The following is a 93,601-nucleotide window of genomic DNA, read 5'->3' as shown; positions in this document are numbered from 1 at the left end:
CAAACCTTCAATTGATGTTAGATTAGAGGCGTCTATTCAAACATTATGCAGGTGGGATTCGGTGTGGGTATAGCGAGCGCATGGGGAGATGGTCGGCGGGTCAAGCTTCAGCAGGAGGTGGAAGTAATTCTAAGTTCTGCTGCGCATGGCCGGATTTTTAAGGTAAAGGAATCGCAGGGGATTGATTTCAAGGAAGAAGCTGGTCGCCGAAATGGGCCAAATATTGAGCCTGGTAAGCCACAGAATCCGGAGGCCGCAACCAAACTTGCTGATGAAGTTGCGTGCATGGCCAACTCTCCAGCAGGAGGGGGATTAATCGTCGGTGTCGAAGACGCTACTGGAAAGATCATCGGCACGGAGTTAGATGAAGACTGGCTTCGGCAGCGGATTTATGAGGGAGTAGACGTAGCTCCGGACATTGTTGCTAAGCGTGTAGAGGGGCAAAGAATCCTTGTTATTTATGTAGCTCCAGCTCCGGAGCCAGTGGAGGATACGAGTGGGAAGCTGAGATGGCGTGTTGGCGATTCCTGTCGGCCGGTAGATCGATCTGAATGGTGGGAGAGGAGGCGTGCTCAGCAAGCGTTCGATGAGATGGCTCAGCAAACCGATAAGACCGTATTGGATGTGCGGTCTGGAGCTATGGAAATTGTAAGTCGCACGTTGCCGGCTGCAGTAAATCAAACTGATGAGGAGACGCTGCGAAGCTTGGGGGCTTTGGGAGCGGAAGGCAATCTTACGGTTGCGGGAGAATTGCTTTTCACCTCGCATTCGGTTTCGGTTATTGAGCTATCTGTTTTTGATGTCTTTGGCGGAAAAATTACCAACCGCATCCACGGTGAGCCTGGAAAATCCGTGCTTGAGCAACTTGATGCATTTGAACAGGCACTACGCGTGGTGAATAAAAATAACACCGTTGTGGAGGGGTTCGTCCATACTCCGATTCCAGAGATTCCATATAGTGCTGTCCGCGAAGCTTTACTAAATGCGATGATTCATCGCGACTGGAATCGTAGCGAACCAATCGATGTGCGTTGGGTTGAGCTTGATAGCACTCTAATCGTGAGAAGCCCTGGTGGTTTTCCTCCTGCAATTACGTCTGCAAATGTGCTTAGTAATCGTGCAGCGCGCTATCCTGCGCTTGCCGATTTGTATCGAGCGATTGGTCTCGTTGATAAGCAGGGGGTGGGGGTGGATCGTATGTATCAGTCGATGATCGCGCTTGGGCATCGTCCGCCAACTATCGAAGAAATTGCGGGCCCATTCGTGGAGACAACGCTGGTTGGTGGTGAGCCAGTACTCCCAGTTTTGGAGTTGATGTCGCGAATAGTGCCTGAGCCTAGACAGCGAGACTATCGAATCGCAATCATTCTCTACCTATTGTTTGCGCGAGCTTTTGTCACGGAGAATAGCGTGGCAGGTGGCCTGCAGTCCGGGCTGGAGTCTGCGCTCAATGCACTGGAATCGGCTCAGCAAACAACTGTGGATGGTGAGCCTCTGGTTGAGGAGTATGGGGAGGTTTGGAAACTAGGAACTTCTGCACGGAAAATCCTTGCACAGGGGGGTCGGTTGCCATATCTTTCTACGAATGTCTCTGACATGGAAAAAGTTGCAGTGTCCTGGTTGCGAGAAGTTGGCGATTTGACGACTAGCACACTTGTGGATTTATGCAGCGTTTCCCGAGGTACGGCAAACAAATGCATCGAAAAGTTGATTGCTGATGGGGTCGTCGAAAGAATCGGAGGTGGACGTTCCACGAGGTATCGGCTTCTCTAATCTGTCATCAAATCCTCCAAACCTTCAATTGATGTTAGATTAGAGGCATCTATTCAAACATCGCGCAGGTGGGACTGTATTTTTTGGAGATAGGGACTCCAGGGTTGAACTGGCAGAAGACTTGAGCGGGACAAATAAGGTTTTAGTCAAGATCGTCAAGGGGGGCGTGGGCTTTGCTAACCGTCACCTCTCCACCTGCCGAAAAGTGATGTTGATGCGGCCCTCTTTAAGCCCGCACCCCTCCGGCAGAGTGCCCGGACGAGTTTTGGGCACACCGTGAAACGCAAGCCGCTTGGGACCACCAAGCACAATCACATCCCCGCTGGCGAGAGTCACGTCGTCCCAGGGTTTGTTGCGGTTTTCAGTCCCGCCAATGCGGAACAGTGCCTCATCTCCGATAGAGAGCGACACAATCGGGGCAGGGGAGTTTTCGTTGCGATCCTGGTGCATCCCCATGGTGGCCCCAGGTGGGTAGTAGTTGACTAACGCCATGTCGGGCCGGAAAGTGGTGGGCCACTGGTTGAGGGATTCGTCGTAAAGCGCGGCAGCGCTGAGTGCGTCGATGGCGAGCTGCAGCAGATTGTCAGGCACGGGCGGGACGCGAACGCCGCCTACGTGCGTGACGTAGCGGTACGGATTTGTGACCCACATGCGGCCGAGATGGAGCATGAAGACCTGCATCTGACCACTTTTGAGCTGCGGGCGAGTCATGGCCAGGGGAGTGCCGGCAACGTCGCGGGCGATGTCGCGAAGTTGCGTGATGATGCCCGCCTGTCGCTCCGATGGAAGCCACCCCGGAAGATGAACAACTCCCGGCGTGATGCGGGCATCGTCGCGCGGGAGCTGGTCGAAGAGCATAGGTCTAGTTTGCCTCTTAACCCGCGATGATTGCGTTAACCGGGCGGGACAGGAACTGCGGGCCAATCTTGCCCAGGTAGCGCAGGATAAAGTCCGCTGCCGACACCGAGTAGAAGTGACGTTGGCGCTCAATGAAGTTCTGCGGATGCGTTGCCTTCCACACGGCATCAGCGACCTGGTCCGGCGTGATGCGCACGCCCAGACGACGGGTCGAACCAGCGGAAACGTCCGCCAGCTTGGTCTTCGCCCACAGCGGCATGATTGCGACGACGCGGATCTTATCCTTACGCCACTCCAGATCCAAAGCCTGCGTCAGACCTGAGACGTAGAACTTCGACGCGGAGTATGGCGCAATGTGTGGCTGGCCGTAGATGCCCGAAGCCGAACCCATGTTGACCAGGTGAGATCCCTTGGTGCGCTTCAGGTACGGGTGCGCCGCCTTCGCGCCCAGTGTCAGGCCGGTGCAGTTGATGTCCACCTGCGCGCGAATAATCTCCGGCGACTGGTCAGTGATATCGCCATCGCCGATGATGCCCGCGTTATTGTCCAGTACCGTCAGCTTGCCGCCGGTGTGGGAGGTGAAGTCCGCAAGCGCGTCCTCCCACTGCTTAAAGTCCGTCACGTCCAGCGTGCCGACGATTACCTCCGGGTGCTCAGCCTTAAGCTTCGCCAGGGCATCCTCATTGATGTCGTAGACGCCTACGGTCCAGCCTGCGGCCAGGAACTTCTCGGCCACCGCGCGGCCAATACCCTGCGCGCCGCCGGAGATGAAAATGGACGGGGAATCAGAAGCGGCCATGGTGTCTCAATCCTGTCTTTTCTTGCTGTTTTTATAAGTGTCGAGTGTTATTCGACAGCTTAGGTGAGTATTTGTTGTTTAACAGCGGATTGCGGGAAACGAGACCCGAGCGCAAACGAGTCCCGATTACACTGGCCACCATGAAACCCCTGAACATCCCACCAGGTCCCGGCATCCCAAAGGGCCTCGTCATCCCCGCAGCGGAGCTCACTGAACGCTTCGCACGCTCCGGAGGACCGGGCGGTCAGGGTGTTAACACCACCGACTCCAAGGTGCAGCTATCGGTGGATATCGCCGAGCTCACCGTGCTTTCCGACGTCCACCGCCGCCGCGCTCTCCAGAACCTCAGCCACCGCCTCGACGGCACCACACTGACCGTGTCGGTCACCACGCAGCGCTCCCAGGTACGCAACCGCGAGGAAGCCAGGCGGCGCTTAGCGGCACTCATCCGAGAAGCCGTGCAGCCACCGCCTCCGAAGCGCCGGCGGACTCGGCCGAGTCGAGCCTCGATTGCCCGTCGTAAAGCGCAGAAGCAACGCCGCTCTGAGCTCAAAGCCAGCAGGCGCCGACCCAGCGCCTACTAGGGGAATATGGGATTTTCGCGCATTCGTTGCAATATAGAGGAATGAGCGAAAATCAGGCCCCTACCGAAAAGGCAGCTGAAGCCGTCGCGGAGTTCAACCGCGTGCCCTCGATCCTGTCCATCCAGTCGCATGTGAGCTACGGCCATGTGGGTAACTCCGCTGCCGTTTTCCCGCTGCAGCGCGCAGGTTTTGAAGTGTGGCCGGTCCACACCGTCGATTTCTCCAATCACACCGGCTACGGCCAGTGGCGCGGCCCGATGATTCCGGCCACGGATGTGCGCGAGGTTATCAAGGGTATCGATGAGCTGGGCAAGCTTGACGACGTCGATGCGATTATCTCCGGCTACCAGGGCGGTAGCGATATTGCGGATGTCATCATCGAGGCCGTGGCGCTGGCCAAGGAGCGCAACCCGAAGGCCATTTACTCGTGTGACCCGGTGATGGGAAATGCCAAGAGTGGCTGCCACGTCTCGGATGACATTCCGCCGCTGCTGCGCGACAAGGTTGTGCCGGTGGCAGACGTGATTACGCCGAACCAGTTTGAGCTGGGATACCTGACGGGCCGCGAGGTCAGCGACCTGGAGTCCACCATTGCGGCAGCCCATGCTGCTCGTGAGATGGGCCCGGAGGCCGTGCTGGTCACCAGCGTGCTGCGTCCGGAGCGCAAGGAGGGCGAGATTGAGATGCTCGCCGTCAACGGCTCGGGCGCATGGCTGGTGGCGACACCGTACTTGCCGCTGAAGCGCAATGGCTCCGGCGATGTCGCGGCTGCGCTGTTTGCGGGCAACCTGCTGCGTGGTCGCGGTATTGACGGTGACCTCTCGGTCGCGCTGGGCAACACCGCGGCCAGTATCTTTGAGCTGCTCAAGGTGACGCACGAGTCCGGCTCTGGCGAGCTGGAGCTCGTTCGTGCGCAGGAGGCGTACGTCCACCCGGAGCAGCGGTTTGAGGTAACGAAGGTGGCGTAAGGCTGGGCAGTAGTGCTGGGGCTCAGCCCCAGCACCTAGTAGTAGAACGGGAACTCGTCCCAGTTCGGGTCGCGCTTTTCCAGGAACGCTTCCTTGCCCTCGACGGCCTCGTCGGTCATGTACGCCAGGCGAGTGGCCTCGCCAGCGAAGACCTGCTGGCCCATCAGTCCGTCATCGGTCAGGTTGAAAGCGAACTTCAGCATGCGCTGCGCCGTTGGGGACTTGCCGTTGATCATGCGACCCCACTCCACCGCGACATCTTCCAGCTCAGCGTGGTCGGCGACTTCGTTGACGGCGCCCATGCGGTGCATGGTCTCAGCGTCGTAGGAACGGCCTAGGAAGAAAATCTCGCGGGCAAACTTCTGACCAACCTGCTTCGCCAGGTAGGCCGAGCCATAGCCGGCATCGAAGGATCCCACGTCAGCGTCGGTCTGCTTAAAGCGGGCCTCCTGGCGGGATGCCAGTGTCAGGTCACACACCACGTGCAGGGAGTGTCCGCCACCTGCGGCCCAACCGTTGACCACGGCAATGACAACCTTCGGCATAGTGCGAATCAGACGCTGCACCTCCAGGATGTGCAGGCGACCTCCCTCGACCTTGGCGCGCGCGGTATCAATCGTGGAGGCGTCTGCGGTAGCGTCGTCATGCTCGTGGGATGTTGCGTACTGGTAGCCGGAACGACCGCGAATGCGCTGGTCACCACCCGAACAGAATGCCCAGCCACCGTCCTTGGTGCTCGGGCCGTTACCGGTCAGCAGCACAACGCCGACATCCGGGGTGCGACGCGCGTGGTCGAGCGCTCGGTAGAGCTCATCGACGGTATGCGGGCGGAATGCGTTACGAACCTCCGGGCGATCAAACGCAATACGTACAATGCCGTTTTCGCGGCCCTCGCCGACGTGGCGGTGGTAGGTGATGTCGGTCAAATCCTCAAAACCATCAACCGTCTTCCACTGCTCAGGGCGGAAGGGGTTATCGGTCGAGTACTTCGCGGTATCAGTCATGGCTTCCAGCATAAAGGTCTCTAGCATGAGGGGTATGTCTGTGTCCGCTGTGCCCAACATCCAGTTTCCGCCAATCGATGACATTCTCGACCGCGCCCACGTCGTGGCGCTTCCCATGGCGGTGAAATTCCGCGGCGTCACCACCCGCGAGGCACTCCTCATCGACGGCCCCGTCACCTGGGGTGAGTTCGCGCCCTTCCTGGAGTACGAGGCGCCCGAAGCTGCCGCGTGGCTGCGCTCGGCCATCGAATGCGCATACGTTGGCCTGCCCATCCCGAAGCGCGAGTTTGTCGAGGTCAACGCCACCATCCCCGCCGTCACGCCCGAGCAGGTGCCGGAGGTCGTGGGGCGCTACCCCGGGTGCCGCACGTTCAAGGTCAAGGTCGCAGAGAGCGGCCAATCGCTTAACGACGACATCGAGCGCGTAGCCGCCGTCCGCACCGCGGTGGCCGAAGCCTATGGCTATGAACCTGTGGTGCGGGTGGATGCGAACCGTGGCTGGTCGGTGGAGCAGGCCATCCGCGCCGCTCATGAGTTGGGCCCGCTGGAGTATATGGAACAGCCCGTTGCGACTGTCGCCGAGCTCCGCGAGGTCCGCGACGCAGTGGGGGAGTTTTGCCCGATTGCTGCTGATGAGTCGATCCGCAAGGCCGAGGATCCGTATTTGGTTGCGCGCGAACAGGCGGCGGACGTGGGCGTAATGAAGGTCGCGCCACTTGGTGGGCCACGCCGTTTGCTTCGGTTGGCCGAGGAGCTGGAGATGAAGGTAACCGTCGCCAGCGCCTTGGACACCGGCGTTGGCATGGCTGCCGGCTTGTTCACGGCGGCGGCCCTGCCTGCTACCGAGCTGCAGCCGGAGCCGAACGCGGCGGGTTTGGCCACGTCGTCGCTGTTTATCGAGGACGTCATCGAGCCCCGACCACTTATCGATGGCCGTTTGCCCGTCACCAATCCCGCGCCCGACCCTTCCCGCCTGGCCGAGCTCGCCGCGCCGGGACCCCGCCGCGATTGGTGGTTCGACCGCCTCCGCGCGGCGTATGCGCACCTGTAGTGGTGCAATGCAGTGGCGCAGTGCAGTGGCGCAGTGCAGTGGCGGCTCACCACCTGCTTCAACACTCGGAGCACCCAGAGATACTGACCCCGTTTATGGCACTTTGAGCCCGAAAAACAGCCCTAAACAGCCTCAAACCTAGTCAGTAACTCCCAAAGAGCCCGATATCCAGCCTGACAAGTAGCCTATTGAGTGTGAACGACAACCAGGACACCTCCCAGACTTCGCACGCTCAGGGCGCCAACATCACCAATGCCGCCAGCACCGATGCTGGCACCCCAGCCTCGGCAACCAACGCCACGCCCCACACCTCCGCGGCCCCTGCAACTCCCGCGGCCCCATCCGCAGTGGTAGCGGGCCTCATCGTCGATGAGCTGCTGCGTCTCGGCATGGTCGATGCCGTGGTGTGCCCGGGTTCCCGGTCCGCCCCGCTGGCCCGCGCTCTGGTCCAGGCCGCCGATGCGGCGAAGGTTCGCCTCCATGTGCGCATCGATGAACGCTCCGCCGCCTTCCTCGCCCTCGGCCTGGCCTCGCGCACCCGCAAGGTGACCCCGGTAATTACAACGTCCGGCACAGCCGTCGCAAACCTCGTGCCCGCCATGGTCGAAGCCACCGCGTCGGGTATTCCGCTGCTGGCACTGACCGCTGATCGCCCCGCGCATTATCGCGGCACCGGCGCGAACCAGACCATCGTCCAGGATCGCCTGTTCGCCGATGCCTCCGTAGTCGAGTTCGATCTGGACGGCACCGCCCCGGTCACGAAGGCCACTGCCGCGCAGATTCGCGCCCGCATTGATCGCGTTGTTGCCGCCATGGCATCCGGGGCCGGCCACCTCAACGTCCGTTTTGTCGAACCGCTCGTGCCTGACGACGACTCCGTCGCCGACATCCCCGAGGGCCGCGCAGACGGCGGCCCCTGGACCACGATTGCGCCTACCAACAGCAACAACGTCGGCGCAGCCGCCATCGCAGCCCACTCAGCCAACTCGGCTAGCACAGCCACAATTGACATCAGCCGCCGCACACTCGTGATTGCGGGCTCGAATGCCCCGCATCTGCCAGAGTTGGAGGATTTGCCAACCATCGCTGAGCCGAATGCATATGCGCCGGCGCACCCGGTTCACCCGCTTGCGGCGGGTACTTTTGCGCAGATTCCACCGGAGCAGATTGTGTTGGTCGGCAGGCCGACGCTGCACCGAGGGATCTCTAAGCTGCTGGCCAATCCTGATATCGAGTTGACGGTTGTCTCGGATGCGGAAAACCACGGCTTTGGGGTGGAGTTTCCGGATGTGACGGCGAACGCAAGGGCCGTCGTAAAGCATGTGCAGACTGTGGGGGAGCAGGACCCGCAGTGGACGAAAATCTGTGAGGCTGCCAGCGAATTGGCGGTGAAGTCCGTGCGAGAGACTCTTACGGAGTCGATTGAAGCGGAGGAGCCGCTGACCGGATTCCATGTGGCGGCGGCGCTGACGGATAGTCTGCGCACGGGTGACAATGTGGTGCTGGGCGCGTCGAACCCGGTGCGCGATGCGTCGTACACGGGCCTGCCTTTCCCGGGTGTGAACACGTATGCGGGACGAGGTGCCGCGGGCATCGACGGCACGGTGGCGACGGCGATTGGTATTGCGCTGGCGTCCGACCGCGAGCATGCCGACGAGATCCGCCCGCCGCGGACGATTGCGCTCATGGGTGACCTGACGTTCCAGCACGACTCCGCAGCGCTGGCGATCGGGCCGCTGGAGCCGAGGCCGGAAAACCTCACCATCGTGGTGGCCAATGATGCCGGTGGCGGTATCTTCGAGACGCTGGAGGCGGGCAGCCCGGCTCTGCGGGGAAGCTTCGAGCGCATCTTCGGCACACCGCAGGACGTGGACTTTGAGGGCATCTGTCAGGCCTACGGGGTCGAGCACGTGCATGTTGACCGCCTCCCAGATCTGCTCGCGCAGCTGCACCCGGATACCGACGTCGATGGCATCCGCGTCATCGAGGTGGCGACCACGCGCGCGACGCGTAGACAGTTGCATCACAAGCTGGCATACAATGCGGAGATTGGGGTGCTGGACAAGCACTAGCTGAACAAGGCTTGCTGAATAAGGACTAGCTGGCCGGCAGCATCAAATCAGAGCTGGAAACAATCAGGGACAGAAAAATAGGGAGGTCGCGACCGCCATGCAGTGGAAAACTGCCCTGGCCAATTGGCCGCGCTTCCTTCGTCAGGTGTTGCTGTTTGTAATGATCTGCCTGTTGTTGTCGTGCCTGGCCATGGTGGTTGGCTGCTTCATTAATGACCGCAATATCGAGTCGAACATGGGGCAGTCCGTAGCTAATGTGCGCTCGGTCGAGGTCCTTCGCACCACGGTCGATTTCGTCGACGAGAATGGTGGGTTTCAGTCGCCACCAACCGGTTTGCTCTATCCCGTTGGTCTGGAAGAGGGGCAGCGCGTTCGCGTCGAATACGACCGCACTGACCCCAATGTCGTCCGCGTCGCCGGACGCACTTGGACGCTGTCACTTCTCCCGGCGGCCAGCATCGCTGTGGTTGCGTTTATCGTCGTCGCGCCGTTGTGGTGGTTGTCGTTGCGTGCAACCCGTCGTTTACAAAGAGATCCCCAAAAGGTAAACAGAGGGTCACTTTCGCTTTCCGACGAGATGGAAAACTAGCACCATGCGCGTTGCCATCATTGCTGAAAGCTTCTTGCCCAACATCAATGGAGTGACAAACTCCGTGTTGCGGGTGTTGGAACACTTACGCCGTGAGGGGCACGAGGCGCTGGTGATTGCGCCGGGTGCTCGGGACTGGCAGGAAGAGGCAGAGTTCTACTGCGACTACCGCATTGAGCGTGTACCCACTGTGATGGTGCCGTTGATTGATTCACTACCGATCGGTGTGCCGAACCGCAGGGTAGCGTCGGCGCTGGCGCAGTTTAAGCCGGATGTTGTCCACTTGGCTTCGCCATTTGTGCTCGGTGGTGCGGGCGCTTTGACTGCTAAGGCGCTGGGCATCCCGGCTGTGGCTATCTATCAGACGGACGTTGCGGGTTTTGCCAAGAACTACAAGTTGGCGGGGCTCTCCACGGCCGCGTGGTTGTGGACGCGCGTGATTCATAACTCCTGTGCCCGAACGCTGGCGCCGTCGTCGCCGACTATTGAGGACCTGCAGAATCACAAGATTCGTGAAGTCTACCGCTGGGGTCGTGGTGTTGATGCGGTTCGCTTTACTCCGACAAAGCGCAGCGAGGAGCTCAGGAAGCAGTGGAGCCCGGAGGACAAGCCAATTGTTGGTTATGTCGGCAGGCTGGCGGCGGAGAAGTCGGTTGAGCGTCTGGCGGCGCTGAACGGCCGCGATGATATCCAGGTGGTCATTGTTGGTAATGGCCCGGAGCTGCCGAAGCTGAAGAAGCTGATGCCGAATGCCGTCTTTACCGGGCAGCTCACCGGCGATAAGTTGGCAGCGGCATTCGCCAGCCTGGACGTGTTTGTTCACACCGGTGACTTTGAAACCTTCTGCCAGGCCGTACAGGAAGCCCACGCTTCCGGTGTTCCGGCCATCGCTCCGAACGCAGGCGGCCCGCGCGACCTGATTACTAACGATGCCAACGGCTATCTGCTGGAGCCCAAGACTTTCACCCGCAATCTGTCTGAGGCGGTCGACAAGCTGCTGCTCGTCGACGATGAGCTGGCTCGCAAACAGCTGCGCAACCGCTGCCGCGACACCGTGACCGAACGTACCTGGGAAGCACTGTGTGCAGACCTTGTTCGCCACTACGAGGAGGTTTCTGGGGTCTCCGCGGCCGAGACGTCAAGCAAGGTCGCAGCAGATACGATTGACGCTTCCCGTACAGGTGCTGCTACGCGTCAGAAATCGGTCGCGTAATCTGGACATCGTGTCTAGGGCTGATTTAACGAAAAATCCCAGCGAAGTCGCCTCGATGTTCGACGGCGTGGGGAAGAATTACGACATCACCAATACCGTGCTCACCGGTGGTATTGACCACTACTGGCGCGTACGCACGGCAAAGCGCCTGAACCTGCAGCCTGGCCAGAAGGTTCTCGACCTGGCCGCCGGTACGGCTGTTTCCTCAGTGGAGTTGGCAAAGTCTGGCGCATACGTCGTTGCCTGTGACTTCTCCCGAGGCATGCTCAAGGCCGGTGCACACCGCGATGTTCCCAAGGTCTGCGGTGACGGCATGAAGCTGCCATTCCCGGACAACACCTTCGACGCGGTGACCATCAGCTTCGGTCTGCGCAACATCGTGGACTACAAGGCGGGCCTCGCCGAACTAGCCCGCGTGACCAAGCCCGGAGGCCAGCTGACAGTCTGTGAGTTCTCCACCCCTGTGGTGCCAGTGTTCAGCACCTTCTACAAGGAGTACTTGATGCGGGCACTGCCGCAGATTGCCAAGGTCGTCTCCTCGAACCCGGAGGCCTACGTGTACTTGGCGGAGTCGATTCGCGCCTGGCCAAACCAGTCGCAGCTTGCCCGCGACATCAATGCCTCTGGCTGGGAGGATGCTGGTTGGCAGAATCTCACCTTTGGCATCGCGGCGCTGCACTCGGCAACCAAGCCCGCGCAGTAGCTCGCGAGCTCGCAATCGGGCTGGGTCGCGGGGGCCGTCGTAAAGCAGTTTTTACTGCCAGGGCTGGCGTCCAAACCACTTATCGGAGGCCAGCGCCGCCTGCCCCGAAGCGCGCCACAGTCGCGCTACCACATCCCGGTCGTGTTCCGTGACCAGGTTTCCCATTAGACGTGCCGCGACGCCCATGAGCTGGCTGCCCCACGGGGCGCCGATGGTCAGCGGGCCGACGGTCGGCAGGAAGCTCGGGTACGTCAACGTCAGCGCCAACTTGCGAGCCAGCGAGAAGCCGGTGCCGTAGTGCTCGCGAAGCAGGGCGGGCCAGGAGTGAGTCAGCCCATCGCGACCCGCACCAATCGAACTAATCAGCTCCACCGCCAGTCGCGCCGACTCCATGCCGTAGTCAATGCCCTCGCCGTTGAGCGGGTTGACCAGGCACGCAGCATCACCGAGCAACGCCCAGTTCGGCCCCGCCACATTCGACACGGCACCACCCATCGGCAACAGCGCCGACGTCACGTGCTCCGGTTCGCTCATCTGCCACTGATCACGCACCTGCCCGTGGTACTCGCGTAGCAACTTCTTCACGTTCGTGCGCGCCGGGCGTGCCGACGTCGCCAGCGCCCCACACCCCACATTCGCCTGGCCTGCTCCCAGCGGGAAAATCCAGCCATAGCCCGGGTGCGTCTGCCCCTCGGAGTCGCGCAGTTCCAGGTGCGAGTGAATCCAGTCATCCGCTACGTCCACGCTGTCGAAGCTGACATATGACCGCGCGGCCACGCCAAAGACGCTGTCGCGATGCCACGCACGCCCCAGCTGCTTGCCGACGGTACTTCGGACCCCATCGGCCACGAGCAGCCAGCGGGCCGAGATGGTGTGTGGCTTGCCTTCGCGGTCGGAAAGTTCCACCTCGCGCACGCCGTGACCCCGCGTGCCACCACTGCCCAGCGCTCCGAGAACCACCTTCCGCGCAGCGACCCCATCAAAGACTTGTGCACCGGCATCAGCGGCGGCATTGAGCAAGAAAGTGTCGAGCTCAACACGCGACATCGCGGATCCGACAGCGGGAAAAGTGCCGGAGGCATCATCTGGCCAAGGTGCGGTGATGGAGCCGCCGAAGCCGTGCAGCTTGAGTCCGCGGTTGCGGTTGCGGCGCAGGAGCTCGTCGTCAAGCCCTAGGCGACGTAGCTCAGCGATAGCGCGAGGAGTGAGTCCGTCGCCACAAGTCTTGTCGCGCGGGAAGCGCTGCGAGTCGACCACAGTGACCGAAAAACCGGCGCGGGCGGCGTGAATTGCGGCTGCGGAGCCGGTCGGGCCAGCGCCAACAATGAGCACGTCAGTGCTGCTGGGTAGAGCGACGGCGCCGTCGAACGTGGGGGAAACTCGCGAAATCGGGCTTGAGGTCATTGCCCCAGCGTATAACGACGTTGAAACAAATATGGGAACTGGTCTGCTAGCCACTATGCTCGTAGGGTAGTTTATTTAGCAGTTTCTTATCTTTTATCGTCAGTTAGGCAGGTCTCGAATGCGTACTGGAGACTACTCCGGGCTTAGTTCCGGAAGTGCTCAGGGCACTGGTGAGCACACCGCCACTAGTTCTCACTTCGTTGATGAGGCGCTGGAAGCAACAATCACCGAGGGAATGCGCAAGAGCGAGGACCTCCTGATTACTGAGCTGGGGCGCGGCGAGGACTTCCTAGCCGAGCGGGTTTCCCACCTAGCTCAGGCTGGTGGTAAGCGCTTCCGCCCAATGTTTACCATGCTTGCCGCGCAGTTCGGTGAGACCCCGGAGAGCGATAAGGTCATCACCGCCGCGACGGTGCTGGAGCTGACGCATCTGGCGACGCTCTACCACGACGATGTCATGGATGAAGCGGATAAGCGCCGCGGTGTGCCCTCCGCAAACTCGCGCTGGGACAACACCGTCGCCATTCTGGCCGGTGACTACCTCTTCGCTGTTGCATCCCGACTGCTGGCGGAGCTCGGCTCCGAGAGCGTAGCCCACTTCGCCGAGACCTTCGGTGTTCTTGTCACAGGTCAGATGCGCGAGTGTCTCAATGACTTGGACCTGCCGATTGAAGAGCGCATCGAGCGCTACCTGAAGGTCATTGCCGAAAAGACCGGTGTGCTCATCGCATCGGCTGGTTATCTCGGCGCCTATCACGCCGGTGCGTCCGCCGATATTTCCAATGCGCTGCGCCGCTATGGCGAACTAATCGGAATCGTTTTCCAGATCGTCGACGACATCATCGACATTTCCTCCAACACAGATCAGTCCGGCAAGACTCCGGGCACTGACTTGCGTGAGGGCGTCTTCACGCTGCCGGTTCTCTACGCGCTACAGGAGGACACTCCAGCCGCTGACCGCCTCCGCGAGATTCTCGTCGGCCCAGTCTCCGACGATGTGCTTGTCGACGAGGCCCTCGAGCTCCTGGCTCAGACCAACGGTGTGGCTCGCGCGATGGAGAAGGTCAATGAACTGCTGGATGAGTCCGACCGCGTCATCGCTGACCTTCCCGACTGTGCGGCAAAGGAGGCTCTGCGCCACGTTGCTCGCTACACCGTGGAGCGCGTGGGGTAGTGGATTGAGCTCCACTGGCGAGATGAACCTAGGGGTGAGCTCTGCTGAGGGGGTGATTTCTGCTGAGAGTTGAGCTCCGCTGAGGGGTGAGCTCTGCTGAGGGGGAATCCAAGTAGGAAAATATCCTCCTTACCTGCCGATTTGTGTAAATGACAGAGTAGTGGGTAGCATTCCATTCGCACCGTTTAAGAGTGCACGCCAGATTGCCCGAGCGGCCAAAGGGAGCGGATTGTAAATCCGTCGGCATTGCCTTCGTTGGTTCGAATCCATCATCTGGCACAGTGAAATCACCGCGAGAATTTTCTCGCGGTGATTTTTGTAGGGGCTGTTGGTGGGGATGTGGGGGCAGGGGTTCGATTTAGGGGGTCGGGTTAGGAGTTCGGGTTAGGAATTCGGGTTAGGGGCGGCCACCCATCGATGAGCTATTCACTTATGGTTCCGCTGGGGCTCATCGATAAGTGAATAGATTATCCATAAGTGCGCGCCAAAATGTCAGCAAACGTGACAAGAAATACCGCTGCCTACCTGCTGATTTGTGCTTAGTGGTGATTTCGGGTTAATCTTTGCAAGGCTTCACGGAGAGCACAGAGCGAAGCGAAGCGGTCAACAATTGGCCACGGAGTTACGTGCTGAGTTCAATGGATGCTGATGCCCCCTTAGCTCAGTCGGCAGAGCGTTTCCATGGTAAGGAAAAGGTCGACAGTTCGATTCTGTCAGGGGGCTCTGTTCTTTTATACGGACTTATGTCCGATAGAGAATAGGGGCGATGTAGCTCAGATGGTGAGAGCGCACGACTCATAATCGTGAGGTCGGGGGTTCGATCCCCCCCATCGCTACTACGGACAGTGATGTTCGTCGAACCCCGCCTTGATTATGCAGCAATGCAGTAAGGTGGGACATTGTCAGCTAAGGACTGGAAAGTTCTTTTGCTGGTGGTGAAGGGGCGTGGCTCAATTGGTAGAGCAGCGGTCTCCAAAACCGCAGGTTGCAGGTTCGAGTCCTGTCGCCCCTGCAAGTACCCGTCATCCAGGGCGTATGAAAATGCGTCTGGGTGACGGGTTTTTCGTTTATATTCGGCGGCGGTGGGTCAATGCGAGTTACTGACTGCGTTTATGTCAAAAAATGGCTCGAAAAATGGCTGGTAGGGTCATAAACTCGCACAGTTTCACATTTGCAGCCCGTAGTCTGTTGGGTCGTCATTTTTGCAGCCCGAGCCAGCAGCCTGAGCGAGCAACCCAAGCTTGCAGACCGAGCGAGCAACCCAAGCTTGCAACCCAAGCTAGGGCGAAGCAGTAGTGAAGTGGCCGTCAGTGAGTATCGCCGCAAGGCCAGCAGTGGAATCGAATCTCGAAGCCTGCGGTTCCCACGAAGGGCATTTCTTCGATAGTGTGGATAATCGGCTAGAATTTACGCACTGAACCAGACTTGCTCTGCACAGTGGGGTTCGGCTCCGGAGAACACCCCTGGAGTTTGCCCTTGAAGAATTCACGTTTGAGTTTCACTGTGCAGTATCTTTAGTTCTCATATGCACGAAGTAGCGAAGGAGCATCGTGGCTGAGGAAAACCAGACTTTCCAGGCAGCGGCTCGCCCGTCCGGTAAGCGCCAGGCGACGGGCGCGCAGACCACCGTGGCGAAGAAGCCTGCGCGTGAGAAGGAGACCAACGAGCTTTCGACTCGTAACCCTGTGGTTTTCATCAAGCAGGTTGTTGACGAGCTGCGTAAGGTGATTTGGCCGACCGGCCGCCAGATGGTCACCTACAGCATCATCGTGATCCTGTTCCTGATTGCCATGATCGCTCTCGTGTGGGGTGTGGACACACTGGCCGGTCTGGGTGTCCGATCGGTGTTGGGCAAGTAATCGGTTATACTGTCTCGCAGTGATGCTTTTCATCCCGCCTCCGAGTTCCGGACGGCGGGATTATTCGTTAGCGCAGCTGGTGTCTAGCTGTGCGAAGTGATTGCGGATGGCATATTGGCTCTTAAGACTCTTTGAGCGAAGATGCCAATGTCGCGAACCGTTGATGTAGATACAAGAGGGGTTAGCACGACATGAACGATGGTCAGAATATTTTCTCCGACGCCCAGCCTGACGCCCAGTCCGCGGACGCTGCCGCAACTGAGCAGGATGTGCAGGACGCACAGGCTCAGGTAGAGACTCCGGCTGAGGACGCGGCCGCAGCCGACACAGCCGCAGCCGACGCAGCCGCAGCTGACACTGCTGCAGCAGAAGCCGCGCCGGCAGAGGAGACCGCCGCCGACGCTGAGGCGCAAGCAGCTGCTGACGCAGACGCCGAGTACCGTAAGCGCCTGCGCGAGTTCCAGCGTGAGCTCAAGCGTCGTCCGGGAGATTGGTACATCATCCAGTGCTACTCCGGCTACGAGAACAAGGTGAAGACCAACCTGGAAATGCGCGCCCAGACCATGGGTGTCGATGAGCAGATCCACGAGGTCATCGTTCCGGTTGAGGAAGTCGAAGAGCGCAAGGACGACGGCAAGAAGAAGATTGTTAAGCGCAAGCTGCTGCCGGGCTACGTTCTGGTCCGCATGAGCCTGGATGACCCGTCCTGGTCCGTCGTCCGCGACACCCCGGGTGTTACTTCCTTCGTCGGTAGCGAGGGCCAGCCGTCCAAGGTCAAGATTCGCGAGGTCGCTAAGTTCCTCATGCCGAAGGAGACCATCACCGCGGACGCCGCTGAGGAAGCTGCAAATGCCGACGGTGAGCTGGCTGTCGCAGCGGCTCCGCAGGCAGAGAAGAAGGCCGTAGCCATCGACTACGAGGTCGGCGAGTCCGTCACCATCCTGTCCGGCCCGTTCGCATCTGTGGCTGCGACCATCTCCGAGATCGACCCGGACACCGGCCGCATGAAGGCTCTGGTTTCCATTTTCGGCCGTGAGACCCCGGTCGAGCTGGGCATCGACGAGGTCGAGAAGCTGAACTAGGCCTCGCACTAAGTCGGACCCCGCACTAAGCCGGGTAGCAAGCCAAGCGCCGAGCAAAGGCACCAGCTAGCTCTCTCGAGCAACCAATCCGGTAACGGATTTTGATGCACGCCATACGCTGCGGTAACGTAGCCAGGCGTGCATTTTTGTGCCTTGAGCACAGATGCGCCAAGCAATTCGTATCCCCGGTGGCTGGCACCAACTCGATGACCAGCGCCAGCGACCATGATGGTCGTGGGCGCAAGGGTCGTCGTAAAGCGTCGGCATCCGGACGGGGTGAGTCGCCTTTTCATCGGGGCGGCATGCCCCGGTAACTAGGAAGTAGGTTAATCCGATGGCTCCGAAGAAGAAGCTTTCTGCGATTATTAAGCTGCAGATCCAGGCTGGTCAGGCTAACCCGGCTCCGCCGGTCGGTCCGGCATTGGGTGCCCATGGTGTCAACATCATGGAGTTCTGCAAGGCTTACAACGCAGCAACTGAGAACCAGCGTGGCAACGTTGTCCCGGTTGAAATCTCCGTCTACGAAGACCGCTCCTTCACCTTCGTTCTGAAGACCCCGCCGGCAGCTAAGCTGCTGCTGAAGGCCGCTGGCATCAAGAAGGGCTCTGGCGTTCCGCACACCAACAAGGTCGGTTCCGTGACCTGGGAGCAGTGCAAGGAAATCGCCGAGCTGAAGAAGCCGGACCTGAACGCTAACGACATCGAGATGGGTGCACGCATCATCGCCGGTACCGCTCGCTCCATGGGCATCACCGTCGAGGGCGCTAAGTAAACCGTCAGCGTTTAGCTGCACCTTCATCAAGTGGTAGGGCCAGCTTCGGCCCGCTAAACACCACAATCCAACCATTTCACTTAATTGAGATTGGACTTTTCATGAGCAAGAACTCTAAGGCATACCGCGCCGCCGCCGAGAAGATCGACGCCGGCCGCATCTACTCTCCGCTCGAGGCCGCTAACCTGGCCAAGGAGACCTCCTCCAAGAACTACGACGCCACGATTGACGTTGCGATTCGCCTGGGCGTTGACCCGCGCAAGGCCGACCAGCTGGTTCGCGGCACTGTCTCCCTGCCGAACGGCACCGGTAAGACCGTTCGAGTCGTCGTTTTCGCCGCTGGCGAGAACGCCACCAAGGCTGAAGAGGCCGGCGCTGACTTCGTCGGTTCCGAGGAGCTGATCGAAAAGATTCAGGGCGGCTGGACCGACTTCGATGCTGCGATCGCAACCCCGGACCAGATGGCCAAGGTTGGTCGCGTGGCTCGTATCCTCGGCCCGCGTGGTCTGATGCCGAACCCGAAGACCGGCACCGTTACCCCGGATGTCGCTAAGGCTGTCACCGAGATTAAGGGCGGTAAGATTTCCTTCCGCGTTGACAAGGCTGCAAACCTGCAGGCTGTTATCGGTAAGGCTTCCTTCGACGCTGAGAAGCTGGCCGAGAACTACGGTGCGCTTATCGACGAGCTGATGCGTCTCAAGCCGTCCGCTGCTAAGGGTAAGTACCTGAAGAAGATCACCGTCTCCGCCACCAATGGCCCGGGCATCCCGGTTGACACCAACGTGATCAAGGACTACACCGCCTAAACCAGCATGAGCCGATAGGCGAGTGAGCTCTTCGCAAGTCGCTTGAGAGTGACTCATAGCAAAGCTCTTGAAAACCGCCGCCTCGCGCACTTTCCCGAGTGTGTGAGGCGGCGGTTTTGCATTCTCATAAGGGATATCGATAGCGCGGTGGGGGTTTGGGCGCGGTAGACGTCGTAAAGCGAATTGCTAATCCAAACAACTAATCGAGCCGAAACGGACTCACGGCCAAAGTTTGTTGCTTAAAATCGCGACTATGACGTTGATTTTGGAACCCGAAGAAGGGCTGGAGGCGCTCGGCGAGATTAATCGCCTGGCGCAGCTCGACGACGGTTCCGGAATTATTGAACCGCAGCTCATCTCGTACCTTGACTCGTTGGGTGACGACGCCTATGACATGCCCTGCCTGCGCATCGCGGGGCAGACGCTGCTGGGCGAGGTACTGACCGGCTTAGGGGAGGACGAGCGCGTAGCTGAGGTCCTTCGCCGCAATATCCGGGATTCTGTGGTGCTTCCGGGGATGAGCGAGGAGGAAGCTCTGCAAGCTCGGGCGGCGCAGGTCGTGGTCGTGCGGTTGCTGCGCATCATTGCGCGGATGGAGGCCGTGGAGCTGCGCAATGTCGTGGCGCAGCAGTGCCTGGCATCGCAGATCCCGCCGGTCGTGCGTGTGGCATTGACACTCACCGTGGATATTCTCGATGCCGCCAGGTTGGATGCACATCCCGACGACATGGTGCGCGTGGTACTCGACTACGCCGACCAAGTGCTCTGGCTTGCCGACGACGACCTGAATGCGTACTTTGCCGAGCTCGAGATGATTGTGCAGCAACGTGAGAAGGACCTGGAGTTCGGCCGCTTTGGAGAGCCTGGTGCAGCGCGGTTTGGATAGGCGATTTGGTTAATTGCCTGAGTCTGGTATAAAGTTTCTTCACGAAGTTTGACCGGCTTCCAATCGGTACCAACATCGAGTTGGGAAGATGGAGGTTGGTACTCAAGTTTCACCGAAGACCGTCGGTCATTCGCTTTGAACGAAGCGGATTGAAGGTTTCATTGTAGGAATACAGTGGGCGGCCCACGCAGGAGGACTTGGAAGCGCTTGCGCAGTTTGACTTCACCTGCTGACCTTGGAGTTGGCGGAGTTGAAGTGGAACATGCCAAAAGAATTGTGCGCCCCATCCTTGTGCGAGGATTGGGGCGTTTGTTGTATTTGCGCAATAGAATCCTTCATTTGGCCGAGCGGAAAATTGCAAAGACCAGGAAGGAGGCGAGAGTACACATGGCAGCAAATGCTGAGAAGATTGCAGCTGTTGCAGCGCTGAAGCAGGACGTCGAAGAGTCCAACGCTATCGTGCTGACTGAGTACCGCGGCCTGTCCGTTGCGGAAATCACGGAACTGCGTCGCGCCCTCGGTGCTGATGTTAAGTACTCCGTCGCCAAGAACACCATGATCAAGATCGCTGCCGACGAGGCAGGGATTGAGGGTCTTGATGAGCACCTGAACGGCCCGACTGCAGTCGCCTTCATCAAGGGCGAGGCTGTGGATGCGGCTAAGGCGATTAAGAAGTTCGCCGGTGACAACAAGAACCTCGTGATCAAGGGCGGCTACATGGACGGTGCTGCAATCGATGCAGCACAGTTCGAGGCTCTTGCGGATATGGATAACCGTGAGACCACGCTGGCAAAGCTGGCTGGTGCCTTCAACGGCGTTCTGGCGAACGTCGCTGGCCTGCTCGATGCTCCGACCTCCTCGGTTGCCCGCCTTGCTGCGGCACTCGAGGAAAAGAAGTAATCCCGAGCGGCTCGCGAACTACGCGAACTAAATCACGCGAAAAACTTTTAAATATCACTTTGACGGCTTCGACCCCAGGGATCTCTGAGGGGAGCGGCCGCACCACACTCATAGGAGAATATCCATGGCTAAGTACACCACTGAGGAACTGCTCGAGGCTTTCAAGGAAATGACCCTCGTTGAGCTCACCGAGTTCAAGAAGGCTTTCGAGGAAGAGTTCGACGTCACCGCTGCTGCTCCGGTCGCAGTTGCTGCTGCAGGCGCTGCTGGCGGCGACGCTGCTGCTGAGGAGAAGGACGAGTTCGACGTCATCCTCGAGGACGCTGGCGCTAAGAAGATCGGCGTTATTAAGGCTGTCCGCGAGATCGTCTCCGGCCTGGGCCTGAAGGAGGCTAAGGAGATGGTTGAGTCCGCTCCGAAGGCTATCCTGGAGGGTGCTTCCAAGGACGACGCTGAGGCTGCTAAGGCTAAGCTGGAAGAGGCTGGCGCAAAGGTTGCCCTCAAGTAATTCAATTACTTGCTTCGGCCCCGGTAGTGGCCTAAAGCTACCAATTCTGACCGCCAATTCTGGGATTTTTACCCGGGGTTGGCGGTTCTTTTGTTTCTGGGGCCTTTGCTAACCCACCTGACCCGGGCAAAACCTCACTAATCTCAGCCGTCACAGGGAGTTGGGGTAAAAACCAGCCCACTCATTGTCTTGATTGCCCCTATTGGCCTGTAAAGTATCTAACATGCTCTCACGGCCGAGAATTTTGTCTATCCTTCTATTGGGTCTAGGCACCGCACTGCTTGCTGCTGGCATCTTGCTGCCCAAAGTGCTCAATGTTGATCCCAAAATGCCACTTGACCTGCCGCCGGTGTCGTACACCCTGCGGGCGGAAGACGGCGTATCCACCAGGATTAACGAAGAAGGCAAGCGGGAAGAAGTGCGCTCTCCGCTGCAGCGACAGCTTCACGGCGTGCTTATCGAACCCGCCGATGCGGACAAGGTTTCGCTCCGTGTCGGTGTGACTGAAATGCGTGAGCTTCCCCCTGAGGTTATGGGCACCGACCCGCTCACCGAGCTTATCGAGGCCAATATCTGGACAGTGACCATTGACCGACTCACCGGCGAGGCGTTGGCTCCTGCGACGCTTGTTGACCGCATGGCCGGCGTTCCGCGATCGGTGGATTTCGAGGGGAATTGGGTGAAGCTCCCGGCCGACACGGAGGAAAAAGAATACCTGATCTTTGATGATTTCCTCCACGATTCCTTGCCGGCAAAGTTTGTCGGGGAAGAGGAGCGCGGTGGCAACCGCATTCTGCATTTCCGTCAGGATATTGAGAAGACGAATCTCGCCCAGAAGTACCGTTCTTACGTCTCTCAACTAACTCAGGATGACAAATCCGGCTTCCTCCAGTACCAGGGCACCCGTGATTTGTGGGTTGAGCCGAAGTCTGGCTCGGTCATCGATATGGCCGAGGACATCCACCTTTGGTGGGAGACTCGCGACGGCGAGCCGATCATGGACTACCTGCGCTTCAACGGAAAGATGGACGAAGGCCTTTCCAATCAGCTTCTCTTCGGCGCAATACAGAATTTCCAGCGCCCAGCTCTAGAGCCGTGGTCAATCGGTCTCATTACGTCCGGTTCGATTCTGGTATTCATCGCAATCGTGGGCATCGTGCGTCCTTCGACCCGTCGTAAAGCAGAGTAACGCTTTACGACGGCCATAGCGCCCAGGCCTCACCGTTTATATCGGTGACGGGTGAATGCGACACGCCCGATTTGTCAAGTTGTACTAGACAACTGCCAGTTTTTGATATAGGCTAAATCGTTGCGCTGGAATTAGTGTATCTGTCGCCAGCTCTTTTATAGTTTGCGCTCGGGGCTCGGGGCTATTATGTAGCACCGTTTTTCGTGCATCTAGCTGTTAAAGGAGTTGCCGCGGCGCCGCCGTTAGGGCTCGGGGGCTCGCCTTTTAAAGGCTGGTCTTGGGGGCCAAGTGGCGGGGGAATCACTTTCGTGTGTGACCAAAGGTTAGACGCAAAGTATCCCGGTGCGCAACAGAAATAATTCCTGCAACTTGAATCGCGTATAAACCAAGCGGGCGGAGCGCACCACCGGTTGCCGGTGTGCTCCACCGCGTGAGGTGCTGGAAGGACGCATCTTGGCAGTCTCCCGCCAGACCAAGGCAGTAACCGGTATTCCCGGAGCTTCGAAGAGGTACTCGTTTGCAAAGATTCAGGAGCCGATCGCGGTTCCTGGTCTGCTCGACCTGCAGCGTGAGTCTTTCGCATGGCTCATTGGCACGCCTGAGTGGCGCGCTCGTCGCCAGGAGGAGCTCGGAGAAGACGCTCGGGTTACCAGCGGTCTCGAAGATATTCTAGAAGAGCTCTCTCCGATCGAGGACTACTCCCAGAAGATGTCCCTGACGCTGTCGGACCCATGGTTCGACTCCGTCAAGAACACCGTGGATGAGTCCAAGGATAAGGACATCAACTACTCGGCTCCCCTCTACGTCACCGCGGAGTTCACCAACCGCGAGACCGGTGAGATCAAGAGCCAGACTGTCTTCATCGGTGACTTCCCGATGATGACGGACAAGGGTACGTTCATCGTCAACGGAACTGAGCGTGTCGTTGTTTCTCAGCTGGTGCGCTCTCCGGGCGTCTACTTCGATGAGACCATCGACAAGTCCACCGAGCGCCCGCTGCACTCGGTGAAGATTATTCCGTCGCGCGGTGCGTGGCTGGAGTTCGACGTCGACAAGCGGGACACCGTCGGCGTTCGTATTGACCGTAAGCGTCGCCAGCCGGTCACGGTTCTGCTGAAGGCTTTCGGCTGGACCACTGAGGAAATCAAGGAGCGCTTCGGCTTCTCTGAGATTATGATGGCCACCCTGGAGAAGGACGGTGTTGCAAACACCGACGAGGCTCTGCTGGAGATTTACCGCAAGCAGCGCCCGGGTGAGCCGCCGACGCGCGAGTCCGCGCTGGCTTTGCTGGAGAACAACTTCTTCAAGCCGAAGCGCTACGACCTGGCCAAGGTCGGTCGCTACAAGGTCAACCGCAAGCTGGGCCTGGGTACTGAGGTCTCTGGCGAGATGGTCCTGACCGAACAGGATATCGCTACCACCATCGAATACCTCGTGCGCCTGCACGACGGCGAGAATGTTATGACCTCGCCGGAAGGGGTCGAGATCCCGGTTGAGACCGACGATATCGACCACTTCGGTAACCGTCGTCTGCGTACCGTAGGCGAGCTGATTCAGAACCAGGTTCGCGTGGGTCTGTCCCGCATGGAACGCGTGGTTCGTGAGCGCATGACCACTCAGGACGTGGAGTCGATCCAGCCGACCACTCTGATTAACGTGCGCCCGGTCTCCGCGGCTATCCGTGAGTTCTTCGGTACTTCCCAGCTGTCCCAGTTCATGGACCAGAACAACTCGCTGTCGGGTCTGACCCACAAGCGTCGTCTGTCCGCACTGGGTCCGGGTGGTCTGACCCGTGACCGTGCTGGTCTCGAGGTCCGAGACGTTCACCCGTCCCACTACGGCCGTATGTGTCCAATTGAGACCCCAGAGGGTCCGAACATTGGCCTGATTGGTTCGCTGTCCTGCTACGCACGCGTGAACCCGTTCGGTTTCATTGAGACTCCGTACCGCCGCGTCCGTGATGGTGTCATCACCGACGAGGTCGACTACCTCACCGCTGATGAGGAAGACCGCTACGTCGTCGCGCAGGCTAACACCCCGATTGACGAGAACGGCCGCTTCGTTCAGGAGACCCTGTCTGTTCGTAAGAAGGGTGGTGACGTCGAGTCCGTCCGCGCCGATGAGGTCGACTACCTCGATGTTTCCCCGCGTCAGATGGTCTCCGTGGCTACTGCCATGATTCCGTTCCTCGAGCACGACGACGCTAACCGTGCCCTGATGGGTGCGAACATGCAGCGTCAGGCTGTGCCGCTACTGCGTTCGGAGGCTCCGTTCGTCGGTACCGGTATGGAGCAGCGTGCTGCTTACGACGCGGGCGATGTCATTGTCGCTTCGGCCGCCGGTGTGGTCGAGACCGTGTCGGCAGACTTCATCACCATCATGGACGATGAGGGCCAGCGCCACACCTACCTGCTGCGCAAGTTCGAGCGCACTAACCAGGGCACTTGCTACAACCAGAAGCCACTGGTTGACGAGGGCCAGCGTGTTGAGACCGGCCAGGTCATCGCTGACGGTCCGGGTACCGACAACGGTGAGATGGCACTTGGTAAGAACCTGCTCGTGGCATTCATGCCGTGGGAAGGTCACAACTACGAGGACGCCATCATCCTGAACCAGCGCATGGTTGAGGAGGACATCCTGACCTCGATTCACATCGAGGAGCACGAGATTGACGCTCGCGACACCAAGCTGGGTCCGGAGGAAATCACCCGTGATATCCCGAACGCGTCCGAGGAGATGCTGAAGGATCTGGATGACCGCGGTATCGTCCGCATCGGTGCCGACGTTCGCGACGGTGACATCCTGGTCGCTAAGACCACGCCGAAGGGCGAGACTGAGCTGACTCCGGAGGAGCGCCTGCTGCGCGCTATCTTCGGCGAGAAGTCCCGCGAGGTCCGTGACACTTCCATGCGTGTTCCGCACGGTGAGTCCGGCAAGGTCATCGGCGTCCGCGTCTTCTCCCGTGAAGACGATGACGACCTGGCACCGGGTGTCAACGAGATGGTCCGCGTCTACGTTGCGCAGAAGCGCAAGATCCAGGACGGCGACAAGATGGCAGGTCGTCACGGTAACAAGGGCGTTATCGGCAAGATCCTGCCGCAGGAGGACATGCCGTTCCTGCCGGACGGCACCCCGGTCGACATCATTCTGAACACCCACGGTGTTCCGCGTCGTATGAACATCGGCCAGGTCCTCGAGGTTCACCTCGGCTGGCTGGCGAAGGCCGGCTGGAGCATTGAGGGCGACCCGGATTGGGCTAAGCGTCTTCCGGCCGACCTGCACGATGTTCCGTCCGACTCCTTGGTTGCAACCCCAGTGTTCGACGGTGCTGAGAACGAGGAGCTCGCTGGTCTGCTCGCGTCGTCCCGCCCGAACCGTGACGGCGAGGTGCTGGTCAACGCTGACGGTAAGGCCACGCTGTTCGACGGCCGCTCTGGCGAGAAGTTCCCGTTCCCGGTTTCGGTGGGCTACATGTACATGCTGAAGCTGCACCACCTGGTCGACGAGAAGATTCACGCTCGTTCCACCGGTCCGTACTCCATGATTACCCAGCAGCCGCTGGGTGGTAAGGCTCAGTTCGGTGGTCAGCGCTTCGGTGAGATGGAGGTGTGGGCAATGCAGGCATACGGCGCTGCTTACACCCTGCAGGAGCTGCTCACCATCAAGTCCGATGACGTGGTTGGCCGCGTCAAGGTCTACGAGGCAATCGTGAAGGGCGACAACATTCCGGATCCGGGTATTCCGGAGTCGTTCAAGGTGCTTCTGAAGGAACTGCAGTCGCTCTGCCTGAACGTTGAGGTCCTTTCGGCCGACGGCGTTCCGGTTGAGTTGGGCTCCTCCGACGATGAGGAACTCGACCACGCGACCGCTTCCCTCGGCATTAACCTGTCCCGCGATGAGCGTTCCGACGCTGACTCCGCATAGTTTCTCGCTTAACGACGAAACATTGCGTGAGTATCAGGGTCGGGAAGCCCTAACTCGCGAATAACCCAACACAGACGACAACGTACAAAAACCTCCGCAGAGAATTTGGTTTCCGCATTACTTCGATGCGGAGGGAAAGGGAAAACAGGTGCTCGACGTCAACAACTTTGACGAGCTCCGGATTGGGCTCGCTACCGCCGACGACATCCGCCGCTGGTCTCGCGGTGAGGTCAAGAAGCCCGAGACGATTAACTACCGTACGCTGAAGCCGGAAAAGGATGGCCTTTTCTGTGAGCGTATCTTCGGCCCGACCCGCGACTGGGAGTGTGCTTGTGGTAAGTACAAGCGCGTTCGCTTCAAGGGCATCATCTGTGAACGCTGTGGCGTTGAGGTGACCAAGTCGAAGGTTCGCCGTGAGCGCATGGGCCACATTGAGCTGGCCGCTCCGGTCACTCACATCTGGTACTTCAAGGGTGTGCCGTCCCGCCTCGGCTACCTGCTCGACCTGGCTCCGAAGGATCTGGAAAAGATCATCTACTTCGCTGCCAACATCATCACCTCCGTGGATGAAGAGGCTCGCCACAACGACCAGGAAACCCTCGAAGCAGACATGCTCGTGGACAAGAAGCTGGTTGAGGACGACCGCGACCAGGAGTTGGCCGAGCGCGCCCAGACTCTGGAAGAGGATCTGGCTGAACTCGAGGCTGCGGGTGCCAAGGCTGATGCCCGCAAGAAGGTTCAGTCTGCAGCCGAGCGCGAGATGCGCCACATCCGTGAGCGCGCCCAGCGCGAGCTGGATCGTCTCGACGAGATTTGGAACACCTTCATCAAGCTCGAGCCGAAGCAGATGATTATCGACGAGGGCATTTACACCGAGCTCGTCGACCGCTACGAGGATTACTTCACCGGTGGTATGGGTGCTGAGGCTATTCAGACCCTGATCCGCAACTTCGACCTGGCCAAGGAGGCCGAGGAGCTGCGCGAGATTATTCGCGACGGCAAGGGACAGAAGAAGATGCGCGCCCTCAAGCGCCTGAAGGTTGTCACTGCATTCCTGCAGTCCGGCAACGACCCGGCCGCTATGGTGCTCGACTGCATCCCGGTGATTCCGCCGGAGCTGCGCCCGATGGTGCAGCTCGACGGTGGCCGCTTTGCGACCTCGGACTTGAACGACCTCTACCGTCGTGTCATCAACCGCAATAACCGCCTGAAGCGCATGATTGACCTCGGCGCTCCGGAGATCATCGTCAACAACGAGAAGCGCATGCTTCAGGAATCCGTTGACGCACTGTTCGACAACGGACGTCGTGGCCGCCCGGTCACTGGTCCGGGTAACCGCCCGCTGAAGTCCCTGAGCGACCTGCTCAAGGGTAAGCAGGGTCGTTTCCGTCAGAACCTGCTGGGTAAGCGTGTTGACTACTCCGGCCGTTCGGTTATTATCGTCGGCCCGCAGCTGAAGCTGCACCAGTGTGGTCTGCCGAAGCTGATGGCTCTGGAGCTGTTCAAGCCGTTCGTTATGAAGGAGCTCGTGGCCAAGAGCTACGCGCAGAACATCAAGAGCGCCAAGCGCATGGTTGAGCGTCAGCGCCCAGAGGTGTGGGACGTCCTCGAAGATGTCATTACCGGACACCCGGTCCTGCTGAACCGTGCACCTACGCTGCACCGCCTGGGTATTCAGGCGTTCGAGCCGGTCCTGGTTGAGGGTAAGGCAATTCAGCTGCACCCACTGGCATGTGAGGCTTTCAACGCCGACTTCGACGGTGACCAGATGGCAGTTCACCTGCCGCTGTCCGCTGAAGCACAGGCCGAGGCTCGCGTCCTGATGCTGTCCTCGAACAACATTCTGTCGCCGGCTTCCGGTAAGCCGCTGGCTATGCCGCGTCTGGATATGGTCACTGGCCTGTACTTCCTGACACTGGAGAAGCCGGAGCTGCCGGGTGGCCACCAGGATGCCACCGAGGACGCACCGGAGCAGGGTATTTACACCAGCCCGGCCGAGGCCATCATGGCTTACGACCGCGGTGCAATTGGCCTGCAGAGCCCAATTAAGGTCCGCATCAGCCACCTGCGTCCGCCGGCCGAGATTGAGTCCGAGCAGTTCCCAGATGGTTGGAACAAGGGCGATACCTGGCTGGCTTCCACCACGCTGGGCCGCGTTATGTTCAACGACCTGCTGCCGTGGAACTACCCCTACGTCGAAGGCGTTATGGCTAAGAAGCCGCAGGCTGCGATCATCAACGACTTGGCTGCCAAGTACCCGATGATCACGGTCGCTCAGACCGTCGACAAGCTCAAGGATGCTGGTTTCTACTGGGCTACCCGTTCTGGTGTCACCATTGCTATGTCTGACGTGCTGGTTCTCCCGAACAAGCGTGAGATCCTGAACGGCTACGAAGAGAAGGCCGCCACGGTGGAGAAGAAGTTCCGCCGCGGTAAGCTCTCGGCTGCTGAGCGTCACGAGTCGCTGGTTAACCTGTGGAAGGCTGCGACGGCTGAGGTCGGTGAAAAGGTCGAGGCTCTGTACCCGGATGACAACCCGATTCCGATGATCGTGAAGTCGGGTGCTGCCGGTAACATGGGCCAGATTCACTCGCTGGCCGGTATGAAGGGCATGGTCACGAACCCGCGTGGTGAATACATCACCCGCCCGATTAAGACCTCCTTCCGCGAAGGCCTGTCGGTTCTCGAGTACTTCAACAACTCGCACGGTTCCCGTAAGGGTCTGGCCGATACCGCGCTTCGTACCGCTGACTCGGGTTACCTGACCCGTCGTCTGGTCGACGTTGCGCAGGACGTCATCGTTCGCGAAGAGGACTGTGGCACCCACGACGGTGTCGTTGTCGAGATTGGCGAGGATGTTCTGGACGCAACCGGCAATCCGACCGGTGAGATTCGTCGTGCGAAGTACGTCGAAACCGCTGCAATCGCTCGTGTGCTGGCAGCCGATGTCACCGACGCTGAGGGCAATGTCCTTATCGAGGCTGACACCGACCTGAACGACGACCACATCACCCTGGCTCTCAGCCACGGTGTCAAGGAAGTCAAGGTCCGCTCGGTTCTGACCTGTTCCACCGCAACCGGTGTATGTGCCAAGTGCTACGGTCGCTCGATGGCAACCGGCAAGCTGGTCGACATCGGAGAGGCTGTCGGTATTGTCGCTGCGCAGTCCATTGGTGAGCCGGGTACCCAGCTGACCATGCGTACGTTCCACCAGGGTGGTGTCGGTGGCGACATTACCGGTGGTCTGCCGCGTGTCCAGGAGCTGTTCGAGGCCCGAGTGCCGAAGAACAAGGCTCCACTGGTTCGCGAAAACGGTCGCGTGCGCCTGGAGGAGGACGAGCACTTCTACACGCTCACCCTCATCCCGGATGCCAACAGCGAGGACGAGGTCGTCTACGACAAGCTGTCCAAGCGTCAGGGGCTGGCTGAAATCACCGTCGATGGCCGTCGTCGCGCCATCCGCGATGGTGACCATGTGGTTAAGGGGCAGCAGCTGCTCAAGGGCGCTGCCGATCCGCACGAGGTCCTCGAGGTCCTGGGTCGCCGAGGCGTCCAGCGTCACCTCATTGAGGAAGTCCAGTCGGTCTACCGTGACCAGGGTGTGGCCATTCACGACAAGCACATCGAGGTTATTGTCAGCCAGATGCTGCGCCGCGTGATTGTGTCCAAGCCGGGTGACTCCGACCTGCTGCCAGGCGCATTGGTCGAGCGCTCCACGGTCATGGCTAAGAACCGCGAGATTGTTGCCTCCGGTGGCAGCGTCATCGAGGGTCGTCGCGTGCTGATGGGTATTACCAAGGCATCGCTGGCCACCGAGTCCTGGCTGTCCGCCGCCTCCTTCCAGGAGACGACGCGCGTGCTTACCGACGCCGCTATCAACAAGCGCTCGGATAAGCTCATCGGCCTGAAGGAGAACGTGATTATCGGTAAGCTAATCCCGGCTGGTACGGGTATCTCGCGCTACCGCAACATCACGGTTGAGCCGACTGAGGAAGCTGCCCGCCAGGCAGCTGCCCCGTTCGCTTCCTTCGGTGAGGGCTTCTACGGTGCCGAGGACACCTACGGCATCGACCAGGTCGGTTCCGCAGTTCCGCTGGATGACATCGGAACCTTCGAGTAAAAATCAATAGCTTTGCGGCCGCGGCTGGGGAGCGGGAGAATTCCCCGGCTGCTGTCGGACAAAGCACCACGCCTGGCAGTTGGGGCTTAGTGCGCTAGCTGTCAGGTGGCAACCGGAAAAATCCTCCGGCACAGTAGTGGCTTACTAGCAGCTTGCTAGTTCGTCACGGTCGTGCCGGAGGATTTTTCTTTGTCGAGGCAACTCAACTGGAAAGCTCAGCTGGAGGCTGAAGAACAGCGATAGGAACAGAGGCAGGGGCAGGGGAGGGAGGGGCTAGGGGTTCCCGTCCCCGGCTTCCTTCCTCTACTCCTTGAGAGCCTCTGCAATCGGGGTGTTGCCCTCGTTGAAGTTAATGATGCGACCAACGGTAGTCTCGTTGAACACGGTCTGCGAGATGACATTGGCAACGGTCGCACGAGCGACCTCGCCTGCCTTGTCCGCCGTGGTGTCGATGGAATCCTGGCCCTTGTCGAGCGTGAGCGCACTCGGGCCGAGAATGGTCCACTCAAGGTTTGAAGCGCGCAGCGCTTCGTCGGCTGCAGCCTTGGACTCGGCATAGGCAAAGAAGCTGTGATCCTCTGGAACGCCATGGTCGTGGCCCGCACCAAAGTAGGAGACCATGACGTAGCGCTTAACGCCAGCCTGCTCGGCCGCGGCAATCGAAGTAATAGCTGCGTCGCGGTCGATCGCGTAAGTCCGTTCTGCTGAACCTCCACCAGCGCCGGCGGACCAAATCACGGCATCATGCCCGCTGAGAAGGTCCGCAAACTGCTCTGTCGAGAGACTAGTGATGTCGTAAACGGCTGGTGTGGCGCCGAGAGCCTCGATATCCGGGACCTGGTCGGGGTTGCGAATAACAGACGTGACCTCGCAGCCATCGTCGATAAGTAGGGGAGTAGCGATTTGGGCCACCTTGCCGTGGCCGCCAATGACAATAACCTTCTTAGACATGTCCCCACCTATACGCCGACAATGGGGTGTAGGCAATGAATCAGCATCCGCCCGCAGTGAACATTCGCCAGCAGTAAACACAGTGAGCTATTGTTCCGGACCTCATTCGGTCGCCACCCTTTTGTAGGGTAAGACGACGGGGAACTAAAACTACCCGAAGCAAGTTATAGATATAGATGCAAATAGCCTTTTCAGGCGCTGAATTGCTCTCCGTAGGTAATGCGAAGTTCGGTCGTTTCCCAGCCAGTCTGCGGGGAAATATCGGTCACCATGCATAGAAGTCACCCAAGACCTGCGGTTACGGTAGCTTTCATGGCTCATCAACAGATTCCTGGTGTTGGCACTGTCCCTCGTCTAGCCGGAAAGCTCACTGCCGCGGCAGCGAAGCTGGCACCGGGGCGAGGAATTGACCAGGTCTGTGTTGAACCGGTGGGCTGGTATGCGCATGAGCAGGGCGTGCAGAAACTCCTGGAGAGTTTTCAATCTATTCCCGTCGATAAGCGAGTGCGGTTGGCGAAGCGGACATCGAACCTTTTTCGGACCCGCAGTGAAACCGATATCCCTGGCCTTGATGTCAGTGGTCTCGGTGGGGTGGTAGCCGTTGACCCTGTTGCAAAGACTGCTGATGTGCAGGGAATGTGCACGTACGAAGACTTGGTGGATGCCACCTTGCCCTATGGGCTCATGCCCTTTGTAATCCCTGAACTGAAGACGATTACGCTCGGCGGAGCTGTCACAGGCATGGGCGTAGAGTCCACAGCGTTTCGCAATGGTCTGCCGCATGAGTCGGTGCTGGAAATGGATATTCTGACCGGCACTGGCGAGATTGTGACCTGCTCTCGCACTGAGAATGTGGACCTGTTCCGTGGCTTTCCTAATTCCTATGGGTCGCTCGGGTACGTCGTGAGACTGAAGATCGAGCTGGAGGAAGTACTGCCGTACGTTGAACTCCGGCATGTGCGTTGCCACTCCACAACAGAGGCGGCTGAAAAGCTCGCTGCCGTTGTCGCCACGAAGGAATACCAAGGCGAACCCGTTGATTTTCTTGATGGTGTGGCGTTCTCGCCGGAAGAAATCTACCTTGTGCTCGGCCGTAAGACGGAGGAAGAAGGTCCTGTCTCGGACTACACCCGGGACAAGGTTTACTACCGCTCGCTCCAGCATCCATCGGGAATTACCCGAGATCGTCTCACCATTCGCGACTACATCTGGCGCTGGGATGTTGACTGGTTCTGGTGCTCTCGAGCTTTTGGGGCCCAGAATCCGACAGTGCGGGCTGTGTGGCCGCGAGAGCTCAAGCGTTCGTCTTTCTATTGGAAGCTGGTTGGCCTCGATAAGAAATATGACCTTGAGAACAAGATGAAGGCTCGGAAGGGGCTTCCAGCCAACGAGCGCGTCGTTCAGGATATCGAAGTCACTGTCGACCGACTGGCTGAGTTTTTGGATTGGTTCTTCGAAGCTTGCGATATCCAGCCAGTGTGGATGTGCCCAATCCACCTTCGGGAAGGTTCAGAGAATCTTATTGGTAGCGGTGACAAATTGGCCGATAGCGACAGCCCGTGGCCCCTCTATCCGCTTGATCCCGAGACCACCTGGGTCAACGTGGGGTTCTGGTCAGCAGTACCAATCAATTTGGTGCCCGGCGATTCGCGTCCCGGTGCCTTTAACCGGGTCATCGAGGAAAAGGTCAGTGAATTGGGTGGGCATAAGTCACTGTATTCCGAGGCTTTCTACTCGCCGGAGCAGTTTGAAGAGCTCTATGGAGGTGGTCTGCCCGACGAGCTCAAGGAGATCTACGATCCCAACTCGCGGTTCCCGCGCCTTTATGACAAGACCGTTGCTGGCGCTTAACTCAATCGCAGTGCTGAGTGTTTAACCCTGCGCTGACGTCTAAATCAAAAACAGATCACTTAGCCGCATCTTTCACAGATAAGGACTCATCATGGCGTTTACTCCAATGACTGTTGCAGAGATTTTCGAGGCCTTCATCGATACTTCGGGAAAGCCACTGCCGCTGCGTTTGACTGCTTTCGACGGTTCGGCTGCAGGCCCGGAGGATGCGAAAGTTGGCATCAATGTACGCTCGCGCGACGCTTTGAATCACATCGTGACCCATCTGCGCGACGATGTCGGCTTTGGACGCGCATTCGTTACCGGTGAGCTGGAACTGACCCGCGTGAGCCTCGGGCACCCCATCGAGGCCTTCGGGGCGTTGATGGACTTGCATGATCAATTCGAGGTTCCACCTGCTGCAACTTTGGCAAAGGTCGTCCGCTCGCTACGGGCGATGGGGCTGCCATATGTTCCTGAAATCCCGGAGATCGAGCGCACCGCATGGTGGAAGAAGCGCCTGCACAACGGTTTGGCTCGCCATTCTAAGGAACGCGACGCAGCGTCAATCTCTTCGCATTACGACGTGAGTAATGAATTCTATGAGTTGCTACTCGGGCCCTCGATGACGTACACCTGTGCGTATTATCCGAATGAAGATTCCACGCTTGAAGAGGCTCAAGAGAACAAGTATCGCCTGGTGTTCGATAAGTTGCGTCTAAAGGAAGGCGACCGGCTTCTCGACGTTGGCTGCGGTTGGGGTGGCATGGTTCTCTATGCAGCTAGGCGTGGAGTGAAGGCGATTGGCGTGACTCTCTCTGAACAGCAGGCAGAGTGGGCACAGGCGAAAATCAAGGAAGAAGGTCTCGAGGATCTGGCTGAGGTGCGCTTTCAGGATTACCGAGATGTCTCCGAACAGAACTTCGATGCCATCTCTGCGATCGGCATCCTGGAGCATATTGGCGTTAAGAACTACCCGAGCTTCTTTGGTTTCCTTTACGGAAAGCTGAAGGAGGGCGGTTTGATGCTCAACCATTGCATTACTTACTGGGATAATCACCGCACCCGCAAGGGCACCTTCATTGATCGCTACATCTTCCCGGACGGCGAGCTCACTGGCGTTGGCACAATCATGCATGCCATGCAGGACCAGGGATTCGAGATGGTCGATCAGCAGAACCTTCGCTTTGACTATGCCCGCACTCTCAACGACTGGTGCGAAAACCTGGAGAACGACTGGGATAAGGCAGTTGAGCTCGTCGGGGAACAGACGGCGAAGTTGTGGGGCATGTACATGGCCGGCTCGGAATACAATTTCCGTCATAACGCCATCCAGCTGCACCAGGTGCTAGGAGTTAAGTTGCTTCCTGACGGCTCCCGCGGCGATGTCCCCGAGCGACAGTGGTGGGAGGATTAGAGACTCCAGTGGCGCAAGAGGTTGTGGGGTGAGGCGCGCCGCGCTTTACGACGAAAATTTGGTCCCAAACCGGAGTTGCACTCAAAGTGGCTGAAATTTTTGCGCTGTTACCAGGGTGTTTGGACTAAACCCGCAGCTCGCGTACTGTTATACAACGATCCCAGAAAAGAATTGGGAACTTGAGACATTACCCAGTAGGCCAGCGAGAGCGGCTGACTGGGTTTCGCACGTTCAAAATCCCTCCATTTCTTGCGTTCAACCGATGGGCTCACCACTGGATGAGTAATAACTTTTCTTTTGATGTATTCACACGGAAGGTGGTTACTCCGCTGCGGTTGGCATCGGGCGTGAGAATGTCCAGCGAGGATTGAAAACAGAAAGAGGCTTCATGCCCACTATTCAGCAGCTGGTCCGCAAGGGCCGCCATGACAAGAAGGCTAAGGTTGCAACCGCAGCTCTGAAGGGTTCCCCTCAGCGCCGCGGCGTTTGCACCCGTGTTTACACCACCACCCCGAAGAAGCCGAACTCGGCTCTTCGTAAGGTCGCTCGTGTTCGCCTGACCTCCGGTATCGAGGTTTCGGCTTACATTCCGGGTGAGGGCCACAACCTGCAGGAGCACTCCATGGTGCTCGTTCGCGGTGGTCGTGTTAAGGACCTCCCGGGTGTCCGCTACAAGATCGTCCGCGGTTCCCTGGACACCCAGGGTGTCAAGGACCGCAAGCAGGCTCGTTCCCGCTACGGCGCAAAGAAGGAGAAGTAAGCCATGCCACGTAAGGGCCCAGTACAGAAGCGTCCTGTCGTCAACGACCCGGTCTACGGCTCCCCTCTGGTGTCGCAGCTGGTCAACAAGGTTCTGCTCGACGGTAAGAAGTCGACTGCAGAGCGCATCGTCTACGGTGCGCTTGAGCTGTGCGAAGAGAAGACCGGTACTGACCCGGTGCTGACTCTGAAGCGCGCAATCGAGAACGTCAAGCCGGCTCTTGAGGTTCGTTCCCGCCGTGTTGGTGGCGCCACCTACCAGGTTCCGGTCGAGGTTCGTCCGGGCCGTGGCACCACGCTGGCACTGCGCTGGCTGCTGATGTTCTCCCGTCAGCGCCGTGAGAACACCATGACCGAGCGTCTCGCTAACGAGATCCTCGATGCATCCAACGGCCTGGGTGCATCCGTCAAGCGTCGTGAGGACACTCACAAGATGGCGGAGGCAAACCGCGCATTCGCTCACTACCGCTGGTAATCGCTTATCGACGGAGGCCGCGAATGGTCACCGTCGTAAAGCAGCTGCCGGTATGTCAACGGCGCGCGTCGGTCGCGGTCCACAGATCTTTAAGGTCACTCAATAGGGGCCAGCCCGGCGCTTACACCCGATGTCTTGCGTAGAATTTACGCAATAGGTGTACGTCACGGCGCGACTTCGCGCCAAGACGGTGGCATTATAGATAAAGCAAACCCGACCGACGGCGGATTTGACGGCCGATTGCAATCCCGTAATTGAGCCTCACCGCCAAACCGATTTGAAACGAGTGGGGAATCAAGTGGCTGAAGGTGCACTTCCCGTTAAGAAGGACCTCCACAAGGTCCGCAACATCGGCATCATGGCGCACATCGATGCTGGTAAGACGACTACGACCGAGCGCATCCTGTACTACACGGGTATTAACCGCAAGGTCGGTGAGACTCACGATGGTGCGTCCACCACCGACTGGATGGAGCAGGAGAAGGAGCGCGGTATTACCATTACCTCCGCTGCTGTGACCTGTTTCTGGAACGACAACCAGATCAACATCATCGATACCCCGGGCCACGTCGACTTCACCGTTGAGGTTGAGCGTTCCCTGCGTGTGCTCGACGGTGCCGTCGCAGTCTTCGACGGTAAGGAAGGTGTCGAGCCGCAGTCTGAGCAGGTTTGGCGTCAGGCTCAGAAGTACGATGTCCCGCGTATTTGCTTCGTCAACAAGATGGACAAGCTGGGCGCTGACTTCTACTACACCGTTGGCACCATCGTTGACCGCCTGGGTGCAAAGCCGTTGGTTATGCAGCTGCCGATTGGCGCTGAGGATGACTTCGACGGTGTTGTTGACCTGCTGGAGATGAAGGCTCTCATGTGGCCGGGCAAGGTCGAGATCGGTACTCCTGCGCAGGTCGAGGAGATTCCGGCTGACATGGTCGACAAGGCTAACGAGTACCGTGAGAAGCTCATTGAGACCGTCGCTGAGTCCGACGAGGAGCTCATGGAGAAGTACTTCGGTGGCGAAGAGCTGACCATGGACGAGATCAAGGGTGCCATCCGCAAGTTGGTTCTGAACTCTGAGATCTACCCGGTCTACTGTGGTACCGCGTACAAGAACAAGGGTGTTGAGCCGCTGCTCGACGCCGTCATTGACTTCCTGCCGAATCCGCTGGACATCGGTGAGGTTCACGGCCACCAGATGGGCGACGAGGACGTCGATATGGTCCGTAAGCCGTCTAAGGATGAGCCGTTCTCCGCTCTCGCATTCAAGATTGCTGCTCACCCGTTCTTCGGCAAGCTGACCTTCGTCCGCGTTTACTCCGGTCGCGTGGAGCCGGGCCAGCAGGTCTTGAACTCCACCAAGGACAAGAAGGAGCGCGTCGGTAAGCTGTTCCAGATGCACGCCAACAAGGAGAACCCTGTTGACGAGGCAGTGGCAGGTAACATCTACGCCTTCATCGGTCTGAAGGACACCACCACCGGTGACACCCTGTGTGCACAGGATGCTCCAATCGTTCTGGAGTCCATGTCCTTCCCGGATCCGGTTATCTCCGTTGCTATTGAGCCGAAGTCCAAGGCTGATCAGGAGAAGCTGAGTACCGCTATTCAGCGTCTGGCTGAAGAGGACCCGACCTTCACCGTCAAGTTGGACGAGGAGACCGGCCAGACCGTTATCGGCGGTATGGGCGAGCTCCACCTCGACGTCCTGGTTGACCGCATGAAGCGCGAGTTCAAGGTCGAAGCAAACATCGGTAACCCGCAGGTTGCTTACCGCGAGACCATCCGCAAGCCTGTCGAGAAGTTCGAGTACACCCACAAGAAGCAGACCGGTGGTTCGGGTCAGTTCGCCCGCGTCATCATTGCTCTGGAGCCGTACGCTCCGTCTGCTGACGAGGTTGAAGAGGACGAGTCCACCGCTTACAAGTTCGTCAACGAGGTCACCGGTGGTCGTGTTCCGAAGGAATACATCCCGTCTGTCGACGCTGGTATTCAGGACGCAATGCAGTACGGTACCCTCGCCGGCTACCCGCTGGTGAACATCAAGGCAACCCTGCTCGACGGTGCTTACCACGAGGTTGACTCCTCTGAAATGGCCTTCAAGATCGCTGGTCAGCAGGCTCTGAAGGAAGCTGTTCAGAAGGCTAAGCCAGTCCTGCTCGAGCCGATGATGGCCGTTGAGGTCATTACTCCGGAAGAGTACATGGGCGAGGTCATCGGTGACATCAACTCCCGTCGTGGCCAGGTCAACTCCATGGAGGACCGCACCGGCGTCAAGGCTGTCAAGGCTCTGGTTCCGCTGTCCGAGATGTTCGGCTACGTTGGTGACCTGCGTTCCAAGACCCAGGGTCGCGCAAACTACACCATGATCTTCGACTCCTACGCTGAGGTTCCGTCCTCCGTGGCCGAGGAGATCATTGCAGCTCGTACCGGCGCTTAAATCGTGTCGGTAGGGTGGGGTGCTCAATCAGAGTTGACCCCATCCCTGCACGTACTGCACTGTCATTCGTTTTAGTTGACGCAGTGCGAGGGTCTGCAGCTTTGATAGATTCCCTTTAGCTTTGACTCTGCTGAGACACCGTCAAACTGTTGGCGTGTGTTAGCACAGACAAGCTCTAGGGGGTAGCTGCTCGCAATTCATATCGTTGGTCGATTTTAAATCGCTGTTCAAATATCTAGCATTTATGCTGGTAAATGACGATGTGAGTTGCTGGCCGTTACCCACCCTTAACTAGGGGGTTGGTCTGGTTTGGAAAACTCCAGTATCCTGCCCTAGTATCGAGTAACTGGCACAGTGAAAGAATAGTGCTCTTTTGCGCGCGCATGTTCCGAAGTCGTAAGCGAACAGCTTGAAGGCTTCTGATGTTGTGAAGGCGGATAGAGTGACCACAAAATTGTGGCTGCGAGAGTCGTGGCCACCTAGACCTCCAGGAGGACTAAAAGTGGCAAAGGCGAAGTTCGAGCGTACGAAGCCGCACGTCAACATCGGTACCATTGGTCACGTTGACCACGGTAAGACCACCACTACCGCCGCTATCACCAAGGTTCTGGCTGACAAGTTCCCGGACCTGAACGAGTCGTTCGCTTACGATGCCATCGATAAGGCACCGGAAGAGAAGGAACGTGGCATTACCATCAACGTTTCCCACGTTGAGTACCAGACGGAGAAGCGCCACTACGCTCACGTCGATGCCCCGGGCCACGCCGACTACATCAAGAACATGATCACCGGTGCTGCTCAGATGGACGGCGCAATCCTGGTTGTTGCTGCTACTGACGGCCCGATGCCGCAGACCCGCGAGCACGTTCTGCTGGCTCGCCAGGTTGGCGTTCCGTACATCCTCGTTGCACTGAACAAGTGCGACATGGTCGACGACGAAGAGATTATCGAGCTCGTCGAGATGGAGGTCCGCGAGCTGCTGGCTGAGCAGGACTACGACGAGGAAGCTCCGATCGTTCACATCTCCGCTCTGAAGGCTCTTGAGGGCGAAGAGAAGTGGGTCAACTCCATCCTCGAGCTGATGGAAGCCTGCGACGAGAACATCCCGGATCCGGTCCGCGAGACCGACAAGCCGTTCCTGATGCCGATTGAGGACATCTTCACCATTACCGGTCGCGGCACCGTTGCTACCGGTCGTGTTGAGCGCGGCGTTCTGAACGTCAACGACGAGGTCGAGATTCTGGGCATCAAGGAGAAGTCCCAGAAGACCACCGTTACCGGTATCGAGATGTTCCGCAAGCTGCTGGATTCCGCTGAGGCTGGCGACAACTGTGGTCTGCTGCTCCGCGGTACCAAGCGTGAGGACATCGAGCGCGGTCAGATCGTTGCTAAGCCGGGCGCTTACACCCCGCACACCGAGTTCGAGGGTTCCGTCTACATCCTGTCCAAGGATGAGGGTGGCCGTCACACCCCGTTCTTCAACAACTACCGTCCGCAGTTCTACTTCCGCACCACCGACGTCACCGGCGTCGTTTCCCTGCCGGAAGGTGTCGAGATGGTCATGCCGGGCGACAACGTTGACATGTCTGTCAAGCTGATCCAGCCGGTCGCAATGGACGAGGGTCTGCGCTTCGCTATCCGCGAGGGTGGCCGCACCGTCGGCGCTGGCCGCGTTACCAAGATCATTAAGTAAGTCTTCTCCCCAAAGGGGAAATGCTTTAACTAGGTCTTAGAAGAATCCCGACTCCGCGTAAGCGGAAGTCGGGATTTTTTGTATCTGTACATAGCTGACACTAGACGGGATGGGGGGCGGCGCTATAGCCGTCGTTAAGCAGACTGTGCCGTAATGGGTGTGATGTACGTTGCACTTTGGAATCGTGATTTTACATTCGCAGTGCGGACGTGCTTTAATAAGGGGGTTGCTTTAACAAAGGCGTTCGCGCCAATTGTCGTATCAGGCCCAGCTGGGAACCAGTACGAAATTGGACTTAGCGCCTATGGTAAGGCGAGCATGACCACGTAGGGAAGGTTCTTCCCAATCGTGCCTCACGGAGAAAACGGGCGACACGCCCGACCGCGGGGGTCGGAGGTGGCATGGCAAATTAACAGCGGCAGTAGGCAAAATGAAGAGCCCCACGAGGGGGACTTGTTTTCCACTGGGATTTGAGTGCAAGGCGTTAGTCGTCCGCTCGGGTCATGGCCAAAAGTTAATTTGCCATGACGATCGAAGACGAAATCGCTTTGAAGTAATGCACAACCCAGTTTTAATTTCTGGCGCTGGCCATAGTTGCTGACGGCGTCGAGAAACATTGACAGGGTCGACGCCCCTTTAATTGGGGCGCGCCGACCGAGGAGAGGACAAGCGTGGCCGGACAGAAGATCCGCATCAGGCTCAAGGCCTACGACCACGAGGCTATCGACGCTTCTGCGCGAAAGATCGTGGAGACCGTTACCCGTACGGGTGCACGCGTCGTTGGCCCGGTGCCGTTGCCAACCGAAAAGAACGTTTACTGCGTTATCCGTTCGCCGCACAAGTACAAGGACTCGCGCGAGCACTTCGAGATGCGCACTCACAAGCGTCTGATCGACATTCTCGATCCAACGCCGAAGACCGTCGATGCACTTATGCGCATTGACCTTCCGGCAAGTGTCGATGTGAACATTCAGTGATCCTGGACTTTTGGTAGCGGAGACAAGATAAATGAGTGAAAACGAGATCAAGGGCATCCTGGGCACGAAGCTCGGTATGACTCAGATCTTCGACGAGGAAAACCGCGTTGTTCCGGTTACCGTCGTTGAGGCTGGGCCGTGCGTAGTGACTCAGGTGCGCACTAAGGAAACCGACGGCTACGACGCCGTCCAGATTGCATACGGCGAAATTGACCCGCGTAAGGTCAACAAGCCGGAGGCCGGCCACTTCAAGAAGGCCGGTGTGACCCCGCGTCGCCACAGCGTCGAGATTCGCACCCCGGACGCTTCCTCTTACGAGGTCGGCCAGTCCGTTGGTGTCGACATCTTTGGCGAAATTGAGTACGTCGACGTCACTGGTACCTCCAAGGGCCATGGCTTCGCCGGTGGTATGAAGCGCCACGGCTTTGCTGGCCAGGGTGCTGCTCACGGTAACCAGGCTGCTCACCGTCGTGTTGGTGGCATTGGCGCCTGCGCCACGCCAGGACGCGTCTTCAAGGGCAAGCGCATGGCAGGCCGCATGGGTAACGACCGGGTCACAACCCAGAACCTGAAGATCCAGAAGGTTGACGCTGACGCGAACCTGCTGCTCATCAAGGGCGCAGTTCCGGGTGCACGCGGCGGCCTGCTGGTTGTTAAGACTGCCACGAAGGGTGGTGCTCACGCATGACCAACCTCAAGCTAGACGTACACACCGCTGAAGGCGGCGTGAACGGTTCGGTTGAGCTTCCTGCTTCCGTGTTCGACGCGGAGGTGTCCATCGCCCTGATGCACCAGGTTGTTGTCGCACAGCGTGCAGCAGCTCGCCAGGGCACCCACAAGGTCAAGACCCGCGGCGAGGTTCGCGGCGGTGGCCGCAAGCCGTGGCGCCAGAAGGGTACCGGTCGCGCTCGTCAGGGTTCGATCCGTGCTCCGCACTGGACCGGCGGTGGCATTGTTCACGGCCCGGTGCCGCGCGACTACAGCCAGCGCACCCCGAAGAAGATGATTGCAGCTGCTCTGCGCGGCGCACTCTCTGACCGTGCTCGCCACGACCGCATCCACGTTGTCGAGGAACTGGTCCCAGGCCAGACCCCGTCCACGAAGGCAGCTCGTACTTTCGTCGAGCGTCTGACTGAGCGCCACAACGTGCTCGTCGTTCTGCCACGCGAGGACGTCAACTCGTGGAAGTCGGTTCGTAACCTGCCAGGTGTCCACATCCTGTCTGAGGATCAGCTGAACACCTACGACGTTCTGAAGGCCGATGACGTCATCTTCGCCGTTCAGGCACTTAATGACTTCATCACTCGCACCGCCGGTAAGGAGGAGAAGTAATGGCTACCATCGCAGATCCCCGCGACATCATTGTTGCACCGGTAGTGTCTGAGAAGTCCTACGGACTCATGGAGCAGGGCGTTTACACGTTCCTGGTTCACACCGACGCTAACAAGACCCAGATCAAGATCGCGGTCCAGGAGATTTTCGGTGCCAAGGTCGCTTCCGTCAACACCCTCAACCGTGAGGGCAAGCGCAAGCGTTCCCGCACCGGCTACGGCAAGCGCAAGAACACCAAGCGCGCCTACGTGACTCTCGCGGCCGGCAGCGATCCCATCGACATCTTCGGCGGTTCGGCAGCCTAGCCGCTAGCCGACGAGGAAGTTAAGGAAGAGCAAAAGTATGGCTATTCGTAAGTACAAGCCGACTACGCCGGGTCGCCGCCAGAGCTCCGTCTCCGAGTTCAGCGAGGTTACTCGCTCGACTCCTGAGAAGTCTCTGCTGCGCCCGCTGTCGAAGACTGGTGGCCGTAACGTACACGGTCACATCACCACTCGCCACAAGGGTGGCGGACACAAGCGCCAGTACCGTGTCATCGACTTCCGTCGTAATGACAAGGACGGCATTCCGGCAAAGGTCGCTCACATCGAGTACGACCCGAACCGTACCGCCAACATCGCACTGCTGCACTACGCAGACGGTGAGAAGCGCTACATCATCGCTCCGAAGAACCTGAAGCAGGGTGCCATCGTTGAGTCTGGCGCTAATGCCGACATCAAGGTTGGTAACAACCTGCCGCTGCGTAACATCCCGACCGGTTCCACCATTCACTGCGTGGAGCTCAAGCCGGGTGCCGGTGCACAGCTGGCACGTTCTGCTGGTGCTTCTATTCAGCTTCTCGGTAAGGAAGGCAAGTACGCAGTTCTGCGTATGCCGTCCTCTGAGATCCGTCGCGTCGACGCTCGTTGCCGTGCAACCGTCGGTGAGGTCGGAAACCAGGATCAGATCAACATTCGTTGGGGCAAGGCCGGCCGTATGCGCTGGAAGGGCTGGCGCCCGACTGTCCGCGGTGTTGTCATGAACCCGGTCGACCACCCGCACGGTGGTGGTGAGGGTAAGACCTCCGGTGGTCGCCACCCGGTTTCCCCGTGGGGCCAGAAGGAAGGCCGCACCCGTAAGCCGAACCGCCCGAGCGACCAGCTGATCGTTCGTCGCCGTCGTACCAACAAGAATAAGAAGCGCTAAGGAGGGAACTGAGAATGCCACGCAGCCTTAAGAAGGGCCCGTTCGTCGATGAGCACCTCCTCGCGAAGGTCGATGCACAGAACGAGAAGGGCACCAAGCAGGTCATCAAGACCTGGTCTCGCCGCTCCACGATTCTCCCCGATTTCATCGGCCATACCTTCGCCGTTCACGACGGTCGCAAGCACGTGCCGGTGTTCGTGGATGACTCTATGGTCGGCCACAAGCTGGGCGAATTCGCCCCGACCAAGACCTTCAAGGGTCACGTCAAGGATGACAAGAAGGGACGTCGATAAGCCATGAGCAACGACATTACTTCTGCACGCGCAACTGCGCGCTTCGTCCGCGTTACTCCGATGAAGGCACGTCGCGTCCTGGACACCGTTCGCGGTAAGTCCGTCGACGAGGCACTGAACATCCTGGAGTACGCTCCGCAGGGTGCTGCTGATCCAGTTGCCAAGGTTGTTGCGTCTGCAGCTGCAAACGCTGAGAACAACTTCGGCCTGGACCGTCGTACTCTGGTCATCTCTGAGGCTTACGCCAACGAGGGACCGACCATGAAGCGCTTCCGCCCGCGTGCGCAGGGCCGTGCTTTCCACGTCCGCAAGCGCACCAGCCACATCACCGTGGTCGTCGAGAGCCAGAAGGAAGGTGACCGATAGTGGGACAGAAGATCCATCCACACGGTCTTCGCCTCGGTATTTCCAGCGACTGGAAGTCCCGCTGGTACGCCGACAAGCAGTACGCTGACTACCTGGCCGAGGACATCAAGATCCGCGATCTGCTGTCCACCGGTCTTGAGCGCGCCGGCATCTCCGATGTCGTTATCGAGCGCACCCGTGACCGCGTGCGTGTGGACATCCACACCGCTCGCCCGGGCATCGTTATCGGTCGTCGTGGCTCCGAGGCTGACCGTATCCGTGGCCAGCTCGAGAAGCTCACCGGCAAGCAGGTTCAGCTGAACATCCTCGAGGTCAAGAATATTGATGCGGATGCGAAGCTGGTTGCTCAGTCCATCGCTGAGCAGCTCGCCAACCGTGTCGCTTTCCGTCGTGCAATGCGCAAGGCTATCCAGTCTGCAATGCGTCAGCCGCACGTCAAGGGCATCAAGGTTGTCTGCTCCGGTCGTCTCGGCGGTGCCGAGATGGGCCGCACCGAGCGCTACCACGAGGGGCGCGTTCCGCTGCACACCCTGCGTGCGGAGATCGACTACGGCACCCACGAAGCTCACACCACCTTCGGTCGCATTGGCGTCAAGGTGTGGATCTACAAGGGTGACGTGATCGGTGGCCGTCGCGAGTCCGAGATCAACGCCGGCAACGCCCGCCAGCGTCGCGGCAACGACCGTCCGCGTCGCGGTGGCAAGCGTCGTCAGCGTGCATCTGAGAAGAAGGAGGGCTAATTCATGCTCATCCCGAAGCGCGTTAAGTTCCGTCGTCAGCACCGCCCGACCCGTTCTGGTATGTCCAAGGGCGGCAACAAGGTGACTTTCGGTGAATACGGTCTCCAGGCTCTCGAGCCGGCCTACATCACCAACCGTCAGATTGAGGCAGCGCGTATTGCCATCAACCGCCACGTCAAGCGTGGTGGTAAGGTCTGGATCCAGATTTTCCCGGACCGCCCGCTGACCCAGAAGCCACTGGGTGTTCGTATGGGTTCCGGTAAGGGCCCGGTCGAAAAGTGGGTTGCAAACGTCAAGCCGGGTCGCATCATGTTCGAGATGTCCTACCCGGACGAGGCAGTTGCTATCGAGGCACTGAAGCGCGCAGGCGCTAAGCTGCCGATTAAGACCCGAATCGTTCGGAAGGAGGATCAGTACTGATGTCGAACGGCATTCCCGCCCACGAGCTTCGCTCGCTGGATAACGATGACCTGGTTGCCAAGCTCAAGGAGTCTAAGGAGGAGCTGTTCAACCTCCGTTTCCAGAGCGCTACCGGTCAGCTGACCAACAACCGCCGTCTCCGCACTGTCCGCAAGGATATTGCTCGCATTTACACCGTTATGCGTGAGCGCGAGCTCGGCCTGTCTGCTGCACCAACCGATGGTGATGCAGCATGAGTGAGGAAAACATGAACACCACCGAGGCTGGCGCACGTAAGGTGCGCACCGGTTACGTCGTGTCCGACAAGATGCAGAAGACCATCGTTGTCGAGCTCGAGGACCGCAAGCAGCACGCCCTGTACGGCAAGATCATGCGCACGAACTCCAAGGTCAAGGCGCACGACGAGAACGAAGAGGCTGGCGTGGGCGACCGCGTCCGCATCGAAGAGTGCCGTCCGCTCTCCAAGGACAAGCACTACCGCCTGATCGAGATCGTCGAGAAGGCTAAGTAAGACCCGTCAGCTGAGCAATCAGCTAAGGCTTTACGACGAGAACCCCGCCGCGGGAAACACGCAAGTGTTTTCTGTGGCGGGGTTTTCTGTTTGTGCCTGATGCAGATGGCTTTCGGGAATTTGGTGCGCCTTCTTCGGAACTTTTTCATTGCGCAGGCCCTCTAATACGTGAACACCGGCTATTAGAGACGTGCTTCAATGCGATTGGAAGCGATATTTGGTCCGTCGGTGGTTGATTATCACGTTGACCAGGAGGCACAGTGGAAAGCCAGTTACCGCTCAAGAACGATTTCATCGATTTGCTGCTCAAGCAAACCGCTGAGGACGAGGGACTTACCTTAGAAGAGTATATCTTTAGGCATATTCGGCAATACGAGGATCAAACTGGTGAAGAACTTCAAGATCTGTTCGTAGCCGGGGAATTGGATAATGAAGAACTAGAAGAGCTGTTATTGACCAGCCATTTGGCGACTCATGAAGTAAACGAGGTGACCGAACTGTACTACTACGAACTCCGAAAGGGAATGACTATCGGGGTTATATCCGTTGTGTCTCTCGTGGTCGGCATAATCTTTGGGGTTATCGCCGTAGTGTGCGCTTACAACGACGCTTATGGGGCAGGTCTGACTTGCGGAGCAATTGGTGTGATTTTGGCTTGTGTGCGTCTTGGGACGATTATATGGGCGAGTACGGATTAGCTGTCTTCTACTTGGTGTCTCGGTTATATGAGAGGCTCTACAGCTAAGTGCTGTGCCTGTGCGAGATGGAGTGTGTACGGCCTGGCCGCTGATTCGGAGTCAAGTGGTGAAGGCGTTCGACAACATCATGTTCTGCGAATAACCCACGAGTTTTGCCGCTAAGGCTCTTTCCCGAAAAGACTGAAAAATTTCGTATGAACAGGGAACTTTTTGGTTGCGCGCGGACTCTAACAAGCATGATGAGTCCAATTCCCGGTAGAAAGCCCCAACGGCTGGTGATAAGCAGCGATTCCATATCGTCCTTGGAGGATCGCCCACGCGCTCAGGCGTCTGAAGATCGCCCACGTCCTGACAACCAGATCGGAAACAAACAGGCTTCGGAGAGATCGCAATCTAAGAAAGCGGTTTTGAATAAACGTCGTATAGCTGTTCTTTTGGTCTGCACCGGAATGCTCCTTGGTTCAGTTGTATTTGCTTATTCGAAAGTGTCCGAGGCGAAGAACTATGTTTATACACCGCCTGGGATGCCACATTCCTTGGCTGAGAAGTTGCCTCCGCTTTTGCGAGCTATTAGCTACGTTGATGAAGAATCCGGTGGAAGACAAAGTGCAAGTCTTGGAGATGAGAACGTCGAAGGTTTCTCGTATGGAATCGATTTGCCCGGGGCATGTACAGCCCCTTCTTATTCAATCGTGTCCGACCAAAAAGTAATCACGAGACATCTTTCAGGTGTCAAGTCTCTTGACGGTTACAATGAATTGACCATACCTGGATATAACTCATTTTCATATGTAAGTGAACCGTCTGCGGGAGCGAATTGGACAGAATATCGAACAGTTCTTTATCCCGAAGATGAATCATACTTGGTAGAAATTAACTGTACCCAATTTTGGCGTACAGACTCTACAACAGATATTAAAGAGTGGCATGCGCGACTTTATGAACTTTTGTCTGTGGATGGAGGTTTTTAAGTGAAGAAGTCCGGAAAGAGTCCTATCAAAAGTGAAGCCAGCATTAAGAGATTCAACATAATTGACATCAGTTTAATTGTTGGAACGTTACTGTTAGCTGTGTGTGTATTCAGTGGTAGTATTTGGTATGCGGGGTCGAATGGCGCCGGCGGTCAAGATGAGGTTCGCCTGTATGATGAACCAAGTATCGAAGGATTGAGACCTACGCTGACCTCTAAATCGCCCAGTTTAATCCCTGCGACCTCAACGAAATGTTCGCTGGATATGATTTGGAGTATCCCAAATATTGAGGTACCCCAGGTAGCGGCGCAGGTTTGTGATAGCTATATTTATGTCGGTGTGGAATCGTGGATTGAGCGAGTCTATGCGCATCGGGAATCTTGGCCGAATTATAAAGAATACGAATTGCCTGGATTTACGGCGTTCGAATTTGGGTATGGAGGTCAAGCGATGGTAATTAATGATGATCGTGATTTGGCAATTTATATTCGCCATATTGGTCGTCATAAAAATAATGAACTATTGAAAGATAGCTTTGAAAATGGCGGTAGTTTCGAGCGATTTGTACAGAGGATGCGGGTCTAGAACAATCTTTACGGTTGTTCCTAGCCTGCGGCTGGTCTGCTTTGTCTAGAGCTCGGAACCGCAACATACCGGTCAGGTGCGTGCTCTGTGGGGTTAAACCTCCTGCTTGCCGGTATGCTCAAAAGAGGTCGGTACAGCCGGTACCAGGTGAGAGTAGCGGGAGGCATGCTGGATAATGGGCAACACCAGAACCCTTCATGATCGAGATCTCGAGTCCGCACTTCGCTCACATGATGTGGCGACCCTGTCGCGGCTTTTAGCTGATATTGAGCCCAAGGCCGCAGCCCGAAAGATGCGCCGTCTCAGCCATGAGCACCGTGCGCTGTTCTACCGCACGCTACCGAAAGACACCGCGGTTGAGACCTTCGATGAGCTGGACTCGGCGCTGCAGGCACACCTAATTGAAAGCCTTCGCGACCCTGAAGTCACCGCAGTCTTTGCAGAGATGGAACCGGACGATCGAGCAGAGCTTCTCGATGAGTTACCTGCCTCGGTTGCTTCAAAGCTGCTGGCAGATCTGCCGGATGACGAACGCGAGCTCACCAACATCGTCCTCGGCTACCCCGACGGTTCCATTGGCCGTCGCATGAGCCCGGAGCTGGTATCGCTTCACGACGACATGACGGTGGGGAAGGCTCTCGAGACCGTCTACAAGCACCTGGATGATGCGGAATCTATCTACACCTTGCCGGTATCGAACCGGAATCGCCGACTGGTGGGGGTGGTAAGTCTTCGTGATTTGATGCGCGCCGACCGTGATATCCATGTATCGGCAATCTTGAGGAAGGCCGACTATGCAGAGGCCACCGAGTCCGAAGAGAAGGTGGCTCGCATGTGTGCTGAGCGTAAGCGCCTAGCTCTACCGATTGTCGACAGCGAGCAGCGTGTTATCGGTCTGCTCACAGTGGACGACGCACTCCGGATCCTGGAGGAAGCAGACTCCGAGGACCAAGCTCGTATTTCCGGTTCTGAGCCACTGCGCTTGCCGTACCTTGCTACGCCAATCTTTGAGATTGTTCGCTCTCGTGTGGTCTGGTTGCTCGTGCTGGCAATCGGTGCGACATTGACCGTGCAAGTCCTGGAAACCTTCGAAGAGACTCTGTCTCAGATGGTCGTTCTCTCAGTGTTCGTACCGCTGCTGATTGGTACAGGTGGCAATACCGGTAACCAGGCTGCAACTACGATTACGCGTGCGTTGGCGCTGGGAGATGTCCAACCTCGCGATATATTAAAGGTCATTCTCCGAGAGGTGAGGGTCGGTGCGTTCCTCGGCCTGTTGCTTGGTTCTCTAGGCCTACTATTGGCTGGATTGTTCTACGGTTGGGACATCGGTCTCGTCATCGGCCTGACACTGCTGGGTATTTGTACCCTCGCGGCAACCGTCGGTGGCATCATGCCGCTGATCGGTAAGAAGTTCGGCATTGACCCAGCCGTCTTCGCTAACCCGTTTATTACGACGCTTGTCGATGCCTCCGGCCTGATTATCTACTTCCTGATCGCTAAGTCAGTATTGGGAATTTAGGCATTCACTCGACTCTTGCGGGGCTTTCTGGAGAGACAACCAGTTAAGGCTTAATTCCTAATTGGGCAAAGTCGGGAACATTTCGGTACTCGGTCTCCTCTAATACATGAACCCCATGAGTGTTTGTGTGCGGCAAAGATTGCCGTGACTTGAAGAGGAGGCCTTCCCAAATGAGCGGGATTGATTTATACGCAGTTTTTGCGGTGGATCCTAGCCAGCCCGGAGCTGTTGTAGCTAACAAAATTCAACAGCAGATTAACAGTACCAACCCTCAAAGTTGGGATGCCGAAAAGAAAGAACTTGCAGATTATGCAGTTGCAATTTTCGGAGATGAGAGCAAAAAGCAGCGCTATGACCAGGCATTGCAGAGTCCCTTTTCGCCGCCGGAAGTAACGACGGATTTCTTAGCGGATTTGGCGACAACGAGAAGCTCTCAGGGTCGAGCTGCTTTAAGGCAGGGAGGTGTTGATGCTCCGCGTGGTCGCAGTGCTGTCGGTGACATGACTCCGACCGTGTCTTCGGAATCCCACAACAGCGTAATCATGCGGACAGTCACCACGACGTTTGCCCCGGTGCAACCACTAGCGCCGGAAGCAACGCTTAAAGACGTGTGGGTACGTACACCAAAGACTATTCAGGCCGCTATCGTGACGTTGGCCGGATTAGCAGTTTTCTCGATTGGTGAGGGAGTCTTTACCTTTGTCCAAATTCTCGAAATTTATGAATCGACCTGGCGCAGGTTCTTGTACCTGATAATAGATTCGTTTTCCCAGTTAGCAATTCTGGGAACAATTGCCCTGACCTTGGTCAGTGGATTCGCAGTTGCTGGGATGTATCGGCGACTTAAAATTTCCCTTTTGACGACAGTGGCGCTGGTACCGGGCCTTCGCCTGATTGGCGACATCGTGGACTTTGTTCTAAACGAATTTACCTGGGTTGGTGGCTACTTCGAACTCAATTACTGGTGGGAATTCACTTGTTATTTTGGGCTGTCAATCCTTGCTCTTGTCCTATGTCTGCTTCCACAGTCGCTGGCGTGGTATCGCGGCATGACGCTGGTTAAGACAACATCTCAGGGCTCCTAGCCTGAAACAATCCCGCCTTTGGTTAAAGGCGGGATTCGTCGTTTCTCCGCCCCTTTTAGCATCGCCAACGTGCAGCTAGAACGCGTATGGGCCAGTCTTCGTCCTTTTGGTATCTGGCTTTGAAATCCAGAACAGAAAAAGTTTTTAGCGTTCGTCAGGAACATTTTGACCCGCGACGTCCTCTAAGGAGTGAAAGTCGCAAGGAATTGAGGAATCAACAAGGGCAAGGATTGTTTCCAAGTTCACTTCTCTTGTCTTCTTCCGCGACTTAGATCCTTACGTCACCCCCTCCCAAGGAAAGAGAACCTTTAATGAATCAGCAGAATCCCAATAACCCGGTTCGCCGCACCGTTCAGCCACGCAGAGCCGGAGGCCAGGCAGGAGTTTCTGGTGCCCAGCCGCAGGCCAACACACAGTTTGGTTTTGGGGCTCCTCAACAGCAGCAACCTCAGCTGTCGCAGCAGCCCCTGTATGGTCAGGAAAACCCGTACATTGTGCCCACACAGCCTGTCGCTGATCAGCAGCCATACCAGCCCGTATCCGCTGCTGGTCAACTATCTGAACAGCCCCATCATTTTCAGCAGTCGGTGGTACAGCCGGGCATGGCTCAGGTTGCTCCAGTAACACTGCACGAACAGCAGTGGGCAGATCCGACTTATACAAATGCCTCCCTGGGACAAAGGGCTGGTGCCTACCTCATCGATGCGCTAATCATCGGTCTCATTCAGTTCGTGATTTACGTGGTTTTTGTAGGCGGAGGCAGTGCCGCGGGCAGTGATGAGGCAGTAATTGGAGGCATGATTATTAGTGCAATTCTTATGTTCATCCTTGGCTTCGCCTACAAAGTTTGTCTAGAGGGCGCCATGGGGCAGACTCTCGGAAAGAAAATCCTTGGCCTACGTTTGATCACTACGGATGGTCGACCAATGGGATTTGGCCACGCGGTAAAGCGCAACATCAACCTTTTCTATTCTTTGGTGCCATTTATCGGAAGCTTTGCAGCGGGCATTGCGTACGTTGTGCGCTTCTTCTCCGTGATGAATTCGCCGTACAACCAGGGCTACCACGACCGCTGGGGAAATACTCGCCTGATTAAGGAGCACTAAAGCGAATCGCTAGCCATATTCGTAACTATTTCGAGTTCTCCCCATGATGTCTTTTGTTTCGCCAACTTCAGCAGAGTTGGCCCAGAAAATTAGTGACGGTGTCACGCGTAATTATCAATCGCAGGTGTCTAAATTTGAGGCTGAGATCAGCAAAGCGAAAACTCAGGTCTCGAATTATCAATCTCATATCGGAGCTCTCTGCGATCAGCGTGATGAAGTTTCTTCGGAGCTGCAGGGGTTCCATGATGAATTGGATGCTGTTGCTTCTAAGCGCGTCTCCTACTCCGGTCGGCTAGCAGCAGCACGTCGTCAAGCTGAAGATGCGCGGGACCGGGTATCGTCTGCGCGATTGGCCAAGCAGCAAGCCGAATACGAGTTTCACCAGGCTGAAAACCGACTGCACTCTTTGCAAAAGCCGGTTGATGATGGTCGATTTAAATTGGAGATGCAGCGCTGGGAAAGCCGGATCGATGATATCGACGGGCAGATTCAAGATGCGACGCGAAAGCTTAAAGACGCGCAGCAGTATTCCGAGGACCTCGATCGGCAGATTCGTGACTATGACGGCAATGACTACTTTGAGCGACAGCGGTTAGCTGATGCTCACCGCCAATCAGTCGAAGATGAATATCGCCATCAACAGCGAATCGACAGCCTTGAAGATTCCAAACTGCAGTTTCCCAAACCGATTGATGATGGTCGCTTTGACCGTGAAACAGCGCAATACAATGCTGATAAAGATCAATGCGAAAGAGCACGCAAGCAAGCGAAAGCGCTGCTTTCCGACGCTGAGAGTACTTTACAGTCAGCTGAGTCTGACTTTCGTCTTGCCAACAGCGATGTAGATGAGTTGCTGGCAGAACCAGCGCAGTTGGATGCAGAAGAGGCGCGTTTACCAGACCTTATTGATGGAAAGGAATACGAGCTCAGCGAGGTTAACTCTGACATCACAAGCGCACAGCAACAGTTGAGCGCTTGGAACCAGACGCTTCAACAGACGACAACGAAAAAGGCTCAGATTGAGTCTGCTCGCGATTCGGAGGCTAGGGCAAAAGCAAAGGCTTTCAAGCAATCTAGGCATGGCCAAGTTGTAAGTTCCTGGCGCCGCATTACAGATAATTATGCGCAGAATAGGCAAGTTTGGGAGAAGTGCGTCAGCAATGTGGCGCAAGCCGAGGACAAAAAATGGGAAAATTTGGCGTTACCTGAATACGTAAAAGCGCACAATGACCTCAAGGCTCAGAAAACGACTAATGAGAGTTTTCGCGCGCGTGCGCACGGCGACGTGCAGTCTCAGCAGCGTCAAATCGCAGATGTTGTCGCGGCACACTTAGCAGGTGATCGACGGAACCGCTGGGCGCTGTATTCGTCCGATACAGGCCGGCATACCGTGTTTAATCAGGCGCAATCGCAAGCTGAAATTGAGAACTACATCGCAGGTTTCGGGTCGAATCCCTCTTGGGGAAACGTTCAACTAGTTTCTGTTCGTACCAAACCCTTCACGACCTTTTGGGTTCTGCTAGCAATCACGGTGTTGAGTGTTCTCACCCGACTGCTTGTAGGTGATGTGCTCGGCCTTACGACGATGACAGTGTGGATCTGCGGCCTGGCTGCATTTGGAAACCTAATTTACCGAGGAATCACAAAATCTCAGGGAAAAAATGTGGAATGGGTTGGCGAGCAAAAGGACTGGTCTGTTATTGCAGCGGAGCTGCATAGAGCAATTAGTTCAGCTAACCAGTTTGATCAACGAGCGGCTCAGATTACCGCGAAATCCCGGCAGATTATTCAAAGCAATAAACAAGCTGTGGCTCGTAAACGAGCACAGATTACGGTTGCAGATGTTGAACCGCATGTTCACCGTGCAGTACCGCAGTTTTCTGTCTTTCCGCGCAGGGACAGTGATGCGATAGCGAATTATTGCAGTCAGGTGGTCAAAGACTTCGTTGCTCAGGGAAATTCGAATGCTCAGCTAAACCTGCAGACCTCGAAGTATCCATTTCCGCCGAAGGTTAACTACTCCGGAAATGATCAGTACGTGCAAGCCGCGATTAGCCAGTACGACTCACAAAAAATACGGTAAAGGAGACCAAAACAATGGATCCAATGAAATCTCAACCGCCCCGGCGAAAAGGTTCTTCCGAAGGCGGTGGCTTTAATTCCAACAACGGCGGCAATCCTGTGCGTCGGACACAGAAGCCCCGTCGTCAGCAGAGTGCCATGAATGAGCCGATAGGCTCAGAGACCCCACGCGAATCAGGTACGCAATCCTCTCCACAGACAGGTCAAGGACCGGCATGGGGGGAAATTCTCGATTCTGAGAACTCAACGCAAGACTTTGGTTCTTCGTTTGAGGAAACGACGCAATTTCCTCCTGGGAACTCAGCGAGTTTTGAGGACGCGCCGAGGGAGCGGTATGACGCTAGCCCAAATGTTCCCAATGCGCCAAAAAAGAATTCATCGGCATCGGCGGTTATTTTGAGCATTGTGGCGGTGCTGGTGCTTTTCGGTGTCATCGTTGGCGGTTGGGCCGCCTGGAACAGCAAGCAAGAAGACAATCGGGCTGCAGAAACTACGGCTTCGGCTTCCGCCGAGCCCACGTCCACCTCAACGCGGACAAGCGACTATTACACTCCTACGTCGACCTATACGACAACAGAAACCAGTACGACAACTGAGGAATTACCTGATTCGGATTACAGTTCAGGATCGGAATACTCCGAACCCGAAGAACAGTTTCCGTCTCCTCCGTACTCACCGCCGTCGAACTACACCTGGATCCTCAACGGTCCATATGGAACCGGCACGTCGTCCAACTGCATCCAGATCGCAGACAGTGAATACCAAAGTGGTGTCTCGGATGACTACTCGGAGTGCTTCGAGATGAGCGATGGCTGGTACTACTACTCCCTGCGAGGTGCCGGTTAATTGATATCAATTGCCCAATGTGTGAGTCGCAGGATGGCAACGTGGAGCCTAACCTGGAATGCTAAAATGCGACTAGTCCGACCAAAATAAGGAGTAGCTTTCGTGAGCGCTACTGATGGAGCTGATAGTCCCAAACCCTGGGATAATGAGGCTGTCGAGCCTGTGCTGCCAGATTTGCTGGGAGACACGCAAAACGTGCTTTCCGACGACGTTTTTGAACAAATCCTGGCCACTGCCATGGAACCTAACTCCGACTTGGCGGATGAGTCCCTAATCCCAGCCGATGATGATCCTGAGTTGACCGAAGATGGTCATTTCGTCAACCCAGAAGAGGCTGAGCTGTTTCTTGACGATGCAGCGGATGCTGAGGACGACGACGAAGAAGCCGAAATGGAAGTCGAAGATGATGACGACGATCATCGTGATGCCTCCGATGACGATGGCGATGACGACCATGATTTCGATTTCGATGACCTGTACTCCGGTGATGACAACTCGGACGATGATTTCGGCGGGGTGCTGTCATAATGGAAACAAAGGTTTTGGAACGGGAGTTAGTTCAGCGTGCCCAGAGCGGCGATCAAGCAGCCTTCGTTGAACTCATCAGGCTGTATAAGGACAGCGTTTTTAGCGTCTGCTTGCGTATGTGCAGCAATTACCACGACGCCGAAGATGCCTTTAGCGTCGCTGTAGCATCTGCATATAAATATTTGGATAGGTTTCGGGGCAATTCCTCTTTTAAAACTTGGTTCACCAAGATCGCGCTGAATGCCTGCAAGAAACAGGGGCAAAAGATTCAGAAGCGCACGGAGATGATGCAGCTCGATTCCGAAGCGGGCGCGAACATGCGTTCTGCCGGGAGCGATATTGATACCCGGGTAGCAGTAGTTGACCAAGTTCAAACTGCATTGGATCAACTGAAGCCAAACTTCCGCGAAGTCTTAATCCTCCGTGAATTGGCTGGCTACACCTATGAGGAAATCGCGGCCAAACAGCGTATCCCGCTTGCGACGGTCAAGAGCCGATTAAACAGGGCGCGAAAGCAAATGCTCGAGTTGCTCAAAGAAGAGTAAGGCAGATTTTATGACGCCGGCCACTTCTAATACGAGCTCAAGTTCAGGTGTCGGTATCAGCGAGGATGCCACTTTAATTCGTAAAGCGGCTGAATACTTTGATGCCGTCGGCAAGCGAGAAGAAGCCCGACTCCTCGAAGCCCCGCTACAGGCGAGAAGAGAAGCGACGGTAGTCGCCGTTATCGGTGAGGTCGGATGCGGCAAGACGATGCTGGTAGATGCGCTTTCTGGAAGTGCTTCCATCAGTCTTTCCGCATGTGAAACGGGTTTCAGTTTTGGTCCCGATGCGGAGGAGATTTCCGGTCAGGGAAACTTTGGGCTAGGGGAGGGGGCAATCCGAGGCGGAGAGTCGTTGACAGATGACAGTTTCATAGATTGCCCTGGTTTTAATGGCGCTGATTCGGAAATCTCGAAAGCTGCGATTGCGCTCACTCGTAATGCCGGTGTTGTGGTGTTTGTGCTTGAGGCAACGACTACGATTACCGAACCGGAACTTGCCACGCTGAAAGAAATCGCTGCAAGCACACCAGGACTTGCGGTGGCAATAACCAAGAAAGACAAAAATCTGTTGGGTTGGCGAGAGATTGAAAGAGTTACTCGTCAGCAGATTCAGCAGCATTTGGGAGAATTAGTTTCCGAAGTACCTATAGTCAGTGTCTCTCCGCTGCGGTACCTTTCTGCCCTCAATGGCAATCCTTTTCTAGCCGACGAGGTTATCAATGACTCGGGGATTCCCCGGTTACAAGAGGCGATTGTTGAGGCGCGCAGCCGGCTGCAGAAAAATGCGTATACCCCAGTTATGCGGCAAGCGTTGGTTCTGCTGAATAGTGAATATGCCGAGCTCGAGAGCGAGATTTCAGCAGATAGCACGGCCATGCTGAGCCGATTGGAAGAGAAGAAGGTGGAACTTGAGCACCTCACTTCCGACCGGCGTCGAGGACAACAGCTACTTACGTCAGGGCTGTCTCAGGCCAGAAGTGAAGCCGTAAGTATGGCTGAAACACAGTTGGTGGAGATTCGAGAGAGGTGGCACTCGTACTTCGCGTCGACGCCGCCACGTTATATTCGAGCCCATCGGGATGCAGTTTTCTTTCAAATCGAATCCGAACTGTCCGAATTGTTCGAGGACTCAATCCGCTGCTTTATGGCTCGGTCCCGCGAGGTCTATGTAGGTGTCACAGATGGCGTTGCAGATTGGCACTGCGTGATTGATGCCCTTAACGAAGTTGCCACGGGTATTTCCGTTTCTAACAAACCTGAGAGCGAGAATTCCGTAGCCAAAGTCGTGGATCCTTCCCTGGTGTCACTGACGATTGCTGGTGGCTTCGGGCTTACCCACGTTTTAGGTTTTGTACCGGGGATTGGTGCGGCGATTATTGGTAGCGGCGGTACTGTCCTGCCATTCGTTGCAATGGCTGGTCTGTGGCTCGGTGTGAATGTCTATCATCGATCGTCTAAAACTGGCCGCGTTGAACTATCAAAATGGCTAGATCAAGTGATTTTGCAGGTGCGCAGACAGCTCAATCAGGGAATCGAGACTGTTTACAACGAGTTGCGCCCGTTACTAATCAACCAGTTCAATGACAATCTTGAACTGCGTATTCGGCGAACTAAACACCAAATTCAGCAGATGAAACAGGATTGTCAGTCGGCGCTTGGGGACAGGCAAGTCGCTCGGCAGGAAGCTAAGAAGAAGTCGGCTTATGTTGCCAGACTTCGTGGTGAGTTACTGAGTCGGGGGGATGCCAATGCAGAGTAATGCATATGTCGATTCTGCAGCTAAACAGTTGATTGCCCCCGTCGATTCTATGCTTCGTGAGCTGATTGATCGTGCTGGTGAATATGGCGATGAGCAGCAGAGAATTACCACTGTTGCCAATGAGTGTCGTCAGCTAATGCAGACTCCGCCAACGATTCTGGTGAGTGGACGAATGAAGGCTGGAAAATCGACACTCATTAATGCTTTAGTGCGCCAGAAAATTGCCGAAACTGCAATCCTCGAGTGTACGAATGCCGTCACCGTGTACACCAAGGGAGCGCCGGAGCGAATCGAGAATGTTTCGTTAGCCAGTCGAGGCGCCCTCCATAGTGCGCAGAGTGCCCAAAGTGTGGCCGATTTGGATGGGCGCGTGAAAGTTCACTATCTCCCATCACAGGCATTGTCGCAGCTAAACTTCGTCGATACGCCCGGTCTTGGAACGGTTGATGCGGCAAATCATCAAATTGTCGATGGACTGCGCGAGTTGACCCGTGTGCCGTGGAACCAACATGGCACCGCCATTGATGGGTTGATTTATGTGTTCGATTCCACCTTGCGTGACGACGAGATTGCGCATATCCGCTCCCTAGGTTTTACCACTCTGTCATCGGTGGGAGTGCTTTCGCGCGCAGATGATTTCGGTGCCGGCGCCTTTGGGCCAAGTGATCCAATCGAAGCAGCTAGGAACAGAGCCACTGAACTGTCGAACGACTACTCTCGCTATTTTTCTTCGGTATTAGCAGTTTCCGGTCTGATGGCGGAAAGCGCGGAGACAGGTGCAATCACCGAGCCGCTGGCTCGAGTACTCAGCAGCCTTGACACGGTGGCTCGTGACACATTGATGCATGAGTTAGAGACTGATTTTCCCAATTGTGTTAGTGCTAATAGCCGCAATAAACTGCTGGAAGTGCTGGGCTCTTATGGGGTTCTAGAGGGACGAAATAGTGCCAGCGGTGGCGCCGTACAGTTGCAGAGATTCTTACGTCAGGCCTCGGGAATCGATTCCTTAGCAGGTCATCTGGGCGAGAGTATTACTTTTGCAACGGTGCTGAGTCGCTGTAGCTCTGTGCAGGAAAAACTAAAAGACCTGGCATTTTCTTGCGATGCCGCCGAGGTACTCGACTATTGGGAAGAGCATTTGACTGCCCAGCAACGGCTAGCGGTAACCATTTACCACTTGCTGAGTCAGAGTCCCGGTAGTCGCGTATCTACGGAAGGAGTATCTCTGGCGGAAGAGACACTCCAGATGGGAGCAGTGGAGGATGCTTCACGTGCTGCTGAGATACATGCCCTGGCCAGCAGGAAGCTTCTGGGGTTGGTTTCGCCTTTGGAGGAAAAGCTCCTAGGAGCCGTGTGCTCATTCACTGAGCTCATTGCTCCGTAGGATATCTTCGGCGGTTGTTCGTACTTGAGCGATGTTTTCAGCTACAACGTCCTCTGCAAGTCCAAAAAGGATGGACAGTTCAGAGTTGCTCAGAGGAGAATACTGCTCCAGCGCTAGCAGGGTAAGATCTTCTGGTTCCATATAAGCACGCAGGGCATTTACTCGGCACAGAGGATCGCGGCCGCTCGGCGAAAAACCACCTTGTGCTCTTGCTTCTTTCGCAGTAAGAACTCCTAAACCCGTCTGTGCAAGCGCAAAGTAGATTTCACGGCGCACCAGGGCGTCATGGGAGGCTCCTGCTTTCTCTGCTAAAGCGGAGACAGATTTCCACGCATTGCCGAGCCCATGAGTGAGAATGGTTTGAGCAAGATGGCGGCTTCCTCCGAACACAAGCGCAATTGACCACAGGTGATCTTTTTCGGCTAGGGCACTTCTTTGGAATCGTCTCGCGACAAGTTGTCTGTTGAATTCATAACGGGCAGTCATTTTGAGTCCCCACTGAAGTTGCTTTCCGATGAGTGACCTAAATCAGCTGCGAGAGATGCGGAACTGAAGCTGCTTTCGCCGACAATGTTTTGTGGGGAACCGGACTGATCCACTACCTCCGTTCCAAAAATGGTCAGCATAATGTCATCAACGAGGTTTTCAGAGTCCGCTTCACCATCAATTTCCGCCATTAGCGATGCGATAGCTTTGTTTTCTTTTTCAGTGCTCATGTCCTACTCCTTCCCTTTTTCTGGAGAAACTAAGCGCGAGAATTCTGAGACGTGGTGTTCAAATGATGGGTCTGTTCCAAAGGCTCTGGATAAGGCGATATCCAGTACTTCCTCAGTGCAAGGAGTTATCGGGAGTACTTCCTGTTCTGCTTCCCACGCCACATCCGCCATTGACAGTGGGAAGCGATGTTCTGTTTCGCGCCTGAGACCGACCAGCTCAAGGTATTTCAATGACCTCATTGTGAACTGTCCTTAGACTCGTCCATGCGAACCAAGAGCCAGCAGAGGTTCGTGATAAACACGATGAGCATGAAGAAGCCGGAACCCGGATGACCCCCGACAAAGTTCAAAAGACACATCAGACCTGCCAAAATGGTCCAGGTGATTGGCCATCCAAGACCCTTCTTTTCTGTTGAGTTGGTGTCGCCATTAGCCGGTTGGGCGGCGGTTGGAGAAGTGGCAATTGTTGATGCCGCAGCCGTGGTTTGTGCGGTTGCTGGAGTATTACTAACGGCATTTGTCGAGATAGCCGAAGGCACAGGGCTTCCCTGCTTACGTCGTGAAATGGTCTTCGTCGCTGTAGAAGTGCCAGCCGAGTTCTTTGTCGACGCAGCTTGTGTTTTGGTGGACGCGACTTCTGCTACCTCGGTAGATGCCTTTTCCTTCCCCTCGCTAATCGCGCCGAGCCAATCACGGGGAGTAGGCCTGCTTGAGCTGGAAGCGGTGAGCGCACGCTGAGTGAGAGATCGAACGGAGCTTACAGTTCCCGCGGGTAGGTCATTCGGGTTGCGGGTGGACTGATCGGAAGCCAGCAGACGCAGTGCAAGCAGGCCAAACTTGTATGCATCGCTCGCTTTAGTCTGCGGTTTTTCCCCATTCGGCACGTCCCAACCAGGTGTCTGCACATCGGGTCCCTCAGACGGGCCAATACTCATAGAGTCGCAGTCCAGCAAGTACACATGTGGGCCGGGGGAGTTGTGGCAGAAGAGCAGGTTCTTAACCGAAATGTCTCCGACGCGAACTTCAGCGCCATGAAGAACGCGAAGTAGGTTCGCAAAATCTTCCAGAAATTCGTAGCGCTGACGTTCGCTTACCTTCAGGCCGATGCTCTGCTCAAATTCAGGGCCATTCAGCAGATACTGCAATTCCGCTGCACGTTTCGTGGTGCTTGTCGACGTTGGAGAAAGAAGCTGGAAGAAACGATCCGGAATTAACGGCATGATTATGCCGACGGTCTTTCCATCATCACGCACTAAATGAGTTGGCCATGCCGCTTGATTGAGCAGCCACTCTTTGCGATCTGGGGCGACCTCTCCGAGTTTGTTAATGAACTTGACCAGTTTCTCCAGATGGGCCTCGTTGACCTTGTCAGGTGACTTGTACTTTTTAAAAGCACAGGGACGAGATGAGAATCGCGTAGAACCGAGCTTGTAGACGACTCCTTCGCCACCAGATCCGAGCTTTTCTAGGTCGGAAGGCAGTTCACTCAGTTCAACTACAGGAGTAGTAGTCGCTTCGGGTGCACTCATTAAAAGGGTTCCTTTGAAAAGTGTGGTGTAACAATCTGACTGGGGCTAGAGGAGGCTAGCTGTCTGGAACTCCGATGTGAGCTGGCCAAATCGCAACCAGGGTGCGGTCGTCGTCAAAGCCGGCCTTGGAGAAGTCCACTAGGTGACAAAATTCAGTAATCGATGGCACACGCTTGTAAAGGCGTTTGACAAAGAGGTCAGACAACGGGCCACCACCGCCGCCGAGGGGGTCACCAATGCCGTCGGTTCCGAAGAGCACCGTTTCGTCACCAGTGGTTTCGAAATAGACGGCATCCAAGTTTTCTGGCACTAGCGGCAGTGGGTTCACGGCTGATGAGCTAATTGCAGAATCGCTTTCTTCCTTGCCGCCTTCAATCAACTCCACACCATTAGCGGTGACTGTCCACGAACCGGAGTCGCCGATTGACAGGACATGCCCGCGGAGCCCGTTGTCACACTTGGAAATAGCAGCGCAGACCAGTGTGGAAGCGAAGTCCATTGGATCTTCGCCAGCTTCTTTTGCAGCAGTCTGAATGCTGTAGGAAGCTCCCTTCGCCAGCGAAATCCATTCCTGTTGGCTCAGGTTGTCCTTGTACATCTTCTTCAGCCATCCGATGGCGTAGCGCGCTGCGATTGCAGAGCCTCGGTGGCTTTGTGGGGCAGCTGAGACTCCATCGGCGACTGCTACGAAGAGGGTGTTGCCATCGTCGGAAAGCAGAGTATGCACGGAGTCCTGGCGAGGTGCGCCGTTGTATCGGTGCATGCGTCCGCGCAAGCTGACAGAGCGCATCGCAAACTGCTTAGAGCGCCAGCCATCGATGACGGTGTCGGGGACTTGGCGGCCAGTACCGAATTTTGTGTCAACGATGATGGGATCGACTTCGGCGCCGGCATCACCGACAACCAGCGGCGCGAGACCATCGTCATGCGAAGTGGCGGTGATTTCCGTGCTGAAGGCGCGGTTTGTTGCCGATGTGGGCTTTGGCTTGGGGCTGGGTGCTGGATTGGAGGCGTTAGACGGAGCTCCGGAGTTTTCGGCTGCCGATTGAGGTAGCCGGGAGGAACTAGCAGGGCCAGCGTGGTAATCCGAGTAACCGCGTTCCGGCATGATGCGCGTGTCGAGGTCGGGAGTTTCGTAATTGTGGGGGACGCCAGTGTGGAAGTCTCGGCGCGGAGAACTGGGATTCGAATAGGGTGCGGCAGTGGAAGGTCGGCTGTCGAGGCGACGCGAGGAGGGGTAGTCCCTGCTCTGACCGGTATTCAAGTCTTCGACCGCACGCGGATCGTTAAAGGGATGGAGTAAATCTCTCGGACGGACGCGAACGAGTTCTCCGAGGACACGTGAGGCCAGGCTCTTCTGAGGTGGATTGTGAAGGTAACGCTCGTGCTGGGAGTAGTTTGTCATCGCAGTTTTCCTTACAGCTCGTCCATGTCGATCTTGACGAAGTCATCGGGAATATCAGTAATAATTTCCGGTGAACCATTGGCGACGGACGTGCCAGAGCTGATGACAGACTGAGTTAGCGAAGACATGAACTCAGACAACATGGCACCGGTGTCTGCGCCCTGCGCTGCCTGGAATGCCCAGCCGTTCTTGCTGGCCATTTGTCCGATAATCTGCGCATCCGATTCGCCGATTCCGAATGCCAAGATATTCGGGTGGTGTGGCGCATTCTGGAGATCACTCAGCGCCTCCCGCCAGAGATCATCGGACATGGGGTAGCCGTCGGTAAGCAGGAAGACTGCGGGGCGGTTGACGCGGTAACCTTCGGCCTTGAGCTGCGCCACATCGTCTGGGATTTGGGCGTTGAGCAGGTCAAACGCAGTAGAGAAGTATGTTGCGAAGCGTGCGGAAAGCGTTGGCATCTGCTCAACATGGCGCAAGTCAGCGTTGCTGAGGTACAGGCGTGCCTCGTTGTCGAAGCCAATCACAGAGAAACGAACATTTGCGGCGGCAAAAGGCGCCATTCGAATCTCGTTGAGCAGGGATTGGAGGCCGGAGTTGAGCTCAGCGATATCGGGCCCCATTGAGCCAGATTCGTCAGCGACGAAATAAATCGGCAGGATATTTCCGCGGGGTTCCATGTTCATTCCGGTAGTCATGAGAAGTCCTTTCCGTAGTGGAGCGAGTGGCAGATAAGTAATGGAGGGAATTGGAGAGAAGGAAAGCCCCGCTTTTACTCGGAGGTTTTCTCGGAGTTTGAATTGGGCTTTAGCTTGTTCTTTGTCGACTGTGACGATTGCGATTCAGACTCCGACGTCGAAGTCGTCGACTGGCTTTGCTCTTGGTTTGTCTCCGAATCTTGCTGGTACGAGGAGTCTTGCTCGTAGGAGCCGCCATTTACGTCATCGCTCGACGGCTGCTCGTTCACGTCATAGCCTGTTTCGTCCGAATTCGATGAGGGCGAGTCTGTGGTTTCAGAGTCATCTTCTGCCGGGTTCTTACTGGTGCCTGTAGGAACTGGCGTAGACGAAGTCTGGGATGGCGTAGTGGGGTTCTGATCTTCATCGGCTGAGCCTGATAGTGAAGAAAAGATGTTGATGAGCAGCACCAACACGATCACGATGCCAATAAGCCATGCAATAAATACGGCAATGGTGCGAGCTTGCGGGTCTTGCGTTGGGCCTTGGCCACGCGGGGGTGTGAGGTTCGGGGACGTGCGAACCATGCGGTTGCCTCCTGAAATAGGGTCAGCGTTTTAAAGTGTCTGACCTATAGAGGAGGGAGAAGGCCAAAAAGTTCCCGGCTTCGTCAAAAAATTTCAGTTTAGAAAAATTTCGGGCCATGAGGATAGGCTTGCGAAGCTAAACATATGAGTGGTGTGCGCCGACGGAGCCAATGGAAGGCTGTGGGCGGCACATAGAGCTTAAAAAGACGACTGGAAACCGTCATTCGACGCCAGATTTAATCAGCGCGGGAGTAAAACTAGTTTTCTCATTCTAGTCGTTGAAGGCAATGCGGTCGATATTTCGTGCAAGCTGCGAAAGTGTAGGTAGTGCATCCGGGTAGAGTGGCCCATGTATTGGGGCAGATAGGATGAGGCAGTTTCCTTCGGCTGCTTTTGTTCTCTTTTCAAGTTTTTTGGATTTTGAATCGCAGCGGTAAAGGTTGATTGATGGATATTTAGAATGTTCGAACGTCAGACGAGAGTCTCCTTCAGAAAGTGGCTGGCTGTTGCCAGGGATATAAGAGAAGAACTCCCAATTTGGAAGATGCTCATATTTTAGACCGTCGGCATCGACAAGGTTGGATGAAGGGAGATTAAAATCGCTGTCGGGACTTGTTGTAATTAAACTAATTGGAATTGCGTCGTGCAGATCTGGAGGGAGAAAACTATTCTTGAGGATTTCTCCAGATTCGAACTTTAGCCAACAAGTGACGCTCTTCTTATCAGATTCGACGCGGTAAAGTGGAGTTTCTGTGGGTAAAGATAGTGGTTTCAGTATATCAATGGGAATACGTTCAAAGTTACCGACTAGGCCAATTTCTTCCTGCTGGACAATTGAGGTGCTAAGAATATATGAACGGCAGTCGAGTATATTTCCGTTACGAAATGTCGGTTGAGGAGTAGCAAGGGTATTTGCGAGAGCAGGTTCTTTGTTATTGAGATACTTCTTCTCTGCTTCTATAGACACGCCTAATGGGTGTGCGATTGCGTTAACAAAGTTCTTCAGGAACTTTATTGAAGTTTGTTCCTGGATAGGGGATACGTCTTCTTGGGGGAATCGTATGATGGCAGTCAAGCATCCCATTTGAGGATCTATAAGGCGGGCGGCGAACGCCATTGACAACGGGTCGCCGTAAGCCCGCTTAAATATTTGCCATTCTTGCCCGGGTAGAGGGGAAAATTCGTCCAGAATTGTTTTATCAGTTGACCGGATATTCGGGTCGTGTGGTGGGCATGAACGTAATGTGCTGATGCCAAATGAGCGGTAATCTAAAGGTAACTCAAGGGATCTAAGTGAATTTCTGTCGATGGTAGCATCTTCTCGTGTGCTGTGATCCAGTCCGGCGATATCTCCGGTTGAAATATGAGATACAAAGCAATAGGAGTTACCGTCAGGGTCTCTGGTCGGTTTAAATGCGTCTACCGACGATTCGTGAGAGATTATTCCAGGAATATTCTGCATAATCCGCAAGGGTGCGGAATCACGTAAAGTGGAGCAGTCGAACTTTCCGTTCCGGACGAGAAAAGGGAAACTATCTGAATGCGCGTCTCTAGCAGGATTAGCAGGGTCGAAGGAATTTTCCTCGTTAGACTTATTGGGTAGTGATGTATAAGTTACAACGACGACAATGATGCATATTATGGCGAAGGAAAAGACTGCCCTAAATCGATGAGGGGGATGGTATCCTTTGTTGTTTTTAACAAGTATTTTCAATGAAAAACTCTTAATTGCTACGAGGTAGTTTATTGGAAGGACTAAGGTCGCTGAAGCTGTAATTCCTCGTCAAGAGCAGCTGCGACATCTTGAAGAACATTTTTATCAATTATCTCTTCAGAAGCCGACTCGACGATAAGCCAGCCGAAGTCACGTACATAGACAAAAACCTGAGCAGGTTCGAGGTAGTCAATGTCGCCCTTTTCTTTTTCGTACCAATTCTCGATTCGGGAATCAGCAGAAGGATTGACAGTAGACACGTACATCGAGGTCCCGGCTGGGGTGAACGTCCGAATAGAAAGCGAACCGTCTGGTGTGCTGTCCTCGCCGCTGAATCGACATTCGGACGTGCCTGCAAAACCGGAAATATCAGGGGTCGCCTGCGGGAACCCCTTGATGCCGTCCAATTCATCTTTTACCGCGTCAACCATTGGTTCACAGGAGAAATAGCCATCTTTGAAAGCCGGCGCATCTGGCTTTAACTCAGTCGCTTTGAGATCGCCGATGGACACATTGGGATACGTGTGAAGCGCTGCAGAAGTATCGCTTTGCGACGGCTCGGCGGGAGGTGCGGCCTGCTCGGCGGATTCATCAGAACCATTACCGACAAAGTAGAACATGCCGGCGGCTATCACGAGGCCTGCCACCACTGCCCCAATGCGTGTGGCTGCCTTTTGCGAGAGTGCTCGTTTTTTGGGGCTGGCGTTGTCAGCGTTTCCAGCGGGCTGAGGCAGTGCGCTTCCACTGGCAGATTTGTTCGTCTGCGCAAGCAGAATTTTTCCGTATTCTGCCGCTCCTAGAGCTACCGCCGTAATGGGCTCTTCAATGGGCAGAACCTCCATCGACTGCTGCACAACCCGGGAGATAGCGGGGGTTCGAACCGTACCACCCACGAGCAGGCCGCTGAGCATTACTGGCGCTTCACCGAGCAAACTGGTCTTGTCAGTAATCAGGGAGCGAACCCGCTCAATGTCGTCCGCAATAGCCTCTTCGAACTCGTCACGGGTAATGAGAAGCTCTTCGCCGTCGACAGTGAAGCTGGCATCAGGGGATTCCGAGAGCGCCTCACGAACTTTCTTCGCCTGAGATTGGAACTCTAGCTGCCCCTCGGCTGAGTCAAGTTCCTCGGGCAGCTCCCCAAACTCATCGATAGTCCGGGCTTCCATGAGACCGATCATGGCGAGGTCGAAATTGTTTCCGCCGACTGTGTTCTCGCCGCCGTCGGCAAGCACTCGTGGTGATGCGGTATCCATATCTACGACCGCAACATCACAGGTGCCACCACCGACATCGAGGACGAAAAGCTTGCCCGTGCGGTGTCGTTGCGAGACAGAGTGAGCGGCAGCAATTGGCTCGGAGACCAACTCAATCGTGTCTTCGTCGAAGCCAGCGGACTTGGCCGCGTCAATAAGTACTGTGCGTGCCGACGAAGGCCACGCTGCAGGGTGAGTAAGGATGAGCTTCGTCGGGTAATCGGGGAGAGAAGAATCCCTATTTCCCAGATACATCAGTGCGGAACGACGGACCTTCTCGATGATTGTGGCGAAGAGTTCCACAGCGCGCTGGTTATCTGAGCCCACGAAGCGCTTCGGGGAGTGTGCGAAAGCACTCGGCGCATTGGCTGCGTGATCAATTGCCTGCTGACCGGTGTAAACCGTATTGCTAGTGAGGAACACCGCTGCAGGCATCCAGGATTTGGCATCATTGCCCGTGCCATAGCCGAGGGGGACGATACTTGCGGGGCCGCCATCGATGGCTGCTGCAGCGACAACGCTGGAATTACCGATATCGAGAGCGAGTAGCCAAGACATAAAGGACGTAACTTTCACATAAGTAGGACTGACAAACTGGGAAGGTGCAACACTTAGTTAGCGGCGAGCGTTATTAGTTTGCTGCGAGTAGCGGGTCAACGCGCTCAGCAAGCTGTATGAGATTCGAGATTGTGGCGTTGCTGAGGGAATTCGGGGTTAGCTTCGAATAAAACCTTTGCTCCTCGGCTAGGGCTTCGGGGTCAGGCCCGTTTTGGCGCACCTCTTCGGGGTCCTGTTCTTCCGGCGGATTGTCGAGGTAAAAGGTGGCGATATCAAAAGGCGTCAGATAGTTAGTGGGAATCGACATGATCAGGCAGGCAGATCTTTCGTTGTTTGCCCCCTCGGTACCGTTTTCGGCGTCTTTGCCGTCACTGGTGTCGTTCCCATTCGATTGGCAACGGTAGACATTCAGCGTTGGAGTCTCGGCTTTTTCCAGCTCTAGCGTTGGCTGAGGATTCTCCTCGCTGCCGGAAACCGATGCGCTTTCACCTGGAATGTAGACGAAGTAGTGCCAATCAGCCAGAGTATCGCCTGAATCGGGAGCAACATCCTTCAACGACATCGAGTTTGGTAGACGGAGCTTGCTGTTGGCGCTAGTTGTGGTGACAGTAACCGGGACAGAGCCATAGGTTTCAAATTCCACCGGCGAGAATGTGTTCATGCCCCCGAGATTGGAATTGAACCAGCAGGTAACACTCTGCTTGTCAGCAGCGACTTTGAACAGCGGAGTATCGCCTCCAGCTTCAGGGCTGGAATTGTAATCTCCGGGAATGCGATGGAAGTCGGAAACAAGACCAGTTTCGTGCTGATGGGTCAGAGAGGAATTGAGTACGTACTGACGGCAGTCGAGTCCATGGTTCGTTACGAAAGTTGACCGCTCGATTGCAAGATTCTGATTCTTAGAGGCCTGTTTCCCGGGGCCCTTAGCCGCCGCAATCGAGGTAGAAAGCGGTTCAGCGGCAGCATCGACAAACTTAGCCAGAAGATCGCGGGAAGACTTCATCTGGTCCGGTGAAATCGTGCCTTCCGGGAACAATACCTTGGCAGTTAGGCACCCAAGCTGCGGATCCGACAATCGTGCAGCGACGGCTGCAATGCCGGCCTCATCCGGGGCAAGGTTGAGAACTTCCCACTTCTGATCGGGTTGCGGCGTGAGCGACTCAGTCAGTTCGGAGCTTTGCTCGGTCTCTGGCGGAGCGCATGTAGAGCTGGACTCAATGACAAAGGACCGATAGTCCATCGGTAATTCGAGGTACAGCAACATGTCGTGGGTGCTGGTTGCGGCCTCGGTACTGGTGTCGTTAATTCCCCCGACATCACCCGTGGCTACGAATGTCATTGGGCAGACGGTCGTGCCATCATCTCGCCTTTCGACGGCTAGTTGACGTTGCCCCTGTGCCTTGCCCAGTGTGCCGGGAATTTGTTGGCGCACGCTAATCGGGATTGTTTCGTCCAAAGTCGTGCAGTCGAATTTTCCGTCGCGGACGAGGAAGCTTGTCGGCTTTGTGTCGACATCGGAAGCTGCGCCGGCAGAGGTATCGGCAGGGGCACCGGCTTCTGATTCTTTAGATTCTGAGCGCTGCCACCAGAAAATAGCTGTTGCTACGAGGGCGACAAGCACCACGGCAGCCGTAATAACCAGAGCCTTCTTCTTTGACGCTGACTCACTCGGTTTACTCGATTGCTGCTCTGTGGTGGTGCTGGTTTGCTGACTGTCAGGAGTGTTCATTACTTCTGTTCCTTGACATTCGTAGCGGGCTGATCAAGGGACTTCTCCAGAGCAGAGAGCGACCCAGCAACTGGTGAAAGCTTTGCTAGGACTTTCTGTAAATCGGGCAGATTGCCCTGGTCACTATAAGACCGAACAACAATGCAGCCCTTAGCTTCATCCTGGTGCAACAGATTCAGAGAGATCTCACCCTGATGCTTACCGTCTGAGGCGTACTGTGCTGGTCGTGGGTCAACAAAGTACGACCACTCCGGCAGCTTTTTCAACACGACCCCGCTGTTCGCGGTGCAGACAGAATGTTCTGGGTCGGCCACGGTAATGATGTCTACCTCGTCGAAGTTATGCGAGAAGCCGCATAGCTCAGCGCCGGGCAGGGAGGACTCAACGTTTTCAGCGTCCTGGGGTGAGCTCATTCCAGCCTTAGCTCCTGGCAGCCTGGGGATTTCCAGGCCAATCTCTTTAGCCGCTTTCACCGTCGCAGTATCCATAAATGCCCGACAGCTGTAGTGGCCATCACGGTAGAAGGTGAGGGACGGCTTTTGAGAAGTGTTCGCGGTTTTCTTGGCGTCTGCAGTCTTTGCCTTCACACTGCGATCCAGAATGGGAGCAATCTTTTCGGCAACGTCCTTGGCTTTGTTCGCCGCCACGGCATCCGCTTCCGGAGTCGTGCCCGCCGCCACATGGATATCTCGCATAGCAGCTACGAGAAGAAAACCGCGCTCCTCGTCGCTGTAAAAGGAACCATAGCCTTGAATTTCCGCATCGTCGTTCTTAATGGGAATTTCGTGAACCCAGCCGAACGCATCGGGTTCTGCATCTTCCGGTTTTCCACCCCACGGAGTGGCTTTAGACATGATGAAGTAGGTGAACTGCACGCCGTCTTCTACCGAAACAGCACGTTCACAAATTATTCGTCCGTCTGCACCCGTTGAAACGGACTTATCAGTGAGTCGATTGAATCCCGGAATATACGCAATTCCCGACTCGACCAACTGCGTTAAAGATGCCTGGTCAAAAATAGTAGAACAGTCGAACTTTCCATCACGAATCATGAAGGCTGAATCAGCGATGGCTGGTGGTTCCACAACGGGAGAGGCCGGACCGCTCTCATCGACGTCGTTAGGCGTGACGTGCATAACTTGCATCACGACGACGGCCGCGACCATGCAGACAGCGAGAATTAATGAAGACTCGGCCAGTGTTCGCCGAGCAAAACGGCTACTCAGTTGAGATTTTGATGACTGTGCCATTTCGTGCTCTCGTACAAAATTCCTATTTCGTAGTTACGGAGTGCGGTAACTAAGATTTTCTCACTTTATTATGGCATTTACTCGCTGATAAATGTTTTTCAACCACTGCGGGAACTTTTTCCCTTCTGCAGATCTCTAATGGGGTGAAACACTATGCAGCGGGTTCTTGTGATGATCCGCTGCCACTAGCTCTCGCCAGCAGTTTAGGAACTGACTGCGGGGTATATAGAGGAGGAAAGTTGCAGGACAACGAGCCGGTGCGCCGGCAGGGGCCGCGTCGTAAAGCAGGCTCTGAGGGGATTCCCGAAGAGCAAGAACGGAAGCCACGTATTGAGGAAACCACGGCGCCAGCTGTGGACGCTGATGCGGCGAAACGCGATGCGCCGAGGAAGAAGACCGACGGTGCCGGTGGTGTGGCCAGTGCTGATTCGAAATCGTCGAACTCCAAGGTCGTTCTTGGTGCGTTTATTGTTCTTCCTCTTGTCGTAGCTCTTGCTGTGGCGATAGTAGCGGGGCTGAACAGGGATGACGGCAACGATGTGGTCGAGGCTGAGGACGCCACGATGAGTACTTCGTCGACCCCGACAGTCGAACCGATTGATTATGACGGTGCAGAAACTTCGGCAAGTCTCTATTGCGAATTCGCGCCGACGGAATATGAGGAAGATTGGGAGGATATTTATGACACGTGTATCCAGCTAGTCCTGGACGAGATCCGGGCCGATGAGGATACATTCCGCAGTGAAGCCGTATTTGGTGAGTCCGGTGAAATCGGTGACGAAGCAATCGAAGCCGTGCTCGGCGATCCCGAAGACTTCTTAAAAAACCAGGGATACACAACCACAACGTCGACCACAACAACAACTAAGTCGTCGACCTATACGCCTAGCCCCACGTACCAGGAGCCGGAACCGACCTATGAGGAGCCCTCAAACTCTGGCGGAAACGCAGACGCAGGGGTTGGCGGTGGCGGACGCCAGCTCGCGTGGCGAACCGTCGGCCCCTTCGGCGGGCTGCAAGGCTGTGAGAGTATGGCCAGCCAAGAGCCACTTTATGCCTCCGAGTGCTACGTAGGTTCCGACAATCTGTACTACTACGACTCTAAGGTGCAAGCCGGTTAACACATCCTGCCCATGACCAGTCGTTGTCCAGCTGCGCCATAATGGTGGCCATGAGCAATGGCACCCACAATCACCGCACTTGGAAAGAAATAATCGCCGCCGATCCGCAGCATTCCCGTCGCTACGCCAACCGGTGGCGGGGATTCGTGCGCGAGGGCCGTGATATCAATGGCGAGGCGCGGTTGGTGGATGCGATGGCGCCACGCCACGCTCGAATTCTAGATGCCGGTTGTGGTCAAGGACGCGTGGGCGGTTACTTGGCGAAGGCTGGACACCAGGTCGTTGGTGTCGACGTCGACCCCTATCTCATCGATGAGGCAAAGCGACAGTTCCCGGACGCGACGTGGTTGGTAGGGGACTTGGCGCAATTGCCCCACGTGCTTGACGACGGTCTTGAGAACACACCCCACAGTGACACGGCATCCGCCTTCGATGTCATCATTTGCCCCGGCAATGTCCTGACTTTCGTAGCGCCAGAAGACCGCATGAAGGTGTTGCAAGGCTTCGCAGCGGCACTGAATCCGGAGGGCGGTCGTGCCATCATCGGCTTCGGTGCCGGCCGTGGCTGGGACTTTGCGGATTTTGAAACCACGGCGCAGGAGGCTGGACTCACCGTGATTCAGCGTTACTCCACGTGGGATCTGCGGATCTTTGACGCTGAGTCGCAGTTCCTGGTCGCAGTGCTTGAACGGGGGTAGGGCGCTGGGATCGTCGTAAAGCGGTTAGGTCTCTGCGTCGAGCCGTCATTATTCTTCTTTACGAATAACTGCAATTAACGGCACGCAGGGAAAGGCTTCGGCGGTGACACTATACGAAACGCTGGATGTAGCTGGCGATAAGAAACAGGAACTGCTGACGCAGGACTACGGGCGTTTTGCGGTTCGAGCGGTCCTGGCGGGCATGTATCTGACGTTGGGAACGGCCTTTGCAGCGGTAGCTGGCCAAGTGGCCGAAGGTGTTGCTCCGGGCACTGGGGGACTGGTCTTTGCGTGCCTGTTCGGGCTTGGGCTGTTCGCCATTGTGGTGCTCGGTGCAGAGCTGGCGACCGGCAGCATGATGTTTGTGTCCTGGTCCGCCGCGCGCGGTCGCATGTCGTGGGGAGTGGCTCTTCGGATGGTGGCCGTCGCCACGTTCTACAACTTCATCGGTGCCGCGATTGTGGCGCTGGTGCTCAGTCAGAGCGCCAAGCTCGGTGGGATTGATGACACACATCTGATTTCCACCTTGACCGGGGGGAAGCTGGCCAAGCCGTTCTTCGGTGCTTTCGTAGAGGCAATGGGCGCCAACTTTGTGGTCAATATGGCTGTGGTGGGTGCGCTGAAGGCCAAGGAAATCATTTCAAAGTTCGTTGTGATTCTGCCGATCATTGCGGTGTTCGTTGGGCTCGGGCTTGAGCACGTGATTGCGAACTTCTCTCTGTTTTCCCTGGCCTTTTTCGCAGACCCGCAGCCCGTGGGCTTCGACGGACTGCACATTACAGGCAACTGGGTGGCAGTGTGGTTGGGCAACTTCGTAGGCGGTGGCCTGGGAATCGGCGCGGTCTACGCCTGGTTGAACCAGACGAAGACTAGCTATGTTGATTAGCTTTTAACCTTTGCCGGAGCCTATCCGACGACCTTTCTCAAGGGCTATCCGACAGCCTGCCCGAAAAGCAGGCCGACGAAGTAGGACACAATCAAACCGAGCGCGCCACCGATGACCAGACGCAGCGCAGCCTTGCCGGAGTGTGTAGAGCTGAGCTTGGCGCTGATGTAGCCGGTCAAGGCCAACGTCACGATGGTGACAACGGTGACCGCAATCGCGCCGGAGGTGGGGCCGGTGAACACCAGCGCCGCAATCATCGGCAGGATGGCGCCGAGTAGGAACGACAGTGCCGAAGAACCAGCAGCCGCCCAGGGGTTGGTAAGTTCCTCGCCGTCAATGCCCAATTCCAGCTTTAGGTGAGCTGCCAGCGGATCATTTTGTGCGATGCCGTGGGCGGCATCTTCGGCGATCTGTTCTGGGATGCCGTAGCCAGAGAGAATCCCCACGAGCTCTTCATGCTCTTCATCTGGAAAGTCCTTGAGCTCGGCCTTTTCTTTGGCAATCAGCGCTCGTTCAGTATCGCGCTGGGTTGAAACCGAGACGTATTCACCCAGGGCCATCGAGATAGCGCCCGCGATAACGGCCGCAGCACCAGCAGTCAGAATGGCCTCGCGAGAGGAACCTGCTGCAATCACGCTGAGCAAGATCAGAGCAGTGGAGACGATTCCGTCGTTGGCTCCGAGGACTCCGGCGCGAAGCCAGTTGAGCTTCGACGTCTCAGAAGACTTATGCGGTTCATGAGGATGCGCGTACGTGGTCATGGCAGGACCTTTCTCCCATGTCAGCCTCACGCCTACAGGTGGTACGAGGCCTCACCATCGATTTAATGCCGATTCGGGCACATTCTCAACCAGCGGAAACGAGGGCAGTCCTCTCATAGGTAGTTTTATGCCAGCTTGTGTGGGTGTTTGCGGAGGCCGTCGCGCGTCAATGTCAATACCGCGATCAGCGCAATCAGCGCGCAGGTCAACATTGATATAGCCATTGACAAGGGCAGATTGGAACCAAGCCCCACCAACGGGGAAACCGTGGCGGCCGCGAGGAATTGTGTGAAGCCCATGAGACCGGAACCTGAGCCAATTCCGATATCTCGAACCTCCTCAATTCCGAGCGCCGTGGCATTGGCGAAAATTAGCGGCATCATCGGCACCGTAATGAACAGCAACAGCCAAGTAGTGAAGAAGGTAATCCCGACGATGGCATTAATAATCAGGCCTACCGACGTCACGAGCATGACCGTAAGAGCAACTAAAATGCCCTTGCGGGGATGAAGCCGGTTGATCATCTTGCCGTTGAGGATTGACACAAATGTCAACATCGCTGCATTGGATGCGAACACGAGAGAGAACTGAGTAGGGGTGAGTCCCAGCAGCTCCTGGAAGATAAAAGGTGACGCAGCGATATAGGAGAACATCACCGAGAAGCCACCAGCGAAAGCTAACAAGTAGCCGACAAATACGGGCCGCTGTAGCAGCCTGCCGATATTGGGCAGGAGATTGCGCAGAGAGCCTGTGGAGCGTCGCTCTGGCGGCAGAGTTTCCGGAACCATCAGAACCACAATCGCGACCATCGCGACGTTGATGGCTGCGAGAAACCAGAACACGCTGCGCCAGCCGAAGGCGGGGCCCAGAAAGCCACCCACAAGGGGAGCGATTGCCGGGGCGATGGAGGAAATGCCCATCAGCGTGGAGAAAGCTCTCGCTGATGCCTTGCCCGTCAAGAGGTCTGGGACTACAGCACGAGCCAGAACCACTGTGGAGCCACCAGCTAACCCCTGGAACAGGCGCATTGCAATAAGCGTGCCAATATTCGGTGCTATTGCACAGAGGATTGACGAGCCCAAGAACACCAAAGTCGCAATGAGAAGCAACTTCCTACGGCCCAAACTATCGGAGAGAGCGCCAATGACGAGCTGCCCTGCAGCCATGCCAATCATGAAGGTTGTCAGCGTGAGCTGAACCATTGACTCGGTCGTGGAGAACTCCTTGGCTATCTCCACGAAGGAGGCCAGGTATGTATCTGCGCCGAACGGGGCGGCGGCGGATAATAAGGCTAACCCAGCAATAAGCGATAGCGGCAGCGTCTGTGTTGGCTGTGTCTGAGCGTTCCTGGAATGTTGATTTGTCACTGTCTCAGTATAGGGTTGCCGCGGTATAGGGTTGCCGCAGAAGGTATAAACCATGTTGGGGGCGTGAAACTAAGGGATTTTGTTGTCCCGCACGAACGTGCCATAATACACAGGTTGCGCGAAGTGGCTGCGTGCTGCTCTCAACGGTCTATGGCCGTAGTTAGCACGAGGTCAAAGCGATATGGAAGCTGCCTGTAGTAGGTACTTTCATCGTAAAGCGTAAACGCAAGACATAAAGACCGCGTGCGTTTAGGACGGAAATCTGACGCACAATGCAACCAGGTCAGGAGAAACGCAGTGATTCAGCAGGAATCCCGTCTGCGCGTTGCCGACAACACTGGTGCACGTGAAATCCAGTGCATCCGCGTTCTCGGCGGCTCGACCCGACGCTTCGCTGGCATTGGCGACACCATCGTCGCAACTGTCAAGGAAGCTACTCCGGGCGGCAACGTCAAGGCAGGCGAAATTGTTAAGGCAGTCATCGTCCGTGCGAAGAAGGAGACCCGTCGTCCGGACGGCTCCTACATCTCGTTCGACGAGAATGCAGCTGTCATCATCAAGGCCGACGGTGAGCCAAAGGGCACCCGTATTTTCGGCCCGGTCGCGCGTGAGCTGCGTGACAAGAAGTTCATGAAGATTGTCTCGCTCGCACCGGAGGTGATTTAAGTGAAGATCCGTAAGGGCGATACCGTGCTGGTTATCTCCGGTCCGGACAAGGGTGCTCAGGGCAAGGTCATCGAGGCCTACCCGAAGCGCGACAAGGTCCTGGTCGAGGGCGTTAACCGTATCAAGAAGCACGTTGCAAACTCCGCTGCGGAGCGCGGTGCATCCTCGGGTGGCATTGTCACTCAGGAAGCTCCGATTCACGTGTCGAACGTCATGCTGGTCGACGAAGATGGTACCCCGACTCGCGTTGGTTACCGCTTCGATGAGGACGGCAAGAAGGTTCGCATCTCCCGCCGTACCGGGAAGGACATCTAAGCATGAGCGAAAATTACACCCCTCGTCTGAAGGCCCGTTACCGCGATGAGATTCGCGGCAAGATGCAGGAAGAGTTCTCCTACGAGAACGTCATGCAGATTCCGGGCGTTACCAAGGTCGTCGTCAACATGGGCGTCGGCGCTGCTGCTCAGGACAAGAAGCAGATCAACGGTGCTATCAACGACCTGACTCTGATTACCGGCCAGAAGCCGGAGACCCGTCGTGCTCGCAAGTCGATCGCTAACTTCAAGCTTCGTGAAGGCGACGCCATCGGCGCTCGCGTCACCCTGCGTGGCGACCGTATGTGGGAGTTCCTGGATCGTCTGCTGACCGTGGCTCTGCCGCGAATCCGCGACTTCCGCGGTCTGTCTGACCAGCAGTTCGATGGTCACGGTAACTACACCTTCGGTCTGTCTGAGCAGACCATGTTCTACGAGATCGACGTTGACAAGATCGACCGCCCGCGCGGTATGGACATCACCGTCGTGACCACCGCTACCAATAATGAGGAAGGCCGCGCGCTGCTGCGCGAGCTGGGCTTCCCGTTCAAGAAGTAGTTTTGCCTCTTCGGTAGCTTCTGTCTGAAGCCCCGGATGCCGCTTGGCCTCCGGGGCTTTTTGCTGCTCTGTTAACTGCTTATGTTCGTGGGGGAGTGAGGTCACCGTGCGGGGCCTGCGTAAAAGTTACCAGTGTTGCCGGTGTGAAAGTTGACCCTTTTTGGGGGTTGAAAATTAGTAAAGCCACAAACTTTCTCAGTTGAAAGTTAGGCGTTCGTGATGATTTCGTTGTAAACTGCCATTCGTCATAGTGACGGCCGCCAAAATGCATTGTGGTCGTTATCAATTTGGGCAAGACTTAAGTGACTTCAGCTTCTGTGTGGTTGAGCCAGTGGTTCTACGCAGAGCGGTCCTTAAGTTAAAACGCAAAGGGATTAACTACATGAAGAACTTCTCCGTGGCCGTCCGCTCGGCTGCTATTGCAACTGTTGCGGCTCTGGGCCTGAGCTTGGGCGCAGGTGCTGCCAACGCACAGCCGGCACTGCCGGAAATGCCGAACATTCCGATTCCGGGTATCGGCGACACCGGCCCGAAGGGCGTCAAGCAGATTGTCACCTTCGGTGACTCCTTCACCGCTAATGCCGGTAAGGGTGGCCCGCGTGGCCTGGCGCCGGGGCAGAACGTGCTGGTCGCTAACTGTGCCACCGACATGGAAAACTGGCCGAAGATTGCAGCGTCGAAGCTGAACAAGTCCCTGGGTGACTGGTCCTGTAACGGTCTTGGTGGCTTCCCGGGTCAGCTCCTCGCATACCTGGAAGCTTCCATCCAGTACGGCGACATCGGAGAGGGCACTGAGAAGGTTGTCCTGATGTACGGCGGCATGGACTGGGTCCAGTGGGTTGACGTGGCAGGCGAGCTGGTCGCAAAGCCGGACCCCAAGGCTCCTTCTGCGTTCAAGCAGACGCTGCGTCAGTTCACTGACCGCGTCCACCAGGTTGCTCCGGGTGCTCAAGTCGTCCTGGCTTCGTACCCTGAGTACGCTACCAATGACCAGCTGTGCCTGGTGAACGCCCCGAACCAGACCTTCCCGATCCCGGCACCGGGTGCCAGCGAGATTCAGGGGGCATTCCGCGACAGCATTCGCTCCGCGTCTCAGCACGTAGGTGCCGGCTTCATCGACGTCTACGAGGCAACCCTCGGCCACGGTACCTGCAACCCAAACCCGGATGAGCGCTTCGTCGCCGGTTTCGCAGATCCGGTGATGGGCCCGATGACCAATCACCCGACGGTGGCTGGCGAAAAGGCTATGGGTAACATCATCGCCGACCAGCTCTACTAATTTTCTCCAGCCGGCACCATGTCGGCTAGGAATTGAGTTCCACTGCTAATTGGTAGGACTTCACGCCGCGAGCGGACTAACGTCCGTCTGCGGCGTTTTTGCATTTCGGTCGGTATTTGTTAGTATCACCAGGTCTGCCCTCTGTAAGAGGTGCGGCAGTAAAAATGTAAGAACTTTGCTGTAGGCCCCTCGCCTCGCATCGTCTCTGGCGTCACCTGGGTGGCGAGCTGACTCGGCTATTGAACCGAGTTGGCGAACAGTAGCCCTTAAATCGCCGGAATCACGATATTGGTAGTCGCTCCATCTTAAGCTTTTGCCGTGTGACAGTTGCTGTTTGCGCGGTCATTGGAGTTAGCCACGAGGTGGGAAGGAACCGCAGCGAGAAAGGAAGCGGTCACTAACCATGACCATGACTGACCCAATCGCCGACATGCTGTCGCGCGTGCGCAACGCTAACAACGCGTACCACGACTCTGTCTCGATGCCGTCGTCCAAGCTGAAGGCTAACATCGCCGAGATCCTCAAGTCTGAGGGTTACATTGCGGACTACGCAGTCGAGGATGCCAAGGTCGGCAAGACCCTGACCCTGAACCTGAAGTACGGCCCGTCCCGCGAGCGTTCGATCGCTGGCGTGCGTCGCGTCTCCAAGCCGGGTCTGCGTGTTTACGCAAAGTCCACTAACCTGCCGAAGGTCCTCGGTGGCCTGGGCGTGGCTATCATCTCCACGTCTCAGGGCCTGCTGACTGACCGCCAGGCTTACGAGAAGAAGGTTGGCGGGGAAGTCCTCGCTTACGTCTGGTAAAGGGGGAACTACACAATGTCTCGTATTGGTAAGAACCCTGTCGTTGTCCCGGCAAACGTTACTGCCCAGGTCAACGGCCAGGACGTTTCCGTCAAGGGCCCGAAGGGCGAGCTGTCTGTCTCTATCCCAGCTCCAATTACCGTTGAGCTGAAGGACAATGAGATTGTGGTCAACCGCCCGGATGACCACCGCAAGAGCCGCTCCCTGCACGGCCTGTCCCGTTCGCTGATTAACAATATGGTTGTTGGTGTGACCGAGGGCTACACCATCAAGATGGAAATCTTCGGTGTCGGTTACCGTGTCGCCAAGAAGGGCAAGGACCTCGAGTTCTCCCTGGGCTACTCGCACCCAGTCCTGATCGAAGCACCGGAAGGTATCACCTTCGATGTCGACGGCACCACCAAGCTGTCGATCACAGGTATTGATAAGCAGCAGGTCGGACAGCTCGCAGCTAACATCCGTCGTCTGCGTAAGGATGATCCTTACAAGGGCAAGGGCATTCGTTACGATGGCGAGCAGATCCGTCGCAAGATCGGAAAGACGGGTAAGTAATGAGCAACACCAACGAAAAGCGCCTCCCGGTAGGCAAGGACATCTCGACTCGTCGTCGTGTCGCCCGTGCCCGCCGTCACGCACGCTTGCGCAAGAACGTCCGCGGCACCTCCGAGGCACCGCGCCTCGTCGTGCACCGCTCTTCCCGCCACATCACCGCTCAGGTTATCGACGACTCCATCGGTCGTACCCTGGCAGCTGCTTCCACTCTGGACGCAGATCTCCGTGGCTTCGAGGGCGACAAGAAGGCCAAGAGCGCCAAGGTCGGCGAGTTGATTGCTGCTCGCGCTAAGGATGCTGGCATCGAGAAGGTCGTTTTCGACCGCGGTGGCTACCAGTACCACGGCCGTGTTGCTGCTCTGGCCGAGGCTGCCCGTGAAGGTGGTCTGAAGTTCTAATGCGCACTTACAAGTCCAACGGAAGGAATGCGTGATGTCGGAACGCGATAAGCGCGAAGGCGGACGTAACTCCGCTGACAACAAGAACAACAACCGTCGTGGTGGCCGCGGTAACGACCGTCGCCAGCAGGACGAGCGTTCGCAGTACATCGAGCGCGTAGTAACTATCAACCGAGTTTCCAAGGTCGTCAAGGGTGGTCGTCGCTTCAGCTTCACCGCTCTGGTCATCGTCGGTGACGGCGAGGGCATGGTCGGCGTCGGCTACGGCAAGGCCAAGGAAGTACCGGCAGCTATCCAGAAGGGTGCTGAAGAGGCTCGTAAGAACTTCTTCCGCGTCCCGATGATTGCTGGCACCATCACCCACCCGGTTCAGGGTGAGACCGCTGCTGGCATCGTGCTGCTGCGCCCGGCTGCTCCGGGTACCGGTCTGATTGCCGGCGGCGCTGTCCGCCCGGTTCTCGAGTGCGCCGGTGTTCAGGATGTTCTGTCCAAGTCGCTGGGTACCAACAACTCCATCAACGTTGTTCACGCAACCGTTGATGCTCTCAAGCAGCTGGTTCGCCCTGAAGAGGTCGCCGCACGTCGTGGCAAGTCCCTCGAAGAGGTCACCCCAGCACGTATGCTGCGCGCACGCGCAGGTCAGGGAGCGTGATTTCCATGGCACTGAAGATTACCCAGGTCCGTGGTACCGCTGGTACCAAGCAGAACCAGAAGGATTCGCTGCGCACCCTCGGCCTGAAGCGCATCAACGATTCCGCCGTTCGCCCGGATACTCCGGCTGTGCGCGGTCTCGTGAACGTTGTGCGTCACCTGGTCGAGGTTGAAGAAGTAGCGGGGGAGTAGGTAAACCATGAGCGAACCAATTAAGCTCCACGACTTGGCCCCGGCTCCGGGTGCTAAGAAGAAGAAGACTCGCGTCGGCCGTGGTGAGGCTTCCAAGGGTAAGACCGCTGGTCGCGGCACCAAGGGCACCAAGGCCCGCAAGCAGGTTTCGGCAGCATTCGAGGGTGGCCAGATGCCACTTCACATGCGTCTGCCGAAGTTGAAGGGTTTCAAGAACCCGGCGAAGGTCACCTTCCAGGTGGTCAACGTTTCGGATCTGGAGCGTCTGTTCCCGAACGGTGGCGACGTTACCATCGCCGACCTGGTTGCAAAGGGCGCTGTCCGCGCTAACCAGCCGGTGAAGGTCCTCGGCGACGGCGACATCAATGTCTCCGTCAACGTCACCGCAACCAAGTTCTCGGGCTCCGCCAAGTCCAAGATTGAGGCTGCAGGCGGCTCTGTCACTGAGGCCTAAAGCATTCAAGCTTTAACAAGAGAGCTCTTAACCCATGTGGTTAGGAGCTCTCTTTGTATTAAGAGGGGAAGGGGAGAGAGCAGCGCGAACCGCTGGCTTACAGCAGGCCGGTATTGCGCAGAGCCCGCTCCAGTTGGTCGATGTCAGCGTCCGTATGGAGCGCGGTAATGGTCAATCGCAACATTGCCTCACCACGGGTGACCGTCGGATAGCGAATTGCAGGTATGAACACGCCTAGCTCCGCTAACTGTGCTGAGGTGTCCATCGCTTCGGTCTCGTTCCCGACGGGCAGCGGGATGATTGCAGATGCGGGGTCTGACTGTGCGCCAACCAGGGAGCGGACGCGCGCAATATTACGCTGCAATCGCTTGACGACGTCCCCAACCTCCAACTGCTTTAACGCTGCGCGGATAGCTGCGACAGAACCGGGATTCATCGACGTTGAGTAAACAAAACTGCGGGCTTGATTGCGTAGCAGTTCGCCAACTGGTGCCGAGCAGAGAACGTATCCTCCTTCGGCACCGAGAGCCTTGCTCGCGGTGCCGACCACAATGTCCGGGCGAATGCCCAGGTGCGCTGCAGTGCCACGACCTTGTTCTCCGATAACGCCGACGCCGTGGGCGTCGTCAAGCATCAGCCATGCGTTGCGACGGCGACAGGTGCGCTCGAGTGCCGGGCCGTCGATGACCTCGCCTGACATGGAGAACACGGAGTCGGAGATGACAAGTTTGTGGCGGGCGCTCGATGTTGCGAGGAGACTGTCGAGCGTCTGATAGTCAGCGTGCGGAAAGACCGTGACTTTAGCCCGGGCATTGCGACATCCGTCGATGATCGAGGCGTGGTTGGCGGCGTCGGAGAAGATTTCAACGTCGGCGGTGGCTATGGCAGCGATGGTTGAGTGGTTCGCCTGGTAGCCAGTCGCAAAGAGAACGGCATCGTCGAAACCGAAGAACTGCGCGAGTTCACCTTCAAGTGCGCTGTGGATGCTAGTGCCGGTGGTCAGGCGAGAGCCGCCGGACCCGGTGCCGAAATGTCCAATTGCCGCGGTGGCAGCTGAGACGAGTTCAGGGTGCGTGGACAGGCCGAGGTAGTCCGAAGAAGAAAACAATAGATAGTCGGCTCCGTCGATTCGGCTGTGCGGTAGTTGTGCGGTTTCGAAAGTGCGCAGTGTGCGGGCAAGTCCTGCACCGGCCCAGGCCGTGTTTCTTTGGGCGGCGATTGCTGAGAGGTCGCTGCTGAGGCCGGTAGTGTCCATCGAGGAACTGGCGTCAGGCGGGAGCTCGATATAGACCGGCGTGTTCTCCAGATAATCGATTAGCTCGGGGATATCGGTGCCGGGTTCAACGATGAAAATGCGAGTACCAAGAGTGCTGCCGTGGTCCTTGATATTGGGGATACGGTGGAAGATTCCGGCCAGTGCGAGATAGCCACGCGTGTAAAAAGGATCGTCGGAGAGGCAGATTTCTGCGACGATGCCCGGGGCGCTGTGAACCTTGGATGCGAGGATGAGCGCCTCGTGAGAATGGTCCTTGGCGCAGTCCTTGCTGGGGTGTGAGATGGCATCAAAAGTGGAAACCCGTACACCGCGGGCTGGGTTTGGGTCGAGCCGCTCACCGGAGGAGCAATCGATAAGAGCGGCACCGCGAAGACCCGTGAGTGAATAGGCCATCTCGACGGCGATATCGGCGGCCTGTATACCTGCAGCGTGTAGGCGTTGAGCAATGAGCTTGCGGGCGTCCCCAGGGCTGGAGTTCGACTCTAGAAAGGGGACTAACGCCGGCACGGTGCTGATGGTCGACTCTTCGATCTTGTCCACAGTGATGTGAATTGTGTCGGGACGACCCTTGTCGTGGTGAAGTGCACGGCTAGTCATAGCAGAAGCCAGCTGAGATAGTTCGGTGGCCGGTGCAAGACGCTCAGCGCCAGAGATATGGCAGCCATCGGCGCTGGAGCGCATGCGGATGCTGTAGGTACTCACAGAGCAAAACTTTAACACTGTTCAAGTTTTGTTTGAGGAGGTTGGGTGGAGCACATGAAGGGGCGGGGGCTCAGAGGGGATGAGCGCTGGAATCGTCGTCAAGCGAAAAGAGGTGATTGGCGGGGCGCTGTGCTAACGGTGATATAGAGGCGTATTGCGACGATATGGAGAAACGCTGGTAGACTCACTACGTCAAATACTGTCAATTAAAGGTTTGAGGAATACGTCATCCGCGTTGCTTAACTAAAACGGAAGACTACTGGCGGATAAGCGGGTAAGTCTTTCGGGAAAAGCGTGGGAGAAGCGGATTTCCTGACCTCGGGAGGATGCACGTGGCTTCCGGTCTCATTGCGGCGTTGCGCGATCCCGATTTGCGTAAGAAGATCTTCTTCACTCTGACGATGATCATTCTGTACCGAATCGGCTCGCAGATTCCAACCCCTGGTATCGACTACCAGTTGGTCAACGCGCAGCTCGAGCAGATTTCGAAAGATCAGTCCAGCGTTTACTCGCTGATCAACCTGTTCTCAGGTGGCGCTCTGCTGCAGATGGCGATTTTCGGCATCGGCATTATGCCGTACATTACGGCCTCGATTATCGTCCAGCTGCTCACGGTGGTGATTCCACACTTCGAGCAGTTGAAGAAGGAAGGGCAGTCGGGTCAGACAAAGATGACCCAGTACACCCGCTACCTCACAGTGGCGTTGGCGTTGCTGCAGTCTGCGGGCATTGTGGCCATGGCAGACCGTGGCGCCCTGCTGGGCGGCTCGCAGTCGCTGCTGGTTAAGGATGCGGGTGTCTTTGACCTCGTGGTGATGGTCGTTGTGATGACCGCCGGTGCCGTGCTGGTCATGTGGATGGGTGAGCTCATCACTGACCGAGGGGTCGGCAACGGTATGTCGCTGCTGATTTTCGCTGGTATCGCCGCTGGTATGCCGGCGCAGGGAGCGAACATTTTGCGCTCCACTACCGGTGTCGTGTTCGCCACCGTGATTGTTGCGGTGCTGATTCTCATCATTGGCGTTATTTTCATCGAGCAGGGGCAGCGCCGTATTCCGGTGCAGTACGCGAAGCGCATGGTTGGTCGTCGCCAGTACGGCGGATCTTCCACCTACCTGCCGCTGAAGGTGAACCAGGCCGGTGTTATCCCGGTCATCTTCGCGTCCTCGCTGATTTACGTGCCGGTTCTGATCACCCAGATTGTTCAGTCCGGTCAGTCGAATCCGAACATGGACAACTGGTGGCAGCGCAATGTCATTCAGTACCTGCTGGCGCCGTCCAGTTGGCAGTACATTCTGCTGTTCTTCCTGATGATCATCTTCTTCTCCTTCTTCTACACCTCCGTGCAGTACGACCCGCACGAGCAGGCGGAGAACATGAAGAAGTACGGCGGATTCATTCCGGGCTTCCGTCCGGGGCGTCCGACTGCTGAATACCTGTCCTACGTCCTGATTCGCCTGCTGACTGTCGGCTCGCTGTACCTGGCGCTGATTGCTGTTCTGCCAAATGTCGCTCTTGATATGGGGCTTGGCGACGCGAACGCCGGTACAGGCGGTATGTTTGGAGGTACAGCCCTGCTGATTCTGGTCAGTGTTGCGCTGACGACGGTCAAGCAGGTTGAAAGCCAAATGATGCAACGTAACTACGAAGGGTTCTTGAAGTAATGCGACTCGTACTTGTAGGTCCTCCCGGTGCAGGCAAGGGCACTCAGGCAGCTATCCTGTCGGAAAAGCTTGGTGTCCCACACATCTCCACCGGTGACCTGTTTCGCGCAAACATCGGTGAAGGCACTCCGCTCGGCATTGAGGCGAAGTCCTACATCGACGCCGGCAACCTTGTTCCGGACGACGTGACTGTGCGTATGGTCGAGTCCCGTCTGAACGAGGACGACGCTGCCAAGGGGTTCCTGTTGGATGGCTTCCCGCGCACTGTTGGTCAGGCAGAAGAGCTGAAGCGTCTGCTGTCCAACCTCGGTACTGAGCTGGATGCGGTCGTACAGTTCGACGTTTCTGAGGATGTCGTAGTCGAGCGCATGCTGGCCCGTGGTCGCGCAGACGACACTGAAGAGGTCATCCGCAACCGTATGCATGTGTACACCAATGAGACCGCTCCTTTGCTGGATTACTACTCGGAGAAGATCATCAAGATTGCCGCTGAGGGATCCGTTGAGGAGATTAACGAGCGCACGATGGCCGAGCTGGAGAAGCTGAACTAAGCTCCTGGCGTGCCGGTAATTGGTGCTCTGGCATCTTTCCGTTGGTCGGGCCGATGGGTTTGACCTGTAGTAGATGGTTTGTTGAAGCCGCCCTTTCGAACCGTTGAGGTTTGGAAGGGCGGCTTTTGTGTTGAGTGGGCTCGGGAAGGGGGCCTAGTTGGCTTGAATGGTGTGGAGCTAAAAGGGAAAAGAAATACGAAGAAGAGTATTGACGGACTCGAATGGGTGTGCGATATTTGTATGTAGTAGGGGATAGTTAGGGAAGTAAAAGCGAAAGCGATTTCTAGGGGATTCGAGGGGAGGGGAATGATGCGACCTAATCAACCGCAAGGTCAGGAGCCGTCAAAGGGGCTGAATCAAGCACTGTCGGTGTCGCAGATATTAGACTTGATAACTCAATTCGAAGCTCTGTCTCGGTTAGTTGTGGAGAGCTTCGGTGATTTATCACCAGTTCATATGCGAGACGCCTATGCATTGATTGAGAGGGCTCGGAAGCGCCTAGCCATAGTTGACGCGGAGTACTTGGCGGCGCTTGCGCCGGAGATACCTTCATCGAATCACCGGAAAGTTGCCTGGCTGGCGGAAGAGTCTCATATTTCCCGTGCGGAGGCTCGTCAGCGAATTAGTTGTTTAGGGCGGCTCCGGAAGGAAGCGGAGCCTTTTTCGTCGAAAAGCGATGATGAAAGAATGCCTGCTCTGCGGGACAAGGTATCTGAAGGGGTCGTAGGGGCGGATGCGGTTCAAAAGATTGATAAAGCTGTCAAAGATCTCCCGAAGTCAGAACATGCGCGGGTGGCGCAGGCCTTGGATGAGCATGCCAGTGAGGTTGTGACACAGGTGCGTGTCGACGACTTGGGTGCGCTGTCACATCGACTGCGGGCGATGTTGGGATTGGATGACCCATATACGGATGAGGACAGACAGCGGCTGCGGGGAGTGAAGGTCGGACCACAACGAGCCGACGGTATGAGTCGGTTGACGGGGCTGATTACGCCGCACTTCGCGGCGATGCTGAAGAGGTTGCAGGCTGACTACGGGCGGCCGGGTGGACTCTTGGAGGAAGGCGCTAAGGATGAGCGCGCTCCAGAGCAGCGGTTTCATGATGCACTTGAGGCTGCGGTCGATGCCGGTTTTGGGATAGGCGCGACCTTAAAGCCGGTGCGGGGCACCACGTCGGTTGTCACTGTCGCCCATATTTCGGATATCGCGAAAATAGCGGGCGTAAAGCTGCAGGGCACGGATGGTTGGAAGCTGCCGGGGGCGGGGAAAGCAATCAGCGATGGTGGCGTGCGAATGTCAATCGCTGAGGCGATAGAGAAGGTTGCGGCCGGAAATTCGTTCTTGCAGGTTTTGGGAGACAAGGGGCAGAGTCTGTTTCTTGGCCGATCGCAGAGACTAGGGACGATGGCCCAGTACCTTGCGCTGTGCGGCGAGGAAGGCGGATCTTCCGCACCGGGCAAAGCTACGCCTCCGGCTATGTGCGATATGCATCATATTGAATCCTGGGCGAGGGGCGGGGGAACGGACATTTCAAATCTGACATTTGTTGACCCCGGTACGCATCGAAAGATTGATGACAATCGGTCGAATGACAAATCCTGGTGGACGTTGCGGCCGGATGAGTGTGAAGGGGAGCCTGTCGAGTCGGAACGGGTGGTGTGGATTGAGCCAGGAAAAGACCGAAAGACGAATGATTCATCGGAAGAGAAAAACAGGAACTCGAATCAAGATTCAAACGCTTTTGATAACCCAGGACGTTGGTTGCGGCGAATACTTCGGCAAAAAGGGGTGAAGCGTAACCAAGGCGATAAGGATGACGCTGACCCCGGCGGTGCAGGCGGGTGCGGTGCGGACGTGGATGACGAAGGGGGCGGGCGATAACGAGGCGCAGGGGTAACGCTGGCGGGAGGTGAAGACTCTTTTGGAGCGAGTGCAGCAGAAGTGCTCCGGCCGTAGCGAAATCAGAGCGTTACGGCAGCGGAGAGTTGATGCTGGGTGAGTTCCCTGGATTGAACTGCAGGTTAGGGCTACTGGAAGTCCTGAATGATTTCGTCGATAAGCGGTTGTGCGGCATCGGCATCAATATTCGCGAAAACAAACTCCTGGTAGATGCGGTTATCCTCGTCGATGACCATAACGAAAGGGGAGCCCTTGTTGACGCCGCTAAATGCGTGCTTGCCGGGTAGCTCGTATGGCACGTAGTTCTCGACGGACTCAGCCTTTTCATTAATCCGGCTGACAGTGGCCGGGTCCTCGGCCGTACTGAGCATCGCAGTGCCACCGTCGCCAACAGCCATCACACAGGTGAAGCCATGTACGCTCTCACTGCCAAAAATGATGGGTTTAGAATCATCCGACTCGACGCAGCTGCCAACCGCTTCCTTAACTGCATCAGGAGTGAAATTCTGGATTGACTCAGGCAGTGCAGAGGTGCCCATGAAACCCGCGGTGCTCCCAGTGGTGCCCGACGATTCTTCGGAGGGAGCAGCCGACGGAGCAGTCGGTGCTGACGGCGGTTCGGGATTGCTTGAGCATGCGCCAACCAGGAAAAGTGAGCTCGCAGCAATAACAGCGCCCGCAGTTTTTGCGGACTTCAACAGTGAATGCATGCCAGTTATCGTAGGGCAGCTCTTGTTAGGGTGTAAACTACGCCAAAATTCAAGCAAGTCGATTGCGGATCAACTGTCACGAATGAACTTCCATAAAAATTCCCATGCAACGCCATGCAGAAATACATGAAGCAGAGTGCTGCCTTGGGGTAGCGGTGCCTTCGTAGGTGGTGGGATGCGGCTAGCCGGTGGTGCCCTTCTGAGTCAGAGTAGACTCAACCAACGTGATGAGTTTTCGACGCCGCCGCAAAGTAGTTCCCGCCCGCACCGAGGGGGAGTTGGACGCAATGCAAGCGGCCGGCGAGATTGTCGGTCGTGCGTTGCTGGCCTGCCGAGATGCTGCTAAGCCAGGGGTGACCACGGCGGATCTCAATGAGATTGCGCATCAGGTCATTACCGATGCGGGTGCAACGCCATCTTTCCTTGGTTATGAAGGTTTCCCGGCGTCTATCTGTGCATCCGTGAATGAAGTTATCGTCCATGGCATTCCGTCCTCGGCCACAGTTCTATCCGAAGGTGACCTGGTCTCGATTGACTGTGGCGCAATTCTGGACGGTTGGCACGGCGATTCGGCACTGACATTCGGCGTCGGAAAGCTGAGTGAAAGTGTCGAAAAACTAAACATCGCGACGTCGGAGGTCCTCTCCGAAGGTATTAAGGCGATGGTGCCGGGTGCTCGCCTCACCGATATTTCATATGCGCTTGAAATGGCCACCCGTGAGGCTGAACTGCGCCACGATATTGAACTCGGCATCGTCGATGGCTACGGCGGGCACGGCATCGGGCGCGAGATGCACATGGATCCCTTCCTCCCCAACGAAGGCAAAGCAGGCAAGGGCCCCCGCATCGTCGAAGGCTCCGTGTTGGCCATCGAACCGATGCTCATTCTCGGCGGCGAGTGGGGTAGCGATGAGCTCGACGACGGCTGGACGGTCGTCAGCGCTGATCGAATGCCGGCGTCCCATTGGGAGCACACAGTTGCCGCCACAGCGGACGGCCCCCGTATTTTGACTCCTCGATATGAATAACTAGTACGTGAGGGGCCACGCGAAAGGTCAGAACAAAGGTCAGAATATTGCCACTTGAGACGCGATGGCCTCTGTCACCGTGGGGTGAATCCGCCTGCCGTCGCGTGCAGGCGGCCCCAGAGTGGTCGTATTTGGTAAAAACGCAGGTCGCGTGTAAAGTTGGGCGATGGTGTGGACGCAGTGTCGCTGCAGCGGTGATTATCCCTGCACGGAACTGCTAAAACGCCAGGCAGAGTAGAGATTTCCCAACTGGTGCCGGGATTGTCCCGGGTATCCGCCAGAGAGACGTGGAGGACATGGCTAAAAAGGAAGGCGCAATTGAGGTTGAGGGTCGCGTCGTCGAGCCCTTGCCGAACGCGATGTTCCGAGTGGAGCTGGACAACGGGCACAAGGTGCTCGCCCATATCAGTGGCAAGATGCGCCAGCACTACATCCGTATTCTCCCGGAAGACCGAGTCGTAGTGGAGCTTTCTCCGTACGATCTCGAGCGTGGGCGAATCGTCTACCGCTACAAGTAAATCGACCTGACCACTGTTGGTAGTGGTTATGGGCTCATTTACTAACTAGACAGAAACTCCACCGTCCTAGCTGCTTCTGGTGACGTCCGCGTGATGTTGAGGCCTGGTGCCTCAGCAGTTCGGCGCGGCGGTTCTTTATGAAAGCTTTTCCACAGAAGTAAGCGAGAATACCTCCGGCAACGGTGGCTGGAGCCTTTCTATAACACCTACGCGACTCGGCGTCCGACCGAGTAAGCCGGGTCTGGGAAGGATGGCAGTGGAGTAAACCACCGCATCAACCGGAAGGAAATTGCCGTATGGCACGCCTTGCTGGAGTTGACCTGCCACGCAACAAGCGTATGGAGGTCGCTCTTACCTACATCTATGGCATCGGCCCCGCCCGTGCTAATGAGCTGCTGGAGAAGACCGGCATCTCTCCGGATCTGCGCACCGACGCTCTCACTGATGAGCAGGTTGCTGCGCTGCGTGACGTGATTGAAGCTACCTGGAAGGTCGAGGGTGATCTCCGCCGCCAGGTTCAGGCTGATATCCGCCGCAAGATTGAGATTGGTTCCTACCAGGGTCTGCGCCCCCGTCGTGGCCTGCCGGTCCGTGGTCAGCGCACCAAGACCAACGCACGTACGCGTAAGGGTCCGAAGAAGACGATCGCCGGAAAGAAGAAGTAAAACATGGCAGCTCCGAAGTCCGCACGCGGCCGTCGTACCGGCCGTCGCGTTGTAAAGAAGAACGTGGCTCAGGGCCACGCATACATCAAGTCCACCTTCAACAACACCATCGTGTCCATCACGGACCCGAAGGGCGCTGTTATCTCGTGGGCCTCCTCTGGTCACGTCGGTTTCAAGGGCTCTCGTAAGTCCACTCCGTTCGCTGCTCAGATGGCCGCCGAGAACGCTGCTCGTAAGGCCATGGATCACGGTATGAAGAAGGTTGACGTTTTCGTTAAGGGTCCGGGTTCGGGCCGCGAAACCGCCATCCGTTCCCTCCAGGCCGCTGGCCTTGAGGTGTCCTCGATCTCGGATGTGACCCCTCAGCCGCACAACGGCTGTCGTCCGCCGAAGCGTCGTCGCGTCTAGGAATAGGGTAAGGAGAGAACAGAAATGGCCCGTTATACCGGTCCCGCAACCCGTAAGTCCCGTCGTCTCCGCGTCGACCTCGTCGGTGGCGACATGAACTTTGAGCGTCGTCCCTACCCTCCGGGGCAGGCTGGCCGCGCTCGTATCAAGGAGTCGGAGTACCTGCTCCAGCTCCAGGAGAAGCAGAAGGCACGTTTCACCTACGGCGTGATGGAGAAGCAGTTCCGTCGCTACTACGCCGAGGCTCACCGTCGTCCGGGCAAGACTGGCGATAATCTCGTCGTCCTGCTGGAGTCGCGTCTCGACAACGTTGTCTACCGCGCTGGTCTGGCTCGTACCCGTCGCCAGGCTCGTCAGCTGGTTTCCCACGGCCACTTCACCGTTAACGGTAAGAAGATCAACGTGCCGTCCTTCCAGGTAAGCCAGTACGACATCATCGACGTGCGCCCGAAGTCGCAGAAGATGATTTGGTTCGAAGAGGCACAGGAGAACCTGGTCGACGCTGTCGTCCCGGCATGGCTTCAGGTTGTTCCTGAGTCCCTGCGCATCCTCGTGCACCAGACCCCGGAACGCGCACAGATCGACATTCCGCTTCAGGAACAGCTGATCGTCGAGTTCTACTCGAAGTAATAACCAACTTCGCTTGCATCCATTCATTCCCTATGGCGTCATATAGCGGTCGCCACCTGGAGGATTTTCGAAAATGCTCATTTCCCAGCGCCCAACGCTGACTGAGGACTACATTGATTCCTCTCGCTCCCGGTTCGTTATCGAGCCGCTGGAGCCGGGTTTCGGTTACACCCTCGGTAACTCTCTTCGTCGTACGTTGCTGTCGTCCATTCCGGGCGCTGCAGTCACCAGCATCCGCATCGACGGTGTGCTGCACGAGTTCACCACTATCCCGGGCGTGAAGGAAGATGTCTCCGACATCATCCTGAACATCAAGGGCCTGGTGCTCTCGAGCGAGTTCGACGAGCCGGCTACCGTTTACCTGCGTCGCGAAGGTGCAGGCGCGGTGACCGCTGCAGACATTGAGTGCCCAGCAGGTGTGGAGATTCATAACCCGGATCACCACATCGCTACTCTCAACGAATCCGGTCGCCTGGAAATTGAGATGATCGTTGAGCGTGGTCGTGGCTACGTGCCGGCGACCCCGAACTCCGGTGGCGAAATCGGCCGCATTCCGATGGACCAGATTTACTCGCCAGTTCTGAAGGTCAGCTACAAGGTGGAGGCTACTCGTGTTGAGCAGCGCACCGACTTTGACAAGCTGATCATCGATGTCGAGACCAAGAACTCGATCACCGCCCGCGACGCAATGGCGTCGGCAGGCAAGACTCTGGTTGAGCTGTTCGGTCTGGCACGTGAGCTGAACGAGGCTGCTGAGGGCATCGAGATTGGCCCGAGCCCGCGCGAGGCTGAGGATGTCGCTGCGTACCAGACTCCGATTGAGGATCTGGACTTCTCTATGCGCTCCTACAACTGCCTCAAGCGTGAGGAGATCCACACTGTCGGTGAGCTCGCTGCTCGTACCGAGTCGGATCTCCTGGATATCCGCAACTTCGGTGACAAGTCCATCAATGAGGTCAAGGAAAAGCTCGCTGAGCTTGGCCTGGCTCTGAAGGATTCCCCGAACAACTTCGACCCGGCTGCTGTCGCTGATTTGGACGCTGCCTCGGGCGATGACGCTGACTGGACTGATGGCGCAAGCGCTGGCTACGACGAGTAGTTCACCGACGCGACTTCATTAAAACGAGGAGATACCTATGCCTACCCCTAAGCAGGGTTCCCGTCTCGGCGGCTCCGCTTCGCACCAGAAGAAGATTCTGGCCAACCTCGCGAAGCAGCTCATCGAGCACGGCAAGATTAAGACCACCGATACCAAGGCCAAGCTGCTGCGTCCGTACGTTGAGAAGCTGATTACCAAGGCAAAGCGCGGCACTCTCGCAGATCGCCGCAACGTTGCCAAGCTGCTCAACGACAACTACGCAGTTAAGAAGCTGTTCGATGAGATCGGTCCGCAGTTCGCTGATCGCGACGGCGGCTACACCCGCATCATCAAGCTGGGTAACCGCAAGGGCGACAACGCCCCGATCTCTCTGATCGCTCTGGTTGAGGAAGAGACCGCAACTGCTGAGGCAACTCGCGCAACTCGCGCCGCTGCTTCCAAGCAGGCTGAAGAGGCAAAGGCCGAAGAGGCTGAGGCTGAGGCTGCAGAGGAGGAGTAATTCCCCTCGCCGACGGCTTTTGGCCGTCACGGCTTTGAACCCCCGTCGAGTAGTTCATATCTGAACGCTCTACCGGGGGTTCTTTGTGCTTTACGACGGCGCACAGCGCCCGACCCCAGTTCTGTCTCCGGTTACACCGAAGGTTACGTACCAACATTGAGAGCTGTACGGAGGCCCTTCGGTGGAAAGTGGTGATTTTCTAATCCGGGGTCGCGGCTACAATCTGTTAACCGTGACATCACTTACGCCAACGACTCCGGATACCCCGTGCGATTCTCCCGATCGTGCCGCTACGGGGAGTACCGCCTCCGACCTGGTTCGGTTGCGTTTTGACATTGCCTATGATGGGACAGATTTCCACGGTTGGGCTGCTCAGCGCGATAAGCCTACGGGAGAACCTGTGCGGACTGTGCAGGCGACGTTGGAATCCACTCTGGAGAAGGTGTTGCGCACTCCAGTGCAACTGACTGTGGCCGGTCGTACAGATGCCGGCGTTCATGCCTCCGGTCAGGTGGCTCACGCAGATGTTCCTGTCTCCTGTTTAGACACACGTTCTATCGCAGGGGACCCGGGTAATTTGGTTCGTCGTGTAGCGCGACTATTGCCCGCGGACGTGACGCTTCGGGGCGCCTCGTTTGCGCCCTCGGGCTTCGATGCCCGCTTTTCTGCGTTACGTCGGCATTATGTCTATCGTGTCACTAGTTGCGTCAGTGGCCCGCTTCCTACCCGTGCTCGCGATACGGCCCACTGGCGACGGTCAGTGGATATCGACCGCATGCAGGTGGCAGCTGATGCTCTACTGGGGCTCAATGACTTCGCCGCTTTTTGTCGACACAAGCCACATGCGACAACCACTAGAGATTTACAGCGGTTCCAGTGGTTCGACGTATCTACGAGGCAAGAGCCAGAGCTGTACGAGGCCCATGTGACTGCTGACGCGTTCTGCTGGTCTATGGTGCGCTCACTGGTTGGGGCCTGCCTTAGCGTCGGTGAAGGGCGGCGTGAGGTTGGATTCACTGAGCAGTTGTTGAGCGAAGAGAAGCGTTCCCCGTTGGTCCCGGTGGCAGAGGCCCGTGGGCTCAGCCTGGTAGGTGTTGACTACCCCG

At 56.8% G+C, this 93,601-nt stretch carries 91 protein-coding genes, 4 tRNA genes and 1 pseudogene (1 of these 96 cut by a window edge); 76 read left to right on the top strand and 20 right to left on the bottom strand.

The window, feature by feature from the left end; all coding sequences use genetic code 11:
• Positions 1-45 precede the first annotated feature (45 nt).
• Positions 46-1,773 carry a DUF5635 domain-containing protein gene (locus HMPREF2708_RS01210; RefSeq protein WP_070831253.1) on the top strand — a complete coding sequence of 576 codons (1,728 nt, stop codon included), beginning with the start codon at positions 46-48 and terminating at the stop codon, positions 1,771-1,773.
• Between the two features lie 183 nt (positions 1,774-1,956).
• Here the strand turns inward: HMPREF2708_RS01210 and HMPREF2708_RS01205 are convergent, their stop codons facing one another.
• Both HMPREF2708_RS01205 and HMPREF2708_RS01200 read right to left on the bottom strand, forming a co-directional pair.
• Positions 1,957-2,631: an alpha-ketoglutarate-dependent dioxygenase AlkB family protein gene (locus HMPREF2708_RS01205; protein WP_070831250.1), complete on the bottom strand. Its 675-nt coding sequence runs from the start codon at positions 2,629-2,631 to the stop codon at positions 1,957-1,959.
• Positions 2,632-2,647: 16 nt separating this feature from the next.
• On the bottom strand, positions 2,648-3,430 hold the full coding sequence (locus HMPREF2708_RS01200) for an SDR family oxidoreductase (RefSeq protein WP_070831247.1): 783 nt from the start codon (positions 3,428-3,430) through the stop codon (positions 2,648-2,650).
• Between the two features lie 140 nt (positions 3,431-3,570).
• Here HMPREF2708_RS01200 and arfB point away from each other — a divergent pair, with 140 nt between their 5' ends.
• The gene (gene arfB, locus HMPREF2708_RS01195; RefSeq protein WP_070831245.1) at positions 3,571-4,014 is read left to right on the top strand and encodes an alternative ribosome rescue aminoacyl-tRNA hydrolase ArfB; all 444 of its coding nucleotides are present in this window, start codon (positions 3,571-3,573) and stop codon (positions 4,012-4,014) included.
• A 41-nt stretch (positions 4,015-4,055) separates the two neighbouring features.
• Entirely contained in the window at positions 4,056-4,982 is a 927-nt protein-coding gene (gene pdxY / locus HMPREF2708_RS01190; RefSeq protein ID WP_246840284.1) for a pyridoxal kinase PdxY, read from the top strand.
• Between the two features lie 35 nt (positions 4,983-5,017).
• On the opposite strand, the gene HMPREF2708_RS01185 is transcribed toward pdxY, so the two are convergent.
• A complete protein-coding gene (locus tag HMPREF2708_RS01185; RefSeq protein ID WP_016422029.1) occupies positions 5,018-5,998 on the bottom strand; it encodes a 1,4-dihydroxy-2-naphthoyl-CoA synthase in 981 nt (326 codons plus the stop codon).
• Positions 5,999-6,011: 13 nt separating this feature from the next.
• Here HMPREF2708_RS01185 and HMPREF2708_RS01180 point away from each other — a divergent pair, with 13 nt between their 5' ends.
• The 5 genes from HMPREF2708_RS01180 (at position 6,012) to HMPREF2708_RS01160 (ending at position 11,614) form a co-directional block, all read left to right on the top strand.
• Positions 6,012-7,037, top strand: a complete 1,026-nt coding sequence (locus HMPREF2708_RS01180) for an o-succinylbenzoate synthase (protein WP_070831242.1) — start codon at positions 6,012-6,014, stop codon at positions 7,035-7,037.
• Between the two features lie 194 nt (positions 7,038-7,231).
• The gene (menD, locus tag HMPREF2708_RS01175) at positions 7,232-9,109 is read left to right on the top strand and encodes a 2-succinyl-5-enolpyruvyl-6-hydroxy-3-cyclohexene-1-carboxylic-acid synthase (RefSeq protein ID WP_083321825.1); all 1,878 of its coding nucleotides are present in this window, start codon (positions 7,232-7,234) and stop codon (positions 9,107-9,109) included.
• Positions 9,110-9,206: 97 nt separating this feature from the next.
• Positions 9,207-9,698, top strand: a complete 492-nt coding sequence (locus HMPREF2708_RS01170; RefSeq protein WP_005509940.1) for a DUF3592 domain-containing protein — start codon at positions 9,207-9,209, stop codon at positions 9,696-9,698.
• Positions 9,699-9,702: 4 nt separating this feature from the next.
• Positions 9,703-10,911, top strand: coding sequence for a glycosyltransferase family 4 protein (locus tag HMPREF2708_RS01165; protein WP_070831239.1), 1,209 nt, complete (start codon positions 9,703-9,705; stop codon positions 10,909-10,911).
• Positions 10,912-10,921: 10 nt separating this feature from the next.
• Positions 10,922-11,614, top strand: a complete 693-nt coding sequence (locus HMPREF2708_RS01160) for a demethylmenaquinone methyltransferase (protein ID WP_040360936.1) — start codon at positions 10,922-10,924, stop codon at positions 11,612-11,614.
• A 51-nt stretch (positions 11,615-11,665) separates the two neighbouring features.
• Here HMPREF2708_RS01160 and HMPREF2708_RS01155 read toward each other — a convergent pair whose 3' ends face one another.
• Complete coding sequence (locus tag HMPREF2708_RS01155) at positions 11,666-13,018, bottom strand: geranylgeranyl reductase family protein (protein WP_246840283.1); 1,353 nt, start codon at positions 13,016-13,018, stop codon at positions 11,666-11,668.
• 118 nt (positions 13,019-13,136) lie between these two features.
• Between HMPREF2708_RS01155 and HMPREF2708_RS01150 the strand changes: the two genes are divergently transcribed.
• The 15 genes from HMPREF2708_RS01150 (at position 13,137) to HMPREF2708_RS01080 (ending at position 30,238) form a co-directional block, all read left to right on the top strand.
• Positions 13,137-14,192: a polyprenyl synthetase family protein gene (locus HMPREF2708_RS01150; RefSeq protein WP_005510008.1), complete on the top strand. Its 1,056-nt coding sequence runs from the start codon at positions 13,137-13,139 to the stop codon at positions 14,190-14,192.
• Positions 14,193-14,389: 197 nt separating this feature from the next.
• A tRNA-Tyr gene (locus HMPREF2708_RS01145) sits at positions 14,390-14,471 on the top strand.
• A gap of 371 nt (positions 14,472-14,842) precedes the next feature.
• Positions 14,843-14,915 (top strand) — tRNA-Thr (locus tag HMPREF2708_RS01140).
• Positions 14,916-14,954: 39 nt separating this feature from the next.
• Positions 14,955-15,028, top strand: a tRNA-Met gene (locus HMPREF2708_RS01135).
• Positions 15,029-15,131: 103 nt separating this feature from the next.
• Positions 15,132-15,204 (top strand) — tRNA-Trp (locus HMPREF2708_RS01130).
• A gap of 538 nt (positions 15,205-15,742) precedes the next feature.
• Entirely contained in the window at positions 15,743-16,051 is a 309-nt protein-coding gene (gene secE, locus HMPREF2708_RS01125) for a preprotein translocase subunit SecE (protein WP_070831236.1), read from the top strand.
• A gap of 191 nt (positions 16,052-16,242) precedes the next feature.
• A complete protein-coding gene (gene nusG / locus HMPREF2708_RS01120) occupies positions 16,243-17,133 on the top strand; it encodes a transcription termination/antitermination protein NusG (protein ID WP_070831234.1) in 891 nt (296 codons plus the stop codon).
• 334 nt (positions 17,134-17,467) lie between these two features.
• Positions 17,468-17,905 carry a 50S ribosomal protein L11 gene (gene rplK / locus HMPREF2708_RS01115; protein WP_005509796.1) on the top strand — a complete coding sequence of 146 codons (438 nt, stop codon included), beginning with the start codon at positions 17,468-17,470 and terminating at the stop codon, positions 17,903-17,905.
• A gap of 101 nt (positions 17,906-18,006) precedes the next feature.
• Complete coding sequence (gene rplA, locus HMPREF2708_RS01110; protein ID WP_005510022.1) at positions 18,007-18,711, top strand: 50S ribosomal protein L1; 705 nt, start codon at positions 18,007-18,009, stop codon at positions 18,709-18,711.
• 253 nt (positions 18,712-18,964) lie between these two features.
• Positions 18,965-19,597, top strand: coding sequence for a hypothetical protein (locus HMPREF2708_RS01105; RefSeq protein ID WP_070831231.1), 633 nt, complete (start codon positions 18,965-18,967; stop codon positions 19,595-19,597).
• 387 nt (positions 19,598-19,984) lie between these two features.
• A complete protein-coding gene (gene rplJ / locus HMPREF2708_RS01100; protein ID WP_005509856.1) occupies positions 19,985-20,497 on the top strand; it encodes a 50S ribosomal protein L10 in 513 nt (170 codons plus the stop codon).
• Between the two features lie 124 nt (positions 20,498-20,621).
• Positions 20,622-21,005, top strand: coding sequence for a 50S ribosomal protein L7/L12 (rplL, locus tag HMPREF2708_RS01095; RefSeq protein ID WP_070831228.1), 384 nt, complete (start codon positions 20,622-20,624; stop codon positions 21,003-21,005).
• A 223-nt stretch (positions 21,006-21,228) separates the two neighbouring features.
• A complete protein-coding gene (locus HMPREF2708_RS01090; protein ID WP_070831225.1) occupies positions 21,229-22,194 on the top strand; it encodes a cell envelope lipid trafficking protein PgfA in 966 nt (321 codons plus the stop codon).
• Between the two features lie 435 nt (positions 22,195-22,629).
• Positions 22,630-26,118, top strand: a complete 3,489-nt coding sequence (locus tag HMPREF2708_RS01085) for a DNA-directed RNA polymerase subunit beta (RefSeq protein WP_070831222.1) — start codon at positions 22,630-22,632, stop codon at positions 26,116-26,118.
• A 148-nt stretch (positions 26,119-26,266) separates the two neighbouring features.
• Positions 26,267-30,238, top strand: a complete 3,972-nt coding sequence (locus HMPREF2708_RS01080; protein ID WP_005509745.1) for a DNA-directed RNA polymerase subunit beta' — start codon at positions 26,267-26,269, stop codon at positions 30,236-30,238.
• Positions 30,239-30,541: 303 nt separating this feature from the next.
• On the opposite strand, the gene HMPREF2708_RS01075 is transcribed toward HMPREF2708_RS01080, so the two are convergent.
• Positions 30,542-31,189: an SDR family oxidoreductase gene (locus tag HMPREF2708_RS01075; protein WP_070831220.1), complete on the bottom strand. Its 648-nt coding sequence runs from the start codon at positions 31,187-31,189 to the stop codon at positions 30,542-30,544.
• A 312-nt stretch (positions 31,190-31,501) separates the two neighbouring features.
• On the opposite strand from HMPREF2708_RS01075, the gene HMPREF2708_RS01070 reads away from it, so the two are divergent.
• The 29 genes from HMPREF2708_RS01070 to HMPREF2708_RS00935 all read left to right on the top strand — a co-directional run bounded on the left by HMPREF2708_RS01070 (position 31,502) and on the right by HMPREF2708_RS00935 (position 58,729).
• A complete protein-coding gene (locus HMPREF2708_RS01070) occupies positions 31,502-33,040 on the top strand; it encodes an FAD-binding oxidoreductase (RefSeq protein ID WP_070831219.1) in 1,539 nt (512 codons plus the stop codon).
• 91 nt (positions 33,041-33,131) lie between these two features.
• Positions 33,132-34,436 (top strand): SAM-dependent methyltransferase, encoded by a 1,305-nt coding sequence (locus tag HMPREF2708_RS01065; RefSeq protein ID WP_005509970.1) that lies wholly within the window; start codon positions 33,132-33,134, stop codon positions 34,434-34,436.
• Between the two features lie 388 nt (positions 34,437-34,824).
• Positions 34,825-35,196, top strand: coding sequence for a 30S ribosomal protein S12 (rpsL, locus tag HMPREF2708_RS01060; protein WP_005509887.1), 372 nt, complete (start codon positions 34,825-34,827; stop codon positions 35,194-35,196).
• Positions 35,197-35,199: 3 nt separating this feature from the next.
• Positions 35,200-35,670: a 30S ribosomal protein S7 gene (gene rpsG, locus HMPREF2708_RS01055; RefSeq protein WP_005509955.1), complete on the top strand. Its 471-nt coding sequence runs from the start codon at positions 35,200-35,202 to the stop codon at positions 35,668-35,670.
• 298 nt (positions 35,671-35,968) lie between these two features.
• On the top strand, positions 35,969-38,101 hold the full coding sequence (fusA, locus tag HMPREF2708_RS01050; RefSeq protein WP_083321823.1) for an elongation factor G: 2,133 nt from the start codon (positions 35,969-35,971) through the stop codon (positions 38,099-38,101).
• A gap of 502 nt (positions 38,102-38,603) precedes the next feature.
• Positions 38,604-39,794 carry an elongation factor Tu gene (gene tuf, locus HMPREF2708_RS01045; RefSeq protein ID WP_005509995.1) on the top strand — a complete coding sequence of 397 codons (1,191 nt, stop codon included), beginning with the start codon at positions 38,604-38,606 and terminating at the stop codon, positions 39,792-39,794.
• A gap of 671 nt (positions 39,795-40,465) precedes the next feature.
• A complete protein-coding gene (rpsJ, locus tag HMPREF2708_RS01040; RefSeq protein WP_003938093.1) occupies positions 40,466-40,771 on the top strand; it encodes a 30S ribosomal protein S10 in 306 nt (101 codons plus the stop codon).
• A gap of 31 nt (positions 40,772-40,802) precedes the next feature.
• A complete protein-coding gene (gene rplC / locus HMPREF2708_RS01035) occupies positions 40,803-41,459 on the top strand; it encodes a 50S ribosomal protein L3 (protein ID WP_005509762.1) in 657 nt (218 codons plus the stop codon).
• Complete coding sequence (gene rplD, locus HMPREF2708_RS01030) at positions 41,456-42,103, top strand: 50S ribosomal protein L4 (protein WP_005510033.1); 648 nt, start codon at positions 41,456-41,458, stop codon at positions 42,101-42,103. The genes rplC and rplD overlap by 4 nt, the downstream gene beginning before the upstream one ends.
• Positions 42,103-42,408 carry a 50S ribosomal protein L23 gene (rplW, locus tag HMPREF2708_RS01025; RefSeq protein ID WP_005509869.1) on the top strand — a complete coding sequence of 102 codons (306 nt, stop codon included), beginning with the start codon at positions 42,103-42,105 and terminating at the stop codon, positions 42,406-42,408. Before rplD ends, rplW begins: the two co-directional genes overlap by 1 nt.
• A gap of 37 nt (positions 42,409-42,445) precedes the next feature.
• The gene (rplB, locus tag HMPREF2708_RS01020) at positions 42,446-43,288 is read left to right on the top strand and encodes a 50S ribosomal protein L2 (protein WP_005509800.1); all 843 of its coding nucleotides are present in this window, start codon (positions 42,446-42,448) and stop codon (positions 43,286-43,288) included.
• 14 nt (positions 43,289-43,302) lie between these two features.
• Complete coding sequence (gene rpsS, locus HMPREF2708_RS01015) at positions 43,303-43,581, top strand: 30S ribosomal protein S19 (RefSeq protein ID WP_005509882.1); 279 nt, start codon at positions 43,303-43,305, stop codon at positions 43,579-43,581.
• Positions 43,582-43,584: 3 nt separating this feature from the next.
• A complete protein-coding gene (gene rplV / locus HMPREF2708_RS01010) occupies positions 43,585-43,947 on the top strand; it encodes a 50S ribosomal protein L22 (RefSeq protein WP_005509775.1) in 363 nt (120 codons plus the stop codon).
• Positions 43,947-44,687 carry a 30S ribosomal protein S3 gene (rpsC, locus tag HMPREF2708_RS01005; RefSeq protein ID WP_005509954.1) on the top strand — a complete coding sequence of 247 codons (741 nt, stop codon included), beginning with the start codon at positions 43,947-43,949 and terminating at the stop codon, positions 44,685-44,687. The genes rplV and rpsC overlap by 1 nt, the downstream gene beginning before the upstream one ends.
• A gap of 3 nt (positions 44,688-44,690) precedes the next feature.
• Complete coding sequence (gene rplP / locus HMPREF2708_RS01000; RefSeq protein ID WP_005509813.1) at positions 44,691-45,107, top strand: 50S ribosomal protein L16; 417 nt, start codon at positions 44,691-44,693, stop codon at positions 45,105-45,107.
• Complete coding sequence (gene rpmC / locus HMPREF2708_RS00995) at positions 45,107-45,343, top strand: 50S ribosomal protein L29 (protein WP_005509851.1); 237 nt, start codon at positions 45,107-45,109, stop codon at positions 45,341-45,343. The genes rplP and rpmC overlap by 1 nt, the downstream gene beginning before the upstream one ends.
• Positions 45,340-45,618 carry a 30S ribosomal protein S17 gene (rpsQ, locus tag HMPREF2708_RS00990; RefSeq protein WP_005509926.1) on the top strand — a complete coding sequence of 93 codons (279 nt, stop codon included), beginning with the start codon at positions 45,340-45,342 and terminating at the stop codon, positions 45,616-45,618. The genes rpmC and rpsQ overlap by 4 nt, the downstream gene beginning before the upstream one ends.
• A gap of 260 nt (positions 45,619-45,878) precedes the next feature.
• A complete protein-coding gene (locus HMPREF2708_RS00985; protein WP_070429869.1) occupies positions 45,879-46,316 on the top strand; it encodes a hypothetical protein in 438 nt (145 codons plus the stop codon).
• Positions 46,317-46,552: 236 nt separating this feature from the next.
• Positions 46,553-47,287, top strand: a complete 735-nt coding sequence (locus tag HMPREF2708_RS10990; RefSeq protein ID WP_141762903.1) for a hypothetical protein — start codon at positions 46,553-46,555, stop codon at positions 47,285-47,287.
• Complete coding sequence (locus tag HMPREF2708_RS00980; protein WP_070831216.1) at positions 47,288-47,872, top strand: hypothetical protein; 585 nt, start codon at positions 47,288-47,290, stop codon at positions 47,870-47,872.
• A gap of 175 nt (positions 47,873-48,047) precedes the next feature.
• Positions 48,048-49,394, top strand: a complete 1,347-nt coding sequence (gene mgtE, locus HMPREF2708_RS00975) for a magnesium transporter (RefSeq protein WP_070831213.1) — start codon at positions 48,048-48,050, stop codon at positions 49,392-49,394.
• Positions 49,395-49,564: 170 nt separating this feature from the next.
• A complete protein-coding gene (locus HMPREF2708_RS00970; protein ID WP_070831209.1) occupies positions 49,565-50,479 on the top strand; it encodes a hypothetical protein in 915 nt (304 codons plus the stop codon).
• A gap of 311 nt (positions 50,480-50,790) precedes the next feature.
• Positions 50,791-51,585, top strand: coding sequence for an RDD family protein (locus tag HMPREF2708_RS00965; RefSeq protein WP_070831206.1), 795 nt, complete (start codon positions 50,791-50,793; stop codon positions 51,583-51,585).
• A gap of 43 nt (positions 51,586-51,628) precedes the next feature.
• Complete coding sequence (locus HMPREF2708_RS00960) at positions 51,629-53,668, top strand: coiled-coil domain-containing protein (RefSeq protein WP_141762902.1); 2,040 nt, start codon at positions 51,629-51,631, stop codon at positions 53,666-53,668.
• 395 nt (positions 53,669-54,063) lie between these two features.
• Positions 54,064-54,513 (top strand): hypothetical protein, encoded by a 450-nt coding sequence (locus HMPREF2708_RS00955; RefSeq protein WP_141762901.1) that lies wholly within the window; start codon positions 54,064-54,066, stop codon positions 54,511-54,513.
• A gap of 102 nt (positions 54,514-54,615) precedes the next feature.
• Positions 54,616-55,041 carry a hypothetical protein gene (locus HMPREF2708_RS00950; RefSeq protein WP_070831197.1) on the top strand — a complete coding sequence of 142 codons (426 nt, stop codon included), beginning with the start codon at positions 54,616-54,618 and terminating at the stop codon, positions 55,039-55,041.
• Positions 55,041-55,586, top strand: a complete 546-nt coding sequence (locus HMPREF2708_RS00945) for an RNA polymerase sigma factor (RefSeq protein ID WP_070831194.1) — start codon at positions 55,041-55,043, stop codon at positions 55,584-55,586. The genes HMPREF2708_RS00950 and HMPREF2708_RS00945 overlap by 1 nt, the downstream gene beginning before the upstream one ends.
• Before the next feature lie 10 nt (positions 55,587-55,596).
• Positions 55,597-57,345: a GTPase domain-containing protein gene (locus HMPREF2708_RS00940; RefSeq protein ID WP_070831191.1), complete on the top strand. Its 1,749-nt coding sequence runs from the start codon at positions 55,597-55,599 to the stop codon at positions 57,343-57,345.
• Positions 57,335-58,729 (top strand): dynamin family protein, encoded by a 1,395-nt coding sequence (locus HMPREF2708_RS00935; protein WP_070831188.1) that lies wholly within the window; start codon positions 57,335-57,337, stop codon positions 58,727-58,729. The genes HMPREF2708_RS00940 and HMPREF2708_RS00935 overlap by 11 nt, the downstream gene beginning before the upstream one ends.
• Here the strand turns inward: HMPREF2708_RS00935 and HMPREF2708_RS10985 are convergent.
• The 10 genes from HMPREF2708_RS10985 to HMPREF2708_RS00895 form a co-directional block, all read right to left on the bottom strand.
• A complete protein-coding gene (locus HMPREF2708_RS10985) occupies positions 58,703-59,215 on the bottom strand; it encodes a hypothetical protein (RefSeq protein ID WP_141762900.1) in 513 nt (170 codons plus the stop codon). The genes HMPREF2708_RS00935 and HMPREF2708_RS10985 overlap by 27 nt on opposite strands.
• Positions 59,212-59,445, bottom strand: coding sequence for a hypothetical protein (locus HMPREF2708_RS00930; RefSeq protein WP_070831185.1), 234 nt, complete (start codon positions 59,443-59,445; stop codon positions 59,212-59,214). The genes HMPREF2708_RS10985 and HMPREF2708_RS00930 overlap by 4 nt, the downstream gene beginning before the upstream one ends.
• A 236-nt stretch (positions 59,446-59,681) precedes the next feature.
• Positions 59,682-60,974 (bottom strand): hypothetical protein, encoded by a 1,293-nt coding sequence (locus HMPREF2708_RS00925; protein ID WP_070831182.1) that lies wholly within the window; start codon positions 60,972-60,974, stop codon positions 59,682-59,684.
• A 55-nt stretch (positions 60,975-61,029) separates the two neighbouring features.
• A complete protein-coding gene (locus HMPREF2708_RS00920; RefSeq protein ID WP_083321821.1) occupies positions 61,030-62,379 on the bottom strand; it encodes a protein phosphatase 2C domain-containing protein in 1,350 nt (449 codons plus the stop codon).
• Positions 62,380-62,390: 11 nt separating this feature from the next.
• Positions 62,391-63,077: a vWA domain-containing protein gene (locus HMPREF2708_RS00915; RefSeq protein ID WP_083321820.1), complete on the bottom strand. Its 687-nt coding sequence runs from the start codon at positions 63,075-63,077 to the stop codon at positions 62,391-62,393.
• 74 nt (positions 63,078-63,151) lie between these two features.
• The gene (locus tag HMPREF2708_RS00910; RefSeq protein WP_070831176.1) at positions 63,152-63,643 is read right to left on the bottom strand and encodes a hypothetical protein; all 492 of its coding nucleotides are present in this window, start codon (positions 63,641-63,643) and stop codon (positions 63,152-63,154) included.
• A gap of 271 nt (positions 63,644-63,914) precedes the next feature.
• Entirely contained in the window at positions 63,915-65,105 is a 1,191-nt protein-coding gene (locus HMPREF2708_RS10980; RefSeq protein WP_141762899.1) for a hypothetical protein, read from the bottom strand.
• 293 nt (positions 65,106-65,398) lie between these two features.
• Positions 65,399-67,168, bottom strand: coding sequence for an Hsp70 family protein (locus tag HMPREF2708_RS00905; protein ID WP_005509767.1), 1,770 nt, complete (start codon positions 67,166-67,168; stop codon positions 65,399-65,401).
• A gap of 73 nt (positions 67,169-67,241) precedes the next feature.
• Positions 67,242-68,897, bottom strand: a complete 1,656-nt coding sequence (locus HMPREF2708_RS00900) for a hypothetical protein (protein ID WP_005509976.1) — start codon at positions 68,895-68,897, stop codon at positions 67,242-67,244.
• On the bottom strand, positions 68,897-70,147 hold the full coding sequence (locus tag HMPREF2708_RS00895) for a hypothetical protein (protein WP_141762898.1): 1,251 nt from the start codon (positions 70,145-70,147) through the stop codon (positions 68,897-68,899). The genes HMPREF2708_RS00900 and HMPREF2708_RS00895 overlap by 1 nt, the downstream gene beginning before the upstream one ends.
• A 239-nt stretch (positions 70,148-70,386) precedes the next feature.
• On the opposite strand from HMPREF2708_RS00895, the gene HMPREF2708_RS00890 reads away from it, so the two are divergent.
• The 3 genes from HMPREF2708_RS00890 (at position 70,387) to HMPREF2708_RS00880 (ending at position 72,852) form a co-directional block, all read left to right on the top strand.
• Positions 70,387-71,268: a hypothetical protein gene (locus HMPREF2708_RS00890; RefSeq protein ID WP_070831170.1), complete on the top strand. Its 882-nt coding sequence runs from the start codon at positions 70,387-70,389 to the stop codon at positions 71,266-71,268.
• 41 nt (positions 71,269-71,309) lie between these two features.
• Positions 71,310-71,966 carry a class I SAM-dependent methyltransferase gene (locus tag HMPREF2708_RS00885; RefSeq protein ID WP_083321819.1) on the top strand — a complete coding sequence of 219 codons (657 nt, stop codon included), beginning with the start codon at positions 71,310-71,312 and terminating at the stop codon, positions 71,964-71,966.
• Between the two features lie 103 nt (positions 71,967-72,069).
• Positions 72,070-72,852: a formate/nitrite transporter family protein gene (locus HMPREF2708_RS00880; RefSeq protein ID WP_070831164.1), complete on the top strand. Its 783-nt coding sequence runs from the start codon at positions 72,070-72,072 to the stop codon at positions 72,850-72,852.
• A gap of 44 nt (positions 72,853-72,896) precedes the next feature.
• On the opposite strand, the gene HMPREF2708_RS00875 is transcribed toward HMPREF2708_RS00880, so the two are convergent.
• Both HMPREF2708_RS00875 and HMPREF2708_RS00870 read right to left on the bottom strand, forming a co-directional pair.
• The gene (locus HMPREF2708_RS00875) at positions 72,897-73,613 is read right to left on the bottom strand and encodes a VIT1/CCC1 transporter family protein (protein ID WP_070831161.1); all 717 of its coding nucleotides are present in this window, start codon (positions 73,611-73,613) and stop codon (positions 72,897-72,899) included.
• A gap of 125 nt (positions 73,614-73,738) precedes the next feature.
• Complete coding sequence (locus HMPREF2708_RS00870) at positions 73,739-74,980, bottom strand: multidrug effflux MFS transporter (protein ID WP_070831158.1); 1,242 nt, start codon at positions 74,978-74,980, stop codon at positions 73,739-73,741.
• Between the two features lie 297 nt (positions 74,981-75,277).
• On the opposite strand from HMPREF2708_RS00870, the gene rplN reads away from it, so the two are divergent.
• The 10 genes from rplN (at position 75,278) to rplO (ending at position 80,846) form a co-directional block, all read left to right on the top strand.
• Entirely contained in the window at positions 75,278-75,646 is a 369-nt protein-coding gene (gene rplN / locus HMPREF2708_RS00865) for a 50S ribosomal protein L14 (RefSeq protein ID WP_038627660.1), read from the top strand.
• Positions 75,647-75,961, top strand: coding sequence for a 50S ribosomal protein L24 (gene rplX, locus HMPREF2708_RS00860; RefSeq protein ID WP_005509963.1), 315 nt, complete (start codon positions 75,647-75,649; stop codon positions 75,959-75,961).
• A 2-nt stretch (positions 75,962-75,963) separates the two neighbouring features.
• The gene (gene rplE, locus HMPREF2708_RS00855) at positions 75,964-76,518 is read left to right on the top strand and encodes a 50S ribosomal protein L5 (protein ID WP_005509901.1); all 555 of its coding nucleotides are present in this window, start codon (positions 75,964-75,966) and stop codon (positions 76,516-76,518) included.
• Between the two features lie 382 nt (positions 76,519-76,900).
• Positions 76,901-77,797, top strand: coding sequence for a GDSL-type esterase/lipase family protein (locus HMPREF2708_RS00850; protein WP_005510051.1), 897 nt, complete (start codon positions 76,901-76,903; stop codon positions 77,795-77,797).
• 403 nt (positions 77,798-78,200) lie between these two features.
• Positions 78,201-78,599: a 30S ribosomal protein S8 gene (gene rpsH / locus HMPREF2708_RS00845; protein ID WP_005509822.1), complete on the top strand. Its 399-nt coding sequence runs from the start codon at positions 78,201-78,203 to the stop codon at positions 78,597-78,599.
• 15 nt (positions 78,600-78,614) lie between these two features.
• Complete coding sequence (gene rplF / locus HMPREF2708_RS00840; protein ID WP_005509895.1) at positions 78,615-79,151, top strand: 50S ribosomal protein L6; 537 nt, start codon at positions 78,615-78,617, stop codon at positions 79,149-79,151.
• Entirely contained in the window at positions 79,151-79,549 is a 399-nt protein-coding gene (gene rplR / locus HMPREF2708_RS00835; protein WP_005510009.1) for a 50S ribosomal protein L18, read from the top strand. Before rplF ends, rplR begins: the two co-directional genes overlap by 1 nt.
• Before the next feature lie 34 nt (positions 79,550-79,583).
• Positions 79,584-80,201 (top strand): 30S ribosomal protein S5, encoded by a 618-nt coding sequence (gene rpsE, locus HMPREF2708_RS00830; protein ID WP_005510059.1) that lies wholly within the window; start codon positions 79,584-79,586, stop codon positions 80,199-80,201.
• A gap of 5 nt (positions 80,202-80,206) precedes the next feature.
• Entirely contained in the window at positions 80,207-80,392 is a 186-nt protein-coding gene (gene rpmD, locus HMPREF2708_RS00825; RefSeq protein WP_005509843.1) for a 50S ribosomal protein L30, read from the top strand.
• Between the two features lie 7 nt (positions 80,393-80,399).
• Complete coding sequence (rplO, locus tag HMPREF2708_RS00820) at positions 80,400-80,846, top strand: 50S ribosomal protein L15 (RefSeq protein ID WP_016422071.1); 447 nt, start codon at positions 80,400-80,402, stop codon at positions 80,844-80,846.
• Positions 80,847-80,943: 97 nt separating this feature from the next.
• Here the strand turns inward: rplO and HMPREF2708_RS11410 are convergent, their stop codons facing one another.
• Positions 80,944-82,101 (bottom strand): aminotransferase class I/II-fold pyridoxal phosphate-dependent enzyme, encoded by a 1,158-nt coding sequence (locus tag HMPREF2708_RS11410; RefSeq protein ID WP_371326286.1) that lies wholly within the window; start codon positions 82,099-82,101, stop codon positions 80,944-80,946.
• A gap of 39 nt (positions 82,102-82,140) precedes the next feature.
• Positions 82,141-82,803: pseudogene (locus HMPREF2708_RS11405) on the bottom strand (6-carboxyhexanoate--CoA ligase); the annotation flags it as partial.
• Positions 82,804-83,156: 353 nt separating this feature from the next.
• On the opposite strand from HMPREF2708_RS11405, the gene secY reads away from it, so the two are divergent.
• From secY to HMPREF2708_RS00800, 3 genes are all read left to right on the top strand, one after another.
• Entirely contained in the window at positions 83,157-84,488 is a 1,332-nt protein-coding gene (secY, locus tag HMPREF2708_RS00810) for a preprotein translocase subunit SecY (protein ID WP_005509912.1), read from the top strand.
• A complete protein-coding gene (locus HMPREF2708_RS00805) occupies positions 84,488-85,039 on the top strand; it encodes an adenylate kinase (RefSeq protein WP_005509947.1) in 552 nt (183 codons plus the stop codon). Before secY ends, HMPREF2708_RS00805 begins: the two co-directional genes overlap by 1 nt.
• Positions 85,040-85,495: 456 nt before the next feature.
• Positions 85,496-86,920: an HNH endonuclease signature motif containing protein gene (locus tag HMPREF2708_RS00800; protein ID WP_244261975.1), complete on the top strand. Its 1,425-nt coding sequence runs from the start codon at positions 85,496-85,498 to the stop codon at positions 86,918-86,920.
• A gap of 146 nt (positions 86,921-87,066) precedes the next feature.
• Here HMPREF2708_RS00800 and HMPREF2708_RS00795 read toward each other — a convergent pair whose 3' ends face one another.
• On the bottom strand, positions 87,067-87,648 hold the full coding sequence (locus HMPREF2708_RS00795) for a hypothetical protein (RefSeq protein WP_070831150.1): 582 nt from the start codon (positions 87,646-87,648) through the stop codon (positions 87,067-87,069).
• A 227-nt stretch (positions 87,649-87,875) separates the two neighbouring features.
• Here HMPREF2708_RS00795 and map point away from each other — a divergent pair, with 227 nt between their 5' ends.
• From map to HMPREF2708_RS00755, 8 genes are all read left to right on the top strand, one after another.
• Positions 87,876-88,676, top strand: coding sequence for a type I methionyl aminopeptidase (gene map / locus HMPREF2708_RS00790; RefSeq protein WP_070831147.1), 801 nt, complete (start codon positions 87,876-87,878; stop codon positions 88,674-88,676).
• Positions 88,677-88,972: 296 nt separating this feature from the next.
• Positions 88,973-89,194: a translation initiation factor IF-1 gene (gene infA / locus HMPREF2708_RS00785; protein WP_016422077.1), complete on the top strand. Its 222-nt coding sequence runs from the start codon at positions 88,973-88,975 to the stop codon at positions 89,192-89,194.
• 296 nt (positions 89,195-89,490) lie between these two features.
• Positions 89,491-89,859 (top strand): 30S ribosomal protein S13, encoded by a 369-nt coding sequence (rpsM, locus tag HMPREF2708_RS00780; RefSeq protein WP_070831144.1) that lies wholly within the window; start codon positions 89,491-89,493, stop codon positions 89,857-89,859.
• A 3-nt stretch (positions 89,860-89,862) separates the two neighbouring features.
• Positions 89,863-90,267: a 30S ribosomal protein S11 gene (rpsK, locus tag HMPREF2708_RS00775; RefSeq protein ID WP_005509761.1), complete on the top strand. Its 405-nt coding sequence runs from the start codon at positions 89,863-89,865 to the stop codon at positions 90,265-90,267.
• 24 nt (positions 90,268-90,291) lie between these two features.
• Complete coding sequence (gene rpsD / locus HMPREF2708_RS00770; RefSeq protein ID WP_005509964.1) at positions 90,292-90,897, top strand: 30S ribosomal protein S4; 606 nt, start codon at positions 90,292-90,294, stop codon at positions 90,895-90,897.
• Between the two features lie 73 nt (positions 90,898-90,970).
• Entirely contained in the window at positions 90,971-91,996 is a 1,026-nt protein-coding gene (locus HMPREF2708_RS00765; protein WP_005509919.1) for a DNA-directed RNA polymerase subunit alpha, read from the top strand.
• Between the two features lie 37 nt (positions 91,997-92,033).
• The gene (gene rplQ, locus HMPREF2708_RS00760) at positions 92,034-92,495 is read left to right on the top strand and encodes a 50S ribosomal protein L17 (RefSeq protein ID WP_005509840.1); all 462 of its coding nucleotides are present in this window, start codon (positions 92,034-92,036) and stop codon (positions 92,493-92,495) included.
• Between the two features lie 313 nt (positions 92,496-92,808).
• Positions 92,809-93,601: the 5' portion of a tRNA pseudouridine synthase A gene (locus tag HMPREF2708_RS00755; protein WP_070831432.1), read on the top strand. The gene runs 77 nt beyond the window's last position; only the first 793 of its 870 coding nucleotides appear in the window; it begins with the start codon at positions 92,809-92,811; its stop codon lies beyond the right edge, outside the window.

Origin of the sequence: Corynebacterium sp. HMSC073H12 (assembly GCF_001837775.1) — a bacterium.
GTDB lineage: Bacteria > Actinomycetota > Actinomycetes > Mycobacteriales > Mycobacteriaceae > Corynebacterium > Corynebacterium amycolatum.
The sequence above is the reverse complement of the archived record's forward strand: the minus strand, read 5'-3'. Positions and strand labels throughout refer to the sequence as shown.

Excerpts from the sequence above, each read along its gene's own strand:
- HMPREF2708_RS00910 (WP_070831176.1), bottom strand. The coding sequence starts at position 63,643 with ATGGTTCGCACGTCCCCGAACCTCACACCCCCGCGTGGCCAAGGCCCA.
- HMPREF2708_RS01155 (WP_246840283.1), bottom strand. The coding sequence starts at position 13,018 with ATGACCTCAAGCCCGATTTCGCGAGTTTCCCCCACGTTCGACGGCGCC.
- rpsQ (WP_005509926.1), top strand. The coding sequence starts at position 45,340 with ATGAGTGAGGAAAACATGAACACCACCGAGGCTGGCGCACGTAAGGTG.
- HMPREF2708_RS01090 (WP_070831225.1), top strand. The coding sequence starts at position 21,229 with ATGCTCTCACGGCCGAGAATTTTGTCTATCCTTCTATTGGGTCTAGGC.
- HMPREF2708_RS00895 (WP_141762898.1), bottom strand. The coding sequence starts at position 70,147 with ATGGCACAGTCATCAAAATCTCAACTGAGTAGCCGTTTTGCTCGGCGA.
- HMPREF2708_RS00945 (WP_070831194.1), top strand. The coding sequence starts at position 55,041 with ATGGAAACAAAGGTTTTGGAACGGGAGTTAGTTCAGCGTGCCCAGAGC.
- HMPREF2708_RS01210 (WP_070831253.1), top strand. The coding sequence starts at position 46 with ATGCAGGTGGGATTCGGTGTGGGTATAGCGAGCGCATGGGGAGATGGT.
- rpsS (WP_005509882.1), top strand. The coding sequence starts at position 43,303 with ATGCCACGCAGCCTTAAGAAGGGCCCGTTCGTCGATGAGCACCTCCTC.
- rpmC (WP_005509851.1), top strand. The coding sequence starts at position 45,107 with ATGTCGAACGGCATTCCCGCCCACGAGCTTCGCTCGCTGGATAACGAT.
- HMPREF2708_RS01205 (WP_070831250.1), bottom strand. The coding sequence starts at position 2,631 with ATGCTCTTCGACCAGCTCCCGCGCGACGATGCCCGCATCACGCCGGGA.
- infA (WP_016422077.1), top strand. The coding sequence starts at position 88,973 with ATGGCTAAAAAGGAAGGCGCAATTGAGGTTGAGGGTCGCGTCGTCGAG.
- HMPREF2708_RS10990 (WP_141762903.1), top strand. The coding sequence starts at position 46,553 with ATGATGAGTCCAATTCCCGGTAGAAAGCCCCAACGGCTGGTGATAAGC.
- HMPREF2708_RS00965 (WP_070831206.1), top strand. The coding sequence starts at position 50,791 with ATGAATCAGCAGAATCCCAATAACCCGGTTCGCCGCACCGTTCAGCCA.
- rpsM (WP_070831144.1), top strand. The coding sequence starts at position 89,491 with ATGGCACGCCTTGCTGGAGTTGACCTGCCACGCAACAAGCGTATGGAG.
- HMPREF2708_RS00900 (WP_005509976.1), bottom strand. The coding sequence starts at position 68,897 with ATGAACACTCCTGACAGTCAGCAAACCAGCACCACCACAGAGCAGCAA.
- arfB (WP_070831245.1), top strand. The coding sequence starts at position 3,571 with ATGAAACCCCTGAACATCCCACCAGGTCCCGGCATCCCAAAGGGCCTC.
- HMPREF2708_RS00850 (WP_005510051.1), top strand. The coding sequence starts at position 76,901 with ATGAAGAACTTCTCCGTGGCCGTCCGCTCGGCTGCTATTGCAACTGTT.
- HMPREF2708_RS00795 (WP_070831150.1), bottom strand. The coding sequence starts at position 87,648 with ATGCATTCACTGTTGAAGTCCGCAAAAACTGCGGGCGCTGTTATTGCT.
- HMPREF2708_RS01180 (WP_070831242.1), top strand. The coding sequence starts at position 6,012 with ATGAGGGGTATGTCTGTGTCCGCTGTGCCCAACATCCAGTTTCCGCCA.
- HMPREF2708_RS00930 (WP_070831185.1), bottom strand. The coding sequence starts at position 59,445 with ATGAGCACTGAAAAAGAAAACAAAGCTATCGCATCGCTAATGGCGGAA.
- HMPREF2708_RS01075 (WP_070831220.1), bottom strand. The coding sequence starts at position 31,189 with ATGTCTAAGAAGGTTATTGTCATTGGCGGCCACGGCAAGGTGGCCCAA.
- rplD (WP_005510033.1), top strand. The coding sequence starts at position 41,456 with ATGACCAACCTCAAGCTAGACGTACACACCGCTGAAGGCGGCGTGAAC.
- rplB (WP_005509800.1), top strand. The coding sequence starts at position 42,446 with ATGGCTATTCGTAAGTACAAGCCGACTACGCCGGGTCGCCGCCAGAGC.
- HMPREF2708_RS00885 (WP_083321819.1), top strand. The coding sequence starts at position 71,310 with ATGGTGGCCATGAGCAATGGCACCCACAATCACCGCACTTGGAAAGAA.
- HMPREF2708_RS10980 (WP_141762899.1), bottom strand. The coding sequence starts at position 65,105 with ATGCAGAATATTCCTGGAATAATCTCTCACGAATCGTCGGTAGACGCA.
- HMPREF2708_RS01165 (WP_070831239.1), top strand. The coding sequence starts at position 9,703 with ATGCGCGTTGCCATCATTGCTGAAAGCTTCTTGCCCAACATCAATGGA.
- pdxY (WP_246840284.1), top strand. The coding sequence starts at position 4,056 with ATGAGCGAAAATCAGGCCCCTACCGAAAAGGCAGCTGAAGCCGTCGCG.
- map (WP_070831147.1), top strand. The coding sequence starts at position 87,876 with ATGAGTTTTCGACGCCGCCGCAAAGTAGTTCCCGCCCGCACCGAGGGG.
- HMPREF2708_RS11410 (WP_371326286.1), bottom strand. The coding sequence starts at position 82,101 with ATGGACACTACCGGCCTCAGCAGCGACCTCTCAGCAATCGCCGCCCAA.
- HMPREF2708_RS00935 (WP_070831188.1), top strand. The coding sequence starts at position 57,335 with ATGCAGAGTAATGCATATGTCGATTCTGCAGCTAAACAGTTGATTGCC.
- HMPREF2708_RS01170 (WP_005509940.1), top strand. The coding sequence starts at position 9,207 with ATGCAGTGGAAAACTGCCCTGGCCAATTGGCCGCGCTTCCTTCGTCAG.
- HMPREF2708_RS00960 (WP_141762902.1), top strand. The coding sequence starts at position 51,629 with ATGATGTCTTTTGTTTCGCCAACTTCAGCAGAGTTGGCCCAGAAAATT.
- HMPREF2708_RS01185 (WP_016422029.1), bottom strand. The coding sequence starts at position 5,998 with ATGCTGGAAGCCATGACTGATACCGCGAAGTACTCGACCGATAACCCC.
- rplQ (WP_005509840.1), top strand. The coding sequence starts at position 92,034 with ATGCCTACCCCTAAGCAGGGTTCCCGTCTCGGCGGCTCCGCTTCGCAC.
- HMPREF2708_RS01070 (WP_070831219.1), top strand. The coding sequence starts at position 31,502 with ATGGCTCATCAACAGATTCCTGGTGTTGGCACTGTCCCTCGTCTAGCC.
- rplK (WP_005509796.1), top strand. The coding sequence starts at position 17,468 with ATGGCTCCGAAGAAGAAGCTTTCTGCGATTATTAAGCTGCAGATCCAG.
- HMPREF2708_RS10985 (WP_141762900.1), bottom strand. The coding sequence starts at position 59,215 with ATGACTGCCCGTTATGAATTCAACAGACAACTTGTCGCGAGACGATTC.
- mgtE (WP_070831213.1), top strand. The coding sequence starts at position 48,048 with ATGGGCAACACCAGAACCCTTCATGATCGAGATCTCGAGTCCGCACTT.
- rpsH (WP_005509822.1), top strand. The coding sequence starts at position 78,201 with ATGACCATGACTGACCCAATCGCCGACATGCTGTCGCGCGTGCGCAAC.
- HMPREF2708_RS00915 (WP_083321820.1), bottom strand. The coding sequence starts at position 63,077 with ATGACTACCGGAATGAACATGGAACCCCGCGGAAATATCCTGCCGATT.
- HMPREF2708_RS01065 (WP_005509970.1), top strand. The coding sequence starts at position 33,132 with ATGGCGTTTACTCCAATGACTGTTGCAGAGATTTTCGAGGCCTTCATC.
- HMPREF2708_RS00920 (WP_083321821.1), bottom strand. The coding sequence starts at position 62,379 with ATGACAAACTACTCCCAGCACGAGCGTTACCTTCACAATCCACCTCAG.
- rpmD (WP_005509843.1), top strand. The coding sequence starts at position 80,207 with ATGGCACTGAAGATTACCCAGGTCCGTGGTACCGCTGGTACCAAGCAG.
- HMPREF2708_RS00800 (WP_244261975.1), top strand. The coding sequence starts at position 85,496 with ATGCGAGACGCCTATGCATTGATTGAGAGGGCTCGGAAGCGCCTAGCC.
- HMPREF2708_RS00765 (WP_005509919.1), top strand. The coding sequence starts at position 90,971 with ATGCTCATTTCCCAGCGCCCAACGCTGACTGAGGACTACATTGATTCC.
- rplR (WP_005510009.1), top strand. The coding sequence starts at position 79,151 with ATGAGCAACACCAACGAAAAGCGCCTCCCGGTAGGCAAGGACATCTCG.
- rpsL (WP_005509887.1), top strand. The coding sequence starts at position 34,825 with ATGCCCACTATTCAGCAGCTGGTCCGCAAGGGCCGCCATGACAAGAAG.
- rplJ (WP_005509856.1), top strand. The coding sequence starts at position 19,985 with ATGGCAGCAAATGCTGAGAAGATTGCAGCTGTTGCAGCGCTGAAGCAG.
- rplV (WP_005509775.1), top strand. The coding sequence starts at position 43,585 with ATGAGCAACGACATTACTTCTGCACGCGCAACTGCGCGCTTCGTCCGC.
- nusG (WP_070831234.1), top strand. The coding sequence starts at position 16,243 with ATGAACGATGGTCAGAATATTTTCTCCGACGCCCAGCCTGACGCCCAG.
- rpsK (WP_005509761.1), top strand. The coding sequence starts at position 89,863 with ATGGCAGCTCCGAAGTCCGCACGCGGCCGTCGTACCGGCCGTCGCGTT.
- HMPREF2708_RS00875 (WP_070831161.1), bottom strand. The coding sequence starts at position 73,613 with ATGACCACGTACGCGCATCCTCATGAACCGCATAAGTCTTCTGAGACG.
- HMPREF2708_RS00905 (WP_005509767.1), bottom strand. The coding sequence starts at position 67,168 with ATGTCTTGGCTACTCGCTCTCGATATCGGTAATTCCAGCGTTGTCGCT.
- rpsG (WP_005509955.1), top strand. The coding sequence starts at position 35,200 with ATGCCACGTAAGGGCCCAGTACAGAAGCGTCCTGTCGTCAACGACCCG.
- HMPREF2708_RS00940 (WP_070831191.1), top strand. The coding sequence starts at position 55,597 with ATGACGCCGGCCACTTCTAATACGAGCTCAAGTTCAGGTGTCGGTATC.
- rplA (WP_005510022.1), top strand. The coding sequence starts at position 18,007 with ATGAGCAAGAACTCTAAGGCATACCGCGCCGCCGCCGAGAAGATCGAC.
- rpsD (WP_005509964.1), top strand. The coding sequence starts at position 90,292 with ATGGCCCGTTATACCGGTCCCGCAACCCGTAAGTCCCGTCGTCTCCGC.
- rplE (WP_005509901.1), top strand. The coding sequence starts at position 75,964 with ATGAGCGAAAATTACACCCCTCGTCTGAAGGCCCGTTACCGCGATGAG.
- HMPREF2708_RS00925 (WP_070831182.1), bottom strand. The coding sequence starts at position 60,974 with ATGAGTGCACCCGAAGCGACTACTACTCCTGTAGTTGAACTGAGTGAA.
- HMPREF2708_RS00970 (WP_070831209.1), top strand. The coding sequence starts at position 49,565 with ATGAGCGGGATTGATTTATACGCAGTTTTTGCGGTGGATCCTAGCCAG.
- rplO (WP_016422071.1), top strand. The coding sequence starts at position 80,400 with ATGAGCGAACCAATTAAGCTCCACGACTTGGCCCCGGCTCCGGGTGCT.
- HMPREF2708_RS01105 (WP_070831231.1), top strand. The coding sequence starts at position 18,965 with ATGACGTTGATTTTGGAACCCGAAGAAGGGCTGGAGGCGCTCGGCGAG.
- rplF (WP_005509895.1), top strand. The coding sequence starts at position 78,615 with ATGTCTCGTATTGGTAAGAACCCTGTCGTTGTCCCGGCAAACGTTACT.
- HMPREF2708_RS01150 (WP_005510008.1), top strand. The coding sequence starts at position 13,137 with ATGCGTACTGGAGACTACTCCGGGCTTAGTTCCGGAAGTGCTCAGGGC.
- rplC (WP_005509762.1), top strand. The coding sequence starts at position 40,803 with ATGAGTGAAAACGAGATCAAGGGCATCCTGGGCACGAAGCTCGGTATG.
- rpsE (WP_005510059.1), top strand. The coding sequence starts at position 79,584 with ATGTCGGAACGCGATAAGCGCGAAGGCGGACGTAACTCCGCTGACAAC.
- rplP (WP_005509813.1), top strand. The coding sequence starts at position 44,691 with ATGCTCATCCCGAAGCGCGTTAAGTTCCGTCGTCAGCACCGCCCGACC.
- HMPREF2708_RS00805 (WP_005509947.1), top strand. The coding sequence starts at position 84,488 with ATGCGACTCGTACTTGTAGGTCCTCCCGGTGCAGGCAAGGGCACTCAG.
- HMPREF2708_RS01200 (WP_070831247.1), bottom strand. The coding sequence starts at position 3,430 with ATGGCCGCTTCTGATTCCCCGTCCATTTTCATCTCCGGCGGCGCGCAG.
- rplW (WP_005509869.1), top strand. The coding sequence starts at position 42,103 with ATGGCTACCATCGCAGATCCCCGCGACATCATTGTTGCACCGGTAGTG.
- rplL (WP_070831228.1), top strand. The coding sequence starts at position 20,622 with ATGGCTAAGTACACCACTGAGGAACTGCTCGAGGCTTTCAAGGAAATG.